The 108,653-nt window shown below is 73.1% G+C and carries 100 protein-coding genes and 2 pseudogenes (1 of these 102 only partly in view); 68 read left to right on the forward strand and 34 right to left on the reverse strand.

Annotated elements, in window-relative coordinates:
• The 5 genes in view from AB0F58_RS19140 to AB0F58_RS19160 are tightly spaced (each overlapping or abutting the next) and all read left to right on the forward strand, a layout consistent with a single transcriptional unit that may run on beyond the window.
• Positions 1 to 593, forward strand: partial view of an SIS domain-containing protein gene (locus tag AB0F58_RS19140; protein WP_357144543.1) — the 3' portion only. Its footprint begins 115 nt before the window's first position; 593 of the gene's 708 nt are visible here — the last part of the coding sequence; the start codon falls outside the window, past its left edge; its stop codon occupies positions 591 to 593.
• On the forward strand, positions 590 to 2,122 hold the full coding sequence (locus tag AB0F58_RS19145) for a PfkB family carbohydrate kinase (protein ID WP_357144251.1): 1,533 nt from the start codon (positions 590 to 592) through the stop codon (positions 2,120 to 2,122). Before AB0F58_RS19140 ends, AB0F58_RS19145 begins: the two co-directional genes overlap by 4 nt.
• Positions 2,119 to 2,820 carry an SDR family oxidoreductase gene (locus tag AB0F58_RS19150; RefSeq protein WP_357144254.1) on the forward strand — a complete coding sequence of 234 codons (702 nt, stop codon included), beginning with the start codon at positions 2,119 to 2,121 and terminating at the stop codon, positions 2,818 to 2,820. The genes AB0F58_RS19145 and AB0F58_RS19150 overlap by 4 nt, the downstream gene beginning before the upstream one ends.
• A complete protein-coding gene (locus AB0F58_RS19155) occupies positions 2,817 to 3,773 on the forward strand; it encodes a glycosyltransferase family 9 protein (RefSeq protein ID WP_357144257.1) in 957 nt (318 codons plus the stop codon). The genes AB0F58_RS19150 and AB0F58_RS19155 overlap by 4 nt, the downstream gene beginning before the upstream one ends.
• Positions 3,754 to 4,737 (forward strand): DNA topoisomerase IB, encoded by a 984-nt coding sequence (locus tag AB0F58_RS19160; protein WP_357144260.1) that lies wholly within the window; start codon positions 3,754 to 3,756, stop codon positions 4,735 to 4,737. The genes AB0F58_RS19155 and AB0F58_RS19160 overlap by 20 nt, the downstream gene beginning before the upstream one ends.
• A 202-nt stretch (positions 4,738 to 4,939) precedes the next feature.
• On the opposite strand, the gene AB0F58_RS19165 is transcribed toward AB0F58_RS19160, so the two are convergent.
• The 4 genes from AB0F58_RS19165 to AB0F58_RS19180 form a co-directional block, all read right to left on the reverse strand.
• Positions 4,940 to 5,983 carry a helix-turn-helix domain-containing protein gene (locus tag AB0F58_RS19165; protein WP_357144262.1) on the reverse strand — a complete coding sequence of 348 codons (1,044 nt, stop codon included), beginning with the start codon at positions 5,981 to 5,983 and terminating at the stop codon, positions 4,940 to 4,942.
• 166 nt (positions 5,984 to 6,149) lie between these two features.
• A complete protein-coding gene (locus tag AB0F58_RS19170; RefSeq protein WP_357144265.1) occupies positions 6,150 to 6,653 on the reverse strand; it encodes a hypothetical protein in 504 nt (167 codons plus the stop codon).
• A gap of 70 nt (positions 6,654 to 6,723) precedes the next feature.
• Positions 6,724 to 8,361: a RecQ family ATP-dependent DNA helicase gene (locus AB0F58_RS19175; RefSeq protein WP_357144267.1), complete on the reverse strand. Its 1,638-nt coding sequence runs from the start codon at positions 8,359 to 8,361 to the stop codon at positions 6,724 to 6,726.
• A 106-nt stretch (positions 8,362 to 8,467) separates the two neighbouring features.
• Positions 8,468 to 8,593 carry a hypothetical protein gene (locus AB0F58_RS19180; RefSeq protein ID WP_357144561.1) on the reverse strand — a complete coding sequence of 42 codons (126 nt, stop codon included), beginning with the start codon at positions 8,591 to 8,593 and terminating at the stop codon, positions 8,468 to 8,470.
• Between the two features lie 172 nt (positions 8,594 to 8,765).
• On the opposite strand from AB0F58_RS19180, the gene AB0F58_RS19185 reads away from it, so the two are divergent.
• A complete protein-coding gene (locus AB0F58_RS19185) occupies positions 8,766 to 10,256 on the forward strand; it encodes a glycoside hydrolase family 3 protein (RefSeq protein WP_357144270.1) in 1,491 nt (496 codons plus the stop codon).
• Positions 10,257 to 10,308: 52 nt separating this feature from the next.
• Here the strand turns inward: AB0F58_RS19185 and AB0F58_RS19190 are convergent, their stop codons facing one another.
• Together AB0F58_RS19190 and AB0F58_RS19195 are read right to left on the reverse strand one after the other, a co-directional pair.
• Positions 10,309 to 10,605 carry a GNAT family N-acetyltransferase gene (locus AB0F58_RS19190; RefSeq protein ID WP_357144272.1) on the reverse strand — a complete coding sequence of 99 codons (297 nt, stop codon included), beginning with the start codon at positions 10,603 to 10,605 and terminating at the stop codon, positions 10,309 to 10,311.
• On the reverse strand, positions 10,602 to 11,828 hold the full coding sequence (locus tag AB0F58_RS19195) for a cysteine desulfurase-like protein (protein WP_357144275.1): 1,227 nt from the start codon (positions 11,826 to 11,828) through the stop codon (positions 10,602 to 10,604). The genes AB0F58_RS19190 and AB0F58_RS19195 overlap by 4 nt, the downstream gene beginning before the upstream one ends.
• A 97-nt stretch (positions 11,829 to 11,925) precedes the next feature.
• Here AB0F58_RS19195 and AB0F58_RS19200 point away from each other — a divergent pair, with 97 nt between their 5' ends.
• The 7 genes and pseudogenes from AB0F58_RS19200 (at position 11,926) to AB0F58_RS19230 (ending at position 16,452) form a co-directional block, all read left to right on the forward strand.
• Positions 11,926 to 12,291: a hypothetical protein gene (locus tag AB0F58_RS19200; RefSeq protein ID WP_357144278.1), complete on the forward strand. Its 366-nt coding sequence runs from the start codon at positions 11,926 to 11,928 to the stop codon at positions 12,289 to 12,291.
• Positions 12,292 to 12,371: 80 nt separating this feature from the next.
• Entirely contained in the window at positions 12,372 to 13,193 is an 822-nt protein-coding gene (locus AB0F58_RS19205) for a DUF1206 domain-containing protein (RefSeq protein ID WP_357144280.1), read from the forward strand.
• A gap of 84 nt (positions 13,194 to 13,277) precedes the next feature.
• Positions 13,278 to 14,462, forward strand: a pseudogene (locus tag AB0F58_RS19210) (mechanosensitive ion channel domain-containing protein); the annotation flags it as partial.
• A 351-nt stretch (positions 14,463 to 14,813) separates the two neighbouring features.
• A complete protein-coding gene (locus tag AB0F58_RS19215; RefSeq protein ID WP_357144283.1) occupies positions 14,814 to 15,248 on the forward strand; it encodes a phage holin family protein in 435 nt (144 codons plus the stop codon).
• The gene (locus AB0F58_RS19220) at positions 15,245 to 15,706 is read left to right on the forward strand and encodes a DUF3618 domain-containing protein (protein WP_357144286.1); all 462 of its coding nucleotides are present in this window, start codon (positions 15,245 to 15,247) and stop codon (positions 15,704 to 15,706) included. Before AB0F58_RS19215 ends, AB0F58_RS19220 begins: the two co-directional genes overlap by 4 nt.
• Positions 15,703 to 15,975: a DUF4235 domain-containing protein gene (locus tag AB0F58_RS19225; RefSeq protein ID WP_357144289.1), complete on the forward strand. Its 273-nt coding sequence runs from the start codon at positions 15,703 to 15,705 to the stop codon at positions 15,973 to 15,975. The genes AB0F58_RS19220 and AB0F58_RS19225 overlap by 4 nt, the downstream gene beginning before the upstream one ends.
• A 273-nt stretch (positions 15,976 to 16,248) precedes the next feature.
• Positions 16,249 to 16,452 (forward strand): cold-shock protein, encoded by a 204-nt coding sequence (locus AB0F58_RS19230; RefSeq protein WP_088962828.1) that lies wholly within the window; start codon positions 16,249 to 16,251, stop codon positions 16,450 to 16,452.
• Between the two features lie 246 nt (positions 16,453 to 16,698).
• Here the strand turns inward: AB0F58_RS19230 and AB0F58_RS19235 are convergent, their stop codons facing one another.
• Both AB0F58_RS19235 and AB0F58_RS19240 read right to left on the reverse strand, forming a co-directional pair.
• The gene (locus AB0F58_RS19235) at positions 16,699 to 16,896 is read right to left on the reverse strand and encodes a hypothetical protein (RefSeq protein ID WP_357144292.1); all 198 of its coding nucleotides are present in this window, start codon (positions 16,894 to 16,896) and stop codon (positions 16,699 to 16,701) included.
• Positions 16,897 to 16,957: 61 nt separating this feature from the next.
• Positions 16,958 to 17,164: a hypothetical protein gene (locus tag AB0F58_RS19240; RefSeq protein ID WP_357144295.1), complete on the reverse strand. Its 207-nt coding sequence runs from the start codon at positions 17,162 to 17,164 to the stop codon at positions 16,958 to 16,960.
• Positions 17,165 to 17,251: 87 nt separating this feature from the next.
• Between AB0F58_RS19240 and AB0F58_RS19245 the strand changes: the two genes are divergently transcribed.
• Both AB0F58_RS19245 and AB0F58_RS19250 read left to right on the forward strand, forming a co-directional pair.
• Positions 17,252 to 18,046 carry a trans-aconitate 2-methyltransferase gene (locus AB0F58_RS19245; RefSeq protein WP_357144298.1) on the forward strand — a complete coding sequence of 265 codons (795 nt, stop codon included), beginning with the start codon at positions 17,252 to 17,254 and terminating at the stop codon, positions 18,044 to 18,046.
• Complete coding sequence (locus AB0F58_RS19250) at positions 18,043 to 19,068, forward strand: adenosine deaminase (protein ID WP_357144301.1); 1,026 nt, start codon at positions 18,043 to 18,045, stop codon at positions 19,066 to 19,068. The genes AB0F58_RS19245 and AB0F58_RS19250 overlap by 4 nt, the downstream gene beginning before the upstream one ends.
• 241 nt (positions 19,069 to 19,309) lie before the next feature.
• On the opposite strand, the gene AB0F58_RS19255 is transcribed toward AB0F58_RS19250, so the two are convergent.
• Together AB0F58_RS19255 and AB0F58_RS19260 are read right to left on the reverse strand one after the other, a co-directional pair.
• Positions 19,310 to 20,713 (reverse strand): HAMP domain-containing sensor histidine kinase, encoded by a 1,404-nt coding sequence (locus AB0F58_RS19255; RefSeq protein ID WP_357144546.1) that lies wholly within the window; start codon positions 20,711 to 20,713, stop codon positions 19,310 to 19,312.
• 20 nt (positions 20,714 to 20,733) lie between these two features.
• Entirely contained in the window at positions 20,734 to 21,423 is a 690-nt protein-coding gene (locus AB0F58_RS19260; protein WP_091462808.1) for a response regulator transcription factor, read from the reverse strand.
• A gap of 258 nt (positions 21,424 to 21,681) precedes the next feature.
• On the opposite strand from AB0F58_RS19260, the gene thrS reads away from it, so the two are divergent.
• Positions 21,682 to 23,685: a threonine--tRNA ligase gene (gene thrS / locus AB0F58_RS19265; RefSeq protein ID WP_357144305.1), complete on the forward strand. Its 2,004-nt coding sequence runs from the start codon at positions 21,682 to 21,684 to the stop codon at positions 23,683 to 23,685.
• Between the two features lie 58 nt (positions 23,686 to 23,743).
• Here the strand turns inward: thrS and AB0F58_RS19270 are convergent, their stop codons facing one another.
• Positions 23,744 to 24,496: a D-Ala-D-Ala carboxypeptidase family metallohydrolase gene (locus AB0F58_RS19270; RefSeq protein WP_357144307.1), complete on the reverse strand. Its 753-nt coding sequence runs from the start codon at positions 24,494 to 24,496 to the stop codon at positions 23,744 to 23,746.
• A gap of 242 nt (positions 24,497 to 24,738) precedes the next feature.
• On the opposite strand from AB0F58_RS19270, the gene AB0F58_RS19275 reads away from it, so the two are divergent.
• Both AB0F58_RS19275 and AB0F58_RS19280 read left to right on the forward strand, forming a co-directional pair.
• Positions 24,739 to 25,254 carry an HIT domain-containing protein gene (locus tag AB0F58_RS19275; protein ID WP_357144549.1) on the forward strand — a complete coding sequence of 172 codons (516 nt, stop codon included), beginning with the start codon at positions 24,739 to 24,741 and terminating at the stop codon, positions 25,252 to 25,254.
• Between the two features lie 85 nt (positions 25,255 to 25,339).
• Positions 25,340 to 26,398, forward strand: a complete 1,059-nt coding sequence (locus AB0F58_RS19280; RefSeq protein ID WP_357144310.1) for an aldo/keto reductase — start codon at positions 25,340 to 25,342, stop codon at positions 26,396 to 26,398.
• A gap of 70 nt (positions 26,399 to 26,468) precedes the next feature.
• Here the strand turns inward: AB0F58_RS19280 and AB0F58_RS19285 are convergent, their stop codons facing one another.
• A complete protein-coding gene (locus tag AB0F58_RS19285) occupies positions 26,469 to 28,625 on the reverse strand; it encodes an elongation factor G-like protein EF-G2 (RefSeq protein WP_357144313.1) in 2,157 nt (718 codons plus the stop codon).
• 246 nt (positions 28,626 to 28,871) lie between these two features.
• On the opposite strand from AB0F58_RS19285, the gene pgsA reads away from it, so the two are divergent.
• The 10 genes from pgsA (at position 28,872) to AB0F58_RS19335 (ending at position 36,547) form a co-directional block, all read left to right on the forward strand.
• Positions 28,872 to 29,501, forward strand: a complete 630-nt coding sequence (gene pgsA, locus AB0F58_RS19290; RefSeq protein WP_357144316.1) for a phosphatidylinositol phosphate synthase — start codon at positions 28,872 to 28,874, stop codon at positions 29,499 to 29,501.
• Entirely contained in the window at positions 29,498 to 29,626 is a 129-nt protein-coding gene (locus tag AB0F58_RS19295; protein WP_357144319.1) for a hypothetical protein, read from the forward strand. The genes pgsA and AB0F58_RS19295 overlap by 4 nt, the downstream gene beginning before the upstream one ends.
• Positions 29,623 to 30,576 carry a phosphatidylinositol mannoside acyltransferase gene (locus tag AB0F58_RS19300; protein WP_357144322.1) on the forward strand — a complete coding sequence of 318 codons (954 nt, stop codon included), beginning with the start codon at positions 29,623 to 29,625 and terminating at the stop codon, positions 30,574 to 30,576. Before AB0F58_RS19295 ends, AB0F58_RS19300 begins: the two co-directional genes overlap by 4 nt.
• Positions 30,577 to 30,680: 104 nt before the next feature.
• Positions 30,681 to 31,841, forward strand: coding sequence for a glycosyltransferase family 4 protein (locus AB0F58_RS19305; protein ID WP_357144324.1), 1,161 nt, complete (start codon positions 30,681 to 30,683; stop codon positions 31,839 to 31,841).
• An 82-nt stretch (positions 31,842 to 31,923) separates the two neighbouring features.
• Complete coding sequence (locus AB0F58_RS19310) at positions 31,924 to 32,427, forward strand: hypothetical protein (protein WP_357144327.1); 504 nt, start codon at positions 31,924 to 31,926, stop codon at positions 32,425 to 32,427.
• 150 nt (positions 32,428 to 32,577) lie between these two features.
• Positions 32,578 to 33,495: a pyridoxal 5'-phosphate synthase lyase subunit PdxS gene (pdxS, locus tag AB0F58_RS19315; RefSeq protein ID WP_357144330.1), complete on the forward strand. Its 918-nt coding sequence runs from the start codon at positions 32,578 to 32,580 to the stop codon at positions 33,493 to 33,495.
• A gap of 46 nt (positions 33,496 to 33,541) precedes the next feature.
• Positions 33,542 to 34,147 (forward strand): pyridoxal 5'-phosphate synthase glutaminase subunit PdxT, encoded by a 606-nt coding sequence (gene pdxT / locus AB0F58_RS19320; protein ID WP_357144333.1) that lies wholly within the window; start codon positions 33,542 to 33,544, stop codon positions 34,145 to 34,147.
• Positions 34,148 to 34,457: 310 nt separating this feature from the next.
• The gene (locus AB0F58_RS19325; protein WP_357144336.1) at positions 34,458 to 35,207 is read left to right on the forward strand and encodes a YebC/PmpR family DNA-binding transcriptional regulator; all 750 of its coding nucleotides are present in this window, start codon (positions 34,458 to 34,460) and stop codon (positions 35,205 to 35,207) included.
• Between the two features lie 417 nt (positions 35,208 to 35,624).
• Entirely contained in the window at positions 35,625 to 35,834 is a 210-nt protein-coding gene (locus tag AB0F58_RS19330) for a hypothetical protein (RefSeq protein WP_357144339.1), read from the forward strand.
• A 146-nt stretch (positions 35,835 to 35,980) separates the two neighbouring features.
• Positions 35,981 to 36,547 (forward strand): GNAT family protein, encoded by a 567-nt coding sequence (locus AB0F58_RS19335; protein ID WP_357144342.1) that lies wholly within the window; start codon positions 35,981 to 35,983, stop codon positions 36,545 to 36,547.
• 82 nt (positions 36,548 to 36,629) lie between these two features.
• On the opposite strand, the gene AB0F58_RS19340 is transcribed toward AB0F58_RS19335, so the two are convergent.
• The 4 genes from AB0F58_RS19340 to AB0F58_RS19355 all read right to left on the reverse strand — a co-directional run bounded on the left by AB0F58_RS19340 (position 36,630) and on the right by AB0F58_RS19355 (position 40,033).
• Entirely contained in the window at positions 36,630 to 37,346 is a 717-nt protein-coding gene (locus tag AB0F58_RS19340; RefSeq protein WP_357144344.1) for a class I SAM-dependent methyltransferase, read from the reverse strand.
• 236 nt (positions 37,347 to 37,582) lie between these two features.
• Positions 37,583 to 38,419, reverse strand: a complete 837-nt coding sequence (locus AB0F58_RS19345) for a nitroreductase/quinone reductase family protein (protein ID WP_357144347.1) — start codon at positions 38,417 to 38,419, stop codon at positions 37,583 to 37,585.
• 328 nt (positions 38,420 to 38,747) lie between these two features.
• Entirely contained in the window at positions 38,748 to 39,695 is a 948-nt protein-coding gene (locus tag AB0F58_RS19350) for a permease prefix domain 1-containing protein (RefSeq protein WP_357144349.1), read from the reverse strand.
• Complete coding sequence (locus tag AB0F58_RS19355; RefSeq protein WP_357144352.1) at positions 39,692 to 40,033, reverse strand: PadR family transcriptional regulator; 342 nt, start codon at positions 40,031 to 40,033, stop codon at positions 39,692 to 39,694. Before AB0F58_RS19355 ends, AB0F58_RS19350 begins: the two co-directional genes overlap by 4 nt.
• A gap of 265 nt (positions 40,034 to 40,298) precedes the next feature.
• Here AB0F58_RS19355 and AB0F58_RS19360 point away from each other — a divergent pair, with 265 nt between their 5' ends.
• Positions 40,299 to 41,840 carry a serine/threonine-protein kinase gene (locus tag AB0F58_RS19360; protein WP_357144355.1) on the forward strand — a complete coding sequence of 514 codons (1,542 nt, stop codon included), beginning with the start codon at positions 40,299 to 40,301 and terminating at the stop codon, positions 41,838 to 41,840.
• 9 nt (positions 41,841 to 41,849) lie between these two features.
• Here AB0F58_RS19360 and AB0F58_RS19365 read toward each other — a convergent pair whose 3' ends face one another.
• Together AB0F58_RS19365 and AB0F58_RS19370 are read right to left on the reverse strand one after the other, a co-directional pair.
• A complete protein-coding gene (locus tag AB0F58_RS19365) occupies positions 41,850 to 42,476 on the reverse strand; it encodes a hypothetical protein (RefSeq protein WP_357144358.1) in 627 nt (208 codons plus the stop codon).
• Positions 42,473 to 43,033, reverse strand: a complete 561-nt coding sequence (locus tag AB0F58_RS19370; protein WP_357144361.1) for an RNA polymerase sigma factor — start codon at positions 43,031 to 43,033, stop codon at positions 42,473 to 42,475. Before AB0F58_RS19370 ends, AB0F58_RS19365 begins: the two co-directional genes overlap by 4 nt.
• Positions 43,034 to 43,249: 216 nt before the next feature.
• On the opposite strand from AB0F58_RS19370, the gene dnaE reads away from it, so the two are divergent.
• From dnaE to AB0F58_RS19405, 7 genes are all read left to right on the forward strand, one after another.
• A complete protein-coding gene (gene dnaE, locus AB0F58_RS19375) occupies positions 43,250 to 46,780 on the forward strand; it encodes a DNA polymerase III subunit alpha (protein ID WP_357144364.1) in 3,531 nt (1,176 codons plus the stop codon).
• Between the two features lie 262 nt (positions 46,781 to 47,042).
• Positions 47,043 to 48,080 carry an aminotransferase class V-fold PLP-dependent enzyme gene (locus AB0F58_RS19380; RefSeq protein WP_357144367.1) on the forward strand — a complete coding sequence of 346 codons (1,038 nt, stop codon included), beginning with the start codon at positions 47,043 to 47,045 and terminating at the stop codon, positions 48,078 to 48,080.
• 222 nt (positions 48,081 to 48,302) lie between these two features.
• Positions 48,303 to 49,088 carry an ABC transporter ATP-binding protein gene (locus tag AB0F58_RS19385; RefSeq protein ID WP_357144371.1) on the forward strand — a complete coding sequence of 262 codons (786 nt, stop codon included), beginning with the start codon at positions 48,303 to 48,305 and terminating at the stop codon, positions 49,086 to 49,088.
• Positions 49,075 to 49,767, forward strand: a complete 693-nt coding sequence (locus tag AB0F58_RS19390) for an ABC transporter ATP-binding protein (protein ID WP_357144374.1) — start codon at positions 49,075 to 49,077, stop codon at positions 49,765 to 49,767. The genes AB0F58_RS19385 and AB0F58_RS19390 overlap by 14 nt, the downstream gene beginning before the upstream one ends.
• 30 nt (positions 49,768 to 49,797) lie before the next feature.
• Entirely contained in the window at positions 49,798 to 51,054 is a 1,257-nt protein-coding gene (locus tag AB0F58_RS19395; protein ID WP_357144377.1) for an ABC transporter substrate-binding protein, read from the forward strand.
• A gap of 7 nt (positions 51,055 to 51,061) precedes the next feature.
• Positions 51,062 to 51,943: a branched-chain amino acid ABC transporter permease gene (locus AB0F58_RS19400; RefSeq protein ID WP_357144380.1), complete on the forward strand. Its 882-nt coding sequence runs from the start codon at positions 51,062 to 51,064 to the stop codon at positions 51,941 to 51,943.
• The gene (locus tag AB0F58_RS19405) at positions 51,940 to 52,950 is read left to right on the forward strand and encodes a branched-chain amino acid ABC transporter permease (protein ID WP_357144383.1); all 1,011 of its coding nucleotides are present in this window, start codon (positions 51,940 to 51,942) and stop codon (positions 52,948 to 52,950) included. Before AB0F58_RS19400 ends, AB0F58_RS19405 begins: the two co-directional genes overlap by 4 nt.
• Before the next feature lie 72 nt (positions 52,951 to 53,022).
• Here the strand turns inward: AB0F58_RS19405 and AB0F58_RS19410 are convergent, their stop codons facing one another.
• Positions 53,023 to 54,942, reverse strand: coding sequence for a helix-turn-helix domain-containing protein (locus AB0F58_RS19410; protein ID WP_357144386.1), 1,920 nt, complete (start codon positions 54,940 to 54,942; stop codon positions 53,023 to 53,025).
• Positions 54,943 to 54,956: 14 nt separating this feature from the next.
• Complete coding sequence (locus AB0F58_RS19415) at positions 54,957 to 55,739, reverse strand: 3-hydroxybutyrate dehydrogenase (RefSeq protein ID WP_357144389.1); 783 nt, start codon at positions 55,737 to 55,739, stop codon at positions 54,957 to 54,959.
• 170 nt (positions 55,740 to 55,909) lie between these two features.
• On the opposite strand from AB0F58_RS19415, the gene ruvC reads away from it, so the two are divergent.
• From ruvC to AB0F58_RS19455, 8 genes are all read left to right on the forward strand, one after another.
• The gene (gene ruvC / locus AB0F58_RS19420) at positions 55,910 to 56,437 is read left to right on the forward strand and encodes a crossover junction endodeoxyribonuclease RuvC (RefSeq protein ID WP_357144392.1); all 528 of its coding nucleotides are present in this window, start codon (positions 55,910 to 55,912) and stop codon (positions 56,435 to 56,437) included.
• Entirely contained in the window at positions 56,434 to 57,036 is a 603-nt protein-coding gene (ruvA, locus tag AB0F58_RS19425; protein WP_357144395.1) for a Holliday junction branch migration protein RuvA, read from the forward strand. Before ruvC ends, ruvA begins: the two co-directional genes overlap by 4 nt.
• Positions 57,037 to 57,148: 112 nt before the next feature.
• Positions 57,149 to 58,213, forward strand: coding sequence for a Holliday junction branch migration DNA helicase RuvB (ruvB, locus tag AB0F58_RS19430; RefSeq protein ID WP_357144398.1), 1,065 nt, complete (start codon positions 57,149 to 57,151; stop codon positions 58,211 to 58,213).
• 136 nt (positions 58,214 to 58,349) lie between these two features.
• Positions 58,350 to 58,694, forward strand: coding sequence for a preprotein translocase subunit YajC (yajC, locus tag AB0F58_RS19435; RefSeq protein ID WP_357144401.1), 345 nt, complete (start codon positions 58,350 to 58,352; stop codon positions 58,692 to 58,694).
• 215 nt (positions 58,695 to 58,909) lie between these two features.
• Complete coding sequence (secD, locus tag AB0F58_RS19440) at positions 58,910 to 60,811, forward strand: protein translocase subunit SecD (RefSeq protein ID WP_357144404.1); 1,902 nt, start codon at positions 58,910 to 58,912, stop codon at positions 60,809 to 60,811.
• A gap of 1 nt (position 60,812) precedes the next feature.
• On the forward strand, positions 60,813 to 62,000 hold the full coding sequence (secF, locus tag AB0F58_RS19445; RefSeq protein WP_357144407.1) for a protein translocase subunit SecF: 1,188 nt from the start codon (positions 60,813 to 60,815) through the stop codon (positions 61,998 to 62,000).
• A gap of 108 nt (positions 62,001 to 62,108) precedes the next feature.
• Complete coding sequence (locus AB0F58_RS19450) at positions 62,109 to 62,672, forward strand: adenine phosphoribosyltransferase (RefSeq protein WP_357144410.1); 564 nt, start codon at positions 62,109 to 62,111, stop codon at positions 62,670 to 62,672.
• 287 nt (positions 62,673 to 62,959) lie between these two features.
• Entirely contained in the window at positions 62,960 to 65,443 is a 2,484-nt protein-coding gene (locus tag AB0F58_RS19455; RefSeq protein ID WP_357144552.1) for a bifunctional (p)ppGpp synthetase/guanosine-3',5'-bis(diphosphate) 3'-pyrophosphohydrolase, read from the forward strand.
• Between the two features lie 118 nt (positions 65,444 to 65,561).
• Here AB0F58_RS19455 and AB0F58_RS19460 read toward each other — a convergent pair whose 3' ends face one another.
• On the reverse strand, positions 65,562 to 66,383 hold the full coding sequence (locus AB0F58_RS19460) for a peptidylprolyl isomerase (RefSeq protein ID WP_357144413.1): 822 nt from the start codon (positions 66,381 to 66,383) through the stop codon (positions 65,562 to 65,564).
• A 53-nt stretch (positions 66,384 to 66,436) separates the two neighbouring features.
• Positions 66,437 to 67,312: a peptidylprolyl isomerase gene (locus tag AB0F58_RS19465; protein ID WP_357144416.1), complete on the reverse strand. Its 876-nt coding sequence runs from the start codon at positions 67,310 to 67,312 to the stop codon at positions 66,437 to 66,439.
• Positions 67,313 to 67,560: 248 nt separating this feature from the next.
• Between AB0F58_RS19465 and AB0F58_RS19470 the strand changes: the two genes are divergently transcribed.
• The 3 genes from AB0F58_RS19470 (at position 67,561) to AB0F58_RS19480 (ending at position 70,686) form a co-directional block, all read left to right on the forward strand.
• Positions 67,561 to 68,271 carry an MBL fold metallo-hydrolase gene (locus AB0F58_RS19470; protein WP_357144419.1) on the forward strand — a complete coding sequence of 237 codons (711 nt, stop codon included), beginning with the start codon at positions 67,561 to 67,563 and terminating at the stop codon, positions 68,269 to 68,271.
• 70 nt (positions 68,272 to 68,341) lie between these two features.
• On the forward strand, positions 68,342 to 69,673 hold the full coding sequence (hisS, locus tag AB0F58_RS19475) for a histidine--tRNA ligase (RefSeq protein WP_357144422.1): 1,332 nt from the start codon (positions 68,342 to 68,344) through the stop codon (positions 69,671 to 69,673).
• 107 nt (positions 69,674 to 69,780) lie between these two features.
• Positions 69,781 to 70,686, forward strand: a complete 906-nt coding sequence (locus tag AB0F58_RS19480; RefSeq protein ID WP_357144555.1) for an acyl-ACP desaturase — start codon at positions 69,781 to 69,783, stop codon at positions 70,684 to 70,686.
• 62 nt (positions 70,687 to 70,748) lie between these two features.
• On the opposite strand, the gene AB0F58_RS19485 is transcribed toward AB0F58_RS19480, so the two are convergent.
• Positions 70,749 to 71,579, reverse strand: a complete 831-nt coding sequence (locus AB0F58_RS19485; protein ID WP_357144425.1) for a GDSL-type esterase/lipase family protein — start codon at positions 71,577 to 71,579, stop codon at positions 70,749 to 70,751.
• Between the two features lie 235 nt (positions 71,580 to 71,814).
• On the opposite strand from AB0F58_RS19485, the gene AB0F58_RS19490 reads away from it, so the two are divergent.
• Positions 71,815 to 72,867, forward strand: a complete 1,053-nt coding sequence (locus AB0F58_RS19490) for a S1 family peptidase (RefSeq protein WP_357144428.1) — start codon at positions 71,815 to 71,817, stop codon at positions 72,865 to 72,867.
• A gap of 119 nt (positions 72,868 to 72,986) precedes the next feature.
• Positions 72,987 to 74,576: an MFS transporter gene (locus AB0F58_RS19495; protein ID WP_357144431.1), complete on the forward strand. Its 1,590-nt coding sequence runs from the start codon at positions 72,987 to 72,989 to the stop codon at positions 74,574 to 74,576.
• Here the strand turns inward: AB0F58_RS19495 and AB0F58_RS19500 are convergent.
• Both AB0F58_RS19500 and AB0F58_RS19505 read right to left on the reverse strand, forming a co-directional pair.
• Complete coding sequence (locus tag AB0F58_RS19500; RefSeq protein WP_357144434.1) at positions 74,545 to 75,135, reverse strand: DUF998 domain-containing protein; 591 nt, start codon at positions 75,133 to 75,135, stop codon at positions 74,545 to 74,547. The genes AB0F58_RS19495 and AB0F58_RS19500 overlap by 32 nt on opposite strands.
• Before the next feature lie 152 nt (positions 75,136 to 75,287).
• Positions 75,288 to 75,866 carry a hypothetical protein gene (locus tag AB0F58_RS19505; RefSeq protein WP_357144437.1) on the reverse strand — a complete coding sequence of 193 codons (579 nt, stop codon included), beginning with the start codon at positions 75,864 to 75,866 and terminating at the stop codon, positions 75,288 to 75,290.
• Positions 75,867 to 76,013: 147 nt separating this feature from the next.
• Between AB0F58_RS19505 and aspS the strand changes: the two genes are divergently transcribed.
• Positions 76,014 to 77,819 carry an aspartate--tRNA ligase gene (gene aspS / locus AB0F58_RS19510; RefSeq protein WP_357144439.1) on the forward strand — a complete coding sequence of 602 codons (1,806 nt, stop codon included), beginning with the start codon at positions 76,014 to 76,016 and terminating at the stop codon, positions 77,817 to 77,819.
• A 137-nt stretch (positions 77,820 to 77,956) separates the two neighbouring features.
• Here aspS and AB0F58_RS19515 read toward each other — a convergent pair whose 3' ends face one another.
• The 5 genes from AB0F58_RS19515 to AB0F58_RS19535 are packed head-to-tail and all read right to left on the reverse strand — an operon-like array spanning position 77,957 to position 82,430.
• Positions 77,957 to 78,910 carry an SDR family NAD(P)-dependent oxidoreductase gene (locus AB0F58_RS19515; RefSeq protein WP_357144442.1) on the reverse strand — a complete coding sequence of 318 codons (954 nt, stop codon included), beginning with the start codon at positions 78,908 to 78,910 and terminating at the stop codon, positions 77,957 to 77,959.
• Positions 78,903 to 79,907, reverse strand: a complete 1,005-nt coding sequence (locus AB0F58_RS19520; RefSeq protein WP_357144445.1) for an SDR family oxidoreductase — start codon at positions 79,905 to 79,907, stop codon at positions 78,903 to 78,905. The genes AB0F58_RS19515 and AB0F58_RS19520 overlap by 8 nt, the downstream gene beginning before the upstream one ends.
• Positions 79,904 to 81,223, reverse strand: coding sequence for an FAD-dependent oxidoreductase (locus tag AB0F58_RS19525; RefSeq protein ID WP_357144448.1), 1,320 nt, complete (start codon positions 81,221 to 81,223; stop codon positions 79,904 to 79,906). Before AB0F58_RS19525 ends, AB0F58_RS19520 begins: the two co-directional genes overlap by 4 nt.
• A 36-nt stretch (positions 81,224 to 81,259) precedes the next feature.
• On the reverse strand, positions 81,260 to 82,177 hold the full coding sequence (locus tag AB0F58_RS19530) for a cyclopropane-fatty-acyl-phospholipid synthase family protein (protein WP_357144451.1): 918 nt from the start codon (positions 82,175 to 82,177) through the stop codon (positions 81,260 to 81,262).
• 4 nt (positions 82,178 to 82,181) lie between these two features.
• On the reverse strand, positions 82,182 to 82,430 hold the full coding sequence (locus AB0F58_RS19535) for an acyl carrier protein (protein ID WP_357144454.1): 249 nt from the start codon (positions 82,428 to 82,430) through the stop codon (positions 82,182 to 82,184).
• A gap of 234 nt (positions 82,431 to 82,664) precedes the next feature.
• Between AB0F58_RS19535 and AB0F58_RS19540 the strand changes: the two genes are divergently transcribed.
• The 3 genes from AB0F58_RS19540 to AB0F58_RS19550 are packed head-to-tail and all read left to right on the forward strand — an operon-like array spanning position 82,665 to position 86,027.
• Positions 82,665 to 84,386, forward strand: a complete 1,722-nt coding sequence (locus AB0F58_RS19540; RefSeq protein WP_357144457.1) for a thiamine pyrophosphate-binding protein — start codon at positions 82,665 to 82,667, stop codon at positions 84,384 to 84,386.
• Complete coding sequence (locus tag AB0F58_RS19545; RefSeq protein ID WP_357144460.1) at positions 84,358 to 85,020, forward strand: SRPBCC family protein; 663 nt, start codon at positions 84,358 to 84,360, stop codon at positions 85,018 to 85,020. The genes AB0F58_RS19540 and AB0F58_RS19545 overlap by 29 nt, the downstream gene beginning before the upstream one ends.
• Entirely contained in the window at positions 85,017 to 86,027 is a 1,011-nt protein-coding gene (locus tag AB0F58_RS19550; RefSeq protein ID WP_357144463.1) for a 3-oxoacyl-[acyl-carrier-protein] synthase III C-terminal domain-containing protein, read from the forward strand. The genes AB0F58_RS19545 and AB0F58_RS19550 overlap by 4 nt, the downstream gene beginning before the upstream one ends.
• 73 nt (positions 86,028 to 86,100) lie before the next feature.
• On the opposite strand, the gene AB0F58_RS19555 is transcribed toward AB0F58_RS19550, so the two are convergent.
• Complete coding sequence (locus AB0F58_RS19555; RefSeq protein WP_357144465.1) at positions 86,101 to 87,726, reverse strand: AMP-binding protein; 1,626 nt, start codon at positions 87,724 to 87,726, stop codon at positions 86,101 to 86,103.
• Positions 87,727 to 87,763: 37 nt separating this feature from the next.
• Positions 87,764 to 88,786, reverse strand: a complete 1,023-nt coding sequence (locus AB0F58_RS19560) for a fatty acid desaturase (RefSeq protein WP_357144468.1) — start codon at positions 88,784 to 88,786, stop codon at positions 87,764 to 87,766.
• Between the two features lie 498 nt (positions 88,787 to 89,284).
• Between AB0F58_RS19560 and AB0F58_RS19565 the strand changes: the two genes are divergently transcribed.
• The 6 genes and pseudogenes from AB0F58_RS19565 to AB0F58_RS19590 form a co-directional block, all read left to right on the forward strand.
• Positions 89,285 to 89,926 carry a hemerythrin domain-containing protein gene (locus AB0F58_RS19565; RefSeq protein ID WP_357144471.1) on the forward strand — a complete coding sequence of 214 codons (642 nt, stop codon included), beginning with the start codon at positions 89,285 to 89,287 and terminating at the stop codon, positions 89,924 to 89,926.
• A gap of 181 nt (positions 89,927 to 90,107) precedes the next feature.
• Positions 90,108 to 91,574 (forward strand): MFS transporter, encoded by a 1,467-nt coding sequence (locus AB0F58_RS19570; protein ID WP_357144474.1) that lies wholly within the window; start codon positions 90,108 to 90,110, stop codon positions 91,572 to 91,574.
• A gap of 87 nt (positions 91,575 to 91,661) precedes the next feature.
• Positions 91,662 to 93,506 (forward strand): acyl-CoA dehydrogenase, encoded by a 1,845-nt coding sequence (locus AB0F58_RS19575; RefSeq protein ID WP_357144476.1) that lies wholly within the window; start codon positions 91,662 to 91,664, stop codon positions 93,504 to 93,506.
• Positions 93,507 to 93,529: 23 nt separating this feature from the next.
• On the forward strand, positions 93,530 to 94,222 hold the full coding sequence (locus AB0F58_RS19580; RefSeq protein ID WP_357144479.1) for a hypothetical protein: 693 nt from the start codon (positions 93,530 to 93,532) through the stop codon (positions 94,220 to 94,222).
• A 67-nt stretch (positions 94,223 to 94,289) separates the two neighbouring features.
• Entirely contained in the window at positions 94,290 to 94,898 is a 609-nt protein-coding gene (locus AB0F58_RS19585) for a winged helix-turn-helix domain-containing protein (RefSeq protein ID WP_357144482.1), read from the forward strand.
• A pseudogene (locus AB0F58_RS19590) lies at positions 94,895 to 96,118 on the forward strand (MFS transporter); the annotation flags it as partial. The gene AB0F58_RS19585 and the pseudogene AB0F58_RS19590, both read left to right, overlap by 4 nt.
• A 141-nt stretch (positions 96,119 to 96,259) precedes the next feature.
• On the opposite strand, the gene AB0F58_RS19595 reads toward AB0F58_RS19590, so the two are convergent.
• Entirely contained in the window at positions 96,260 to 97,000 is a 741-nt protein-coding gene (locus AB0F58_RS19595) for a GNAT family N-acetyltransferase (RefSeq protein WP_357144485.1), read from the reverse strand.
• Positions 97,001 to 97,107: 107 nt separating this feature from the next.
• Between AB0F58_RS19595 and AB0F58_RS19600 the strand changes: the two genes are divergently transcribed.
• From AB0F58_RS19600 to AB0F58_RS19640, 9 genes are all read left to right on the forward strand, one after another.
• On the forward strand, positions 97,108 to 97,329 hold the full coding sequence (locus AB0F58_RS19600; protein WP_357144488.1) for a hypothetical protein: 222 nt from the start codon (positions 97,108 to 97,110) through the stop codon (positions 97,327 to 97,329).
• A 75-nt stretch (positions 97,330 to 97,404) separates the two neighbouring features.
• Positions 97,405 to 98,898, forward strand: coding sequence for a replication-associated recombination protein A (locus AB0F58_RS19605; protein WP_357144491.1), 1,494 nt, complete (start codon positions 97,405 to 97,407; stop codon positions 98,896 to 98,898).
• A 1,994-nt stretch (positions 98,899 to 100,892) separates the two neighbouring features.
• Positions 100,893 to 101,525, forward strand: coding sequence for a hypothetical protein (locus tag AB0F58_RS19610; protein ID WP_357144558.1), 633 nt, complete (start codon positions 100,893 to 100,895; stop codon positions 101,523 to 101,525).
• 148 nt (positions 101,526 to 101,673) lie between these two features.
• Positions 101,674 to 102,135, forward strand: coding sequence for a DUF948 domain-containing protein (locus AB0F58_RS19615; protein ID WP_088984965.1), 462 nt, complete (start codon positions 101,674 to 101,676; stop codon positions 102,133 to 102,135).
• A 23-nt stretch (positions 102,136 to 102,158) separates the two neighbouring features.
• Positions 102,159 to 102,464, forward strand: a complete 306-nt coding sequence (locus tag AB0F58_RS19620; protein ID WP_357144494.1) for a hypothetical protein — start codon at positions 102,159 to 102,161, stop codon at positions 102,462 to 102,464.
• Complete coding sequence (gene alaS, locus AB0F58_RS19625; protein ID WP_357144497.1) at positions 102,461 to 105,139, forward strand: alanine--tRNA ligase; 2,679 nt, start codon at positions 102,461 to 102,463, stop codon at positions 105,137 to 105,139. Before AB0F58_RS19620 ends, alaS begins: the two co-directional genes overlap by 4 nt.
• Positions 105,140 to 105,268: 129 nt before the next feature.
• Positions 105,269 to 105,727, forward strand: coding sequence for a Holliday junction resolvase RuvX (ruvX, locus tag AB0F58_RS19630; protein ID WP_357144500.1), 459 nt, complete (start codon positions 105,269 to 105,271; stop codon positions 105,725 to 105,727).
• A complete protein-coding gene (gene mltG, locus AB0F58_RS19635; RefSeq protein ID WP_357144504.1) occupies positions 105,727 to 106,926 on the forward strand; it encodes an endolytic transglycosylase MltG in 1,200 nt (399 codons plus the stop codon). The genes ruvX and mltG overlap by 1 nt, the downstream gene beginning before the upstream one ends.
• Positions 106,926 to 107,744, forward strand: a complete 819-nt coding sequence (locus tag AB0F58_RS19640) for a shikimate dehydrogenase (protein ID WP_357144507.1) — start codon at positions 106,926 to 106,928, stop codon at positions 107,742 to 107,744. The genes mltG and AB0F58_RS19640 overlap by 1 nt, the downstream gene beginning before the upstream one ends.
• A gap of 58 nt (positions 107,745 to 107,802) precedes the next feature.
• Here AB0F58_RS19640 and metK read toward each other — a convergent pair.
• A partial coding sequence (gene metK / locus AB0F58_RS19645) for a methionine adenosyltransferase (RefSeq protein WP_357144510.1) occupies positions 107,803 to 108,653 on the reverse strand: 851 nt, incomplete at its 5' end.

A 108,653-nucleotide genomic window follows, 5' to 3' on the forward strand; every position in this document is an offset into this window, starting at 1 on the left:
CCCTGGGCGCCGGCGGGCGACTGCTGGTCGCCGGGAACGGGGGCAGCGCCGCCGAGGCCCAGCACCTCACCGCCGAACTCGTCGGCAAGCTGCGCCACGACCGGCGACCGCTCTCCGCCATCGCCCTGCACGCCGAGACCAGCGCGCTCACCGCGATCGGCAACGACTACGGCTACGACGAGGTCTTCGCCCGCCAGGTCCGCGCCCACGGCCGGCCCGACGACATCCTCCTGCTGCTCTCCACCAGCGGCACCAGTGGCAACCTGCTCGCCGCCGCCGGCGCCGGACGGGAGGCCGGGCTGCGCTGCTGGGCGATGACCGGACCGGCGCCCAACCCCCTCGCCGACGCCTGCCACGACGCGCTGACCGTCGACGCCCCGGACAGCCAGATCGTGCAGGAACTGCACCTGGTCTCGGTGCACGTGCTCTGCGAACACGTCGACCGGGCGCTGCTGCTGCCGGCGGGCGCGGTCGTCACCGGCACGGAGCCGCAGCCGGTCGCGGCGACCCGCGCGGCCCCGCGTGCCGGGGTGGAGGTCGTGCTCGACGACGTCCCCGGACCGGGGACCGGGTCGGGCGGGGGGACGGTGTGACGGGGCCGGTGGTGGTGCTCGGTGACGTCCTGCTCGACCGGGACGTGGAGGGAGTGGTGAACCGGCTCTGTCCGGACTCGCCCGGACCGGTGCTGGACGAGACCACGTACGTCGAACGGCCCGGCGGCGCGGGGCTCGCGGCGTTCTTCGCCGCCGCCCAGGGTGCCGAGGTCGCCCTCGTCACGGCCCTGGCCGACGACGCCGCCGGGGCCCGGCTCAGCTGTCTGCTGACCGCTGCCGGGGTGCAGGTGTACGCGCTGCCGCTGCTCGGCGCCACCCCGGAGAAGATCCGGCTGCGGGCGCGGGGCCGGGTGCTGGTGCGGCACGACCGGGGCGGCTCCCCGGGGCCGCCCGGAGAACCGGGCGAGGCGGTACTGCGCCTGATCGCCGATGCGTCCGCCGTCCTGGTCAGCGACTACGGCCGGGGCGTGGCCCGGCAACCGGCGCTCCGCGCCGCGCTGGCCGCCACCGCCGCGCCGGTGGTCTGGGATCCGCACCCGCGTGGCCCGGTGGCCGTTCCCGGGGTGCACCTGGCCACGCCGAACGAGGCGGAGGTCCGCGAGCTGGCCGAGGCCCCGCCGGGACCGTCCCGCCTGGCCACCGCCGCCCGGGGCGCGCAGGGGCTGCGGCAGCGCTGGCGGGCCGGTGCGGTCGCGGTGACCCTCGGCGCCGACGGCGCGCTGCTCTGCCACGCCGGGGCGACCCCGCTGGTGGTGCCCGGCCCCGGTGGCGCGGAGGGGGACACCTGCGGGGCGGGGGACCGCTTCGCGGCGACCGCCACGGTCGCCCTGGCCCGTGGCGCGCTGGTCTCCGAGGCGGTGCAACTGGCGGTCGCCGAGGCGTCGGCGTACGTCGCCGCCGGGGGAGTGGCCGGGATACCGCCGCCCCCGGTCGGGGAGCCCGCCCCGGCGGTGTTCGGCACCGGTGGGGAGCGGATCGGCGCGGCGGCGGCCGGTGCGGTGGTCGCCGCGACCCGGGCGACCGGCGGCACGGTGGTCGCCACCGGTGGCTGCTTCGACCTGCTGCACGCCGGGCACGTCGCCACCCTCCAGGCCGCGCGGCGCCTCGGCGACTGCCTGGTGGTCTGCCTCAACTCCGACGCCAGCGTGACCGGTCTGAAGGGACCGGACCGACCGGTGGTGTCCCAGGGCGACCGTGGTCGGCTGCTCGCCGCGCTGGGCTGCGTCGACGCGGTGATGATCTTCGACGAGCCGACCCCGCAGGCGGTGCTGTCCTGGCTGCGCCCGGACGTCTGGGTCAAGGGCGGCGACTACACCACCGGTGCCGGGGACGAGCCGGTGCTGCCGGAGGCGGAGCTGCTGCGCCGCTGGGGCGGGCACACCGTGGTCGTGCCGTACCTGCCCGGACGATCGACCACCGACCTGCTCGCCGCGGCCCGTGCGGCCGGTGCCGACCTGCTCCGGCCGGCCCCGTCGACCGGCCCCGACGACACCGGCCGGCGCGGCGCGGCCACCCCGGCACGGCGGTCCGGCACCGTCGAGCGCCAGCACCCGGAAGGAGCACGATGAGTAGCGGTGTCCTCCCCGACGGGTCGACGGTCCTGATCACCGGCGGCGCGAGCGGCCTCGGTGCCGCCGTCGTCACCGCCGTCGCCCGGGCCGGCGGCCGACCGGTGGTGCTGGACCGGAACCCGCCCGGCGACGGGGTGCCCTGGATCGAGTGCGACCTGGCCGACACCCGGGCCGCCGAGACGGCCACCCGGCAACTCGCCGAACGCTCCGGCGGCCTGGACGCGGTGGTCACCGCCGCCGGGATCGACGTGCCCGGCCGACTGGCGGACGTGCCGGGGGAGACCTGGGACCGGATCGTCGCCGTCGACCTGCTCGCCACCGCCGCAGTGGTCCGCGCCGCCCTGCCCTACCTGCTCAGCTCGCGCGGCACGGTGGTCACCGTCGCCTCGACCCTGGGCGTCAAGGCGGTCGGCGACGCCACCGCGTACTGCGCGGCGAAGTTCGGTGTGGTCGGCTTCACCCGCGCCCTCGCCGCGGAACTCGCCGGGCAGGTCGGGGTCACCCTGCTGATCCCCGGCGGCATGCGGACCCCGTTCTTCGACGACCGGGACGAGCAGTACCGGCCGGGGCCGGACGCCGCGCTCAACGAGCCCGCCGACACCGCCGCCGCGGTGCTGTTCGCGCTCTCCCAGCCGGCCGGCTGCGCGGTACGGGAACTGGTCGTCTGCGCCGCAGAGGAGTCGTCGTACCCGTGATCCTGGTCCTGCGCGCGCTCGGCGTCGGCGACCTCGCCACCGCCGTACCGGCCCTGCGCGCGCTGCGCGCCGGACACCCGGACCGGGAACTGGTGCTGGCCGCCCCGGGCTGGCTGACCCCCCTGGTCGACCTGGTCGGCGGCGTCGACCGGGTGCTGCCGGTGACCGGGCTGGACGGGCCGGAGTGGTCGGGACCGGGCCCCGAGATCGCGGTCAACCTGCACGGCCGGGGGCCGCGCTCGCACGAGCTGCTGCGCTCCGCCGCCCCCGGCCGGCTGTTCGGGTTCCGCTGCCCACCGGCCGGGCACCCGGACGGCCCGGAGTGGGACGACGCGGAGCACGAGGTACGCCGTTGGTGCCGGCTGCTCGACTGGTACGGCCTCCCGGCCGACCCGGCCGACCTGGCCCTGGCCCGACCCGCGCCGGACCGGGTTCCGGTCGGGGTGACCGTGCTGCACCCGGGGACCAAGGTCCCGGCCAAACGCTGGTCGCCCGCGCGGTTCGCCGCCGTCGCCCGGCACCTGACCGGGCTCGGGCACCGGGTGGTGGTGACCGGCTCGGCCACCGAACGGGGGGTCGCCGAGCAGGTGGCCCGGCGGGCCGGGCTGCCCCCCACGGCGGTGCTGGCCGGCCGGACCGGCCTGGCCGACCTGGCCGCGCTGGTCGCCCACGCCCGGCTGGTGGTCAGCGGCGACACCGGGATCGCCCACCTGGCGACCGGGTACGGCACCCCGTCGGTGGTGCTCTTCGGCCCGGTCCCGCCGGCCCGCTGGGGTCCGCCACCGGACCGTCCCCGGCACCGGGTGCTCTGGGCCGGCAGTGGGGACTACCGGGGATGGGACGGGGTAGGGGTGCACCCGACGATGGCGGCGCTCCCGGTCGAGCGGGTGCTGGCCGAGGTGGACGAGGCGGAACGGGCGGTACGGGACGACGATGCGGTTGCGGCGCAGTGATCCGGGCCGGCCGGGGTACGGCCGCCGGCGGGCGGGCCGGGGCTGGCGTTTCGTCGACCCGACCGGCGTGACCGTACGCGACCCCGACCAGCTGACCCGGCTGCGGGAACTCGTCATCCCGCCGGCCTGGCGGGACGTGTGGATCAGCCCCTACCCGAACGGGCACATCCAGGCCACCGGGATCGACGCGGCCGGCCGCAAGCAGTACCTCTACCACCCCGAGTGGCGGCGCCGGCGCGACGAGGCGAAGTTCGACCACGTACTGGAGGTGGCCCGCCGGCTGCCGGCGCTGCGGGACCGGGTCGAGCGCGACCTGACCGGCCGGGGGCTGCGCCGCGACCGGGTCCTGGCGACGGTGACCCGGCTGCTGGACATGGGCACCTTCCGGGTCGGCAGTGACCAGTACGCGGCCGGCGACGACCCGACCTTCGGCGTGGCCACTTTGCGTCCCGAGCACACCCGGTCCCGGGGCGACTGCGTGGTCCTCTCCTTCCCCGCCAAGGGCGGCATCGACCAGGTCCGCCGGATCGACGACCCGGAACTGTGCCAGGTGCTGCGCAACCTGCGCCGTCGTCGGCGGGCGGCGGACCGGCTCTTCGGCTACTGGGACGGCACCAGCTGGCGGGACGTGCGCAGCGACGAGGTCAACGACTACCTGCGCGAGGCCAGTGGCGGGGAGATGACCGCGAAGGACTTCCGCACCTGGCACGCCACCGTGCTGGCCGCCGTCGACCTGGCCGGGACGGGCGTACGGCGCTCGGCCACGGCCCGGCGGCGGGTCGTCGTCGCGGTCATGCGGGACGTCGCCGAGTTGCTCGGCAACACCCCCACGGTGGCCCGCGCCTCCTACGTGGACCCCCGGGTGGTGGACCTCTACCACGACGGTGTGGTCGCCCCGGTGGGTCCGGACACGCCCCGACCGGAGGCCGAGCGGGCGGTGCTGGCCCTGATCGAGGAGGCCTGACCGGGCCCCACCGGTGCGGGGGGTGGGGGCGGGGCCGGAGGCGGGTGCGGCGTCGGCCGCAGGATGACCGGGGGAACCGGTTGCCGGGGAACGCCGCCGCGGTTTGAGCCCACGTCGTGCCCCGTCGAGTGGCCGGCACGACGCTGCCGCAACCCCCGTTGCCCGCGCGGCACTCCCAGGCAGCCGGTCACCGGACCGGTGATCAGCCGGTCAGGGGCCAGTATGCCGGGGGCTCGTTGTCCCGGGGTGCCACCGGGTTGACCGTCCGTGCCAACGCCTCGGCCTCCCGGTAGGACTGGGGGCTCATCCCGTACGCCGCTCGGAACACCCGGCTGAAGTGGGCCTTGTCGGTGAAGCCCCACCGCCAGCCGATGGCCTGGACGGTCCGGCCGCGCAGGCGCGGGTCGGCCAGGTCCCGCCGGCAGCGTTCCAGCCGGCGGCGACGGATCACCTGGCCGACGGTCTCCGGCTCGGCGGCGAAGAGCCGGTGCAGGGTCCGTACGGAGACGTGGTGGGCGTCGGCGACGGCCTGCGGGGTGAGCGCGGCGTCGCCGAGGTGACGGTCGATGAAGGCGAGCACCCGGGTGAGCAGCGCCTGCTGCCGCACCTCGGCCGGCAGCGTCTCCTCGACGTCGAGGTGCCCGGCGAGCATCGCCGCGACCAGGTCGACGGTTATCCGGGCCAGCCGGGGGGCCTCGGCGGCGCTGAACTGCTCCGGGTGCCGGGTGAGCCGGTCGAGGTGCCCGGCGATGAGCGCCCCCATCCCCTCCGAACCGCTGAGCCGGGCCGCGGTGATCCGCTCCAGCCGGTCCGGGGCGATCGGCAGCATCGCCTTGGGGATCACCACGGTCAGCGCGCCCGCCTCCTGGTGGACGCCGTCCGCGATGTGCACGAGTTCGTACGGCCGACCGTAGTCGAGGAAGGTGAACGCGTCCCGTCCGACGAGGGTGTGTTGGCGACGGGCGCTGATCCCGCTGGAGCCGGCGACGGTCAGGGCGAGCTGGTAGATGCCGGGGTCGCCCTGGCGGATGAGCTTCGGGGTGCGCTTTCCGGCCAGGGACTGGTACCGGAACCGGGTCAGCGAGACGCCGCCGAGGTCGACCAGGCGGGCGCTGCCCCGGAAGTCGGCGGCGTGCTCGGTGCTCATGGCGATCGGCGCGGCGGCCCGGCCGGTGACGTCCAACCAGTACGGCCACCGGTCGGCGGGCGGCAGCCGCCTGGTGTCCACAGTCTCCGTCGGCAGCATCGTCCCCCCTTCCGGCCCACCATCGTCCCCGTTCGCGCCAGCGGGCACCGACAACCGGAGGCGGCGTGTGCCCAGGGTCACGGGCGGTCGCGTGGAGGTGGGTCGCCGGTGTCGTCCGGCGGGCGGGGGCGGCCGCCCCGGTAGGGCGGGACGGCCGGGTGGGGAGTCAGTCGTTGAGCACCTGTGCCAGCCGGTCCCGGAACCGGCGCTCGGAGTCGCTGACCACGTCCCCGCCGAGGCCGAGGAGCCCGCCCGTCGAGGCCGCCGTCACCACCTGGTCGGCGATCTCCACCAGCCAGTGCCGGTACGCCCCGGCCTGCCCCTCGTCCACCCGGGTGGCGAGCAGCGCGGCGGCCTGCCCGGCCCGGGTGAGCACGTCGTCGATCACGGCCTGGGGGTCCGACGGCGCGAGCACCGGCAGTTCCTCGCCGGCCTCCGGATCGCCCACCCGGGAGACGATCTCGCCGGCCACGGCGGCGACGAGCGGACTCGCCGACTCCCGGCCGGACGCGATGGTCTCCAGCCCGGCGGCGCTCTCCGCCCGGGTGCGCCGGGTGCCGTCGGACTCCGCCGCGCTCGCCGCGGTCAGGACCGACTGGGGCAGGCCGACCAGCAGCCCCCACTCCTCGTCGGAGAACCCGAACCCGGTGTACGCCGGCTGTTCGATCACGGCAACGCCCCTTTCGCTGTGCACTCACTCGACGGCCCCGCGCCGCGTGGGCGGCGGGGGCGGAAACAGGCTAGACCAGGGTCAGCAACGCCTGCCCGCTCACCACGGGCACGGACAGCGTCTTGTACCCGACGTCGTCGAAGAGAACCGTCATCCGGTCCTCCTCGTAGCCGAGCACCATGCCGGGCCCCCATTCCGGGTGGCGGACCTGGCTGTGCACCGGGTAGGGCGGTTCGCCGGCCTCCTCGACCGTGGCGACGCTGGTGCCGGCGTGGCAGTTGTCGCAGTGCCCGCAGACCTCGGTCATCTGCTCCCCGAAGTACGCCAGCAGCGCCTGCCCCCGGCAACCGGTGGTCTCGGCGAAGGCCCGCATCATGTCGGTCCGGGACCGGCTGACGGTCTGCTGGCGTTCCGCCTCGGCCAGCGCCGCGGCCGCGGCGTCCAGGGGTGCCGGAGCGTAGCGGGGGGCACCGATGCGCTGCCGGCCCCGGGGGGCGGCGGCGCCGACCTGCTCCAGCAGGGAGAGGTACTGGCCGAGCCTGCGGGGGCCGAGCCCGGTCAGCTCCCGCAACTGCTTACGGTTGACCGGCTTGGCGCGCAGCAGCGCGGCCAGTTCGTGCAGTTGCTGCTCGTCCGGCAGGCCACCGGTGAAGTAGCGTTGCAGGCCGACGTCCTCGGCCTGCCAGAGCAGCAGTACCCGGGCCGACTGGCCGTCCCGCCCGGCCCGGCCGATCTCCTGGAAGTAGCTGTCCGGTGAGTCGGGTAGCGCCACGTGCACCACCCAGGCGATGTTCGGCTTGTCGATGCCCATGCCGAACGCCGAGGTCGCCACCATGATCGGCACCTGGTCGGCGAGGAAGGCCCGGTGCAGGTCGTTGCGGGCCCTGGCCGGCATGCCGCCGTGGTAGTACTGCGCCGGGAAGCCAGCGTCGGTGAGCCGTCCGGCCAGGTCCTCCGCCGACCGCCGGGTCGGGGTGTAGATGATGCCCGGCCGCTCGTCCTCGCGCAGCAACGCGATCAGCCGTCGCCAGCGGTAGTCCTCGGTGGGGCAGTGCGCGACCTCCAGGAAGAGATTCGGTCGGTCCAGCCCGGACAGCACCAGTTCCGGGTCGCGCAGGTGCAGCCGGGCGACGATGTCGTCGCGGACCGGCGGCGAGGCGGTGGCGGTCAGCGCCACCACCGGCGGCCGACCGATGCCCTCGATCAGGTGTCCCAGCGCGAGGTAGTCGGGGCGGAAGTCGTGCCCCCAGGCGGAGATGCAGTGTGCCTCGTCGATCGCCACCAGCGCCGGCTCCAGCGCGCGGACCTCGGCCATCCGGGTCGGGTCACTGAGCTGCTCGGGGGTGATGAAGAGGAACTCCGCCCGCCCCGCCCGGATCTCGGCGAGCGCCTCGGCCTGCTGGGCGGGGGTCTCGACGGAGCTGACCCGAACCGCCCGCAGCTCCGGCCGGCGCCGCTCGTGCAGGGCGGCGATCTGGTCCTGCTGGAGGGCGAGCAGCGGGGAGATCACCACCGTGCAACCGGGGATGAGGCTCGCGGGGATCTGGTAGATGGCGGACTTGCCGGCGCCGGTGGGCAGGACCACCAGCGCGTCGCGCCGTTGCATCACCGCCCGCATCGCGGCGAGCTGATTGGGCCGTAGCTCGTCCCAGCCGAAGAGGTCACGGGCGGCGCGGCGCAGGGCGGTGGTGTCGCGGGATCGTGTCATCGGTGGCCGGTGGTACCCGTACCGATCGGCGGCGAAACCGTACGTTCCCGGCCGGCGGTGCGGGTGTTTCCGCCGGTGGCGGCGGGGCGTTCGGCCGGGGCCGGGGTCAGCGGAACATGGCGCGGATCGCGGCGATCAGGAGCAGGCCGCCGACGACCAGCCCGAGCAGGCGGACCCCGGGAACGTCGTACCAGTCGACCTCGTCGGCAGCGGTGATCAGCGAGGAGTGCACCACCGAACTGTCGCACGGCCACGCACGTCCGTGCCATGGCACGGGTCGACCGATCCGCCACTCTCAGTAATAGAAAGGTTTATTGACTATTAGTCGGGCCGGTGTGACCATGGCAGCACCGCAGACGGCGGGAGAGACCGCCGCCGGGACACCGAGGGGGTTCGGGGACCGCATGAGCGCACCGATGGGGAACCTGGCGAGCCTGGCCGCTGCCGTCCTGCAACCCGGCTTCGTCGGCACCACCCCGCCCCCGTGGGTCTGTCGGTGGCTCGGCGAGGGGCTCGGCTCGGTGGTCCTGTTCGCGCGCAACGTCATCGACCCGGCCCAGGTCGCCGCGCTCACCGCCGCGTTACGCGCCGAACGGCCGGACGTGATCGTCGCCATCGACGAGGAGGGCGGCGACGTGACCCGGATCGAGTCCGGGCCGGGCAGCTCCCGTCCGGGCAACCTCGCCCTCGGCGCGGTCGACGATCCGGCGCTCACCGAGGGGGTGGCCCGGGACCTCGGCATGGAACTGGCCGCCGCCGGCATCACCCTGAACTACGCCCCGGACGCCGACGTCAACTCCAACCCGGACAATCCGGTGATCGGGGTGCGCGCGTTCGGCGCCGATCCCACGCTGGTCGCCCGGCACACCGCAGCCTGGGTGCGCGGCCTCCAGGCCGGCGGGGTCGCGGCCTGCGCCAAGCACTTCCCCGGGCACGGCGACACCCGGGTCGACTCGCACCACGACCTGCCCCGGATCACCGCCGACCGGGCCCGCCTCGACACCGGCGAGCTGGTGCCGTTCCGGGCGGCGATCGCCGCCGGGGTGCAGTCGGTGATGACCGGGCACCTGCTGGTCCCCGCCCTCGACCCGGTCCTGCCGGCCACCCTGAGCCGGCGGGTCCTGACCGACCTGCTCCGCGACGAGCTGGGTTTCCACGGTGTCGTGGTGACCGACGCCATCGAGATGCGCGCGGTCGCCGACACCTACGGCTTCACCGGCGCGGCGGTCCGGGCCCTCGCCGCCGGGGCGGACGCGATCTGCGTCGGCGGTGAACACGCCGACGAGGAGACCGTGCGCCGGCTGCGCGACGGCATCGTGGCCGCGGTGGTCGACGGGGACCTGCCCGAGGAGCGGCTCGCCGAGGCGGCCAAGCGGGTCGGCCAGCTCGCCGCCTGGAGCACCGCCGCCCGCGCCGGTCACCCCCGGCCCACCGGGACGGACGGCATCGGGTTGGCCGCCGCCCGCCGGGCGGTCCGGGTCACCACCGGTGACGGTGCACCGCTGGTGCCGTTGACCGCGCCGGCGCACGTGGTGGAGTTCGCGCCGCCCCGCAACATCGCCATCGGTGCGGAGACCCCCTGGGGGATCGGCGCGCCCCTGGCCGACCTGCTCCCCGGCACCACCACCGTCCGGTACGCCGAGGCGGAGGTTCCCGCCGAGCCGGCTGCCGGCCCGCCCGACCGTCCTCTCGTCCTGGTCGTCCGGGACCTGCACCGGCACGGCTGGATGCGGGCGGCGGTGGACCGCGCGCTGGCCGCCCGTCCGGACGCGGTGGTGGTCGAACTCGGCCTGCCCGTACTGGTCACGGGGCGGGTGCACGTGGCGACCCACGGGGCCAGCCGGTCCGGGGCGCGGGCCGCCGCCGAGATCCTCACCGGTGCCGGGGTGGGCTAGGTCCCGCCGTTCCCCGTCCCGGCCCGTGCCGGCGTCGGTCCGGCGCGGTCGGTCACGGCTCGTCGGTGGAGGTGACGAGGTCGGCGTACCCGGGATGGCGGTCGACGAAGGCGGCCATGAACGGGCAGCGGGGGACCACCCGGGCACCCCGTCGGCGCACCTCGTCCAGCGTGCCCCGGATCAGCGCCTCGCCGACGCCCGCGCCCCGGAACGCCGGGTCCACCTCGGTGTGCGTGAAGACCAGCACGTCCGCGCCGCGCGGCCGGTAGGCGGTGAACCCGGCCAGCGCGTCGTCGACCAGGATCTCGAAGCGGCGGCGGGCCGGGTCGTCCTCGACGAGGTAGCTCACCCGGCCATTCTCCCCCCGCCGCCGGCCAGCCGGTCCAGTTCGGCCAGCAACCGGTCCGCCTCCTCCACCGTGTTGTAGTGGTAGACGCTGGCCCGGACCGCGCCGCCGCGCTCGCGCAGCCCGAGCGCCCGGAAGTACTCGTAGGCGTAGTAGTCACCGTGGGAGAGGCAGATTCCGGCCACACCGAGCGCGGTCGCGGTCTCCGCCGGGGTCGACCCGGCCAGCCGGAAGGAGACCGTCGGGCAGCGCCCGGCCGGGGCCGGCAGCACGGTCACCCCGGGCAGCGCGGCCAGCCCGGCCAGCAGCCGGTCGAAGACCACCTGCTCGTGCGCCCGCGCGGCGGCCAGCCCGGCCCGGACCCGCGTCCGCCGGTCACCCCGGACGGCCGGGTCCAGCCCGGCCAGGTGATCCACCGCGGCGGTCACCCCGGCCAGCAGGGGGAAGCTCGGGGTGCCGTACTCGAACCGGTCCGGCACCGCGTCGGACGAGGGCCGTAACTTCTCCGGACGCAGCGCCGCCCAGCGGTCCGGGTCGGCGACCAGCGCGGCGACGTGCGGACCGGACCACTTGTAGGCGCTGGTGACGAAGAAGTCCGCGCCGAGGGCGGGCACGTCGGTCGGCCCGTGCGGTACCGCGTGCACCCCGTCCACGCAGACCAGCGCCCCGGCCGCGTGCGCCGACCGGGCGATCGCGGCGACGTCCGGTACGGTGCCGACGGCGTTGCTGGCGGCGGTCACCGCGACCAGCCGGGTCCGCTCGCCGACCAGGTCGGCGTACTGGGCGGCGGGGAGGTCCCCGGTGACCGGATCGAACTCCGCCCACCGCACGGTCGCCCCGGCCCGCTGCGCCGCCTGCACCCAGGGCCGGACGTTCGCGTCGTGGTCCAGCCGGGACACCACCACCTCGTCGCCCGGTCGCCAGGTGTCGCCGAGCGTGCGGGCCAGCGTGTACGTCAGGGCGGTCGCGCTCGGCCCGAGCACCACCCCGTCGGGCGCGACGCCGAGCAGGTCGGCCACGGCCGCGCGGGCCGCCGCGACGATCTCCAGTGACCGGCGGCCCGGAGCGGACGCGACGCTGCGGTTGCCCACCGCGTGCCGCATCGCCCCGGCGACCGCCTCGACGACCCCGGCGGCCGGCTGGGTGCCGGCGGCCCCGTCGAGGTGCAGGTGACCCTCGGTCAACGCCGGGTAGGCGGCCCGGACCCGGGCGATGTCGAACGGCATGTCGGGCACCCTAGCGCGGTCGTCGGCACCCGCTGCCGCCCGCTCCGGCATGATCGTCGTGGTGCCGGGCTGGACGGCGTTGCGTACCCTGGCACCCGTGACGAACCGACGCGCCACCACCGCCCCCACCACCGCCCGTCGCGCCGCCGGTCTGCTCGCCGGCCTCGCGCTGGGCGTCGCCGTGCTCGCCGGGTGCAGCTCGGAGAACGCCTCCACCGACTGTGGACTGGACGCCTGTACCGTCACCTTCGACCGGGGCGTCGACGCCAGCGCCAACATCCTCGGCATCGAGGCCAAGCTGATCGGCGCCCAGGACGACCAGGTCACCGTGGAGGTCGCCGGCGAGCAGCTCACCCTGACCACCGGGCAGCAGGCCACCGAGGTCGGCGGCTTCACCGTCTCCGTGGACAGCGTCACCGACAGCAACGTGACGATCCGGGTGGCGCGCAACCCGGGCAACTGACCTGGCCCGGTCCCGAGGACGGTTTCGCGGGTGGTGGTGCCCGACGTTTGAGAAGCACGGCGATCGGTGAATCTGCCGCCATGTCTCTCACCCACAGTGCCCAGAGCACCGCCTCCCGCACGGCGAACAGCCGGTGGCTGGAAACCCTCGCCCGGATCGGCTTCATCGGTTACGGGATCGTCCACCTCCTCTTCGCCTGGTTGGCGTTGCAGATCGCCTTCGGTAAGTCCTCCGACGACGGGGACCAGTCCGGGGCCCTGCGTACCCTGGCCGCTCAGCCGATGGGCAAGTTCCTCGTCGTCGCGATCGCGGTCGGCCTGCTCGCCATGGCGATCTGGCAGGGGCTGGAAGCCGCCGTCGGGCACCGCGCCGAGCGGGGCGGCGAGCGGGTCGTCGAGCGGGCCGCCTCCGCCGGCCGTACCGTCGTCTACCTCTACTTCGCCTGGACGGCCTGGAAGGTCTTCTCCGACGCCGGCTCGAACAGCGCCGACAAGCAGGAGGCGCTCACCGGCGAGCTGATGACCTCCTCCGGCGGTCGCTGGCTGGTCGGCCTGGCCGGGCTGGGGCTCGCCGCGATCGGCGCCGGCCTGGTCGTCTACGGGCTGGTCAAGCGCTTCGAGAAGCACCTGAAGACCGGTGAGATGGACGCCCGCACCCGGAAGCTGGCCCGTCGCCTCGGCATGGCCGGCTACGTCGCCAAGGGCGCCTCGTACGCCATCGCCGGCATCCTGGTGATCGTCGCCGCGGTCAACTACGACCCGGAGAAGGCCCGCGGTCTCGACGCCGCCCTGCGGGCCCTGCGCGAGCAGTCCTACGGCACCATCCTGCTCACCCTCGTCGCGCTCGGCATCGCCGCCTTCGGCGCGTTCTGCTTCCTCCAGTCCCGCTACCGCAAGGTGTGAACCTGGTCGATCCGTCGCTTCGCGGGCAGCATGGTGCCTTCGCCAGCTGACCACCCCCGCTCGGCATGAGGGAGAGAACAAGCAGTGCACAGCTATCTCGGGACGGTCGTCGCCGCGCTCGCCGCGGCGGCGATCGCCCTTCTGGCGGTCGAGGTGACCCATCGGCTCGTCCGTCGGCTCGGTCGGACCTCGTTGCTGATGGGCGAGTTGGCCGACCACGCCCACCGGCCGTTGAAGGTCGCCACCACCGTGCTGGCCGTCCAGTTCGGTATCCGGTTCAGCACCGGTTACGCGGTCGGCGACCAGTGGCGGCAGGTGGTGCTGCACCTGCTGGTGCTCGGCGTGATCGCCAGCACCGCCTGGCTGGTGGCCGCGCTGCTGGTGGTCTGCGAGGACGTCGCGCTCGCCCGGTTCCGGATCGACGTGCCGGACAACCGGCACGCCCGCCGGGTGCGTACCCAGGTGGTGATGCTGCGCCGGCTGACCATCGCGGTGGTGGTGGTGCTCGCCGTCGGCGTGATGCTGATGACCTTTCCCAGCGTCCGGGGCATCGGCGCCGGTGTGCTGACCAGCGCCGGTGTGGTCGGCGTGGTCGCCGCCCTGGCCGCGCAGAGCCTGCTCGGCAACGTCTTCGCCGGTCTGCAACTGGCCTTCAGCGACGCGGTGCGTCTCGACGACGTGGTCGTCGTCGAGGGGGAGTGGGGCCGGATCGAGGAGTTGACCCTCAGCTACGTGGTGGTCCAGATCTGGGACGACCGGCGGCTGATCCTGCCCACGTCGTACTTCACCAGCAAGCCGTTCCAGAACTGGACCCGGACCCAGGCCGCCGTACTCGGCACCGCCGAGTTCGACCTGGACTGGGCGGTTCCGGTGCAGACCATGCGGGAGGAACTGCGCCGCCTGGTCGAGAGCACGGAACTCTGGGACGGCCGGGTCTGCGTGCTCCAGGTCACCGACGCCACCGGCGGGAACGTCCGGGTGCGTGCCCTGGTCAGCGCCGCCAACGCCGGCAATCTGTGGGACCTGCGGTGCCTGGTCCGTGAGCATCTGGTCGGCTGGGTGCGCGAGCAGCGGCCGACCGCGATGCCCCGGATGCGCACCGAGCTGGGTGACGCTACCGGCGACCTGCCCTGGCAGTGGGTACAGCCACGCCGGCCGGTCCGGCGCCGTCCGGACGGCGGCCTCCCGGACGACGCCCGCATCTTCGGCGGCAGCGACGACGGCGACGCCCGGAGCGAGGCCTTCGTCGGCCCGGACGAGCCACACGACGGGCACCACCGGGGTGGGGACGAGCCGGGCTCGGTGCGCCGCGGCGGTGCCGACCGCGACCGGGTCGACGCCGGGGGACCGGCCGACAACCACCGCTGATCCCGGCGTCCGGACGCTCGTCGGAGCCCGGTGTGCCCGGCGGACGCGCGCCGACCGCCGGCCCCGCGTCGCCCGCACGGGGCACTCCTGCACCCCACCCGTCTCTCGTCGTTCTGGTCCGCTTATGGGTTTGAGCGGGCGTTTTGTGGGGACGTGTCGCATGGCGCGGTCCGGTCCGACTGGTCGCCCCGCGCAGGATTGATCCCTGGCGAGTCAGGGCATACAGCGCGGTGATGAAGAAAGGAGGACAGCATGGCTGACATCGCGAACCCCAGTACGTCCCGGGCCCGCACCGAGCCGTCCACCGCGGAGCTGGTGCAGCGCGCCACGGAGCAGGTCTCCCGCCTCGTCCGGGACGAGCTGGCGCTGGCCCGCGCGGAACTGACCGAGAAGGGCAAGCACGCCGGCATCGGGGTCGGCCTCTTCGGAGGTGGCGGGGTGCTCGCCCTCTACGGGCTCGGCGCACTGCTCACCGCCGTCGTCCTGCTGCTGGCGCAGGCACTGCCGGCGTGGGTGGCCGCCCTGATCGTCGCCGTGGTGCTCTTCGCGATCGCGGGGATCCTCGCCCTGGTCGGCAAGAAGCAGGTCAGCCAGGCGGTCCCACCGGTCCCGGCGGCGGCGGTCCGCAGCGTCCGCGCGGACGTCGACACGGTCACCGCAGCGGTGCGAGACAGGGGGCGGTCATGACGAGCAACGGACACGGCGACCCGGAGGCCCTCCGTCAGGAGATCCGGCGGACCCGGGTGGAACTGGGCGAGACGGTGGAGGCGTTGGCCGCCAAGGTCGACGTCAAGGCGCGGCTGCGGGAGTCGGCCGAGCAGGCCCGGGAACGGATGCGGGAACAGGCCGGCCAGGCCCGGGAACGGGTGCTGGAGCAGGCCGGCCAGGCGCGGGAACGGGTGCGGGGCCAGGCGGGCCAGGCCCGGGTGCGGGTGCGGGAGCAGGCCGGGCAGGTCCGCAGCCAGGCGGCCCTGACCATGGCGAAGGTGCGTGGGCAGGCCGCCCAGACGGCCGAGACGGCGCGCGCCCAGGCGCAGGGCACGGGCACGATGGTGCGCCGCGACCCGGTGCCGTGGGCGATGGTCGCGGCCGGCGCGCTGGCGACCGTGGTGGTGTTGTTGATCGTGCGGGGGAGGCAGCGGTGAGCAGGGGTATCAACAAGGCCGCGTACAAGCCGGTGGGTGTGCTTCTCGGTCTGGCCGCCGGTGCCGTCGCCGGTGCGCTGTTCCGGCAGGTGTGGAAGATGACCGCCGGGGACGGCGACGCCCCCAGCGCCACCGACGAGGACCGGGGCTGGGGCGAGGTCCTGGCTGCCGCCGCCCTGCAGGGCGCGATCTTCTCGGCGGTCCGGGCGGCGGTCGACCGCGGTGGCGCGGTCGGCGTCCGTCGGCTGACCGGCCACTGGCCGGACTGACCAGCGTTTCCCGGCCCCCGTCCGACGTCCGGACGGGGGCCGTGACATGTCCACCCGGCCCGGTTTCCGGCGTCCTTCAGGTCACATGTAGGAGAATTTCGTCAGGTAGGCTGTGCAGAGTTTTTGCGTACGTGGTTTGCTGTTCCCCGCTGTTGCGAGACGGCGTGGGTTGAGAGAAGTCTCCTGCCAGGGGGCCGCCTCAGGCGCCGCTGCTCGAAAACGGCCAACCGGCCGCACGGCGTGCTCGGCCGCCAGTTTTAGAAGGAGATTCACATGGCGCAGGGAACCGTGAAGTGGTTCAACGCAGACAAGGGCTTCGGCTTCATCACCGTCGACGGCGGGGGTGCTGACGTGTTCGTCCACTTCTCGGCCATCCAGTCCAGCGGCTACCGCTCGCTGGAGGAGAACCAGCGGGTGGAGTTCGAGATCGCCCAGGGCCAGAAGGGCCCGCAGGCGGAGCAGGTCCGTCCCATCTGAGCAGCACCGGCCGGCCCCCGCCGGCCAGCCGGCTGATCCGCCCGCCGGGTCCGCCCCCGTGAAGCCCCGTGTCCGGTCCGGACGCGGGGCTTTCCGCATGTGCCGGCGCCCGCCAGGAGGCGTACCGCCGGGTCACCGGCCGGCGGCGCCGTGCGTCGGTGCGACCCACCGCGACGGCGTCCACCGTCCCGGTCGGACCGTCGCCCGTCCGCCGTCGCCCGTCGCCGTCCGCCGGTCGTCCGGTGGTCAGGAGCGCGGGCGTCGGGCGCGCATCCCCCTCCAGAGGGCCACGAGGCCACCCAGCACGAGCAGCGGGCCGAGCAGCGCCCAGACCCGCTGGTCGCTCAGCGCGCTGCCGCTGACGTAACCCAGCCCCTGCACCGTCCAGACCGCACCGACCACGACGGCCAACAGGCCGAGCGTGAGTGGAAGCCACCCCTTCACCGTCTCCCCTTCCTGAGATGGCACGACCGTCGTGCCATCGTGCCCGTCCCGAGGGGCGGGCTCACCGGTCGCACCCGGGGGCGGACCGCGTCGTGGCCGCCGGCCCGTCGTGCCGGCCGGAGCGCGGGCCGCTGGCGATCACGCCCGTCCCGGCGGCGACGGGTACCGTCAGGGCGTCGGACTCCGCGACCCGCCCCGGTCCGCGCTCCGCCGCCCGGAGCGACGACACCGGGCCGGTGCCCGGCCGGTCGGAGGTACGCTGCTCCATTCGGCTGAGCCTAGTGATCCGGTCACCGGGGGACGCGTGGGGTCACACCGGCCCAGCAGGACACACGTACGGTTTGGAGGTCTGCCCGTGTGGGATCCGGCCAGCTACCTGCGCTACGCCGACGAACGGTCCCGCCCCTTCCACGACCTGATGGCGCGCGTGCCGGCACGGCGGCCCCGAGCCGTGGTCGACCTGGGGTGCGGTCCCGGGCACCTCACCGCGACCCTCGCCGACCGGTGGCCGGAGAGCCGGATCCTCGGCATCGACTCGTCGCCGACGATGATCGACCGGGCCCGAGGGCGGGCCACGCCGGTCACCTTCGTCGCCGGCGACCTGCACGACTGGCGGCCCGATCCGGACGTCGACGTCCTCCTCGCCAGCGCGGTGCTCCAGTGGGTGCCCGGCCACCAGCGGCTGCTCACCCGCTGGACGCGGGAGCTGCCGCCCGGCGCCTGGCTGGCGGTGCAGGTGCCCGCCAACTACGACGCCCCCTCGCACCGCACCCTCTGGGCGGTGGCCGACCAGGGGCCGTGGCGGGCCGAGCTCCTTCCGCTGCTGCGCGAGGCGCCGGTCCGGGACGCCACCGCCTACGCCGAGCTGATGGCCGACGCCGGGTGCGCGGTGGACGCCTGGGAGACCACCTACGTGCACCTCCTGCCGGCCGCCCCGGGCGCCGACCATCCCGTCTTCACCTGGCTGGAGGGCACAGCCCTGCGCCCGGTCCGGGCGGCCCTCGACGACACCACCTGGGACCGGTTCCGGGTGGTGCTGGGCGGCCGGCTCGCCGAGCAGTACCCGGTCCGGCACGGTCAGGTGTCCTTCCCGTTCCGCCGCGTCTTCTTCGTGGCCCGTACCCCCATCCGCGCAGAGGAGAACCCGTGACCGACCTGCCCTCGTTCATCGCCGGACTGCCCAAGGTGGAACTGCACGTGCACCACGTGGGCTCCGCCTCGCCCCGGATCGTCGCCGAACTGGCCGCCCGGCACGAGGGGCGCAGCCCGGTGCCGGCCGACCCGGAGGCGCTCGCCGCCTACTTCGAGTTCCGCGACTTCGCCCACTTCATCGAGGTCTACCTCAGCGTCGTCGACCTGGTCCGGGACGACACCGACGTCTGGATCCTCACTCACGAGGTGGCCCGCGAACTGGCCCGGCAGCAGGTCCGTTACGCGGAGCTGACCATCACGCCGTACTCGCACGTCCGGCGGGGCATCGCGGCACCCGCCTTCTGCGAGGCGATCGAGGACGCCCGCAAGCGGGCCGAGGTGGACTTCGGCATCGAGCTGCGCTGGTGCTTCGACATTCCCGGGGAGGCCGGGCTGCCGGCTGCCGAGGAGACCCTGCGGATCGCTCTCGACCAGCGGCCGGACGGGCTGATCTCGTTCGGCCTGGGCGGCCCTGAGGTCGGCGTGCCCCGGCCGCAGTTCAAGCCGTACTTCGACCGGGCCCGGGCGGCGGGTCTGCGGTCCGCGCCGCACGCCGGGGAGACCACCGGCCCGCAGACCGTCTGGGACGCCCTGCGGGACCTGGGCGCGGAGCGGATCGGCCACGGCATCTCCGCCGCGCAGGACCCGGAACTCCTCGCCCACCTCGCGCAGCACCGCATCGCGCTGGAGGTCTGCCCCACCTCCAACCTGCGGACCCGCGCCGTGCCGAGTCTCGACGCGCACCCCCTCCGGCGCCTCGTCGAGGCCGGGGTGCTGGTCACCATCAACTCCGACGACCCGCCGATGTTCGGCACCACCCTCAACGACGAGTACGCCGTCGCGGCCCGGCTGCTCGGGCTGGACGCGGCAGGGGTGGCCGGGCTGGCCCGCGACGCGGTCACCGCGGCATTCCTGCCGGAGGGGGAGAAGCGGCGGCTCACCGCCGAGATCGACGCCTACCTCGCCACCGCGGTCGGCTGAGCCGTCGGTCGGGAGGGAACGCGCGGCGAGGGCCTGGTGTGGGGGACCGCACCCCCGCCGCGCGTTGGCTCCACCGGTCGATGGGAATGCTTCCCGGGGCGTGGACCGGTGGAACTGATGGGTTCGCGTCCCCGAGCCTGCCAGCCGGTGCACCGGTGTGGCGCTCCGTTAAGCCGGATCTAAGGAAGACCTGAGCCGGCCGAAAGCGAATCTTCCCCGCGCCGCCGGACCGTCGACGATCTCAGCCGTCCGACGGTCGGGAACGGGGCCACCGGCGACCCCCGCCGGGCTCCCGTTCCCGGGCCAGCCGGCCGACCAGCCCGAACCGGTTGACCGGTCGGGGCGTCGCCTCCGGGTCGGCCAGCAGCATCACCACGCTGGCCCCGCCCAGCCGGGCCCGGTCGATGCTCACCGAGCCGTTGGCCTGCAACGCGACCCGCCGGGCGATGTCCAGCCCGAGACCGGTCGAGCCCTGGTCGCTGGTGCCCCGGCGCAGGGCCCGGTCGGGGTCGGCGATGCCCGGTCCGGCGTCGTCGATGCGCAGCGCCACGTAGCCGTCCCGGCGGGAGAGCGCCACCTCGAACGCGGTGCCCTGCGGGGTGTAGCGGAAGACGTTGCCGATCACCGCGTCGAGCGCGGCGGCCAGTTCCGCCCGGGGCACCGGTGCCGGGATGCGCACCTGTGCCCCGGCCACCCGGTGCGGGCGGTTCTGGTCCCCGGCCAGCGCCGACCAGAACACCATCCGGTCCCGGACCACCTCGCTGACGTCGCACATCGCCGGGGCGGGCTCCTGGGCGACCGCCTTGCGGGTGGTCTTGATCAACACGTCCACCTCACCCTCGAGGGTGACGATGGCCTGCCGGATCCGTCGGATGCTCCGCCGCCGGTCCAGTTCGTCCTCGCTGAACGTGCCGACGCTGGTGTCGTCGGAGTCCAGCGCCTCGGCGTCCAGCCGGAGGACGGTCAGCGGGGTCCGTAGCCGGTGCGACAGGTCGGCCACCAGTTCCCGCTCGTCGGTGCGGGCGGCGACCAGCCGGTCGGCCATCCGGTTGAAGGCGTAGCCCGCCTCGGCCAGCTCGCGCGGACCGCTGGGCTCGACCCGGAACGCCAGGTCGCCCTCGCCGATCGCACCGGCGGCCCGGACCAGGCCCCGGGCCGCGTCGGCGGTGCGGACGGCGATCCGGTCACCCACGACGACGGCGGCGCCTACCAGGGCCAGGGCCACCCCGCCGAGCAGCAGCCAGGTACGGGTGCCGCCGCCGGAGGTCGCCGACGACGGCACGAAGACCTCGACCACCGCGACCTGGTCGCCGAGGACCACCGGGTCCAGCCGGACCAGCCCGCCGGGCACGTCGACGACGACCGAGTGCCGTTCCAGGCCGGCCCGCGCCACGTCCGCCTGGTCGGCCCTCCCGCCGGGATCCCCGCCGAGTCCGTGGACGACGGGCCGGGTGGCCGGGTCGCCCCCGGTCGCCTCCACCGCGCGGGCGACGTCCTCGGCCCTGGTGCTGACCGCGAGGGTCCCGGTGACCAGGGCGGCGCGTCGGGCGCCGTCGGCCAGCGCCTCCTCCCGGGCCCGGTCCTGCATCGTCGTGCCGAGCGGGATCAGGAACGCCAGCGCCACCAGGGTGCCCATCCCGGCCACCAGGGACGCCAGCGCCACCCTCAGTCCGGTGCCACCAGCCGGAAGCCCACCCCCCGCACGGTGCGCAGGTAGCGCGGCTTCGCCGCGGACTCGCCCATCTTTCGGCGCAGCCAATACAGGTGAACGTCGATGGTCTGGTCCTCGCCGACCGACGGCTGACGCCATACTTCCTCCAGGAGTTCCCGGCGGGACACTACCCGTCCGGGACGTGCCGCCAGATAGGCCAGCAGGTCGAACTCCTTACGGGTGAGCGCCAGCGGCTCCCCGTCGAGGTGGGCGCTGCGCTCGCCCACGTCCACCCGGAGCCCGCCGACGGTGTGCACCACCGGCTGGATGCTGCGGCTGGCCCGCCCGGCGCGGCGGAGCACCGTGGTGATCCGGGCGTCCAGGTGCGCGCCGGTGAAGGGCTTGACCATGTAGTCGTCCGCGCCCGCGCGCAGCAGCCGGACCACCGACTGCTCGTCGTCGCGGGCGGTGGCGATGATGATCGGGATGTCGGTGATCCCGCGCAGCATCCGCAGCGCGTCCGAGCCGTCGAGATCGGGCAGACCCAGGTCGAGCACGACCAGATCCGGTGTCTCGGCGGCGACCCGGCGCAGCGCCTCCAGCGCCGTGCCGACCGCGTGCACGGCGTGCCCCCGGTCGGACAGGGAGCGCAGCATCGCGCCGCGGACGACGTGGTCATCTTCGACCAGGAGCACGGTGGCCACGCACAGACGGTACTGCCCTTGGCAAGCGGGTCGCGTTGCGGCATACCCGCAGGCCGGGCAAGCTGGTCCAGCGATGTCCTTCACGATCTTCATCGACACCCGGCTCGCGCTCGCCCGGGACGGCCTCGCGGGGCTCTCCGTCAGCGGTCGGTGACGGGCTCCCCTCCTTTCCCGGCGGCGGTGGGGGGCGGGGCGACCGATAACATCGGCGCAGGGTCGTACCTCGGCCCTTTTCCGTGACCTTCTGGAGGAGCCATCGTGTCCGCACCCCGTACCCCCGCAGTGGCCGACCCCGTCGTCGTCGCCGCCGGGACGACGGCGGCCGACGCGGTGGCGGCGGCCGGGCTGCCCGCGGCCGGCCCCAAGGCGATCGTGGTGGTCCGCGACCCGCAGGGCCAACTGCGCGACCTGGACTGGTCGCCGGAGGCCGACACCGAGGTCGAGCCGGTGAGCCTGGACTCCCCGGACGGGCTGAACGTGCTGCGGCACTCGACCGCGCACGTGCTCGCCCAGGCCGTGCAGGACGTCTTCCCCGAGGCGAAGCTCGGCATCGGGCCGCCGATCGAGAACGGCTTCTACTACGACTTCGACGTCGACAAGCCGTTCCAGCCGGACGACCTGGCGAAGCTCGAGAAGCGGATGCAGGAGATCGTCAAGTCCGGGCAGCGCTTCCGGCGGCGGCGCTTCGGCAGCCTCGACGAGGCGAAGGCGGAGCTGGCCGACGAGCCGTACAAGCGCGAACTGATCGACGTCAAGGGCGAGGGGCTGGACTCCTCCGAGGTGATGGAGGTCGGCGGCGGCGAGCTGACCATCTACGACAACCTCGCCGCCAAGGAGGAGAAGGTCTGCTGGTCGGACCTGTGCCGGGGCCCGCACCTGCCGAACACCCGCCTGATCGGGGCGTTCAAGCTGATGCGCTCGGCCGCCGCGTACTGGCGGGGTTCGGAGAAGAACCCGCAGCTCCAGCGGGTGTACGGCACCGCCTGGCCGACCCGGGACGAGTTGAAGGCGTACCTCAAGCTGCTGGAGGAGGCCGCCCGGCGCGACCACCGCAAGCTCGGCGCGGACCTCGACCTGTTCAGCTTCCCCGACGAGATCGGCTCCGGCCTGGCGGTCTTCCATCCCAAGGGCGGCATCATCCGCCGGGAGCTGGAGAACTACTCCCGGATCAAGCACGAGCAGGCCGGGTACGAGTTCGTCAACACCCCGCACATCACCAAGGCGCAGCTCTTCCAGACCTCCGGCCACCTGCCCTACTACGCGGACACCATGTTCCCGCCCATGCAGCTGGAGGGCGCGGAGTACTACCTCAAGGCGATGAACTGCCCGATGCACAACCTGATCTTCAGGGCGCGCGGGCGGTCGTACCGGGAACTGCCGCTGCGGTTCTTCGAGTTCGGCACCGTCTACCGGTACGAGAAGTCCGGCGTGGTGCACGGCCTGACCCGGGTCCGGGGGCTCACCCAGGACGACTCGCACATCTACTGCACCCGGGAGCAGATGCCCGGCGAGCTGACCACCCTGCTGGCCTTCGTGCTCGACCTGCTGCGCGACTACGGTCTGGACGACTTCTACCTGGAGCTGTCGACCCGGGACGACTCGCCGAAGTTCATCGGCGAGGACGCCGACTGGGCGGAGGCGACCGAGGCGCTGCGCACCGCCGCCACCGCCTCCGGGCTGGAACTCGTCCCCGATCCGGGCGGCGCGGCCTTCTACGGCCCGAAGATCAGCGTGCAGGCCCGGGACGCGATCGGCCGGACCTGGCAGATGTCCACCATCCAGGTGGACTTCAACCAGCCGGCCCGGTTCGGGCTGGAGTACCAGGCCGCCGACGGCACCCGCAAGCAGCCGGTCATGATCCACCGGGCGCTCTTCGGGTCGATCGAGCGGTTCTTCGGGGTGCTCACCGAGCACTACGCGGGCGCCTTCCCGGCCTGGCTGGCCCCGGTGCAGGTGGTCGGCATCCCGATCCGCGAGGAGCACACCGACTACCTGCGGCGGTTCGTCGACACGCTGCGTGGCGAGGGGATCCGCGCCCAGGTGGACGCGGGCGACGACCGGATGCAGAAGAAGATCCGGACCGCCCAGCAGCAGAAGATCCCGTTCATGGTGATCGTCGGGGACGACGACGTGGCCGCCGGCACCGTCTCGTTCCGCTATCGGGACGGTTCGCAGCGCAACGGGGTACCGGTCGACGAGGCGGTGGCGCACGTGGCCGAGGTGGTCCGCTCGCGCACCAACGCCGGCCCGTCGGCCGCCTGACCCGGAACACACGGAGGCCCCCGCCGCCGGCGGGGGCCTCCGTCACGGGTGGCGGGCGTCAGATTCCGCAGGTCGGGGCGGACCAGGACTGGCCCGGCGTGTTGCCCACGTGGGTGTGGTCGTTGTGGCCCGGGTAGCCGGGGCCGAGGATGTTGGAGAAGCCGTGGTTACGGGCCTGCTGGGCGAGCCGGCAGAACGACGGCGAGCCGGTCAGGTCCACGCCGTCGCCGTAGAGGTGCCGGCTGTTGGACGCCCCGCCGACCGCGCTGTTGCAGGAGTAGCTACGGAACCCGCTGCTGATGTAGATCGGCACGCTGCCGAGGGCGCGCCGCATGGCCTGGAGCTTCCACATCGAGACCAGCGCGTTGAACTTTGCGGTGCTCGCGGAGACCGCGCCGCCCGACCAGTCGCCGTTGCAGCGGTTCCACTCGGCGTAGGTGAAGTTGACCGGGGTGCAGTCGTTGTCCTGGAGTTCGTAGAGCTTGGCCTGGGTCGCCGGGCCGGCGATGCCGTCGGCGGCCAGTCCGTACGCCTGCTGGAAGCGGATGACCGCGGACCGGGTCGCCGGGCCGAACGCGCCGTCGATGGCGATCCGCGCGCCGTAGCCGGGGTAGCCGGAGACGCGGATCTGGAGCTGGCGGACGTCCTCACCGCTCATGCCGGAGGAGAGGGCGCGGCCCCAGGTGTAGCAGCCGTCGGCCTGGGCCGGGCTGCTCGCCACGGTCACGCCGACCAGGCTGGCGACGGCGGCGAGGGCGCAGGCCGTCAGGGCGCGCCCCAGGCGGCGGAGAACGGTGGTACGTCGGTTCACGACACACACTCCCATCGACGATCATCACAATAGACCGGGATGGAAGTTTCATTGACCGTGGCGCGGGCGTCAATATCCTTCACACATTCTTAATCTGGGGCGAGGTGGAGTTGGGGGCATAGATAGCCATATGTCGTTGTGGCGCCCCGCTCCGGGGACGCCCGACCGGGGTGCCCGGACCCGCCGGGACGGGAACGTAGGATCGAGGCGTGACAGGGGCGGAACGGCACACGGACAGCGGTATGGCCGACGGCCTGGAGCGGCTCTGGACCCCGCACCGGATGACCTACGTCGCCGGCGAGGACCGGCCCGAGGGCGGGTACGAGAAACCCGCCGGCTGCCCGTTCTGCCGGGCCCCGGGGCTGGCCCTGCGGGAGAGCCTGGTGGTGGCCCGGGGCGCACACGTCTTCGCGGTGCTCAATCTCTACCCGTACAACCCGGGGCACCTGCTGGTCTGCCCGTACCGGCACGTCGCCGACTACACCGACCTCGACCTGGCCGAGACCACCGAGCTGGCCGCCTTCACCCAGACCGCGATGCGGGTGATACGTCAGGTCAGCAACGCCCACGGTTTCAACCTCGGCATGAACCAGGGCGGGGTGGCCGGGGCCGGCATCGCCGCGCACCTGCACCAGCACGTGGTGCCCCGCTGGGGTGGGGACGCCAACTTCATGCCGGTGATCGGGCAGACGAAGGTCCTGCCCCAGTTGCTCACCGACACTCGGGACCTGCTCGTCAAGGCCTGGCCACCCGCCTGAGCGGCGTCCGCTCTGTCGTATGTGTCCTGTCTTCGGGGTGCGCCGACCCGCCCCGCGCCACCCGCCCGGGTGACAGGATCGACCGGTGGCAGTGACGACGCGGCGACTGGGCCGCAGCGGTATCGAGGTCTCCGCCCTCGGCATGGGGTGCTGGGCGATCGGCGGGCCCTGGGCCGAGGGGAACCGGCCCCTGGGCTGGGGACCGGTCGACGACGCCGAATCCGTCCGGGCGGTCCGTCGCGCCCTCGACCTCGGGATCACCCTCTTCGACACCGCCGACACGTACGGCGCCGGGCACGGCGAGCGGATCCTCGGCCGGGCGCTGGCCGGACGGCGCGACGAGGCGCTCGTCGCCACCAAGTGGGGCTGGACCTTCGACGGGACCACCCGGCAGGCCACCGGCCGGGACGCCTCCCCGGCGTACCTGCGCCGGGCGGTGGTGGACTCGCTGCGCCGGCTCGGCACCGACCGGATCGACCTCTACCAGCTGCACCTCGCCGACCTGCCGGTCCCGCGCGCCGAGGCGCTGGTCGGCACGCTGGAGGACCTGGTCGCCGAGGGGCTGGTCCGGGCGTACGGGTGGAGCACCGACTGTGCCGACCGGGCCGCCGCGTACGCCCGGACCGGCACCCACCACACCGCCGTGCAGCACAACCTCTCGGTGCTGCGCGACGCCCCGGTCATGCTCGCCGTCTGCGACAAGTACGACCTGGCCGCGATCTGCCGGGGCCCGCTCGGCATGGGCCTGCTGACCGGCAAGTACACCGCCGGCTCCACCCTGCCGCCCGACGACGTCCGGGGCGTCACCTCCGGCTGGCTGGACTGGTTCCGGGGCGGGCGTCCGGCGCCGGAATGGCTGCGCCGGGTCGCCGCGGTCCGGGCCGCCCTCACCGCCGACGGCCGTACCCCGGCCCAGGGGGCGCTGGGCTGGATCTGGGCCCGCAGCGGACGGACCGTGCCCATCCCCGGCTGCCGGACGGTGGCCCAGGTGGAGGAGAACGCCGGCGCGCTGCACCGGGGGCCACTGCCGCCGGACCAGTTCGCCGAGGTGGAACGGCAGCTCGCCGCCCTGCGCAGCGCCGCCCTGCGGGACGCCGACCGACCGTACTGGCCGGCGCCCACCCTGCCCGGGTTCCGGCCCTGACCCCGGGGGCGCCAGGGCGGGCGCCCGGCCCCCGACGCCCCGCCGGGGCCGTGCCCGCCGCCCGGCGCGGTCAGGGTGCCTGCGCGGCGCGCACCTCGTCGGCCAGGTGGGCGGGGAGCTGCTCGTAGCGGGCGAAGGAGCGCCGGAACGTACCGGTGCCGGAGGTCGTCGCGCGCAGCTCCACCGCGTACCGCAGCAACTCGGTGGCGGGCACCTCGGCGCGGACCAGCGTGCGGTCCACGCCGGAGTCGTCCGGTGCGGTGCCGAGCACCCGGCCCCGCCGGCCGGAGAGGTCGCCCAGCACCGCGCCGACGTGCCGGTCCGGGATCCGGACCACCACCTCGTCCACCGGCTCCAGCAGCACCACCTCACCCCGTCCGGCGGCGTCGCGCAGGGCGAGCGCCCCGGCGGTCTGGAACGCCGCGTCGGAGGAGTCGACGCTGTGCGCCTTGCCGTCCACCAGCGTCACCCGCAGGTCGACCACCGGCTTCCCGGCGACCAGGCCCCGCTCCAGCTGGGCCCGGACGCCCTTCTCCACCGAGGGGACGTAGGTGTGCGGCACCGCGCCGCCGACGACCCGGTCGACGAACTCGAACCCCGCCCCCCGGGGCAGCGGCTCGACCTCGATGTCGCAGACGGCGTACTGGCCGTGCCCGCCGGACTGCTTGACGTGCCGGCCGTGTCCGGTGGCGGCGGCGGCGAACGTCTCCCGCAGCGGTACCCGCACCGGCTCGGTCGCCAGGTCCACACCACCGGCGCGCAGCCGGTCCAGCACCACGTCGGCGTGCGCCTCGCCCATGCACCAGAGCACCAGCTGGTGAGTCTCCGGGTTGCGCTCCAGCCGCAGGGTGGGATCCCCGGCCACCAGCCGGGTCAGGTTCCGCGCCAGCGCGTCCTCGTCGGCCCGGCTGTGCGCCACCACCGCCACCGGCAACAGCGGCTCGGGCATCTCCCACGGGGCGACCAGCAGCGGGTCGCCCTTGGCGGAGATGGTGTCGCCGGTCTCCGCGCTGCCCGACTTGGTGATCGCGCAGAGATCACCGGCCACGCAGTACGGCACCTCGCGCAGCGCCGCGCCGAGCGGACTGTAGACGTGCCCGACCCGCTCGTCGGCGTCGTGGTCCGGGTGCCCCCGGTCGGCCAGGCCGTGCCCGGAGACGTGCACGGTCTGCTCCGGCCGCAGGGTGCCGGAGAAGACCCGGACCAGGCTGATCCGGCCGACGTGCCGGTCGACGGTGGTCCGGACCACCTCGGCGACCAGTGGTCCGTCCGGGTCGCAGGTCAGCGGGGGGCGGGGTGAGCCGTCCACCCCGGTCACCGCCGGCAGGGTGTGCTCCGGGGGCGACGGGAAGGCCGCCGTCAGCACCTCCAGCAGGACGTCGAGACCCACCCCGGTCTGCGCGCAGACCGGTACCACCGGGTGGAAGTGCCCCCGGGCGACGGCCTTCTCCAGATCCTTGACGAGGAGGTCGGTGTCGATCTCCTCGCCGTCGAGGTAGCGGTCCATCAGGGTCTCGTCCTCGCTCTCGGCGATGACCCCCTCGATCAGCTCGTCGCGGGCCTCGACGATGGCCGGCAGGTGCTCCGGGTCGGGCTGGCGGATGGCGGCCGGCAGCCCGGCGGTGTAGTCGAAGACCCGACGGGTGATCAGCCCCATCAGGCCGACCACCGAGGTCCCGTCGTCGCCCAGCATCGGCAGGTAGAGCGGGAGCACGTTGTCGCCGAAGACCCGCTGGGACAGGGCCACCGCCTCGTCGAAGTCGGCGCGCGGGTGGTCCAGCCGGGAGACGGCCACCGCCCGGGGCATGTCGACGGCGGCGCACTCCTCCCAGAGTTCGGCGGTGGCCGCGTCCATGCCGTCGACGGCGGAGACCACGAACAGCGCGGCGTCGGCGGCGCGCAACCCGGCGCGCAGTTCTCCCACGAAGTCGGCGTAGCCGGGGGTGTCCAGAAGGTTGACCTTGACGTCGTTGTGCCACAGCGGCGCGCAGGCCAGACTCACCGAGCGCTGCTGGCGTACCGCGGCGGGGTCGTGGTCGCAGACCGTGGTGCCGTCACCGACCGTGCCCGGCCGGGTGACCGCGCCGCTGGCCGCGAGCAGCCCCTCGACCAGGGTCGTCTTGCCGGCCCCGGAGTGGCCCACCAGCACCACGTTGCGGATCCGACGCGGCTCCTCGGCCACCGGCACGCCGCCGGTGGTACCCCTGTCGTGACTCCTCTGCGCCATGGGCGCACCTCCCTCAGCCGGTGGTGTGGTGGCGACCGCCGCGTGACGGGGGAAGCGGCCCGGGCGTGCGCGGCGATATCCTCCGGTGAACTGCTGGCTACCGGGAACGTGACGGGCGGGTGGGTGAGCTGGCTCACGTCCCTGCCCCGATCTCACACCCGTTTGCCGATCCGACACAACCCCGCCGGCGGGTCGGTACGACCGGCCGTACCGCCCGTGACGGCGGACCGTTATCGTGGGACCGCCATGGCGAAGATCTTCCAAGTGTCGGCCCGAGCGGGGATGACCCGTGTCGTGGAGCCGATCGCACGTGCCCTGCTCCGCGCGGGCGTCACCCCCAACACGGTCACCGTCGCGGGCACCGTCGGGGTGCTCGTCGGCGCGCTCGGCTTCGGCGCGCGCGGGCACCTGGTCGCCGGTGCCCTGATCGTCACCGTCTTCGCGCTGACCGACCTGCTCGACGGCACGATGGCCCGGATGAGCGGCGGCTCCACCCGGTTCGGCGCGTTCCTCGACTCCAGCATGGACCGGGTCGCCGACAGCGCGGTCTTCGGCGCGGTGGCCTACTACCTGGCCGACCAGGGCGACCGGGGCGGGGTGGCCGCCGCGCTGGTCTGCCTGGCCGCCGGGGGTCTGGTCTCCTACGTCAAGGCGCGGGCCGAGGGGCTCGGCATGACCTGCAACGTGGGCATCGCCGAGCGCACCGAGCGGCTGCTCATCGTCGGCGTCGGCGGGCTGCTCACCGGAATGGGGATCGAGCCGGCCCTGGTCGTGGCGCTCTGGCTGCTGGCCGCCGTGTCGGTCTTCACCGTCGGCCAGCGGATGACCCACGTGTACCGGCAGGCCCAGCGGGCCCGGGCGGACGTGCCGGGGTGACCGGCCCGACCGGCGTGCTCCGCCGTCGTGGCCGGGTCGCGTCCGCCGTCGTGGCGGAGGCGACGGGCCGGGTGGTGGTCGCCGGTGCCCGGTTCCCGGCCGACGACGGGGGAGAACCGGGGTGAACCTCGCCGAGCTGGGCTACGTCGCGGGCTGGCGGCTGGTCCGTGCCCTCCCCGGGCCGGTCGCCGCAGCGATCTTCCGTGCCGGCGCGGACCGGGCCCACCGCGCCGGCGGCGCGGGCACCGCCCGACTCGCGGCGAACCTGCGCCGGGTGGTCGGCCCGGACCTGCCCGAGGCGGAACTGGCCGAGCTGGTCCGCCGGGGGCTGCGCTCCTACGCCCGGTACTGGCTGGAGGCGTTCCGGCTGCCCTCCCGCAGCCGTGCGCAGATCATCGCCGGGTTCCGGCTGACCCACGGCCACGACCTGCTCGCCGCCGACGTGGCCGCCGGGCGGGGCGCGGTGGTGGCACTGCCGCACGCCGGCAACTGGGACGCCGCCGGAGCCTGGGTCGCCGCCCAGGGCTGGCCGATCACCACGGTCGCCGAGCGGCTCCGGCCCGAGGCGGTCTACGAGCGCTTTCTCGCCTTCCGCCGGGGCCTCGGCATGGAGATCCTGCCCACCCACGGAGGCGAGCGTCCCCCCTTCGAGATCCTGGTCGACCGGCTGGCCGCCGGGCACGTGGTGCCGCTGCTGGCCGACCGGGACCTCTCCGCCCGGGGGGTGGAGGTCACCTTCTTCGGTGGGCGGACCCGGATGCCGGCCGGCCCGGCCCTGCTCGCCCTGCGGACCGGCGCGCCCCTCTACGTCGCCACGATGTGGTACGAGCCGGATGCGCCGTGCGCGTCCATCGTCGGGCCGTTGGAGCTGCCCGACCCGGACAGCGGCCCGCTCGACCAGCGGGCCCGGCTGCTGACCCAGCGGATTGCCGACGGTCTGGCGGCGGGCATCGCCCGTCATCCGGAAGACTGGCACATGTTGCAGCGGATGTGGCTGGACCAGGACGGCCCGGGGAACCCGTCGCCACGGCCCCGGCGGGAGAGCCGGCCACCGGCGACCTCCGGGCCGGTCTGACGGCACGCCGCGAGAGCGTGAGGAGCGAGGCGGCAGGTGAGCGAGCCGGAGTGCGAGGAGCAGCGGAGCGCCCGCCCCGCGGCAGTGAACGAGAGGCCCCAGCTGTGCGTATCGGCATCGTCTGCCCGTACTCCTTCGACGTGCCCGGGGGCGTACAGAACCACGTCGTCGACCTGGCGGAGGCGCTGATCGGGCTCGGGCACGAGGTGAGCGTGCTCGCGCCCGCCGACGAGGACTCGCCGCTGCCGCCGTACGTCGTGCCGGCCGGCCGGGCGGTTCCGCTGCCGTACAACGGCTCGGTGGCGCGGATCGCCTTCGGGCCGGTCTCCACCGCCCGGGTCCGCCGCTGGATCACCCGGGGCGACTTCGACGTCCTGCACGTGCACGAGCCGCTGACGTTGAGCCTGTCGCTGCTGGCCGTGCTCTCCGCCCGGGGACCGGTGGTGGCGACCTTCCACACCGCGATGACCCGTTCGCGGGCGCTCGCCGCCGCGCAGGGCGTGCTCCAGATCGTGCTGGAGCGGATCACCGCCCGGATCGCGGTCAGCGCGCTCGCCCGCAAGGTGCAGGTCGAGCACATGGGCGGCGGCGCGGTGGAGATCCCCAACGGGGTGACCGTCGCCCGGTTCACCGGCGTGGAGCCGCTGCCCGGCTGGCCGGGGGAGTGCGGTCCGGGAACCGGCGGCACGGTCGGCTTCCTCGGCCGGTTCACCGAGCAGCGCAAGGGCTTCCCGGTGCTGCGGGACGCCTTCGTCGAGCTGGCCCCGCACCGTCCCGGCCTGCGGCTGCTGGTCGCCGGTCCGGGCGAGGCCGACGACCTGTACGACCGGTTCCCGGCCGACCTGCGCGACCGGGTCACCTTCCTCGGCCTGGTCTCCGAGGCGGACAAGGCGCGCATGCTGCGCAGCCTGCACCTCTACGTCGCGCCGAACACCGGCGGCGAGTCGTTCGGCATGATCCTCACCGAGGCGCTGGCCGCCGGGACCACGGTGGTCGCCAGCGACCTCGACGCGTTCCGCCGGGTGCTCGACGGCGGACGGGCCGGGCAGCTCTTCCCCACCGGGGACGCGGGCGCGTTGCGGGCCGCGATGGCCGGCCTGCTCGACGACCCGGCGCGACGGGCGGAGCTGACCGCCTGCGGCGACCAGGTGGTGACCAGCTTCGACTGGCCGGTGGTGGCCCGCCGGGTCCTGGAGGTGTACGCGGCGGCGATCGAGGCCACCGACGGGCGGGTGATCGACCAGGAGTGGGTGGGGCTGGGCTGAGGTGTGGTGACGGTGGTGCGGAGGTGGCCGGTGGTGCCGGCGACGTCCGCGCCGGGCGGACAGGAACGGGAGCAGCACTACGATGCCGGGCATGTGGTGGGTGGTGGGCGCGGTCGCGTCCGTCGTGCTGGTGTCGACGTACCTGGTCTGGACGGCCTCCCGGGTGGAGCGGCTGCACCTGCGCGCGGAATCGGCCGCCCGGGCTCTCGACGCCCACCTGCTGCGCCGCGCGGCGGCTGCGGCGGTCCTGGCGGAGCAGCGCTACGGCGTGGAGCTCTATGCCGCCGCGCGGATCGCCCTGGACGCCGCCCCCGAGGAGCGGGAAACCGCGGAGAACGACCTCACCCGGCAGTTGCGCGCGGTGCGGCTCGACCCGGCGGACCCGGCCTGTGAGGCGGTGATCGCGGCGAGCCGACGTCTGGCGCTGGCCCGGCAGGTCCACACCGACCTGGTCCGGGACGCGCTCACGGCCCGTCGCCGGGTGCTGGTGCGCGTGCTGCGGATGGCGCGGCGGCACGACCGTCCGCGCTACTTCGACGTGGACGACCCCACCCTGGCCCTGGCGGCCGACGTCCCGGCCGGCTGAGCGTGACCTGCTCCCCGACGACGGGATTCCCGGTGATGGTCGTCACAGAGCAGGCCACTCGGGGCGTGATTGGCTGTCGGCCGGATGTTGACCCGGACGTAGCATTTCCGTGACCTGAGCACCCCCCGACACGCCGAGGAGCTATCACCCGTGTCCGAATCCACCCCCCAGCCCGCCACCGCCACGCCCGTCGTCGGCACCGCCCGCGTCAAGCGCGGCATGGCCGAGATGCTCAAGGGCGGCGTGATCATGGACGTGGTCAACGCCGAGCAGGCCAAGATCGCCGAGGACGCCGGGGCGGTCGCGGTGATGGCCCTGGAGCGGGTTCCGGCCGACATCCGCGCCCAGGGCGGCGTCTCCCGGATGAGCGACCCCGACATGATCGACGGCATCATCAACGCCGTCTCCATCCCGGTCATGGCCAAGGCCCGGATCGGCCACTTCGTCGAGGCGCAGATCCTCCAGTCCCTCGGCGTCGACTACGTCGACGAGTCCGAGGTGCTCACCCCGGCCGACTACGCCAACCACATCGACAAGTGGGCGTTCACCGTCCCCTTCGTCTGCGGCGCGACCAACCTCGGCGAGGCGCTGCGCCGGATCACCGAGGGCGCGGCCATGATCCGTTCCAAGGGCGAGGCCGGCACCGGTGACGTCTCCAACGCCACCACCCACATGCGCAAGATCCGTCAGGAGATCCGCCGGCTCCAGGGGCTGCCCACCGACGAGCTGTTCGTCGCGGCCAAGGAGCTCCAGGCCCCGTACGAGCTGGTCAAGGAGATCGCCGAGACCGGCAAGCTGCCCGTGGTGCTCTTCACCGCCGGTGGCATCGCCACCCCGGCCGACGCCGCGATGATGATGCAGCTCGGCGCCGAGGGCGTCTTCGTCGGCTCCGGCATCTTCAAGTCGGGCAACCCGGCCCAGCGCGCCGCCGCGATCGTCAAGGCCACCACCTTCCACGACGACCCGGACGTGCTGGCCAAGGTGTCCCGGGGACTGGGCGAGGCGATGGTCGGCATCAACGTCGACGAGATCCCGCAGCCGCACCGTCTGGCCGAGCGGGGCTGGTGAGCGCGACGAGCCCGACGGTGCGAGATCCGGGAAGGTTGGTGAGCAGGTGACGGCACCCACGATCGGGGTGCTCGCGCTCCAGGGCGACGTCCGCGAGCACGTGCACGCCCTCGCCGGCTGCGGCGCGGACGCCCGCCCGGTCCGCCGCCCCGAGGAACTGGACGCGGTCGACGGGCTGGTCATCCCCGGCGGGGAGTCCACCACGATCAGCAAGCTCGCCGACATCTTCGAGATGCGGGAGCCGATCGACAAGCGGATCGCCGCCGGCATGCCGGTCTACGGCTCCTGCGCCGGCATGATCATGCTGGCCCGGGAGGTGCTCGACGGCCGCCCCGACCAGCGTGGCTTCGAGGCGGTCGAGATGACCGTCCGGCGCAACGCGTTCGGCCGGCAGGTCGACTCGTTCGAGGCGCCGGTGACCCTGACCGGCATCCCGGGGGAGCCGTTCCACGCGGTCTTCATCCGGGCCCCCTGGGTCGAGCGGGTCGGCGACGAGGTCGAGGTGCTCGGCACCGTCACCGAGGGGCCGGCCGCCGGACGGATCGTCGCCGTCCGGCAGGGCAACCTGCTGGCCACCTCGTTCCACCCGGAGCTGACCGGCGACCTGCGGCTGCACGCGTACTTCGTCGACCTGGTCCGCGCCGCCCGCTGACCGGCCGTCCGCCGGCCGCGTCGCGCGTCGGCCGCTCCGCCGGCCCCTTTGCGGTCTTTCGGCGATGTCGCGGTGTTCCCCTCGCGGGACACCGCGACATCGCCGATTTGGGGCCGCTCGCCGCAGCCCGTGGTGGTGGTGTGACAGCGACCTGGGGAACCTCGGTAGGATTGCCGCGGTTCGGCAGGGCCATCGCCCGCCGTAGCCCTCCACGCGGAGTCGACCGGCCGCCCCCGCCGCCGGCGTCGAGGTGCCGTGGCGTGGGCGCGGGCAGTCGACGCAGGCGTGGGTCAACAGACGGAGGTACGAGATGTCCGGCCACTCAAAGTGGGCGACCACCAAGCACAAGAAGGCCGTCATCGACGCCAAGCGCGGCAAGATGTTCGCCAAGCTGATCAAGAACGTCGAGGTGGCGGCACGGACCGGTGGCGGCGACCCGGCCGGTAACCCGACCCTCTTCGACGCCATCCAGAAGGCCAAGAAGAACTCCGTACCGAACGACAACATCGACCGCGCGGTCAAGCGCGGCTCCGGCCTGGAGGCCGGCGGCGCCGACTACCAGACCATCATGTACGAGGGGTACGGCCCGAACGGCGTCGCGCTGCTGATCGAGTGCCTGACCGACAACCGCAACCGCGCGGCGACCGAGGTGCGGACGGCGCTGACCCGCAACGGCGGCTCCTTCGCCGACGCCGGCTCGGTGTCGTACATGTTCTCCCGCAAGGGTGTGGTGATCGTGCCGAAGGCCGACACCAGCGAGGATGACGTGATGCTGGCCGTCCTCGACGCCGGGGCCGAGGAGGTCAACGACCTGGGCGAAGCCTTCGAGGTGGTTTCCGAGCCGGGTGACCTGATCGCCGTGCGCACCGCCCTCCAGGACGCCGGCATCGAGTACGAGTCCGCCGAGTCCGCCCTGATCCCCAGCGTGAACGTCCCGCTGGACGAGGAGGGCGCGCGCAAGGTCTTCAAGCTCATCGACGTCCTCGAGGACTGCGACGACGTGCAGAACGTCTACGCCAACTTCGACATCTCCGACGAGGTCATGGCGGCCGTGGGCTGATTCCCGCAGCTTCCTTTTCCTGCTCGACGGCGGCGGCACCGAACTTCGGTGCCGCCGCCGTTTTTCTGTTTCCGGAAGGTCTTTTCCGCTTTTGCGAATGCGGTGGAATTCTTGTAGTGTAAATCAGCGTAACTTTGGTGGCCGGGCAGCTCCGCTGGAACCTCGAGATGCCATTATGGGTGCAATAAGAAGGGCCACCGGGATGAAGGCGGCTGGCTAGATGGAAGATTCTTTTGCTAGCGTGGGAGGGCTCCCTCTGCCCGCTGCTCTACTGCGTGCCATTCGCGAAGGGCGGTGGAACCCGCCGAGATCGGTCGATCTTATTCGGGGAGTTTTCGGTGACGAGCCGGACTGGCCGCAATTTTATGACCTTGCAACGATGGCTAGGCAGAATAGCTATTTCAAGCGAAGTTGCCGATGGAAATCGAGGAAGAGCTTTTTGGTGGTGGCGGGGTTGGTGTTGATCCTGCGCTTGCGGTTCTGGTGGGCTCGCTTGGGATCGACATATCAGTGGCCCTTGACTACCGTTCCTGTAGTGAAAATCCCCGGATCATATACTTGGCGCCAGATGGCTGGCGTGAAGTGGCACCTAATTTTGGTGCTTTCTGCCAGCGGCTTGGCTTGTAGGGGTCGTGTTTGTGCGGTGCCTGATGCGGGTGCTTTCCTGTAGATCGAGCTTGGGGGTGCGCCGGGCGGTGGCCTGTGGCGTGGATCGCCGCAAGGTCCTTGGTAGCGGTGCCTCGTTGTGGCGGCGTGAGGCGTACCCTGCCGGGGTGCTGAATCCCGACTACCCGATCCGTACCGAGCGGCTCGACCTGCGTCCGTTCACGGAGGGCGACTTCGCGGCGCTGCACGCATACCAGTCCCGCGCGGACGTCGCCCGCTATCTCTACTGGGAGCCGCACGACGAGGAGGCGACCCGGGAGGCGCTGGCCCGCAAGCAACGGCGGACCGCCCTGCGGGCCTCCGGTGACGTGCTCGACCTGGCCGTGGTGGTCCGGGAGACCGGCCAGCTCGTCGGGGACGTCCTGCTGTTCTGGGTCAGCGTCGAGCACCGGCAGGGGGAGGTCGGCTACGTCTTCCACCCCGACCACGGCGGCCGGGGCTACGCGACCGAGGCGGCCCGGATGATGATGGAGGTCGGCTTCGACCTGCTCGGGCTGCACCGGGTCGTCGGCCGGCTGGACGCCCGTAACACCGCCTCGGCGCGGGTGCTGGAGCGGCTGGGCATGCGCCGCGAGGCGCACCTGCGGGAGAGCGAGTTCGTCAAGGGCGAGTGGACCGACGAGGTGGTCTACGCGATGCTCGACCGCGAGTGGGAGACGCGACGTCCGGTGTGACGGTCCCACCGGCCGCCCCACCGGTCCGTCCGGCACCCGCCGGCAGCGGGTGAGCCACCACCGCGCCCGGTCGAGGGGCGGATCAGGCCGACTCGCCCACCGAGTAGACGCTCCACGGCCAGTGGTCGCCCTTGCCCTGCGCGACGAGGCTGAAGCCCGCCTCGCGGACCACGTCGTCGTAGTCGGGGGAGTAGTACACGATGGTGATCTTCTGCTTCCGCTTCTTCGTCGCGGCGACCAGGTTGCGCATCACGGTGTCGAAGACGGGCGGCCCGAACGGGGAGAACAGGTAGACGATCAGGTTCTCCGGGGGAACCACGAAGTCGACCGCGTCGACGGCGAGCAGTTCGATCTCCCGGCACGCCACCGGCCCGGTGTAGCGCTCGACGTTCTCCTTGGCCTGCCCGATGAAGGAGGGGGAGAAGTCCACCCCGACCACCTTCTTGTACGGCTGCTCCGCCGCGAGCAGCACGACCCGCCCCTTGCCGCAGCCCAGATCGACGAAGACGTGCTCGCCGTGGTCGATCTGGCCGACCGTGGCCATCATCCGGTCGAACTCCTGCTTGCGGGTGGGCAGGTAGTGGGAGGCCTCCTCCTGGTGCGTCCCGATGCTGTCGATGTCGGCCAGGCCGACGATGCCGTTGGTCTCGGTGCCGAACCGCTCGTCGAAGCGTTCCCGCCGCTCGTGGCGGCGGATCCGGATGTACTCGGCGCTGTCGACCAGGGCCTCCTTGAGGGTGGAGTCCCGCATCGTCTGTCGGAAGATCTTCCAGTCGGTGCGCAGATCGGCGATGGTCAAGACGGTTCACCTGTTCAGGAGGGTGGCGGAGTCGGTGGAGCTCCGCACGCCACCAGACCGGTTCGCTTCATGATCTGGGCGGCGTCCGGCAACTGTCCAGAGTGTTCGGCCAGTCCACCCGGCCAGGAATTGTGCACCGGTCGGGCGGTGGCGTGACGGCAGGAGATACCCATGGTCGAGGGTTCGGCTACGCCCCGGAGTCCGACCGGGGCCGGACTCCGGGGCACGGCGTCGGCTCAGCCCGCTGCGGGGTCGTCCATCAGCGGGATGAGATGGTCCTCCTCGTACGTCAGGTGTGCCTCCAGCTCGCCGGTGAGCCGGTCGACCTCGGCGCGCAACCGTGCCGTGTCGACGGCGGTGTCGGCGAGCAGCCGTTGGAGCTGGGCGAGGAGGTCGGCGATCCGTTCGTGTTCGACCCGGAGCCGGTCCAGGACGTCGGCGCTGCCGGGCTGACCGGCCAGGGCCGGGAAGATCCCGTCGTCCTCGATCCGGTGGTGGTACTCGAGCCCCTGGCAGAGGGCCAGGCAGTTGATCCGGAGTTGGGCGCCGAGGCCCGGTCCCGACTCGGCGACCTCACGGCGGATCGTGGCGAGTTCCCGCCGGAACGCGTCGTGGACGAGCCGGAGTCCCTCGCCGAACGAGGAGGCGTTCGGTCGTCCGGGAACCACCTCGGTCAGGGCGACCACCGGGATGACCCGGGTCGTCCGCGACTGGTAGTCGGCGTAGCCCGGGGCGACCTCGACGATCCGGGCGAAGATGCGGTCCCGCTCGGCGCCGGTGAGGACGCTCGCCTCGGCCCGGTAGGTGGCCACACCGTTCTCGACGGTGACTCGGGGGTCGGCCCGGATGTTGTGGTACCAGGCCGGGTGCCGGGGTGAGCCGCCCGCCGAGGCGACGACCAGCAGCCGGTCCCCGCTGTCCGGGAGGTAGCCCAGTGGGGTGGTGTGCGGTCGCCCGGTCCGTGCCCCGGTGGTGGTGAGCAGCAGGAGCCGGCTGTCGGCGAACATGCCGCCGACCCGCCCGTTGGTGGCCCGGAACTCGTCGATGATGGCGTCGTTGAAGTGGTTCGGCAATTCCCGTTCCTTCTTTTCCGCGTCAGGGGTCGCCGGCCGCCGGTGCGCGTCGCGCACCGGCGCGGCGGGAGGATGCGGCTGCGCGCCGGGCCCGTGGTCGGGCAGGGCGGAGCCGTGGGTGGTGGAGCTGACGGAGGAAACGGGGGAGAGGTGGCCCTCTCGCCGACCCGGCGGTCACGCCAGGGCCGGGAACCTCACGCGTTCGTGGCCCATGGCCGACCCGGCAGTCACCCGGTGACCCTAGACCACCACGCTACGGCGCGACCTCCCCGGGTACGCGAACCGGTCCGGCACGCCCCGTGACGTGCCGGACCGGTTCGGGTACGGATCAGGTACGGCTGCGGTACGCCTTGACGACGCTCTCGACGATGTCCCAGAGAATGACCAGCACCGTGCCGACGGCCACGACGGTGGCGACGGTGGTCAGGTTGTCGCCCTCACCGAGCCAGCGCAGACGCTCCACGAGGTCGGGGTTGATCAGCCGGTCGGTCAGCAGCAGCCAGACCAGCGGCACCGCGAACGCCAGGTCCAGCAGCACCTTCCCGGCGACTAGCGGCCACGTCCAGCGCCCGACCCGGTACTTGACGATCTCGAAACCGATGCAGGCGACCAGGACGGCGATCAGGTACGGCAGCCAGAAGCTCCACAGGGCCGGGTCGAGGATCGGCACGTCACCGCCCTCGCCGTCGGAGACGAAGGAGCGGTAGTGCTGCCAGGGCAGGTAGGCGATGACGAGCACGAGCCAGCCGATCGACGCGCCGGTGTCGGTCAGCGGGATCTGCCGGTCCTCCCGATCCTCCGGCAGCCGGTCCACGGTCCACTCCGGGAGGTTCGGGGTGACGTTGGTGCGCTCCAGCACCGCGAAGACCAGGGTGACCCAGAAGGTGACCTGCACCGCGGTCCAGAGGGCGCTGGTGACGCCCTCACCGATCGCCCCACCGGCGTTGCCGTCGATGGCCTCGATCAGCCCGACGATCGTGCCGACGGTCGCCGGCAGGAAGCTGAGCCAGCGCTTCAGCACCCGTTCCCAGGCCAGGAAGTGGGTCGGGCCGATGAGGTACAGCCGGCGGTCGGCGTAGCGGGCGGCGAGCTGTGCCGGGTCGCCCAGTTCGGTGAGCACCTCCCGTTCGGCGGTGGCGGTGTCCCGCCCGTCCGCCGTCCGGGCCTCGATCATGTCGTCGATCGAGGCACGCAGTTCGGTGGCGATCTCCTCGCGCCGCGCGACCGGCACCGAGCGCAGGGTGGCGGCGAGGTACCGCTCGGTCAGGGACGTCATCGGTCGACTCCTTCGATCAGTCCGGTCAGCGAGGTCTGCACGGTGGCGAAATCGTCCAGGAGCCGGCCCAGCACGGAATCGCCCTCCTCACTGGTCCGGTAGAACTTGCGGGGGCGGCTCTCCTCGGTGTTCCACTCGCTGGTCAGCAGCCCCTGCTCCTCCAACCGCCGCAGCAGCGGGTAGAGCGTGTTGGCGTCGACCGGGAAGCCGTGGGCGGAGAGGCGTTGCAGCAGCGCGTAGCCGTAGTCGGGGCGGCGCAGGGCGACCAGGCTCGCCACCACCACGGTGCCCCGACGCAACTCCTGGAGGTGCGTTCGCAGGATCTCATCGCTGACCATGCGTCACACGATAGTGTGTGGCACACAGCATTGTCCAGCGGTACATCGTCGTGCCGGCCTGTATCAGTGTGTTCGACGCGGGAGGGTGGGCGCGGGCCCGGACGTCACGGGTGTCACGGGCGTCGGCCGCGGCCGACGGGGGACGCGGCCGGCGGCCGTGCGGCGACGGCCGCGCGGAGCCGGCGGGGTGCTGCCGACGGCTCGCCGGTCCGTCTACTGTCGAGCGCGGCGGCGACGCAGGGGTACCGGCGGCGGGGGTGGTGCGGTGACCAGTCCGGAACGGATCGGGTCCTACCGGATCGAGCGGCTGCTCGGCGTCGGCTCGTTCGCGACGGTCTGGCTGGGCCACGACCCGGTGCTCGACTCCTCGGTCGCGATCAAGGTGCTGGCCGAGAACTGGCACCACGACCTGCGGGTCCGGGAGCGGTTCCTCGACGAGGCCCGCCTGCTGCGCCGGCTCGACGACGAGCGGCTGGTCCGGATCCACGCGATCGGGGAACTGGCCGACGGGCGGCCGTACTCGGTGATGGCCCTGGCCGACGGCGGCAGCCTGCGCGACCGGCTGGCGGCCGGCCCGCTGCCCGTGTCGGCCGCCCTGGACCTGCTGTCCGAGATCGCCGCCGGCGTCGCCGTGCTGCACCGCAACGGTGTGGTGCACCGCGACCTGACGCCCGGCAACATCCTGTTCCGCTCCCACCCCGACGGCGAGCGGGTGCTGATCGCCGATCTCGGCCTGGCCAAGGCGCTCGCCGCCGCCTCCGGTCTCACCGCCCGGGCCGGCACCCCCGGCTACATGGCACCGGAACAGGACGATCCGTTCGCGGTCGTCGACACCCGCGCCGACGTGTACGGGCTGGGCCGCCTCGGCGTCCGGCTCCTCCGGCCGGACACCCACCGGGACACCCCGGTTCCGTCGGTTCAGGGTGAGGCGGTCCGGCTGCGCGAGGGCGTCCCGCAGCAGGTGGCGGACGTGCTGCGCCGCGCCACCGCGCCCCGGCCGGCCGACCGCCACGACGACGCCGCCGCCTTCCGCGCCGCCCTGCGACACGCCGCCGCCGCGCCCGCGTGCCGGTCCGGGCCGGGGGACGGTCGGTCCGCTCCCGGGCCGGGGTCCGGCTGCGCTGCTCCCGGGCCGGGGGCCGGTCGGTCCGCCCCCGGGCCGGAGTCCGGCTGGTCCGGATCCCGCTCCGGGGATCGGCCGGTCGCGTCCCCCTCGACGTCGGGAGCCGGCGGTACCGGGCTGTCCGGAGCGCGGCCGGCCGGACGACGGCGGTTCGGGGCCATCGCGGTGGGCGTGGCGGTGCTCGTGGCGGTCGGCACCCTGACCGGGGACACCGCGACCGTCCGCCGCGACGCGGACACCTGGACGAGCGGGCCGATCACGGTCGTGTCGCCCCCCGGATGGCGGGCCGTCGGCACCGGCTGGGCCGGCCAGTACGGTGACGACGGGGACCTGGAACCTGCCCTGCTGGTGTCGCCCGACCCGTACCGGTGGGCGACGGACCCGACGGTGCCGGGTGCCTTCGTCGGCCTCTCCGCCAGCATCGCCGCGCGGACCACCCCCGCCGGCTTCGTCGCCGAACGTCCGCACGCGGCCTGCGCCGCCGCGCCCGTACGGCGCACCCGCCAGGCGGGCGTGGACTGGGTGGTGGCCCTGTTCACGTGCGACCTGGGCAGGCCCGTCATCGTTGAGGCGGCCGGGCTCGGCCCCGACCGTGCCGGCCTGATCTACGTGCAGGTCGTACCCCCGCCGGGCAGCGGCGCGGAATTCGTCGACCGGCTGCTCGCCGGGGTGCGGGTGCGGTAGGCCCGCCGCTCACCGCACCACCACCGTGATCGGGTAGGTCATGCCCTCCTGCGGAATCAGCACCGTCACCGTGCCCGGACGGACGAACCGGATGTCCACCACCCCGCCCGCGTAGCTGCGGGAAACCAGGTCCTCCCGGTCCACGGTCACCTCGCCGGGACCGATCCCGATGATCCGCAGCACCGCGCCGGTGGCGAAGCAGAGCGACGTCACCAGCGCCAACTCGGTCTCGGCCAGCACCAGGTCGTAGCGGACCGCGCCGTGGCAGGAGTCGGGCAGGCCGGTCGGCGACACGGTCGCGGTCGGCGTACGCGTGGACGGAGCCGGGGCGGGGCGTCGCGACGTGGGGACGACGACCGGTCTGCCCGCCGTCGGCGGCGGTGCGGCGGACGTCGCGGACGGCACCGGTGGCCCCGGGGTGCGGGTCGGCGCCACGGACGGCGGCTGGACGGGCAGTGGCGAGACGGGTACGTCGCCGCCCGCACCGCACGCCGCGACCACCCCGGTCAGCGCCACGGCGACCACCGTGGCCGGGACGAGCCGTACCCGCGCTCCGCCCCGCCGCCGGATCGCCCGGTCACGGGCCGGCCGCCCACCGGTGGGGCCGCCGCCCTCCCGCGCGGTTTCCACGGTCACCGCCCCTCTCCGGCCGTCGGCTGTCCGGACAGCCGCAGCCGGAGCTGCCGGCGCGCCTCGTGGATCCGCGACTTGACGGTGCCCTCGGGCAGGTCGAGCAGGGCGGCGATCTCCCGGTAGCTCAGCCCGAGGACATCACGCAGGGTAACCGCCTCGGCGAGTTCGGGACGTACCGCGTCGAGCGCGTCGAGCAGGTCGAGCCGGGTGCCGGCGACCACGCTCGTCCGGCGTGGGTCGGGCGGTTCCGGCAGTGGCACGCCGCCCGCCTCCATCCGCCACCGGCGCCGCAGCACCCGGTAGGTCGAGCGGGCCCGGTTGGCGGTCAGCCGGTACACCCAGGTGTGGAAGGACGACCGGCCCTCGAACCGGGTGATGCCCCGGGCCAGCGCGAGCAGGGCGTCCTGACACGCCTCCTCGGCGTCCTCCCGGTGGGGCAGCAGCCGGGCGCAGAGGCGGAGCACCTCGGGGCGTACCGCGGCCAGCAGCGCGTCCAGTGCCGCCGGGTCGCCCCGCGACGCCGCTCCGGCCAGGTCCTCGATACCGTCCGGGAGGGGCATCAGGTCGTCCCATGCTCGTGTGTGCCGTCCGGCCCAGGCTACGACGGACACCGTCGGCGGGGCCGGTCCGGGTCCGGCACCCGACTGTCGGCGACCGCCCGTCGCCGGTGACCGGCACCACCGGCGTCGGCGCTCCGCGCGGCGTGCTGGAGACGCCTCTCGGGGCGGGGCTAGGCTAGGCCGACTGCCGAAGATCAGACCCGGGGGGCGCTCTGCATGGCCGATTCGTTCGCGCATCTGCACGTGCACACGGAGTACTCGATGCTCGACGGTGCGGCCCGGCTCAAGGACCTCTTCGCCGAGGCGAGCCGACTGGGTATGCCGGCGGTGGCGATGACCGACCACGGCAACATGCACGGCGCGCACGACTTCTACAAACAGGCCATGGCCGCCGGGATCACCCCGGTGCTCGGCATCGAGGCGTACGTGGCGCCGGAGTCGCGCTTCCACAAGAAGCGGGTCAAGTGGGGCCGGCCGGAGCAGAAGAGCGACGACGTCTCCGGTAGCGGTGGCTACACCCACAAGACCATCTGGGCGCGCAACAAGACCGGCCTGCACAACCTCTTCACGCTCACCTCCAAGGCGTACACCGAGGGGTTCTTCGTCAAGTGGCCCCGGATGGACACCGAACTGATCGCCGCACACGCCGAGGGCCTGATGGCCACCACCGGCTGCCCGTCGGGTGAGGTGCAGACCCGGCTGCGGCTCGGCCACGACGCTCAGGCCCTGGAGGCGGCGGCGAAGTACCAGGAGATCTTCGGCCGGGAGAACTACTTCCTGGAGCTGATGGACCACGGCCTCGACATCGAGAAGCGGGTCCGCGACGGCCTGCTGGAGATCGGCCGGAAGCTGGCCATCCCGCCGGTGGTCACCAACGACTCGCACTACACCCACGAGGCGCAGGCCGAGTCGCACGACGTGCTGCTCTGCGTCCAGACCGGCAGCAACATCGCCGACCCGAACCGGTTCAAGTTCGGCGGCAGCGGCTACTTCATCAAGTCCGCCGAGGAGATGCGCGCGGTCGACGGCTCGGACGTGTGGCTGGAGGGCTGCCGCAACACCCTGCTGGTCGCCGAGCGGGTCGACCCGGCCGGCATGTTCGAGTTCCACAACCTGATGCCGCGCTTCCCGGTGCCGGAGGGGGAGAGCGAGGAGTCCTGGTTCCGCAAGGAGACCTTCAAGGGGCTGGCCCGCCGCTTCCCCGGTGGGATCCCGGAGGGGCACGTCGTCCAGGCCGAGTACGAACTGGGCGTCATCATCCAGATGGGCTTCCCGTCGTACTTCCTCGTGGTCGCCGACTTCATCCAGTGGGCGAAGAACCAGGGCATCGCGGTCGGTCCGGGCCGGGGCTCGGCGGCCGGTTCGCTGGTCGCGTACGCGCTGGGCATCACCGACCTGGACCCGATCCCGCACGGCCTGATCTTCGAGCGGTTCCTCAACCCCGAGCGGGTCTCCATGCCGGACGTCGACATCGACTTCGACGAGCGCCGGCGCGGTGAGGTGATCAAGTACGTCACCGACAAGTGGGGCGAGGACAAGGTCGCGCAGATCGCCACCTTCGGCACGATCAAGGCGAAGGCCGCGATCAAGGACTCGGCCCGGGTACTCGGCTACCCGTACGCGGTGGGCGACCGGATCACCAAGGCGATGCCCCCGGCGGTGATGGGCAAGGACATCCCGCTCGGTGGCATCTTCGACCCGAAGCACCCCCGGTACGCCGAGGCCGGCGAGATCCGGGGCCTGTACGAGTCCGACCCGGACGTCCGCAAGGTGATCGACACCGCCAAGGGCATCGAGGGGCTGATCCGGCAGACCGGTGTGCACGCCGCCGGCGTCATCATGTCGGCCGAGCCGATCATCGAGCACATCCCGCTGATGCGCCGGGACTCCGACGGCGTGATCATCACCCAGTTCGACTACCCGACGTGCGAGTCGCTCGGGCTGTTGAAGATGGACTTCCTCGGCCTGCGCAACCTGACGATCATCGACGACGCGGTCAAGAACATCGAGCTCAACCACGGCGAGAAGCTCGACCTGCTGGCCCTGTCGCTGGACGACAAGCTCGCCTACGAGTTGCTGGCCCGGGGCGACACGCTCGGCGTGTTCCAGCTCGACGGCGGGCCGCTGCGGTCGCTGCTGCGGATGATGAAGCCGGACAACTTCGAGGACATCTCCGCGGTCATCGCGCTGTACCGGCCCGGCCCGATGGGCGCCGACTCGCACACCAACTACGCGCTGCGCAAGAACGGCCTCCAGGAGGTCACCCCGATCCACCCGGAGCTGGAGGAGCCGCTGCGGGAGGTCCTCGCCCCCACCCACGGCCTGATCGTCTACCAGGAGCAGGTGCAGCGCGCCGCACAGATCCTCGCCGGCTACAGCCTCGGCCAGGCCGACCTGCTCCGCCGGGCGATGGGCAAGAAGAAGAAGGAGATCCTCGACAAGGAGTTCGTCCCGTTCCGGGACGGCTGCCGCGAGCGCGGCTACTCCGACGAGGCGATCCAGGCGGTGTGGGACGTGCTGGTCCCGTTCGCCGGGTACGCCTTCAACAAGGCGCACTCCGCCGCGTACGGGCTGGTCTCCTACTGGACGGCGTACCTCAAGGCGCACTACCCGGCCGAGTACATGGCCGCGCTGCTCACCTCGGTCGGTGACGACAAGGACAAGATGGCGCTCTACCTCTCCGAGTGCCGACGGATGCGGATCCAGGTCCTGCCGCCGGACGTGAACACCTCCGCCGGGCCGTTCACCCCGGTCGGGAAGGACATCCGGTTCGGGCTCGCGGCGGTCCGCAACGTCGGCGCGAACGTGGTGGCCTCGGTCATGCGCTGCCGGGAGGAGAAGGGCGAGTACGCCGACTTCTACGACTTCCTGTCGAAGGTCGACGCGGTGGTCTGCAACAAGAAGACCATCGAATCCCTGATCAAGGCCGGGGCGTTCGACGCGCTCGGCCACTCCCGCAAGGGCCTGCTCGCCGTGCACGCCGAGGCGATCGACGCGTACGCCGACGTCAAGCGCAAGGAGGCGGTCGGCCAGTACGACCTCTTCGGCGCCGGGTTCGGGGACACCGACACCACCAGCACGACCGTGATGCCGGTGATCGGCGAGGGGGAGTGGGACAAGCGGGACAAGCTCGCCTTCGAGCGGGAGATGCTCGGCCTCTACGTCTCCGACCACCCGCTGTTCGGGCTGGAACACGTCCTCGGCGCGGCGGCGGACTGCACCATCGTCGCGCTCTCGGAGGAGGGCTCGGTGCCGGACGGGGCGGTGGTCACCCTCGCCGGCATCCTTTCCGGGGTGCAGCGCCGGGTCACCAAGCAGGGCCGGGCCTGGGCGTCGGCCACCCTGGAGGACCTGGCCGGCGGGGTGGAGACACTGTTCTTCCCCAACACCTACGAGGTGATCGGCCAGTACATCGCCGAGGACGCGATCGTGGTGGTCAAGGGACGGGTGGACCGCCGCGACGACACCCCCCGGATCATGGCCATGGACATGCAGCTGCCCGACGTCACCAGCAACCCGGCCAGCAAGCCGGTCACCCTGACCATTCCGGTGCACCGGTGCACCCCGCCCCTGGTGGAGCGGCTCAAGGAGACCCTGGTGCTGCATCCCGGCGACACCGAGGTGCACGTGAAGCTCCTCAACGGCGGCAAGGTCACCACGCTGCGGCTCGGTCCGTTCCGGGTGGCCGCCACCACCGCGCTGATGGGGGACCTGAAGAGCGTGCTCGGCCCGGCGAACGTGAGCTGAACCCGCGCGACCCCGGGCCGTCCGCTGTCCGCTGTCCGCCAGGCCGGGCTGGCGCCGTCCGCTGCCCCGTCTGTGCGGGCAGCTCCACAGTCTCCGGACCCCCACCGTCCCGCTGGGCGGGGGCGTGGGCGTGACCGGTGGGTGGGCCGCCGGTCGGCGTCCTGGGCCACACCGGCGGCACCCGCGACGACCGTGCGCACCGGAGCCAGGGACGGGTAATTGGCTGTGACCGTGCCCTGCCTGCGCGGCTAGCGTCGGACGCATGGATCTGGACGAGGCGCGGAAGCTGTGGCAGCCGGAGCCCGGGTGGCTGAACACCGCCACCTACGGGCTGCCGGCCGAACCGACCTGGACGGCCGTCCAGGAGTCGCTGGCCCGGTGGCGGGTCGGACACAACGTCGTGGATGTGTGGAACGCGGCGGCCGAACGGTCGCGGGCGGCGTTCGCCCGGCTGGTGGACGTACCGGCCGGGGACGTGGCGATCGGGAGCACGGTGTCCCAACTGCTGGCCCCGGTCGCCGCGGCGTTGCCCCCGGGCGCGCGGGTGGTGGTGCCGGAGGTCGAGTTCATCAGCAACCTCTTCCCGTGGCTGGTGCAGGAGGACCGGGGCGTCGAGGTGCGGACGGTGCCGCTGGAGAAGCTGGTCGAGGCCATCGACGACCGCACCGACCTGGTGGCGTTCAGCCTGGTGCAGTCCGCCGACGGCCGGATCGCCCCGTACGACGAGATCGTGGCCGCCGCCCGCGCGCACGGTGCGCTGGTGTCGGTGGACGCCACCCAGGGCTGCGGCTGGCTGCCCTTCGACGCCGGTCAGGCCGACGCGGTGGTGGTCGGGGCGTACAAGTGGCTGACCGCCCCGCGCGGCGCGGCCTTCGGCTACCTGGCACCGGGGTTGCGGGACCGGATGCGACCCGACGCCGCCGGCTGGTTCGCCGGCGGCGACCCGGACGGCTCCTACTACGGGCCACCGCTGCGCCTGGCCGAGGACGCCCGGCGGTTCGACATCTCCCCGGCCTGGTTCTGCTACGTCGGGGCGGCCCCGGCGTTGGAACTCCTCGCCGAGATCGGCGTGCCCGCGATCCGGGATCACGACGTGGCCCTGGCCAACCGGTTCCTCGGCGGCCTGGGGCAGCCACCGGGGGAGAGCGCGATCGTCACCGTCGACGTGCCCGGGGCGCGGGAGAAGCTGGAGCGGGCCGGCGTGCGGGCCGCCGTCCGGGCCGGGCGGGTCCGGGCGTCCTTCCACGTCTACACCACCGAGGAGGACGTGGACCTCGCGCTGAACGCCCTCACCAGCTGACCGCACCCGTGGCCCCACCACATGCCGACGTGGTGGGCCGTCGGTACGGCGACCGCCCGGCCCCGCTCCCCCATGGTGGGCGGGCCCGGGTGGTCGTACCGGAATGTGGGTGAGAACGACATAGTTCGATGTCGCTGCCGCGCCGTAGGTTTCCTGCACGCGACGATCCTGTGACCGTGGTCACCGACCGGTCGTCGCCGTCGACCGGCGGAGGGTGTGGCGATGGTCGGGCAGGGACTGCTGTCAGCGCAGGGGCTGACCCGGGACTTCCGGGGCTTCCGGGCCGTGGACCGGGTCGACCTCGACGTCGTCGAGGGCACCGTGCACGCCCTGGTCGGGCCGAACGGCGCCGGCAAGACCACCCTGTTCAACCTGCTCACCGGCTTCCTGCGCCCCAGTGGCGGGCGGATCCTGCTCGACGGGCGGGACATCGCCGGCCAGCCACCGGAGCGGGTCGCCCGACTCGGCGTCGCCCGCTCCTTCCAGATCACCAGCCTCTTCCCCCAGCTCTCCGCCCGCGAACACGTGACGCTGGCGTTGCAGAGCCCCAGCGGCCTGGGCTGGCGGTTCTGGCGCTCGGCGCGCCTGATGCGCCGCTACACCACCCGGGCCGACGAACTGCTCGCCGAGGTCGGTCTCGCCGACCTGGCCGAGACTCCGGCCGACGCCCTCGCGTACGGGCGCAAGCGGGCCCTGGAACTGGCCATCGCCCTCGCCCTCGAACCCCGCGTGCTGCTGCTCGACGAGCCGACTGCCGGGATGGGGCTGGAGGACGTCGACCGCACCGTCGAACTGATCGCCCGGGTCCGCGTCGGTCGGACCGTGGTGCTGGTCGAACACAACATGAGCGTGGTCGGCCGGCTGGCGGACACCGTCACTGTGCTCCAGGCCGGCAGGGTCCTCGTCGAGGGCCCGTACGAGCAGGTCCGGGCCGACGAACGCGTGATCACCGCCTACCTGGGAGCCGCCGATGGAGCCACCGACGGAGCGACCGATGCTGCGCGTTGAGGACCTGTCCGCATGGTACGGCGAGGCGCGGGTGCTGCGCGGGGTGAGCCTCGCCGTCTCCGCCGGGGAGGTGGTCACCCTGGTGGGGCGCAACGGGGCCGGCAAGTCGACCCTGCTGCGTTGCGTGATGGGGCTGCACCCCGGCCGCAGCGGCACGATCACCCTGGACGGCCGGGACGTCGACCGGCTTCCGGCCCACCGTCGGGCCCGGCTCGGCCTCGGCTGGGTCCCCGACGACCGGGGGGCGTACGCCACGCTGAGCGTCACCGAGAACCTGACGCTGCCGCCGACGGTCGGTCCCGACCCGTGGCCGCTGGAGCGGGTCTACGAGGCGTTCCCCGCCCTGTACGCCCGCCGTGACTCGGCCGCGACCCAGCTCTCCGGCGGCGAGCAGCAGATGCTGGCCCTGGCCCGGGTGCTGCGGATGGGCGCGCGGCTGCTGCTCTGCGACGAACCGACCGAGGGACTCTCGCCACTGCTGGTGGGGCAGGTCGGCGACATCCTGCGGCAGGCCAAGGAGCACGGAGTGACCGTGCTGCTGGTCGAGCAGAACCTGCACTTCGCCACCGGCGTCGCCGACCGGCACTACCTGCTGGCCGAGGGACGCGTCGTGGAGGCGATGGACAACTCCGAGGTGCGTTCGCGGGAGCGCGAACTGCTGTCGTACCTCGGCATCTGACAACGACCCGCGCGCCGCGCGGATGGAGGGATGACCATGCGCAGGACCAAGTTGGTGGCCGCCGGGTCGGCGGCCGCGCTCCTGGTGGCCGGCTGTGGCGGGGGAGGGCCGCGGTCCTCGGGCGACGGGAAGCTCAGCGGCGACCGGATCGTGCTGGGTGTGCTCAACGACCAGTCCGGCGTCTACCTCGAACTGTCCGGCAAGAACTCGGTGAAGGCCGTGGAGATGGCGATCGCCGACTTCAGGAAGAAGTACGGCGACGACGCGGTGACGGAGAACATCACCGTGGAGACCGCCGACCACCAGAACAAGCCGGACATCGCCAACACCAAGGCCGCGGAGATGTACGACCGCAAGAACGTCGACCTGATCCTCGACGTGCCCACCTCGTCGGCGGCGGAGAAGGTGGCCGACGTGGCGAAGGAGAAGAAGAAGCTCTACTTCAACATCGGCGCGGCCACCACCACGCTCACCGGCGCGAAGTGCAACAGGTACACCTTCCACTACGCGTACGACACGTACATGTTGGCCAACGGCACCGGGCGGAACACCACCGAGCAGGGCGCGAAGAACTGGTACGTGCTCTACCCGAACTACCAGTTCGGGCAGGACATGGAGCGCAGCTTCTCGAACGCGATCACCGCAGCCGGCGGAAGGGTGGTGGCGAAGGACGCCGCGCCGTTCCCGAACACCAGCGGTGACTACTCGACGTACCTGCTGAAGGCACCGACGCTGAACCCGAAGCCGGACGTGCTCGGCACCATGCAGGCCGGGGCCGAACTGGTCAACGTGGTCAAGCAGTACAACGAGTTCAAGCTCCGGGAGAAGGGCGTCGGGCTGGCGGTGGGGCTGATGTTCCTCACCGACATCCACTCGCTCACCCCCGACGCGCTCGCCGGCACCACCTACACCGATGCCTGGTACTGGAACTTCGACCAGCGCAACCGGGAGTTCGCCGACCGGTTCAAGGCGGAGACCGGCACCCGCCCCACCTTCGCCCACGCCGCCAACTACTCGGCCGCCACCCAGTACCTCGAGGCGGTGCAGGCCGCCGGAACCGACGACGCGGACACCATCGTCAAGGCCCTGGAGGGCAAGACCGTCGACGACATCTTCCTCCGCAACGGCAAGATCCGCGCCGAGGATCACCGGGTGGTGCACGACGCCTACCTCGCCCAGGTCAAGCCGGCCGCCGAGGTGACCGAGGAGTGGGACTACGTGAAGATCCTCAAGACCATCCCGGCGGCGGAGGCGTTCCGCGCCCCGTCCCCGGACTGCCGGATGTGACGCCGCCGTGACCGGCTTCCTCCAGAACACCTTCAACGGGCTGGTGAGCGGGGCGTTCTACGCCCTGCTCGCCCTCGGGCTCGCGGTCATCTTCGGCATGCTGCGGGTGGTCAACTTCGCCCACGGCGCGTTCTACATGCTCGGCGCGTTCGGGGCGTACGTGCTGCTCACCGAGGCCGGGGTGCCGTTCTGGGCGGCCCTGGTGATCATGCCGGTCGGGCTGGGCCTGCTCGGCATGGCCCTCGAGCGGGCCTTCATCCACCGGCTCACCCGGCTCGACCCGCTCTACAACTTCCTGCTCACCTTCGGGCTGACGCTGATCCTCCAGGACCTGGTCAAGCTCCGGTACGGGGTGCAGTCCAGCCCGTACGCCACCCCGACCGAGCTCAGTGGATCGGTCGACTTCGGACTGTTCGACTTCCCCGCCTACCGGGTCTTCATCCTCGGCTTCGCGGTGGCCGTCTGCGTCGGGGCCTGGTGGTTGCTCGGCCACACCCGGGTCGGCATGGTCGTCCGGGCCGCCACCGAACGACCCGAGCTGACCCGGGCGTTCGGCATCGACGTCGGACGGTGGATCACGCCCGTCTTCGGCTTCGGGATCGCCCTGGCCGGGCTGGCCGGGGTGCTGGCCGCGCCGATGCGGGCGGTCAACCCGCTGATGGGAGCCGACCTGATCATCGTGGTCTTCGCGGTGGTGGTGATCGGCGGGCTCGGCTCCATCTTCGGCTCGGTCGCCGCCGGCTTCGGCATCGGACTGATCCAGGCGTGGGGCGAGGCGTACCTGTCGGACTGGCCGATCCTGGCCCAGACCGCCGTGTTCATCGTGATGGCCGTGGTGCTGCTCTGGCGCCCGGCCGGGCTGTTCGGCCGTGAGGAGGCACCGGCATGACCACGGTGGTCGACACCGAGCCCGGCGCGAAGCGCCCGCCCTCCGGGCTGGCCGCCGTCGCCCGCTCGCCGCGCTGGCTGCGGTACGCGCTGCTCGCCGCCGGCCTGGCCGTGGCGCTCTGGCTGCCCAACGGTCTCTATCCGGCGGTCGCGGTGGACATCCTCTGCTGGGCGCTCTTCGCCGTCTCGGTCGACCTGCTGCTCGGGTTCACCGGGCTGATGTCCTTCGGGCACGCCGCCTTCTGGGGTACCTCGGCATACGTCACCGGGCTGGTCGCGATCCACGTCGGCCTGCCCTTCCCGGCGGCCGTGCTGCTCGGCGCGCTCGCGGCAGCGGTGCTCGCCGTGCCCGTCGGCTACCTGGCGGTCAGCCGCACCGGCATCTACTTCGCCATGGTGACCCTGGCGTTCGCGCAGATGGTCTACTACGTCGCCAACGAGTGGCGCTCGGTCACCCGGGGCGAGAACGGCCTCCAGGGGGTGCCCCGGGACCTGTTCGGGCTGGACCTCACCGACGACTACTACTTCTACTACGCGGCACTGCCCATCACGCTGCTCGGCCTCGCCGCCGCGTGGCGGATCGTGCACTCGCCGTTCGGCCGGGTGCTGGTCGGCATCCGCGACAACCCGGCCCGCGCCCGCGCGCTCGGCTACCCGGTCCGGCGGTACAAGCTGACCGCGTTCGTCCTCTCCGGCTTCATCGCCGGGCTGGGCGGTGGGCTGTTCGCCGTCGGGCACCGCTTCGTCTCCCTGGACACCCTGCACTGGACCACCTCCGGCAAGGCGGTGATCGTGGTGGTACTGGGCGGGATCGGCACCCTCTGGGGCGGGGTGCTCGGCGCGGCCGTCCTGGTCCGGCTGGAGGACTGGCTGTCCTTCTCCGGCTTCGAGGCGATCGGCCTGGTCACGGGCGGCATCTTCGTCCTCGTCGTCCTGCTGTTCCGGCGGGGCATCTGGGGCACCGTGGCCGCGCTGGTCGCCCGTCGGGGTCCCGGACGCCGCGGATGAGGGGTGCCCCGAGCCGCCGGGGCACCCCTCGCGACGTGGGCCGTCGACTGCGTGCCGGGTCCCGGACCGGTTTCAGCGGTCCGGGTCGCGTAGCCGGTGCAGGCGGAGCGCGAGTTGCACCTCCAGCGCCCGGTCCGGCTTCTGCCATTCGGCGCCGAGCAGCTGCCCGACCCGTTCCAGCCGCTGGGTGACCGTGTTGACGTGTACGTGCAGCTGTTCCGCCGCGCGGGCCAGACTGCCACCGACCCCGAAGTAGGCCTCCAGCGTCTTCACCAGCGCGGTGCCCCGCCGGGCGTCGTAGTCGACCACCGGGCCGACGGTGTCGGTGAGGAACCGGGCCACGTCCCGGTCACCCTGGTCGCCGACCGCGCCGAGGAGCAGCCCGACGAACCCCAGCTCGGCGGTGCTCGCCCCCTGACCGGTCCGGCCCAGCGCGCCGAGGGCGGTCAGGCAGCGGTCCGCCTCGCGGAACGTCGCCGCCAGCGACGCCGGCCCGCGCGCCGGCCCGCTGGCCCCGGCGGTCACCGGCCGGCCGGTCACCCGGGACAGGTCCCGGGCCACCGCGCGGGCGGCGGCGCCGGCGTCCTGGCCGGGCAGCATCAGCACCACCCGGCCGTCGCGTGCGGCGGCCAGGCCGCCCCGGGTCGAGGCGTACGTGGTGGCCCAGGAGACCACCCGTTGCCGCGCCGACCCGGTGGACGCGATCACGTCGTCGCCGACCGCCACCAGCACGTGCGCGGCGTCCAGGTCGACGCCGAGCCGGCGGCCCCGGCTGCGCAGCGCCTCGGCGTCGGCCAGCGGCCGGGCGATCAGGTCGTCGAGCAGCTCGCCCCGGACCCGGCCCTCCGCCTCGGCGACCGTCCGACTGAACAGCAGCAGCAGCGCGGTGACCAGGGCGGCCCGTTCGAGGATGCGCTGGTCGGCGTCGACCAGTTCGTCCTCCGGGTGCAGGACCAGCGCGCCGAGGTTCTCCGCCCCGGCGACCACCGCGGCGTACCAGAGCCGACCCCGCCGGACGCTGCGGCCCTCGGTCCGCGACGCGGCCACCGCCTCCACGATGTCCGCGCGGTCCGGTTCGTCGATCTCACCGACCCGGGCCAGCAACCGTCCCTCGGCGTCCATCGCCAGCAGCGCCCCGTCGAGCACGTCGGTGACCGCCGCCGCGACGTCCTCCACCCCGCCGCCGCGCAACACCAGGGCGGTCATCCGGTCGTGCGCCGCCGCCGCCCGCTCCACCGAGGCGCTGTGCGCCCGGATGGTGGTGTTCGCCGCCGACAGCTCGGCCAGCGCCGCCCGGGTCTCGGCGAGCAGCCGGGCGGTGTCGATGGCCACCGCGGCGTGCGCGGCGAGCGAGACCAGCAGCGCCACCTCCTCCCGGGCGAACGGCCGGGCGGAACGGTTCGCCGCGTAGAGCACCCCGATCGAGGTCGAACCGAGGCGCAACGGTACGCCGAGGATCGCCACCAGACCCTCCTCGAGGACCCCGGCGTCGATCTCGCCGGTGTGGTGGAAACGCTCGTCGGCGGAGTAGTCGGCGGTGACGTACGGGGTGCCGGACTGGGCCACCAGCCCACCGAGCCCGGCACCGATCGGCAGCCGCAGCCGCTGGAACCGGGCGGAGACCGACCCGTCGGTGACCCGCATGTACGTGTCGCCCCGGTCGTCGTCGTTGAGGGTCATGTAGGCGACGTCCGCGCCGAGCAGGTTCCGGGCCCGGTGCACGATGGCCCGCAGCACGTCGTCGGAGTCCCGCAGCCCGGCCAGGTCACTGGCGGTGTCGTAGAGCCCGGAGAGTTCGGTCTCGCGGCGGCGGCGGCGCTCGAGCAGCGCGCGGACCCGCAGCGCCACCACCTTCGCCTGCTCCAACTCGGCGATCTTGTCGGCGGGCAGGCCGGCGGAGCGCGCGGCGACCAGCGGGCCCTCGAACTCGACGGCCGCAGCCTCCCGCGCCAGCAGTTCCAGGAACTCGATCGGCGACGACATGAGCGACATTGTGCTGGTCACCCCTAGTTCGCGGTCCAGCCCCCGTCGAGGGCGATCGAGGATCCGGTGATGAACGACGCCGGTGGGGAGCAGAGGTAGGCGACCAGTTCGGCGACCTCCTCCGGCTCGATCAGCCGCTTGATCGCCGCTCGGGCCAGCATGATCTTGTCGATCACCTCGTCCTCGCCGATGCCGTGCCGGGCCGCCTGCTCGGCGATCTGGTTCTCCACCAAGGGGGTGCGTACGTAGGCCGGGTTGACGCAGTTGGCGGTGACCCCGTGCGGCGCCCCCTCCAGCGCGACGACCTTGGACAGCCCCTCCAGGGCGTGCTTGGCCGAGACGTACGCCGCCTTGTACGGCGAGGCGCGCAGCCCGTGCACCGAGGAGATGTTGACGATCCGTCCCCAGCCGCGGGCGTACATGTGCGGTAGGGCACGCCGCACCAGCACGAACGGCGCCTCCACCATCACCCTGTGCAGGTGGGAGAAGCGTTCGACCGGGAACTCCACCACCGGCGCCACGTACTGGAGGCCCGCGTTGTTGACCACGATGTCGACCGCGGCGTCCAGCCGGGCCACCGCCTCCGGGTCGGCCAGGTCGACGCCCTCGGCCCGGCCCCCCGTCTCCGCGGCGACCGCCTCGGCCGCCGCCAGGTCGCGGTCCACCACCTGCACCGTCGCCCCGGCTGCGGCCAGCCGCACGGCACACGCCCGACCGATGCCACTGCCACCACCGGTAACCAGCGCGGTGCGACCGGTGAGGTCGACCTGGACTACGTGGGGGAAGACCACGGGTTCAGCCGTCATGGCGCAGAAGTTACGAGCTGTGTGGCCGACGGCACATGGGCGGCCCACACATACTCCGTGGCGGCGCTATGTGGCCCCGACGGTGGCCGGCGTGTCCCCGCCGCCGGCTGTCGGAGCAGACCAGTAGGGTGTCGAACACACGTACTGCCGGTGGTCGGGGAGGAGGCGGCGTGCGGGTGCTGGGCGTCGACCCGGGGCTGACCCGGTGCGGGGTCGGCGTGGTCGAGGGAGTGCCGGGGCGGCCCTGCACGCTGGTGGCGTACACCGTCGTCCGCACCGACCCGGACGACGAGCTGCCGCACCGGCTGCTGCTGCTCGACCGGGCGTTGACCGACCTGGTCGCCGAGCACCGGCCGGAGAGCGTCGCCGTGGAACGGGTGTTCAGCCAGCACAACGTCCGCACCGTGATGGGCACCGCCCAGGCCAGCGGGATCGCGCTGCTGGCCGGCGCCCGTGCCGGCCTGCCCGTGCAGACCTACACGCCGAGCGAGGTGAAGGCGGCGATCACCGGCTCCGGCCAGGCCGACAAGGCGCAGATGACGACGATGGTGACCCGGCTGCTGCGGCTGGCCGAGCCGCCGAAGCCGGCCGACGCCGCCGACGCGCTCGCCCTGGCGATCTGCCACATCTGGCGCGGCGGCACCCGCTCGAAGCTGGCCGCCGCCGCCGACCGGGTACGACGAGGAGGAGCGCCATGATCGCCAGCGTGCGCGGCACGGTGACCGCGACCGCCCCGGATCACGCCGTGGTGGAGGTCGGCGGGGTGGGTCTGGCCGTGCAGTGCGCCCCCGGCACCCTCGCCGAGCTGCGGGTCGGCCAGGAGACCCGGCTCGCCACCAGCCTGGTGGTCCGGGAGGACTCGCTGACCCTCTACGGCTTCGCCGACGACGACGCCAAGGCGCTGTTCGAGCTGCTCCAGACCGCCAGCGGGGTCGGTCCCCGGCTGGCCCAGGCGGTGCTCGCCGTGCACACCCCCGACGCGGTGCGCAAGGCCATCGCCAACGGCGACACCGCCGCGCTGACCCGGGTGCCGGGCATCGGCAAGAAGGGCGCCGAGCGCCTGGTGCTGGAGTTGCGGGACCGGATCGGCCCGGTCGTCGTCGGGCCCGACGGCGCAGCGGGGGTGACCAGCGGCGCCTGGCCCGAGCAGGTCCGTCAGGCGCTGGTCGGGCTGGGCTGGTCGACGGGACAGGCGGACCAGGCGGTGGCCGCCGTGGCGGAGACCGTGGACGGCCCGACCCCGCCGGTGCCGGTCCTGCTCAAGCAGGCGATCCGACTGCTCGGGCGGACCCGGTGACCGGGGCGCGCGGAGTCGGCCGCCCGGTGCCCGGTGACGCTGCGGCGCGCGGTGACGCTGCGGCGGGCGGTGACGCTGCGGCGCGCCGGCCGCAGGACTTGGCGGGCCCGGCATGACCGACGGTGGCCTCGTCTCGGCGTACGTCCAGGACGCGGAGCGGGACCTGGAGGTCAGCGTCCGGCCCCGGCGGCTCGACGAGTTCATCGCCCAGAACCGCGTCCGTGACCAGCTCGACCTGCTGCTCAAGGGGGCGATGCGACGCGGTTCCCCACCCGACCACATCCTGCTCTCCGGGCCACCCGGACTGGGCAAGACCAGCCTGGCCAACATCGTCGCCGCGGAGCTGGGCTCGGGGATCCGGGTGACCAGCGGCCCGGCGATCGAGCGTTCCGGGGACCTGGCGGCCATCCTGACCAGCCTCGCCGAGGGTGACGTCCTCTTCATCGACGAGATCCACCGGATCGCCCGGCCCGCCGAGGAACTGCTCTACAGCGCCATGGAGGACTTCCGGGTCGACGTGGTGGTCGGCAAGGGGCCCGGCGCGACCGCCATCCCGCTCGACGTGGAGCCGTTCACCCTGGTCGGCGCGACCACCCGGTCCGGCCTGCTGACCGGGCCGATGCGGGACCGGTTCGGCTTCGTCGCCCACCTCGACTTCTACTCCCCGGCCGACCTGGAGACGCTGCTGCACCGCTCGGCGCGGATCCTCGGGGTGCCGATCACCGACGACGGGGCCGCGGAGATCGCCGGCCGGTCCCGGGGCACCCCCCGGATCGCCAACCGGTTGCTGCGCCGGGTCCGTGACTTCGCCGAGGTCCGGGCCGACGGCGTGGTCACCGTCGAGACCGCCCGGGCCGCCCTCACCGTGTACGACGTGGACGCGCTGGGCCTGGACCGGCTGGACCGGGCGGTGCTGACCGCCCTGGTCGACTCCTTCCGGGGTGGCCCGGTCGGGCTCTCCACCCTGGCCGTGGCGGTCGGCGAGCAGCCGGACACGGTCGAGGAGGTCTGCGAGCCGTTCCTGGTCCGCGCCGGTCTGCTGGCCCGGACGCCCCGGGGTCGGGTGGCGACCGAGGCGGCCTGGCATCATCTGGGGCGAATTCCGCCGAATGGTACATTTGGCGTCAGTGCTCCTCCGGTGCCCGATCTCTTCTCCGGCGAGCCCGATCAGCCGTGATGGGAACGTGATCCGTGCGGCGTTCGGCGTTCTCAGGTGCAGGGATTAGACTCGCCGCGGTCTGTACAGGACGTGAGAACACGCCTCCGCTCCGGCGCCCCCCGCCGGACAGGTGGCCAATGGGAAGGTCTTTACCGTGCTTTACGCAGCAGAGGGCGGTGGGGGAGCCGGCGGTCTGACGCCGATCCTGATGATCGCTCTGCTCTTCGGCGTCATGTACTTCATGATGATCCGCCCCCAGCAGAAGCGCCGCAAAGAGGCCGAGGCGATGCAGTCCGCGCTCGGCCCCGGTGACGAGGTGGTCACCATCGGCGGGCTGTACGGCACGGTCACCCACGTCGCCGACGACACGGTCCTGCTCGAGGTCGCCCCGGGCGTGCAGACCCGGTACGCCCGTCCGGCCATCGCCCGGGTGGTCAGCCAGGCGGACCGGGGCGAGTCGACCGAGCAGGTCGTCGAGGACGTCGACGTCAAGGAGTGACCCGCGGGCCCCACGGGGCAGCGCGCGGATCGAAATAAGTGGATAGTAGGTCGACGTCGGTGTCGACCCGGACATACGCGACAGCGGCCCCCGGCCGGCCTCGTGCCCGTCCGGGCCGGCACCGACGTCCACCCTCGACACGTGTGGCCGGATCACCGGCCTGACCCCCGCCGCCGACCACCAGCGGCGCGACCGCACAGGGAGACAGGACAGCCGTGGCACCACCTCAGGGACAGATGCGGCCGGGACGGCAGCTCGCCGTGCTCGGCGTCATCTTCGTGGTCCTCTATCTTTTGGTGTTCTTCGCGGGCGGTGCCAGCGGTGGCTGGAAGGACCGGCTCGAGCCCAAGCTCGGGCTGGACCTGGTCGGCGGCACCCGGCTCACGCTGGAGGCGACCAACACCGTCGACGGCCGTCCGCCGAGCGCGGAGAGCCTCGAGGAGGCCCGGACCATCATCGACAACCGGGTCAACGCGCTCGGTGTCGCGGAGGCCGAGGTGGTCACCGAGGGCGACCGGAACATCGTCATCTCGCTGCCCGGTGAGAACCGGGACCTGAGCGAGGTGGGCACCGCCGCCGAGCTGCGGTTCCGCAAGGTGCTCAAGGTCGCCGACGGCAGCGGCGCCGCCCCGCCGCCGGCCGCCCCGGCGCCCTCGGGCAGTGCCGCTCCGGCCCCGTCCGGCAGTGCCGCTCCGGCCCCCTCGGGCAGCGCCGCACCGCAGGTCAGCGCCTCCCCGAGCACCGGTGGGCAGGGCGGTGGCGCACCCGCCCCGTCCGGCAGCGCCAGCCCGGCTCCGAGCGCCTCGGCCAGCGCCCCCGCCGCGCCGAGCGCCAGCGCCGCGCCGGTGCCGCAGGGCGTCGAGGAGCAGCGCAAGGCCGTCGAGCAGAAGGTCGGCGCCGCCGCGTGGCAGGCCGCCAACGGCCTCCAGGCCCCGGCCAACACCAGCGCCGACCCGGCGCTCGCCGAGCGGCTCAAGCCCTTCGGCACGCTGACCCCGCGCGAGATCGCGGTGCTCCCGGCGACCGTGCAGTTCAACGTGCCGACGATCACCTGCGAGCAGCTCGACAGCCGGCCGGCCGGCTCGATCAGCATTGCGGAGCAGCAGGCGGTGGCCTGCGAGTCCGGTGCCAAGTACCTGCTCGACGTGGCCAAGGTGCAGGGCACCGACGTCGAGGACGCCGACCCCGCCCTCGACCAGACCGGCCAGTGGGTGGTCAGCCTGAACTTCTCCGGCGACGGCCAGAGCAAGTGGACCGCGCTGACCCGGGAGGCCTTCAACAACGAGGGTCAGGCCTGCGACGCCACCGCGCTGGGCCAGGACGGCAAGTGCCGGGTGGCCGTGGTGCTCGACAACACGGTGATCTCCTCCCCGGAGATCCAGGGCGTGCTCACCGGCGACTCGCAGATCACCGGCAGCTTCAACAACAGCACCGCCAGCGATCTGGCAGGAAAGCTGCGCTACGGCGCCCTGCCGGTGACCTTCGAGCCGCAGGAGGCGCAGAACGTCTCCGCCACCCTGGGTGAGAGCCACCTGCGGGCCGGTCTGCTCGCCGCCGGCATCGGCATGCTGCTGGTCATCATCTACGCGTTCTTCTACTACCGGCTGCTCGGCTCGGTCATCTTCCTCAGCCTGGTGCTGTCGGCGCTGCTGGTCTTCGGCGCGCTGGTCTTCCTGGGCCGGCAGATCGGCTTCACCCTGACCCTCGCCGGCATCGCCGGCATGATCGTCTCGCTCGGTGTGGCGGCGGACTCCTTCGTCATCTACTTCGAGCGGCTCAAGGACGAGATCCGCGAGGGCCGCAGCCCCCGTAGCGCGGTCCCCCGCGCCTGGATCCGGGCCCGCCGGACGATCATCTCGGCGAACGCGATCACCATCCTGTCCGCCGTGGTGCTCTACATCGTCTCGGTCGGCGCGGTGAAGGGTTTCGCCTTCGCCCTGGGTCTGGCCACCGTCCTCGACCTGGTGGTGGTCTTCCTCTTCCGGCACCCGATCATGACGATGTTCGCCCGGACCCGGGCGTTCCTGTCGCCCCGGGTCAGTGGCCTGGGCCGGGTGCTCCCCGCCAAGGGTGACGAGCAGCCGACCACCCGCAACCCGCGTGTCAAGGAGGCCTGAGATGGCTCGTAGTGGTCTGGCGACCCGGCTCTACCGGGGCGAGGCCGGTCTCGATGTCGTGGGCCGCCGCAAGCTCTGGTTCGGCGTGGCCGGAGCGCTCGTCCTGCTCGCCGTGCTCAGCTTCCTGGTGAGCGGCTTCAAGCTCGGCATCGAGTTCAGCGGTGGTAACTCCTACCAGGTGCCGGCGAGCGTCGGCACCCTGGAACGGGCCGAGGCGGTCACCGAGGAGGCGCTCGCCAGCGCCGGTGGCGGCGCCGAGCTGGTCACCGCGCAGCAGGTCGGTGGCCCGAGCGGCAACTTCTACGAGATGCGCACCTCGGAGCTGGACGCCGAGGAGGCCGAGGCGGTCAAGGTCGCGCTGGCCGAGGAGTTCGGCGTCGACGCCGACCAGATCAGCGCCAACCGGGTCAGCTCGGCCTGGGGCAGCCAGGTCACCTCGCGGGCCCTGCTCGGTCTGGTCATCTTCGTCGCGCTGGTGACGGTCTACCTGATCCTGCGCTTCGAGTGGCGGATGGCCGCCGCCGCGGTCGGCTCGCTCTTCCTGAACCTGGCGCTGACCGCCGGCATCTACTCGGCGATCGGCTTCGAGGTGACCCCCTCGACGGTGATCGGCTTCCTCACCATCCTCGGTTTCGCCCTGTACGACGTCGTGGTCGTCTTCGACAAGGTGCAGGAGAACGTCCGGGGCATCACCGCCAACAACAACCAGACGTACGGCGAGGCGGCCAACCTGGCGGTCAACCAGAGCCTGATGCGGTCGTTGAACACCTCGGTGGTCGCGCTGCTGCCCGTCGGCGGTCTGCTCTTCATCGGTGCCGGCCTGCTCGGCGCGGGCACCCTGAAGGACCTCGGCCTGGTGCTCTTCGTCGGTATGGCGGTGGCCTTCCTGACCTCGATCCTGGTGGCCACCCCGCTGCTGGTCGTGCTGAAGAACCAGGAGCCCCGCATCCAGGCGCACAACAAGCGGATCCTGGCCCGCCGGGGCGCGATCGCCCGGGGCGAGGTCACCCCGAAGGGGGCCCCGAGGTCCGCCGAGGCCGGCGACGAGCCGATCGACCCGGACGCCGCCGCGCTGGCCGGCAGCGCTCCGAAGGTCGGCGCCCGTCCGGCCGGCAAGCGGCCCACCGGCGCGCGGGGCGGCCGTCCCGCCGGCGGCGGGGGCAACCGACCCGGCGGCAAGCGCCGCTGACCCGACGGGTGGGGGCGTAGCGCCCCACCCGCCGACCGGCGACATCGCGGCGTCCTTCATGCTGTGCGAGCAGCATTGAAGGACGCCGTGTCGTTGAAGGGGGCAAACGTGACGCAGACCCACACCGGGGTACGCGGGGACAGCGGTCCCGCCGTCGCCGAACTGGTGGCCGGCCGGGTGCTCGACGTCCCGGACTTCCCGAAGCCCGGGATCGTGTTCAAGGACCTGATGCCGCTCTTCGCCGACGGCGCGGTCTTCCGCGAGGTCGTCGACGGGATCGTGGCCCACCACGGGCGGGACTCGTTCGACGTGGTGGCCGGCATCGAGGCACGCGGTTTCGTGGTCGCCGCCGCCATCGCGTACGCCACCGGCGTCGGGGTGGTGCCGGTGCGCAAGGCCGGGAAGCTGCCGCGGGCCACCCACTCGGCCTCGTACGCGCTGGAGTACGGCGAGGCGACCCTGGAGGTGCACCAGGACGCGTTTACCGCCGGACACCGCGTCCTGGTGGTCGACGACGTGCTCGCCACCGGGGGCACCGCCGGGGCCACCCTCGACCTGGTGGAGCGGGCCGGTGGCACGGTGTCCGGCTTCACCGTCCTGCTGGAACTGGCCTTCCTCGGCGGCCGGGAGCGGCTGGCACCGCGTCCGGTCCATGCCCTGCTGACCGTTTGATCCGACAGCCGCCCGGACGGGCCCGGCGCGGGGCGTCCGGCGGAGCGGCACAGCAGGTCGTCGACGGGTAGCATTGCCCTCTGCTGACCCGGGCGGGGTGACCCGTCGGTGGACAGCAGCAGGGCTCCCGTCCGGGGACGTGCGGGTGGCCGGAGCGCGGCCGACGACGGCGGCGCGAGCAGTACCGAACCGCCGGCCCCGGCCGGCGGGTACCCGGCCGACCGGCCATGGTCGGCTTGTTCCGGCGAAGGGTGAGGAGGCCGGTGTCCTACGATGTCGTTCCTCCGGTGGAGGGCACGGTGCATCCGACAGGCGAAGCGGACAGCTCGGCGACCGACCGGACCGGGGTCGGTCCGGCGCGGCTTCCCGACGGCAGTGCTCCGGCCGGCGCCGGCGGGGCCGCGCCAGCGGCGACCCCGGTACTGCCCAACGGCGACGGGACTGCTCCCCTGACGGACCTGTCGGCGGCCGACGACCCGGCCGACCCCACGTCGGGAGGCGGGTTCGCCCTGGCGAACGCGCCCACCGGCCGGCGGGTCCGGGCCCGGCTGGCCCGGTTCAACGCGCCCTGGCAGACCTCCCAGGTCAGCGAGGTGCTGGAGCCGCTGATCTCCACCCACCGGGAGAACCATCCCAAGGCCGACGCCCGGCTGCTCCAGCGCGCCTTCGACAAGGCCGCCCGCTGGCACTCCGGGCAGTACCGCAAGTCCGGCGACCCGTACATCACCCACCCGCTCGCCGTCGCCACCATCCTGGCCAACCTCGGCATGGACACCACCACCCTGGTGGCGGCGCTGCTGCACGACACCATCGAGGACACCGAGTACACCCTCGACCAGATGAAGGTCGACTTCGGCGGCGAGGTCGCGCTCCTGGTCGACGGGGTCACCAAGCTCGACAAGGTCAAGCTGGGCGACGCGGCGAAGGCGGAGACCATCCGCAAGATGGTGGTCGCCATGGCGAAGGACCCCCGGGTGCTGGTCATCAAGCTCGCCGACCGGCTGCACAACATGCGTACCCTCACCTTCCTGCCCCGCCCGAAGCAGGAGCAGAAGGCCAAGGAGACGCTGGAGATCCTGGCCCCGCTGGCTCACCGGCTGGGTATGAACACCATCAAGTGGGAGCTGGAGGACCTGGCCTTCGGCACGCTCTTCCCGAAGCGGTTCGAGGAGATCAACCGCCTGATCGGGGAGCACCAGCCGCAGCGCGAGGCGCTGCTGCGCCAGGTCACCCAGAAGGTGCAGACCGACCTCAAGGTCGCGAAGATCAAGGCCGAGGTCACCGGGCGTCCCAAGCACCTGTACTCGATCTACCAGAAGATGATCGTGCGGGGGCGGGACTTCAACGACATCTACGACCTGGTCGGGGTGCGGATCCTGGTCGACACGGTGCGGGACTGCTACGCCGCGCTGGGCGTGATCCACGCGAACTGGCAGCCGGTGCCGGGCCGGTTCAAGGACTACATCGCGATGCCCAAGTTCAACATGTACCAGTCGTTGCACACGACGGTGATCGGGCCGACCGGCAAGCCGGTCGAGATGCAGATCCGCACGTACGCCATGCACCGCACCGCGGAGTTCGGCATCGCCGCGCACTGGAAGTACAAGGAGCACAAGGGCACCCAGATCGTCGGCCCGCCCGCGCACATCGACGAGATGACCTGGCTGCGGCAGCTGCTGGACTGGCAGCGGGAGGCGGCCGACCCGAGCGAGTTCCTCGACGCGCTGCGCTTCGACCTGTCCAGCCAGGAGGTGTACGTCTTCACCCCCAAGGGGGACGTCATCCCGCTGCCGACCGGTTCGACGCCGGTGGACTTCGCGTACGCGGTGCACACCGTGGTGGGGCACAAGTGCATCGGGGCGCGGGTAAACGGCAAGCTGGTGCCGCTGGAGTCGACGCTCTCCAACGGCGACGTGATCGAGATCTTCACCTCGAAGTCCGACACCGCCGGCCCGACGCAGGACTGGCTGGGCTTCGTCAAGAGCCCCCGGGCGCGGACGAAGATCCGGCAGTACTTCAACAAGGAGCGGCGCGAGGAGGCGATCGAGGCCGGCAAGGACGCGATCGTCAAGGCGATGCGCAAGCAGGGCATGCCGTTGCAGCGGATGCTCACCTCCGACGCGCTGATGACGATCGCCCGGGACCTGCACCTGGCCGACGTGGCCTCGCTCTACGCCGCGGTGGGGGACAGCCAGGTCTCCGCGCAGTCGGTGGTGCAGCGGCTGATGGCCGCGTACGGCGGCGAGGAGGGCGCGGTCGAGGACATCGCCGAGACGGCGGTGGCGACGCGTCCGCCGCGCAGCCGGGTGTCCAGCAACGACCCGGGCGTGGTGGTCCGGGGCGTCAGCGACGTCTGGATCAAGCTGGCCCGCTGCTGTACCCCGGTCCCGCCGGACGCGGTCTTCGGGTTCGTCACCCGCTCCGGCGGCGTGAGCGTGCACCGGGACGACTGCGCCAACGCCGAGGACCTCAAGGAGCAGGAGGAACGCGTGGTGGAGGTGAGCTGGAAGCTCACCTCGGCCTCCACGTTCCTGGTCGCCATCCAGGTGGAGGCCCTCGACCGGCACAAGCTCCTCGCCGACGTGACCCGGGTGCTCTCCGAGGAGCGGGTGAACATCCTCTCCGCCACGGTCACCACCACCCGGGACCGGGTGGCGGTCAGCCGGTTCAGCTTCGAGATGGCCGACCCGAAGCACCTCGGTCACCTGCTGGCCGCCGTGCGCAAGGTCGACGGTGTCTTCGACGCCTACCGGGTGACCTCCGGCGCCTGACCCACGTCCGTTCCTCCCGCCCGGGGCGACCCGGTCCCGGGCCGGGAGGCGGGACCGTACGCGAAACGCCCGCCGGGCGGGCCGGCGGGCGTTCACGCGGGGTACGTCAGCTCTGGAGCTAGCTCATGGTCAGCTTCTTGATGACGACCTCCTTCTTCGGGTGGCCACCACCGGCCTGCTGACCGAAGGCGTTGTCGTGCCCGGCCGCGCCGACCTGCTTGACGATGTCCATCCCCGAGGTGATCGTGCCGAGCACGGTGTAGTCCGGGTTGAGCTGCGAGTCGCCGTACACGATGAAGAACTGGCTGCCGGTGCTGCCCGGCTCGGAGGACTTGGCCATCGCGATGACGCCCTCCGGGTACGCCGGCCGCTTGTCGGTCGGCAGGTTCTCCTCGGCGAAGCGGTACTGCGGGCCGCCGGTGCCGTCGGTCTCCCGCCAGCCCTTGCCGGTGGCGCTCGGGTCGCCGCACTGCAGCACCTTCAGCCCCTCCGTCACCAGCCGGTGGCACTTGCTGTTGTCGAAGAAGTTCTTGCTGGACAGGTGGGCGAAGCTGGCCGCGGTGCAGGGGGTGTCGGCAAGGTTGACCTTGGCGGTGATCGGCCCCAGGTTGGTGTCGATCGTCATGGTCCGGGTGCCGACGTTCGGCTGCTGCGTGCCCGGCAGGCCGACATCCTTGGTCTGCGGCGTCCGCTGCTCGGCGGGCGCCTCGTTCCAGACGCAGAGCGCCGTGCCGGAGGGCGTGGCCGTCGTGTCGGTGTCGTCGTCGCCGAGGCTCGACACGAGCCACACCGTGCCGGCGGCCACGAGCAGCAGGGCCGCCCCCGCCGCGACGATCGCCTGCACCTGCCGGCGCTTACGGGCCTTGGCCCCGCGTTCGGCCATCTCCCGTTCGAGCCGGGCCCGCGCCGCCGCGCGCTGCCGCTCTCTGGTGGACGTCACGGTCACTCCTCGTCGTGTCTCGGCGGTCAACCGCCTGTGGTGTGGGCCGGCGGTCAGCCGGCGCTCGGAGTCGCCGACGGCGCAGCGGCCGGGCTGCTCGGAGCGGGGGCCGGCGCCGTTGCCGACGCACCGACGGTCAGGCTCTGGATCACCACGTCGGTCTTCGGCTTGACCTTCGCCCCCGACCCATTGTCCACGGTCTCCAGGGTGCCGACCTTCTCCACCACGTCGAGTCCGCCGGTGACCTTGCCGATGACCGAGTACGCCGGCTCCGGCGGGTTGAAGTCCTTGAAGAAGATCAGGAACTGGCTGCTGTTGGCGCCCGGCGGGCTGGCCATCATCGCCACGGTGCCTTTCGGGTACGCCGGGGGCTGGTCCGCGGCCGGGCTCGGCGACGGCGCGGCGGGGACGTTCTCGTCGTAGAACGAGTAGGTCGGTCCGCCCAGGCCGCTGCCGCTGGGGTCGCCGCAGCGCAGCGCCCCCTCGGTGGTGATCTCGTGGCACTTCGTGTTGTCGTAGAACGAGCGGCCCGCCAGGTGGGCGATGCTCGCGGCGGCGCACGGCGCACCGGCCTGGTCCAGCTCGACCGTGATCGGGGCACCCTGGTTGGTGGTGACCGTCATCGGGCGGGTGCCGGAGGTGGGCAGACCCGTGGTGGGCGGGGTGCCGACGTCCTTGAGGTCGCCGTTGCCCTCGGCGTTCTGCGGCGTCCAGGCGCAGACGTCCGGCTCGGCCTGGTTCTCCTCCGGATCCCGGTCGAAGCCGCCGAGCGCCCAGACCGAACCGACCACGACGAGGGCGAGCACCACCGCGGCGCCGACACCCGCCTGGATCTGGCGGCGGCGCCGGACGCGGGCGGCCCGCCGGGCCATCTGCCGGTCGAGCTTCTCCCGTGCGAGCTTGCGCTGCCGGTCCCTGCTGGAAGCCACCCGCGCTCCCCTTCCTCTACCCTGGTCGTCATGGCGGACGGGCGCCGGGCACCGCCGGGCGCAAGTGCGCCACGCCACACGCCCGCCAGAGTGTACGGGTACCGACCGGGAAAGTGGTGTACCAGGTCGGCCAAGGGTTCTATCGTCATCTTTCACTGGCCGTACGGCCGTGCCCACCGGGGGTGGCCGAGACGACCCGTACGGCTAGGCTGCGGTGAGGGTAGGCACCGACGAGAAAGGGGAGCGGAGTGCTCGTGGCCGGCTTTCCCGCGGACGCCTTCGGGACCAACTGCTACGTGGTCGCCACCGCGCCGGGGGAGCAGTGCGTGGTGGTCGACCCGGGCATCGGTGTGCTCGACCGTCTCGACGCGCTCCTCGCCGAGCACCGCCTGCACCCGGCCGCCGTGCTGCTGACCCACGGCCACCTCGACCACACCTTCTCGGTCGCCCCGGTGTGCGGGGCGCGCGGCATCACCGCGTACGTCCACCCCGGCGACCGGGAACTGCTCGCCGACCCGGCCAAGGGCCTCTCGATGGACCTGAACCAGCTCTTCGGCGGTCGCCTGCCGTACACCGAGCCGGAGGACGTCGCCGAGCTGACCGACGGGGCGACCCTCGCCCTCGCCGGCTTGGAGATCGCCGTCGACCACGCCCCGGGCCATACCGGCGGGTCGGTGCTGTTCCGGATGCCCGGCACCGGCTCGCCCTGGGAGGCCGAGCAGATCTGCCTCTCCGGTGACGTGCTGTTCGCCGGCTCGATCGGCCGCACCGACCTGCCGGGCGGCAGCATGCCCGCGATGGTGACCAGCCTCCGGGAGAAGGTCCTCCCGCTGGCCGACGACACCGTCGTGCTGCCCGGCCACGGCCCCGCGACCACCATCGGTCGCGAACGCGTGAGCAACCCGTACCTCATCGAGGCCGGCGGCGCGAGCCCGGCCGCCCCCAGCCGAGGCTGGTAGTCCCGTACCCGCGCGGCGCGCGGGCGATCGACGTCATCCCGCGTGCCGCGCGGGAGTTCAAGGAGCACCCATGAGCAAGCCCACGCCCATCTCCGGCTTCCCGGAGTGGACGCCGTCCCAGCGCATGATCGAGCAGTACGTCCTCGACCGGCTCCGCGACACCTTCGAGCTGTACGGCTTCGCCCCGCTGGAGACCCGCGCGGTCGAGCCGCTGGACCAGTTGCTGCGCAAGGGGGAGACCTCCAAGGAGGTCTACGTGGTCCGGCGGCTGCACGAGGAGGAGGGCGCCGCCCCCGCCGCCGACGACACCCTCGGCCTGCACTTCGACCTGACCGTGCCGTTCGCCCGGTACGTGCTGGAGAACGCCGGCCGGCTCCAGTTCCCGTTCCGCCGGTACCAGATCCAGAAGGTGTGGCGGGGCGAGCGTCCGCAGGAGGGGCGCTACCGCGAGTTCCTCCAGGCCGACATCGACATCGTCGACCGGGACACCCTCGGCGCGCACCACGAGGCGGAGATGCCGCTGGTGATCGGGGACGCGCTGCGCGGCCTGCCGATCCCGCCGGTGCGGATCCAGGTGAACAACCGCAAGGTGTGCGAGGGCTTCTACCTGGGCCTCGGGCTGACCGACCCGGAGGCGGCGCTGCGCGCGGTGGACAAGCTCGACAAGATCGGGCCGGACAGGGTCGCCGAGCTGCTGGTGGCCGCCGCCGGGGCGGACGAGGCGCAGGCCAAGGCGTGCCTGGCCCTGGCGCAGATCTCCGCCCCGGACGCCGCGTTCGCCGCCGAGGTACGCGCCCTCGGGGTGTCCCACCCGCTGCTCGACGAGGGCGTCGAGGAGCTGACCCGGGTGGTGGAGACCGCCGCGGCGCACTCTCCCGGGCTCTGCGTGGCCGACCTGCGGATCGCCCGGGGACTGGACTACTACACCGGCACCGTCTACGAGACCCAGTTGGAGGGCTTCGAGCGGTTCGGCTCGATCTGCTCCGGCGGCCGGTACGACAACCTGGCCAGCTCGGGGGCGAACCGGTTCCCCGGGGTGGGCATCTCGATCGGGGTGAGCCGGCTGCTCGGTCTGCTCTTCGGGGCGGACCGGCTCTCCGTCTCGCGGAGCGTGCCGACGTGTGTGCTGGTGGCGGTGCCGGCCGAGGAGCGGCGGACCGAAACCGACCGGATCGCGCAGGCGCTGCGCGGGCGGGGTATCCCGTGCGAGGTGTCGCCGACCGCCGCCAAGTTCGGCAAGCAGATCCGGTACGCCGAGCGGCGCGGCATCCCGTACGTCTGGTTCCCGGGGACCGATGGGGCTCCGGACGAGGTGAAGGACATCCGCTCGGGTGAGCAGGCCACCGCCGACGCGGGGGAGTGGACCCCGCCCCCGGCCGACCTCAAGCCGCTGGTCAGCTAGGACGTTACTCGCGCGTACGCGATAGAGTCCCTACGGTGGCGTAGGTTACGCCACCGTAGGGAGGACATGTGACCACCAGCGCCGCTCTCAGCCAGACCGCTCTGCTCATGGAACTCGAGCCCGTCGTCGAGAAGAACCTCAACCGCCACCTGACCGTGGCGAAGGAGTGGTTCCCGCACGAGTACGTGCCGTGGGGCGAGGGTCGCACCTTCGACGGGCCGTTGGGCGGCGACGCCTGGTCGGAGGCGGATGCGAAGCTGCCCGAGATCGCGCGGACGGCGCTGGTCGTCAACCTGCTCACCGAGGACAACCTCCCCTCGTACCACCACCAGATCGCCACCCTGTTCGGTCCGGACGGGGCCTGGGGAACCTGGGTGGGCCGCTGGACCGCGGAGGAGGGCCGGCACGGCATCGCGATCCGGGACTACCTGACGGTGACCCGGGCGGTCGACCCGGTGGCGCTGGAGCGGGCCCGGATGACGCACATGACGGAGGGCTACTCCAACGCGCACGACCACGAGGTTCTGCACACCCTGGCGTACGTGTCGTTCCAGGAGCTGGCGACCCGGATCTCGCACCGCAACACCGGCAGGGTGACCGGCGACCCGACCTGCGAGGCGTTGCTGGCCAAGGTCGCCGCCGACGAGAACCTGCACATGGTCTTCTACCGCAACCTGCTCGCCGCGGCCTTCGAGCTGGCCCCGGGACAGGCGATGCGGGCGGTGGCCGACGTGCTGGCCGACTTCCAGATGCCCGGCGCGGGCATCGACGGCTTCGCCCGCAAGTCGGTGGCGATCGCCCTGGCCGGCATCTACGACCTGCGTCAGCACCGCGACGACGTCGTGGTCCCGGTGCTGCGGCAGTGGGACGTGTTCAACGTCCCCGGCCTCGACGCCGACGGCGAGGTCGCCCGCGACCAGATCGCCGCCCAGCTCGACACGCTGGAGCGTCAGGCGTCCCGGTTCGAGGAGCGTCGCGCGGCCCGTGCCGCCCGCCTCGCCGCCGCCTCCTGACCCCGCCGGACGGAGCGGGGACCGGACGGGCGGCCGTCGCCGCCCGCCCGGGTGAGGCCGTGCTACCAGCGGAAGCCGGCGGCGTACGAGACGTTCGCCAACACCTGCTGTCCGCTGGTGTTCGGGTGGAAGTAGTCCCAGCCGGAGAGCTGGTTGAGCGTGAACGGGTAGCTGAACACCGCGTTGTCGTCGAAGTCGCAGTTGCTGCCGTACGCGGCGCACGCCTCGGCGAGCTGCCGGTTGTAGTCGACCACCCGCTGCCGGACCCGGGCCCGGCGGTCCACGTCGGCCTGGGCGGTGGAGGTCGGGTTCGCCAGCATGGACTGGCAGATGCCGAAGAGCGACCAGGCGGTACGGGCGGTGCCGCTGTCCTTGCCGACCGCCCAGAGGCGCTGGATGTCCGGGATGCTGATCAGCGCGACCCGGGCACCGGGTAGGCCGGACCTGATCCGGCTGAGCGCCGCGTCGATGTTCGCCCGGTAGGTGGCGACCGGGGTCATGCTCGACTCCGAGCCGGTGCAGGCGTCGTTCGCGCCCATCAGGATGGTCACGTAGCCCACGCCCTGACTGACCGCCGTGCTCGCCTGGCCGGGCAGGTCCGCGGACTTCGCCCCGGTGCGGGCGGCGTTGTGGTTGCGCCCGCCGATCGCCGGGTTGACCGCCCGGATCCGTAGGTAGTGGCTGTTGACGCCGGCGTCGTCACCGGTGCTGAACGAGCGTGACGTGCAGTCGACGTACCAGCCGCAGGCGTTGAAGCCCCGGGTGATGGAGTCGCCGAGACTGGCCATTGAGGAGGGCGGCGGACCGGCGTCCGCGGCGGCCGGGGCAGCCAGGAGAGGGACGCTGGCGATCAGTGCGGTGAGGGTGGTGAGGGCGCGACGGATGGGGGTCATCGGGGGCCTCCGGATCACGGTAGCCGACGGGGACGCCTGCGGTGAGCAGAGCCTATAGACGGCCGTCTCTGTCGACAATGGCGTCGTGTTATGACCCAGGTGATCGGTGGGGGTGCTTGCAGACGAACTGAGATATGTGAATACTTCAGTTCATCCGATCGGCTCCCCCCTCGTCGGTCTGGTGTTTCCGGGCTGCGTCGAACGGCGTGCCCCCGCCTCTCTTTGGAGGATGTTCATGCGCCCCACCAAATCAACGCTCCGCCGTGCCGCCACCGTCGCGGTGGCCGGCACCATGGTCGCCGGCTCGCTCCTCGGCGCACCCGCCCAGGCCGCTCCCGCCTCGCTCGCCTCCGCCGACGCCGTGGCCAGCCTGGCCGAGCGCCTCGGTGACCGCTCTGCCGGGTTCTACGCCGACGCCACCGGCAAGATGGTCGTCACCGTCACCGACGCCACGGCGGCCCGCCAGGTCACCGCCGCCGGTGCCACCCCGAAGATCGTCAAGCGCGGCGCCGCCGAGCTCCGCCGGGCCACCGCCGAGCTGGACCGCTCGGTCAGCATCCCGGGCACCGCCTGGTGGGCCGACCCGGTGACCAACCAGGTCGTCGTCTCCGTCGACAGCACCGTCACCGGCGCCAAGCTGGCGAAGGTCGAGGCCGTCACCGCCAAGCTCGGCGGCACGGTCCGGATCGAGGCCGAGGCCGGCGTGCTGAGCACCCGGATCTCCGGCGGGCAGGCCATCTACGCCGGTGGCGGCGGCCGCTGCTCGCTGGGCTTCAACGTCCGCAGCGGCACCACGTCCTACTTCCTGACCGCCGGCCACTGCACCAACATCTCGGCGAGCTGGTACAGCAACTCGGGGCAGACCGCCCTGCTCGGCTCCCGGACCGGCACCAGCTTCCCGGGCAACGACTACGGCATCGTCCGGCACAGCAACGCCGCCAACGCGACCGGCAACGTCTCCCTCTACAACGGCACCTTCCGCGACATCACCGGCGCCGCCAACGCGACCGTCGGCCAGTCGGCGCAGCGCTCCGGCAGCACCACCGGCCTGCGCAGCGGCTCGGTGACCGCGCTCAACGCCACGGTCAACTACGCCGAGGGCCGGGTCACCGGCCTGATCCGTACCAACATCTGCGCCGAGCCGGGCGACAGCGGTGGCTCGCTGTTCAGCGGCGGCACCGCCCTGGGCCTGACCTCCGGCGGCAGCGGCAACTGCCGCACCGGCGGCACCACGTACTTCCAGCCGGTCACCGAGGCGCTGAGCGTCTACGGGGTCAGCATCATCTGATCACCACCCGGATGATCCGGTAGTACGGAACGCGAGCGGGCCGTCGGGAGACCGACGGCCCGCTCCCGTGTGCCGGGACACCGGGATGGCCCGGTCCCGGAACGGGTACCGTCCGGCCGGTGACCGTCTCCGCACCGCGCACGTCGGCCTGGGCTCCGCTGCGCCTGGCCGCCTTCCGCAGTCTCTGGCTCGCCGTGCTGGCCAGCAACGTCGGTACCTGGATGCAGACCGTCGGGGCGCAGTGGCTCCTGGTCGACCAGCCCGGGGCGGCCACCCTCGTGGCCCTGGTGCAGACCGCGAGCATGCTGCCGGTGCTCCTGCTCGCCCTGCCGGCCGGCGCGCTCGCCGACATCTTCGACCGCCGCCGGCTGCTCATCGCCGTCCAGGGTTTCCTGGCCGCGACGGGCGTCCTGCTCACCGGGTTGACCGCCGCCGACCGAATGCCCCCGGCGCTGCTGCTCACCCTCACCTTCGCCATCGGTGTCGGACAGGCGCTGACCCTGCCCGCCTGGCAGGCGGTCATCCCCGAGCTGGTGCCCCGGGAACAGCTCGTCTCCGCCTCCGCGCTCGGCTCGATCAGCGTCAACCTGGCCCGCGCCGTCGGGCCTGCGGTCGCCGGTGTGCTGATCGCGCAGGCCGGCGTCGCGGTGGTCTTCGGCCTCAACGCCCTCTCGTTCGCGATCTTCGCGGTGGCCCTGCTGCGGTGGCGACCGGAACACCGGGAGAGCGAACCGACACCGGAGCGGTTCACCGCCGCGATGCGCGCCGGCGGGCGGTACGTCCGGCACTCCCCGGTGGTCCGCCGGATCCTGCTGCGGGTGGCCTTCTTCGTGGTGCCGGGCAGCGCGCTCTGGGCGCTGCTGCCACTGGTCGCCAGCAGCCGGCTCGGCCTGGGCTCCGGCGGGTACGGCGTCCTGCTCGCCGCGCTCGGGCTGGGCGCGGTGGCCGGGGCGGTCGTCCTGCCCCGACTGCGGCTGCTGCTCTCCGACAGTCAGTTGCTGCTCCTGGCCGGTCTGCTCTTCGGCGGCACGCTGCTGGTGCTCGCCCTGGTGCCCCGCGCGCTGCCGGTCACCGTGGCGCTGGTCCCCGCCGGGCTGGCCTGGATGACCGTGCTCTCCAGCGTCAACGCGGCGATGCAGCTCTTTCTCCCCGGCTGGGTGCGGGCCCGGGGACTCTCCGTGTACCAGATGGTCTTCGCCGGTGGGCAGGCGCTCGGCGCGCTCGCCTGGGGCGCCCTCGGCGCGCTGGCCGGGCTGGAGGCGGCCCTCGTGGCGGCCGGCGTGACGATGGCGGTGTGCGCCTCGACCGTGCTGGTCTGGCCGCTGCGCGACACCCGGGGCGTCAACCGCGACCCGGTCGTCTACTGGCCGGAGCCGCATCTGGCGTTGACCGCGCACCCGCGTACCGGCCCGGTGGTGGTGACCGTCGGGTACACCGTGCCACCCGAGCGGCAGGAGGCGTTCGTCGAGGCGATGCGGGCGGTGGGACGGTCGCGGCGGCGTACCGGGGCGATCCGCTGGGGACTGTTCCGGGCCGGTGAGCGGGAGCACGGCTTCGTCGAGGTCTACCAGGTCCCGTCCTGGGAGGAGCACCTGCGCCAGCACGGTGGACGGCTCACCGGCGCCGACCGGGTGGCCGAGGAACGCGCGCGGGCCCTCGTCGACGGCGACCCCGAGGTCACCCACCTGCTCCCGGCCGACCCGGACTGACCGGGGCGGTGCGGTGCCGCAGCATCAGTGCGGCCAGCAGCGGGACGAGCGCCTCCGCGCCCGCGACCACCCGTTCGGCCAGCCCGACCCGGGGGCCACCGGTGACCAGCTCCACCACGAACCACCCGAGGAGCGCCAGCAGCACTCCCGCCGTGCCCACTCCCCACCGGCGTGGAGCGGCCAGGGCCGGCCAGAGGGCCAGCGCACCGAAGGCGACCGCGGCGGCGAGCCCGTGTGCGGCGGAGGAGCCGTGCGCGGCCGGCAGCGGGAAGACCGCGACGGCGGCCGTGGCGACCCCGCCGAGCGCGAGCAGCAGGCGACCGGCGGCGCGCAGCGGTCGCAGTCCGGCCGCCGTGACGCAGTGGCAGGCCCCGAGCCCCAGGAGCGCCGTGGTCATGATCCAGCGGTCGGTGGCGTCGAGCGCCGCGAGCGCGCTGATCGTCCCGGCCACCTGGTCGAACCCGCCGGGTTGGCGGGCCGCGCCGAGGGCCCAGCCGCCGACCAGGAGGACCGGGGCGGCGGTGGCGGAGAGCAGGACCCACCGGGGTACGACGCGCACCTGCCGGACCGTACCGGGCTCGACCGGCCGGTGGTACCACCGGGGGACCGTCGCCGGGTGTCCCGGCCGGACCACGTCGAGCTGAGGCCTGCCGGCGGCGCAACCCGCAGGAGGGGGCGTTCCGCGCGGGAACGGCCCCTGCGGCGCAGTGGTCAACCGCGCTGGTGGACCGTCACTCCGCGAGCCTCCAGGCGGGTCGCGACGTCGGGATCGTCGAGGTGCGCCAGGCTGACGTCCAGGTTGCGCAGCGCCGGCAGCGACTCCAGCACCCCCGCCCCGGTGCAGTCGCCGGTCAGGACCAGCTCCGACAGCGTCGGGTGGCCGGTCAGCGGGGTCAGGTCCAACGGGGCCGGGTGATAGCCGTGGCCGTCCAGGTCCAACGACTGCAGGCCCGACAGCGCGCCGATGCCCTCCAGCGACGTCACGCCGTAGTCGTCGGACTCGCCGCCCGTGTCGATGTCCAGGGTCTGCTCGACGAGCATGTAGATGTCGTTGCCGCCGTCGAAGTCCAGGTGTTCGATCGCCGCAGCCGCGTCGGAGGGCACCCCGACGGCGTGCAGGAGGTCCAGCGAGGCCGCCAGGCGCGGACCCGGACCCGGATAGCCGTCGTCCGGGCCGTCCGGGCTGGTCGACTCGATGATCGCTCTGAGGTCGGCGGCGCTCACCCCGTCGTCGAGGAGGGCGTTCAGGACGCCGAGGTGCAGGCCGCGGTCGGCGAAGACGATGGTCATGACCGCGACCGTATCGCGTCGCCAGGGTGGCTGCCGACGGGGAGCGGGCGGCGGGCGGGCCGGGAGCCGCCCGGTGCCGGTCCGTACCGGGTGCCCCTGACACAATGCGAGGGGTAAAGCTGGACCGCAGATGAGGAGACGCAAGTCGTGATCCGTACCCATGACGCCGGCGGCCTGCGCGCGGCGGACGCCGGCACCACGGTGACGCTCGCCGGGTGGGTCGCCCGCCGGCGCGACCACGGCGGCGTCATCTTCGTCGACCTGCGCGACGGCTCCGGCGTGGTCCAGGTGGTTCTCCGCGAGGAGGACGCGCACGCGCTGCGCAACGAGTTCTGTGTCAAGGTCACCGGCGAGGTGACCCGCCGTCCCGAGGGCAACGAGAACCCGGAGCTGCCCACCGGCGACGTCGAGGTGACCGCCACCGGGCTGGAGGTGCTCTCCGAGGCCGCGCCGCTGCCGCTGCCGGTGGACGACCAGGTCGAGGCGGGCGACGACGTCCGGCTCCGCTACCGCTACCTGGACCTGCGCCGGGGTGGTCCGGCGAACGCCATGCGGCTGCGCTCCCGGGCCAACCAGCTCGCCCGGAAGGTGCTGCACGAGCGGGACTTCCTGGAGATCGAGACGCCGACGCTGACCCGGTCGACGCCCGAGGGCGCCCGGGACTTCCTGGTGCCGGTCCGGCTCCAGCCGGGCAGCTGGTACGCCCTGCCGCAGTCCCCGCAGCTGTTCAAGCAGCTGCTGATGGTCGGTGGCATGGAGCGGTACTACCAGATCGCCCGCTGCTACCGGGACGAGGACTTCCGCGCCGACCGGCAGCCGGAGTTCACCCAGCTCGACATCGAGATGTCCTTCGTCACCGAGGACGACGTGATCGACCTCGGCGAGGCGATCGTCGCGGAGCTGTGGCGGGACCTCGCCGGCCACGAGATCTCCCGGCCGATCCCCCGGATCACCTGGCACGACGCGATGGCCCGGTACGGCTCCGACAAGCCGGACCTGCGCTACGGCGTCGAGCTGACCGAGCTGACCGACTACCTGCGCGGCACCGCGTTCCGGGTCTTCGCCGGCGCGATCGACGCGGGCGGCTACGTCGGCGCGGTGGTCATGCCGGGCGGGGCCGCGCAGAGCCGCAAGGAGCTGGACGGCTGGCAGGACTGGGCCAAGGCGCGCGGCGCGAAGGGCCTGGCCTACGTGGTGCTCGACGCCGAGACCGGCGAGCCGCGCGGCCCGGTGGCGAAGAACCTCTCCGCCGAGCACCTGGCCGGGCTGGCCGACGCGGTCGGCGCCAAGCCCGGCGACGCGATCTTCTTCGCCGCCAGCCCGAACACCCGGGAGGCGCAGGAACTGCTCGGCGCGGCCCGGGTCGAGATCGCCAAGCGGGCGAAGCTGGTCGACGAGAGCACCTGGGCGTTCTGCTGGGTGGTCGACGCGCCGATGTTCGAGCGTACGGACGAGGGCGGCTGGACGGCGGTGCACCACCCGTTCACCTCGCCGAACGCCGAGTGGGTGGACCGGTTCGAGGAGGCCCCCGACCGGGCCCTGGCGTACGCCTACGACATCGTCTGCAACGGCAACGAGATCGGTGGCGGCTCGATCCGTATCCACCGGGGCGACGTGCAGCGGCGGGTCTTCGGCCTGCTCGGCATCACCCCCGAGGAGGCGCAGGACAAGTTCGGCTTCCTGCTGGAGGCGTTCAAGTACGGCCCGCCGCCGCACGGCGGCATCGCGTTCGGCTGGGACCGGGTCTGCATGCTGCTCGCCGGGGCGGACTCGATCCGCGAGGTGATCGCCTTCCCGAAGACGCGGGGCGGCTTCGACCCGCTGACCGGGGCGCCGACCCCGATCACCGCCCAGCAGCGCACCGAGGCGGGCATCGACGCCAAGCCGAAGGCGCCGGCCGCCGCGCACACCGGCACCGCCGGCCCGGCCGCCCCGGTGGCCGACCCGGCCTGATGCCCGGCCGGCTCCGGTCGCCGCCCCGACCGGAGCCGCCGGAACGACGAGAGCCGGGGTGGACGGTCACCGTCCACCCCGGCTCTCCCGGGTCCGCCGCCCAAGCTCTCGGCGGCGGTTCCCTCGGGTCCGCCGCCTCAGCCCTCGGCGGTGCGCTTCTGGGCCGCGATGACCTTGTTCAGCCGTTCCATCCGGGTGGCCAGGCTCATCATGCCCTCCAGCCGGAACGCCGGCGGGCGGCGGCCGTCGACGTCGGAGAAGCCGTACCGTCCGGCCAGGTCGCCGCAGGCGAGGACCTGCCCGGACTCCTCCCGGACCGCCGGGTCGGCGAGCAGGTGGGCGATCGCCCGGCCCACGTACTCGGCGGAGTGGACCACCGCCGCCGGGCCGCTGCCCAGCGCCGACCAGGCCGCCTCGACCCGCTCGGTGCGGACGAACCCGGGGTGCAGCCCGACCGAAGTGATCTTCGTCTTGCGCAGGTCACCGGCCATCGCCCGGCTGAGCCGGTCGGAGGCCGCCTTGAACATGTCGTACGCCGCCTGACCGAGGTAGGTGTCCCCGTCGGTGTAGCTGATCGTGACCAGCAGGCCGGCGTCCCGGGGGAGCATCAGCTCCACCGCGTGTCGGCTGGCGGTGAACTGGGCCCGCACCGAGGCGGCGTACGCGTCGTACCGCCACATCGGCTGCTGCCAGAACGGGGCGTCGAAGCGGGCCTCGTCGGAGCGCTCGTAGCCGCTCCAGGCGTTGTTGACCAGCAGGTCGAGCCGGCCGTCCTGCTCCTGCGCGATCCGCTCGAAGAGCGCGGCGACCTGCGCGTCGTCGTGGTGGTCGCAGCGCACCGCGATGCCCCGCCCGCCGCGCCGGGTCACCTCGTCGGCGGTGTCGTCCACGGTGCCGGGGAGCCCCTCGGTGCTCCCGTCGGACCGGGTGCTGCGCCCGGTGACGTAGACCGTCGCCCCGGCGTCGCCGAGGGCCAGGGCGACCCCGCGCCCGACCCCCCGACTGCCGCCGGTCACCACCGCGACGCTGCCGGCCAGGGCCGGCGGTTCCCACCGGCCGTCGCCGGTGGTCTGCTCGGTTTCGTCAGGCACCCTGCTCGCTCCAGTACTCGAGGCTTCGACGGTAGGCGTCCCGGTCGGAGACGTGCGGCAGGCCGTAGCGGCTGCGCAGCTCCTCCAGGGAGGACGGAAGGGCTCCGCCCGCGCACGCGGTCACCTCGCTGACGTCGGCGAGGACCTCCACGTACCGGCGGGACATCGGTGCCAGGGCGTCCAGCTCCGCCGGGGTCAGCTCGTCGGGGTGGACCACCCGGGGCGGGGTGACGGTCCGGCCCCGGCGGGCGGCGTGCTCGACGCAGATCGCCAGCGCCTCGTCGACGGTCATCGCCTCCTTGCCGTAGGTCACCCAGTACTCCCGGCCGTGGTCGCCCGCGTCCATCGCGGCGATGGTGGCTCGGGCCAGGGTGTCCTGCGGCACGATGTCCACCAGGTTGCCCGGATGCGCCGGGAAGAGCTTCGCCCGGCCCCGGCAGATCCAGTCCGACATGAGCTGCACGATCTGCCCGCGTGAGGTGAGCCCGGTCGCCGCGTCACCGATCAGGTTCGTCGGCCGGAAGATCACGTACGGCACGCCGGAGGCCCGCAGCAGCTCCTCGGCGGCGAGCTTCGAGCGGACGTACGCGGTGACCACGTTGGTCGGGCGCAGCGGCAACGGCGCGGAGTCGGCCAGCGCGTGCACGAAGGAGGTGCTCTGGTGGTAGATCGGCGCGTCGGCCCGGCGGGCCAGCTCGATCACCTCGCGGGTGCCGTCCACGTTGGTCCGTCGGTACCGGTCGGGCTCCTGGCCCCAGTCGGTCAACCCTCCGGAGTGGATGACCGCGCCGGTGCGGGCGACCAGGTCGGCGTAGCCGTCGTCGTCGAGGCCGAGCCGGGGGCGGGACAGGTCGACCCGCAGCATCTCCACCCCGGGACCGGCCACCGTGCCGGAGTTGACCAGGCAGAGCACCGGTCGCCCGGCCAGCTCGCGAATGATCGACTGACCGACCACTCCGGAGGCCCCGGTCAGGACGATCGTCTTCTGCCGGCTCATCCGCGCCGGTCCTTCCACTCGTACATCCGGGACAGCACCTGGTAGCCGGCGAAACTGATCGGCTCCGGCGGGAAGGTCGGCCGGGGCGCGTCGACCAGGGCCAGGGTCGAGTAGTCGGTCTCCTCGCCGAGGACCAGGTCGCGCAGGATCCGACCGCCGGTGTGGGTGGCGGCGATGCCGTTGCCGCAGTAGCCGTAGCCGTAGTGCAGGCCGGGCCGGAGCGTGCCGAAGTGCGGCATCATGTCGCGGGTGATGTCGATGACCCCGCCGTACGCGAACTCGAACCGCACGTCCCGCCAGGCCGGGAAGAACCGGACGAACGACTCGGTCAGCTCCCGGTAGATCGCCGGGTTGTCCAGGTGCGTCCGGTCGAACGGGCTGCGCGGGTAGTAGTACGCCCGCCCGCCGGCCCACATCAGCCGGTTGTCGGCGGTGAACCGGCCGCAGTGCAGGAAGGTCTTGGCCTCGACGAGGCCCTCCCGTCCGGGCCAGTGCACCCGGCCGAGCTGGTCCTCGGTGAGCGGTTCGCTGATCAGCACGTAGCTCCACATCGGCAGGACCCGTCGCCGGAAGCCGGCGAAGGTGTACTGCGACGCGCTGGTGGCCAGCACCACCTGCGGCGCCCGGACCCGCCCGGTGGCGGTCACCACCGTGTGCGGCGCACCGGCGGTCGCCGCCGGCTCGATCCGCTGCACGGGGGTGTGCTCGTGGATGGCCACCCCCGCCGCGCGCAGCGTCCGGGCCAGGCCCCGGGCCAGCTTGTACGGGTTGACCAGCGCCCCGCCGACCCGGACCGCCCCCCGGATCTCCGGGGAGTCGACGTAGGCACGGGCCTCCGCCGCGTCCATGATCTTGGTGTCGCTGCCCAGCTTGAGAGCGAGCTTCCGGTCGTGCTCCAGGCGGGCGAGCTGCCCGTCGTTGAGCGCCACCATCAGGTAGTCGTTCGCCTCGTACTCGGCGTCGACCTTCTCCCGGCGGCAGAACCGGCCGATCTCCAGGATGGAGCGGCCGACGATCGCCGACGCCCGGCCGGCCGCCTCCGCCCCGTAGATCCGGATCAGCTGGTCCAGGTCCTTGCCGAGGGTGGGGGTGACGAAGCCGTCGGCGGTGCCGGAGGCCGCGCCCCCGGCGAGCCCCGCGTCGAGCAGGTGGACGGAAAGCTCCGGGCGGGCCTTCTTCAGCGAGTACGCGGTCCACATGCCGGTGAACCCGGCCCCGACGATGGCGACGTCGCAGTCCACGTCACCGGTGAGGGCGTCCTGCGCCTCGGCGGTGTCGGTGGTCTGCCAGTAGACCTCATGTCGATAGTTCGGCACAGCACTCCAATCGCTGACCCGTCGCGCCGACGACGGTCAGACGGCCTCGAGGACCAGTCGGGCCAGCCCGAGGTGACGGCGTTCGAAGTGTCCGACGGTGGCGGAGAGGTACCGCTCGTACTCGGCGACCTGCTCCTCGCCCACCAGGTCCAGCGCCCGCTCCCGGTGGTGCCGGAGGCCGGCCAGCCACTGCGCGCAGGTCCGCGCGTAGTGGTCGGGGTCGTTGCGGACCGACACCACGTCGAAGATCCGCTCGCTCGCCTGGACCACCTCGGACAGCGCCGGGATCTCGGACTCGGTGAAGATCCGCTCGATGATGAAGAGCAGGTCGGCGACGGTCTGCCGGTCCATCCGGACGTTGTTGCCCTTGATGTTGGTCTGGATGGCGATCCGCCCGCCGGGACGCAGCCAGCCCCGGCACCGGGTGAAGAACTCGCGGTACGCGGCGACCCGCGCCGTCCGGGTCAGCCCCTCCCGGGCGAAGTGCTCGAACGCGCCGATCGAGATCACCGCGTCGTACGGCTCGGTCGGGGTGTGGTCCAACCAGTTCTGGACGTGTACCTCGATCCCGTCCGACGCGCGGGAGCGGACCCATTCGGCCTGGGAGTCGCTCAACGTCAAGCCGACGGCCTGCTCGACCCGGTGCGCGCCCACCAGGCGCTCCATCAGTCCGCCCCAGCCGCACCCGACGTCGAGCACCCGGCGCGCGCCGGTCGCCCGCGCCCCCTCGATGAGGTAGTCGAACTTGCGGAGCTGGGCGGTGTCGAGATCGTCCTCGGGGCCCGACCACATCGCGCAGCTGTAGGCCATCGACGGGCCGAGCCAGAGCGCGTAGAAGTCGTTCGAGAGGTCGTAGTGCTGCTGGATGGCGTCCATGGACGCGCCGTCGTAGCGGCCGGTGCCGGGATCGGCTCCGGCCGCCGGGGCGTCGGTCAGCGGTGCGTGGACGGTCACGACGCTACGCCTGGAGCTGGGCCGTGGAGTTGGCCAGGTCGACCAGGTCACCGATGGTCTTCACGTCCGCCGCGCGGGACGGGTCGAACTCGATGCCGAGCTGGTCCTCGATGCCGTAGACGATGTCCGCCACCTGGAGGCTGGACAGGCCCAGGTCGTCGAAGGCGGTCTGGGCGCCGAGCGTGGTCTCGTCGGCGTTCTTTCCACGCAGTTTCTTCTGCACCATTTCGCAGACCTGTTCAACAGTAATCACTGCGTCACTCCTCGTGCACGTGGGGTGATTGCGCTTTCGGCAGCGAGAGGTGTCACTGACCGATGCGTCGAGAATGCGTATCGCCGGCCCGCAGGGGCCGGTTCGCTGGATCATGCCACAGTGGAGTAGTCGGGGGCGACCCTGCAATGCGACCTTGTGTGTGGACGAATGCCCGTGCATGATGGGCAGCCTTGGGGGGACTTAGGCTTCGAGGTGCCACGGGGGCCATCCATTATGGACAGACCGTGCCGGGTAGTCGATTATCTGATCGGATCGTTGCACCTGATCGGGGTGCGACACATATTCGGCGTGGGCGGCGCCAACATTGAGGATCTGTACGACGCGGTGCACCTTTGCGGCGGGGCGGTCCGTGCCGTGGTGGCGAAGCACGAGTTCTCCGCCGCCGCCATGGCCGACGGGTACGCCCGGACCACCGGCCGCCTCGCGGTGGCCGTCTCCACCTCCGGAGCGGGGGCGATGAACCTGGTCCCCGGCGTGGCCGAGGCGTACGCCTCCCGGGTGCCGCTGCTGGCCGTGGTGGGACAGCCGCCCCGTTCGCTGGAGGGCCGGGGGGCCTTCCAGGACACCAGCGGCCTGGCCGGTTCCTTCGACGCGTACCGGCTGTTCTCCTCGATCAGCCGGTACTGCGCGCGGGTGGACGACCCGGCGGACCTCGCCCCGGCACTGGCCGACGCGCTCACCGCCACCCGTGCGCTGCCCGGTGGGCCGGCGGTACTGCTGCTGCCGAAGGACGTCCAGCAGGCCGTCCTCACCGACCCGCCCCCGATCGACGAACTGCTGGCCGCCCGGCGGGTACCGGTCGCCGCCTCGGCGGCGCGGGAGCGCGCCGCCGATCGGCTGGTGGAGCTGGCCGGCGAGCCGGTGCTGGTCATCGCCGGGGACGAGGTGGCCCGCCGGGGCGCCCGCGCCGAGCTGGCCGAGTTCGTCGCCGCGCTGGACGCCCGGGTCGCCGTGGTGCCCGACGGCAAGGACGTCTTCGGCAACCACGACCCCCGGTTCGTCGGGGTCGCCGGGGTGATCGGGCACCCGAGCGTCACCGACGCGCTGCGCCGGGCCCGGCTCTGCGTGCTGGTCGGCACCCGGCTGCCGGTGATGGCCCGGGGTGGCCTGGACGCCCTGCTCGCCGGCACCGAGCTGGTCTCCTTCGGGGCCGAGCCGCCCTTCTGCGACCCGGACGCGCTGCACGTGGACGGCGACCTGCGTGCCGAGCTGCGGGCGGTCACCGCACGACTGCGCGCCGCCCGGCCGGCCCCGTCGCCCCCGGCCCGCCCCGACCTGCGCTTCCTCACCGTGCCGCCGTTCGAGGGGGCGGGCATGCGGCTGCGCGACGCGGCCGAGGCGATCGGCGCGGCCGTGCCGGACCGCGCGACCGTCGTCGCCGACGCGGGCAACGCCGCCGCCGCCGTCATCCACTGGGTCGCCACGCCGCGCGACGGGCGGTTCGTCGTCGCGCTGGGCATGGGCGGCATGGGGCACAGCCTCGGCGCGGGTATCGGAGCCGCCTTCGCCACCGGTGAGCGCAGCTACGTGGTGATCGGCGACGGCGGCTTCCTCATGCACGGCATGGAGATCCACACCGCGGTCGAACACGACCTGCCGGTGACGTTCGTGGTCGTCAACAACAACGCGCACGGCATGTGCGTCACCCGCGAACAGCTCTACTACGACGACGCGTACACCTACAACGAGTTCCGACCGACCGACCTGGCCGCCGGGATCCGGGGCATGTTCCCGACCCTGCCGGTCACCCACGCCCGCACGCCCGACGAACTGCGGCAGGCCCTGGTCGACCACGGGTCGACCCGGTCACCGGCCGTGGTCTGCGTCGACGTGAGTCCGCGGGAGATCCCACCCTTCGTACCGTTCCTCAACCACCTCGACACCGTCAGTCCCCAAGGAGCACCCCATGACCAGCCCGTCGTCGCCGTTGGCTGACATCCCGAACCTGCTGCGCTGCGAGACCACCCCGCGGGAGGCAGCGCTGGCCAAGGCCGCGGAGATGACCCACGCGGTCTACCCGCACGACGCGGTGTACGGGCAGTTCTGCACCGTGCAGGACTACATCGACTGCCCGCCGGAGGACGTCTTCGACTACCTCGTCGACCTGCGCAACCTCGACGAGTGGACGTACAGCACCCGGCACTTCGAGCCGGTCGAGGGCGCCACCGACGGCCTGCACGCCGGCTGGGACACGCTGGCCGACGACACCCGCATCTACGCCCGGGTGGTCGCCAACCGGGAGGCGCTGACCGTGGACTACCACTGCGCCTGGGACCAGGGCGACAAGCTGTGGATGATCTACATCAACCGGATCATCCCGGCCGAGCTGGTGCTCAACAAGCCCGGGTCGGTGCTGGTCTGGACCAACTGCCGCCACCCGTACTACGACGACAACCCGAACAAGCACCTGGTCGCCGACCCGAACCGGGTCTGGGTGGGCGACATGTGGCCGCTGTTCTACGCCGGGCACCGGGCCGAGCTGGACAACCTCAAGACCATCCTGGAGTACCGGCACAGCCGGGGCATCCCGGTGACCGGCCACGTGGTACGCGAGGGAGCGTCGGCATGACCACCCCGGTCAGCCTGGTCGACCTCAACAGCGCCCTGCCGGAGAGCCGGATCGGCACCGAGTTCTACCGGGGCGCGGACGCCGCGCTGGACGACAGCGTCATGTTCAAGTCGCCGAAGTACCGTCGGCACATCGGACCGGAGGAGACCGCCGCCGACCTGATCGTCCGGGCGGCCCGGCCGGTGCTGGAACGGGCGCGTGAGCGCGGCGACGGTCCGGTGGACCTGCTCATCACCAACGTGCTCCTGCCCGACCTGCCGTTCACCGGCGCCGGGGCCGAGGTCGCCCACCGGCTCGGCGAGCGCCCGGAGTGGGTGCTCGACGTGCACAACGGCGGCTGCGTCTCCTTCGTCTACATGCTGAAGATCGCCAAGCAGATCATGCAGTCGGGCGGGGCGCGCACCGCGCTGCTGTGCAACGTGCAGAACAGCGCCGGCCAGGTCTTCACCCAGCCGACGATCCGCACCAAGTCGCACGCGCCGGTCCCGGGTGACGGCTGCGGGGTCGGCTACCTGCGGGTCGGCGACGAGTCCCCGATCCTCGACGTGGAGATCCGCCAGTACGTCGAGTACGCCACCGACGTCGGCCTGGCCTTCGACGACGACCGGAAGTACTGGCAGCCGGGACAGAGCGAGATGGACGTCAGCTTCACCGAGTCGAAGGTCGCGAAGATCATCGGACGGGGCAACAAGCTCGTGCCCGAGGTGGTCACCGCGCTCTGCGACCGGATCGGCACCCGCACGCCGGACATCGACGTCCTGATCACCAACCAGCCGAACCGGATGTTCCTGCGCAACTGGCGGGAGGCGTTGCAGCTCAAGCCGGAGCGGCACCTGGACACCTTCGACGAGTACGGCAACCTGTTCGGCGCCGCCGTGCCGATCACCCTGACCGAGGCCGTCCGCGACGACCGGGTGCGCCCGGGTGACCTGCTGGTCCTGGCCGGTTTCGCGCACGCCGGGGACATGGCCGGTGCCGCCGCCGTGCGCTGGCGGGCCGGCGGGTAGCCGTCCGGGTCCGACGACGGAGCCGGGGTGGGGGAGCGTTCCCCACCCCGGCTCCGTCGTACCGGCCCGCGGGTCAGTCCACGGTCACCCGGGCCAACGGACGCCACGCGCCGGACGCCAGCAGCGTCCGGCACCGGAACCGCTGGATCTTGCCACTCGGCGTCTTCGGCAGCGTGCCCTTCTCGAGGAACACGCACTCGGCCAGCGGCACGCCGGCCTTGGTCATCGCGATCGCCGCCGCCTCGTCGGCGAAGGCCCGGTAGTCGTTGCTGCGGCTGCGCAGCTCCACGAGCAGCACCAGCTCGCTCCGACCGCCCTCGGTGACGTCGACGATCACCGCGCAGCCCTTGCGGACCGCCTCGAGCCCGTCGATGGTGCTCTCGATCTCCCGCGCGTAGACGTTGCGCCCGCCGACCTGGAGCAGGTCGTCCGAGCGGCCCACCACGTACAGCTCGCCGTCGTGCAGGAAGCCCAGGTCACCGGTGCGCAGCCGGCCGTCGACGAACCGGGCGGCGGTGCGCTCCGGGTCGGCGAAGTAGCCGCTGGCCAGGCTGGGCGAGGCGATCCGGATCTCGGAGAGCCGGCCCGGCTCGGCGACGTCCACCTCCACCCCGGCGCAGGGCCGGCCGGTGGAGACCACCCGGGTGGCCGCCGGGTCGTCCGGCGCGCAGGCCACCACCTCGCCGTCGGCCAGCCGGTTGCCGTCGACGTCGAGGAAACGGGGCGCCTCGTCGTGCGGGCAGGCGGTCACCGCCAGGGTCGCCTCGGCCAGCCCGTACGCCGGCATCAGCGCCTCCTCCCGGAGCCCGTGCGGCCCGAAGGCGGCCACCGTACGCCGCAGCGCCGCCCACTCCACCCGCTCGGCCCCGACCACGCAGACCCGCAGTCGCAGCGGAGCGGCCAGCGCGCCGCTGCCCTGCCCCCGCGCGGCCAGGTGCAGGGCGGTGCTGGTGCCGGCGGTCATGGTGGCGCCGTACTCGGCCATGTCCCGGAACCAGGTCCGGGGCGACATCATGAAGCGCTCCGGAGTGGAGAGCACCAGCCCGAAGTCGTGCGCCCAGGCGTAGAGCAGGCAGCCGAACATGCCCATGTCGTGCGAGAGCGGCAGCCAGGAGGCGACCGTCTCCTCGCCGGGCACCCCGCCGGCCATGGCCAGGATCATCTCCAGCTGCCGGCCGATCGCCCGGGTGGTCAACGCGCACCCCTTGGGCACGCTGGTGCTGCCCGAGGAGTACTGCACGAACGCCAGCCCGTCGGCCTCCGGCGGGGTCTCGTCGATCCGGCCGTCACCGGCCAGCGACTGCCAGGACCGCACCGCCAGTCGACGGTGCAGCGCCTCCGGCAGCAGCGGGGCCAGCTTCTCGTCGGCCAGCAGCACCGGCGCGTCGAGCTGGGCGACCAGGGCCTCCAGATGGCCGGCGTACTCCTGCCGGTCCATGCCCCGGGTGGGCACCGGCAGCGACGCGACGGCCCCGCCGGCCAGCCAGACCCCGAGCAGGCCGCGCACCGCCTCCGGGGAGTTGTCCAGGACGGCGGCCACCTGCCGGCCGGGGCGTACCCCGGCCCGGCGGAGGGTGGCCGCCGCGCCCCGGGCGTCGGCGACCACCTCCGACCACGGTGTCGCGGTGAACCCGCTGCCGGCCCAGGTGTGCAGCCGACCCCGGCCCCCGGCTCCGGTCAGTCGCTCCCACAGCTGCATGGCGTCCCCCTCCGGGCCGGTACGGCGGTCGGTGTCCTCATTCGACGTCGGTGACCGAGACCAGCTCGGACGCGGACCGGCGCTCGGACAGCGGCGGCGCGGCCGGCGCGGTCAGCAGCTCCTCCGCGGTGCTGGCCGGGGTGCGGTCCGGCTTGACGTTGCCGACCAGGCTCACCCCGCCCTCCCGCATGGCCAGCCGCTCCGGGTCGATCCGGATCACGTGGGTGGCGAGACCGACCTTCTCCAGCGACCAGATGAAGCTGGCGCTGATGTCCACCTCCCACCACTTCATGCCGTGCCGGGCCGAGCGGGGGAAGGCGTGGTGGTTGTTGTGCCAGGCCTCGCCGAAGGAGGGGATGGCCAGCCAGGCCACGTTCCGGGAGTGGTCGAGGGTGCCGAAGCGGCGGCGGCCGAAGACGTGCCCCACCGAGTTCACCGCGTAGGTCATGTGGTTGACCAGGAAGAGCCGGACCAGACCACCCCAGAGGGCACCGGTCGCCGCGCCGACCAGGGTGCCGGTGAGGGCGAGCCCGATCAGGCCGGGCAGCACGATGCCGGCGAGCACGACCAGCACGAACTTCTCGCTGATCCAGCGCAGCGCCCGGTCGCGCACCAGGTCCGGGCAGTACCGCATCGGCTCCGACTTCAGGCCGACGTCGAACAGCCAGCCGAGGTGGGCGTGCCACAGGCCCTTGAGCACGCCCTTGGCGCCGGGCTCGAAGCCCAGGTGCGGGCTGTGCGGGTCGCCCTCGCGGTCGGCGACCCGGTGGTGCCGGCGGTGGTGCGCGGCCCAGATGATCGGCGGGCCCTGTCCGGCCATCGCGCCGGCCGTGGCCAGGGCGAGGTAGATCGGACGGGCCGTCCGGAACGACCGGTGGGTCAGCAGCCGGTGGTAGCCGGTGGAGATGCCGAAGGCGCAGATCGTGTACATGACCACCAGGGCCACCAGATCCGACCAGCCGAACAGCCTGTTCCAGAGCAGGACCATCGCCACCACGACGCCGAGCAGCGGCGCCACGGACGCGGTCAGGATGAACCAGCGGTGTTCTCTGCCGTCCATGTACCTACCTCTTGGTCTACGGGTTCTCAGCGGTGCGGTCGCGGCGCGTCCGGCGTTCCGCCGGCTGGGCGCGGGCGCGTGCCGGCCCTGCGGGACGGCTCGGTGGAACGCCTGGAATGGGGACGGGAATGTGTCATCGGCGCGGCGGGACGCTGTCCCGGGCAGTCCGTGATGCCGTCTGGGTGACGGAGTGGTGTACGCGCTGTCATCCGACGGCCCCCGTCCGTGGCTCGCGCAGCAAACAGGTACCGCACTTTATCGAAAGTGGATCGTATTGGCCATGGTTCGGCACGCCCCCGATCCACTCTGGACCTGCCAATCTTCGTCTGATCCGTCCGATTGAATATGTGCTGTCAGAAAGGTAACCCTCCGACGGGATCGGGCGGCCCCGGTCCACTCCCGACACTCGACTCGGACAAAGGGGATTGCGATGCCGGCATGGGTCAATAGCTGATACGGTCGGCATGCGTTCAGCGTCGTCGCAGCAAGGAGACGAAGATGCCCAGTCAGCCAGCCGTCGGTCTTCCCTCCGGTCACCTCACGATGCGGCTCGCGCACCGGGCGATGCTGCGCGACCTGGGGCGAATCTCGGCAACGGCCACGGGTCTGTCCCGCGCACCCGACGCGGCGCGGGCGGCGGCCCTGACCGACTACGCCGACCGGATCCTCCAGATCATCGAGCACCACCACGAGGGCGAGGACGAGTTCTTCTGGCCGATGCTGCGCGAGCGCGGTGCCGGCGAGGACGTGCTGACCCTGATGACCGAGGAGCACGCCGAGTTGCTGGGTCACCTCAAGGACGTGCGGGGGCGGCTGGTCGCCCTCGACCGCGCCCCGGCCCCGGCGTGGGCCGAGTTCGGCGCGGCGGTGCAGCGGCTGCGCGACTCGCTCGCCGCGCACTGCGCCGACGAGGAGCGCGAGTTGACCGACCGGCTGGCCCCGGCCCTGGACGCCTCCACGTGGAGCCGCTTCGAGCGCAACATGCTCAGGACCGCGCCGAAGTGGACGCTCGGGTTCATGCCGCCCTGGCTGGACTCGGTCGCCGAGCCGGACGAGCGCGCGGGCGTGCCGGCCCGCCCGGTGGCGAAACTGATGGCCGGCTCGCTGCGTCGCCGTCAGCAGCGCGCCTTCGGCGACTGACCCCCCGCCCGAGAAGCCCCCGCGACGCCGACCGGGCCCCGCTCCGCCGCCGGTCCGCCGCCGGCCCGGACCGGGTCCGACCACCGCGCCCCCACCGCCCCGGCCCCGGCCGGTGCCGTCCCTTCCGCCCGGTCACCGGGCGGAACCCCCGCCACCCACTGCGCACTGCTGAGGAGTCGTGATGGTGCAAGCCGCCGTGCCCAAAGGGGACCAGATGTTGAGCCGGGGGCGGGTCGCGCTCCTGCTCGCCATCACCTGCGGCGCCCAACTGCTCGTCATCTTCGACGAGACGGTGGTCAACCTCGCCCTGCCGTCGATCCGTACCGACCTGGAGTTCTCCACCTCCTCGCTGGCCTGGGTGGTCGACGCGTACATGCTGCTCTTCGGCGGCTTCCTGCTGCTCGGCGGCCGGGGCGCGGACCTGTTCGGCCGGCAGCGGATGTTCCTCGTCGGTCTGCTCGTCTTCGTCGGCGCGTCGCTGGCCGGCGGGCTCGCCCAGTCCGACACCGCGCTGATCGTCGCCCGGGGTGTGCAGGGCTTCGGCGCGGCGCTGCTCAGCCCGGCCGCACTGAGCATCCTGGTCAGCGCCTTCACCAATGCCGAGCAGCGGGGCAAGGCCCTCGGCGTCTGGGGTGGCCTCTCCGGCATCGCCGGCACCACCGGCGTGCTGCTCGGCGGTCTGATCACCGACACCATCGGCTGGCGCTGGGTCTTCTTCATCAACGTCCCGGTCGGCGCGCTGCTGCTCGCGCTCACCCTGGCCGGCCTGCGCGGCGGCGTCGACCTGGACACCGCGACCGGACCGCGCCGGCTGGACGGCTTCGGCGCGGCCACCATCACCGGCGGTCTGCTGCTGCTCGTCTACACCATGCTCAACACCGCGCACCGGGAGTGGAGCGACCCGCTCACCATCGGCGGGCTGGCCGGCGCGGTCGTGCTGATCGCGCTCTTCGTGTGGTGGGAGAAGCGCGCCCCGGAACCGCTGCTGCGTCTCGGTATCCTGGCCAACCGGCAGATCGCGGTGGCCAACATCCTCACCGTGCTGGCCGCCTCCGCGCTCTACGGCACGTTCTTCTTCCTCAGCCTCTACATGCAGGTGATCAACGGCTGGTCGCCGATCCGGGCCGGCCTGTCCTGGGCCCCGCTCGGCCTCACCATGGCGGTCTTCGCCGGGGCGGCCATGCAGCTCACCCCGAGGCTGGGCACCCGCACCCTGATCATGGCCGGTCTGACGCTGGTCGGGATCGGCCAGGTGCTGCTGCTGCGCAGCAGCGTCGACGGGTCGTACGTCGGCGAGCTCCTGCCCACCCTGATCCTCTCCGGCGCCGGCTTCGGCCTGGCCCTGGTGCCCCTGGTGGTCGCGGCGGTCAGCGGCGTCGCCAGGGAGGAGAGCGGCATCGCCTCCGGCCTGATGAACACCGCCCAGCAGGTGGGTGGCGCGGTCGGCCTCGCGGTCCTGGTCACCGTCGCCAACGAGCGGCTCTCCGGCCGGATCGGCGAGGGCGTCCAGGAGGCATCCGTGCTGCTCGACGGCCTGCACGCGGCCTTCCTGGTGGCGGCGGTGCTTACCGCCGCCGCGGTGCTGGTCAGCTTCGCGCTGCCCAGCACCCGCGCCAAGGTCGACCTGGCGGCCATCCACGGCGGCTGATCCCACACGGGCACGACGCGGCGGGCCGGACCGGGGAACCACCCGGCCGGCCCGCCGCCTTCTCTCTCACGACAGGAGTACGCACAGATGGGCCATTACCGCAGCGACCTGCGGGATCTGGAGTTCGACCTCTTCGAGGTCTTCGGGGTCGAGGAGTTCCTCGGCCCCGACGGCTACCCCGACCTGGACGTCGACACCGTCCGGCAGATCCTCGCCGAGGTGGACCGTTCCGCCCGCGAGGAGCTGGCGGACGCGTTCACCGAGGGCGACCGGCACCCGCCGGTGTTCGACCCGGACACGCACCGCGCACCGCTGCCCCCGGCGTTCGCCAAGGCGTACCGGGCGTTCCTGGACGCCGGGTTCTGGCGGCTCGGCGACCTCGTCCCGGAGCTGGGCGGCACGCCCGCGCCCCGGATGCTCTGGCGGGCCATCGGCGAACTGGTGATGGGCGCCAACCCGGCGGTCTGGATCTACGCCTCCGGTCCGCCCCTGGCCAACGTGCTCTGGCACGAGGGGACGGCGGAGCAGAAGGGGTGGGCCCGGATCTTCGTGGACCGCCAGTGGGGCTCCACCATGGCGCTGACCGAGGCGGACGCCGGTTCGGACGTCGGCGCGGGGCGTACCCGGGCCGTGCCCCAGCCGGACGGTTCGTGGCACCTGGAGGGGGTCAAACGGTTCATCACCTCCGGCGAGCACGACCTCACCGAGAACATCGTGCACTACGTGCTGGCCCGCCCGGTGGGCGTCGAGGGCGTCGGCGGACCGGGCACCAAGGGCCTCTCCCTCTTCGTGGTGCCGAAGTACCACTTCGACCCGGCCACCGGCGAGCCGGGCGCGCGCAACGGTGTCTTCGCCACCGCCGTCGAGGAGAAGATGGGGCTGAAGGTCTCCAACACCTGCGAGCTGACCTTCGGGCAGCACGGGGTGCCGGCGGTCGGCTGGCTGGTGGGGGAGCGGCACGACGGCATCCGGCAGATGTTCCGGATCATCGAGTACGCCCGGATGATGGTCGGCACGAAGGCCATCGCCACCCTCTCCACCGGTTACCGCAACGCCCTGGCGTACGCGCGGGAACGGGTGCAGGGGGCCGACCTGACCCGGATGGCGGACAAGACCGCCCCCCGGGTTCGGATCATCGACCATCCCGACGTGCGCCGGTCGCTGATGCTGCAGAAGGCGTACGCCGAGGGGCTGCGCGCCCTGCTCGTCTACACCGGCCGCTGGCAGGACCGGATGGTCTGCGGACCGGACGCCGACCTGGCCGCCCGGGTCAACGACCTGCTCCTGCCCCTGGTCAAGGGGGTCGGCTCGGAGCGGGCGTACGAGCTGCTCGGGCACGAGTCCCTGCAGACCCTGGGTGGCTCCGGCTACCTGACCGACTACCCGCTGGAGCAGTACCTCCGGGACGCCAAGATCGACACCCTGTACGAGGGGACCACCGCGATCCAGAGCCTCGACCTGGTGTTCCGGAAGATCGCCAAGGATCAGGGCCTGGCCCTGATGACGCTGGCCGGCGAGATCGGCGGGTTCGTCGGCGCGGAGAGCGACGACGATCCGTTCGCCGCCGAGCGGACCGCGCTGGGCCGGGCGGTCACCGACGTGCAGGGCTGCCTCGGCGCGATGCTGGAGTGGCTGGGCGCGGCGCAGGGCGGCGAGCCCCGCCAGCTCTACCTGGTCGGGCTGCACAGCCGGCGGTTGCTGCTGGCCCTCGGTGACCTGCTCGTCGGCTGGTTGCTGCTCGTCCGGGCCGAGGTGGCCGCAGGGGCCCTGGGCCGGGCCGACGTCTCCACCGCGGACCGGGCGTTCTACACCGGCAAGGTGGCGGTGGCCCGGTTCTTCGCCCGGGAGGTGCTGCCCCGGCTCACCGCGGACCGGAAGATCATCCAGGCTGCTCGCCTCGACCTGATGGACGTCCCCGAGGAGGCGTTCTGATCCACCGGCGGACCCGTCGGCCGGTGGTGGTGGCCACCGTCTGGTGGGCCGACCTGGGCATGTTGCGCCGGTGGCACCTCGGGCTGCTGGACGCCACCGAGCGTCGCCGGCTCGCCGCCATCGGCCACCCCCGCCACCGGCGGCAGTCCACCCTGGGCGCGGTGCTGCTGCGGCTGGCCGTCGCCCACCACCGCGGCGTGCCGGCGGACCGGCTCCGGGTGGTCCGTGCGTGTCCGAGCTGCGCCGGCCCGCACGGCCGGCCCCGGCTGCCGGAGCACCCGCTGGCCGTCTCCGTCTCGCACTCCGGGCGGCGGGTGGTGGTGGCCGTCGCCGACCGGGGGGAGATCGGTGTCGACGTGGAGCGGCACGAGGGGGCGGACCGTCCCGCCGACGACCTCACACAGTGGTGCCGGCGGGAGTCGGTGGTGAAGGCGACCGGCGACGGGCTGCGGGTGCGGATCCGGGACGTCCGGATCAGCCCGCCCTCCGATCCGCCCCGACTGCTCGCGTACCCCGGGCGACCCGGTCTGCGGGCCCGGCTCTGGGACCTGCACCCGGGGCCGGGATACCTGGCGGCGGCGGCACTGGTCACCCCGGCGACCCTGCCGGGCCGGGCCCGGATCGTCGAGCGGTCGGCGTCCCGCCTGCTCACCGGCGTGGTGGGCGGGTCCGGGGACAGCCCGTCGACCGGGCTGCCAGAGGTGCCGCACGGGTAGCGACGGGAGCCGGACCGGTGATGCACAATAGTTGTGCACAGAATGTGTGCACGGTTATTGTGCAGCCATGACGAAGGAGCAGAGCGGTAGGACCCGCTCGGTCCGGCTGGACCACCGGCAGATCCGGGTGCTCGCGCACCCACTGCGCCTGCGGCTGCTGGGCGCGCTGCGCACCGACGGTCCGGCGACGGCCACCTCGCTCGCCGGGGCGCTGCGCACCAACACCGGAGCCACCAGTTACCACCTGCGGCAGCTCGCCGAGGTGGGACTGGTGGCCGAGGAACCCGACCGGGGCACCGGCCGGCAGCGCTGGTGGCGTGCGGTGCACGAGACGAGCAACTGGGACCCGAGCGACTACGACGACGACCCGGACGCCCGGACGGCCGTGGAGTGGATGCAGGTCGAGCACGTGCGGTGGATGACCGAGCAGGCGGAACGGTGGCTCGCCGAGCGGGCGACGTACCCGCCGCTCTGGCGGGACGCGGCCGGCATGAGTGACGCCTTCCTGGTCATCGGCCCGGAACGGCTGCACGCGCTCAACCAGGAGATCGGGGAGCTGATCCTCCGTTACCGTACGCAGCCGCCTCCCGACGAGACCGACGTGAAGCCGATCCACCTGATCTACGCCGCCTTCCCCGGCACGGAGGACCTGTCCGGCCCGGAGGCCGGGCGGTGAGCGCGCTCACCATCCGCCAGGTCCGGCACCGGTTCCTGCTCCTGCACGGGCTCCGGTGGCTCCCGGTCGGCCTGCTCATCCCGGTCTTCGTCCTGCTGATGCAGGAGCGCGGCCTCACCCTCGCCCAGATCGGGCTGGCCGTCGCCGCCCAGGGGCTCGTCGTCCTCCTGCTGGAACTGCCCACCGGCGGTCTCGCCGACGCCCTCGGCCGGCGACCGGTGCTCCTCACCGCCGCCGCGGTCAACCTCGCCTCGCTGGCGCTCTTCGTCGTCGCCGACACGTTCGCCGTCCTGGTCGCGGTCTGGCTGCTCCAGGGGGTGTACCGGGCGCTGGACAGCGGCCCGCTGGAGTCCTGGTACGTCGACGCCAGCCTCGCCGCCGACCCCGACGCGGCGTACGAGAAGGGGCTCGGTCAGAGTGGGACGGTCCTCGGCCTCTGCATCAGCGCCGGCGCGCTGCTCGGCGGCGGTCTGGTCGCGCTCGGCCCGGTCGGCCCGGTGAGCGCGCTGACCATGCCGGTGCTGCTGGCCGTCGTCCTCCAGGTGGTCGTCCTGGTGGCGCTCGCGACACTCCTGGTCGAGCCGCGACCGGCCCGGGGCCAGGGCGCGCTGCGGTCGTCGATCGCCGCCGCGCCGGGCCTGGTCGGGCAGGCGTTCGGGCTGCTGCGCCGCTCCCGGGTCCTGCTCGCCCTGGTCGCCGTGGAACTCTTCTGGGGCTTCGGCATGACCACCTTCGAGACCCTGCTCCCGGTACGCCTCGCCGAGGTGACCGGCGACTCGGACCGCGCGGCGGCCCTGCTGGGCCCGGCCGGCTCGGTCGCCTGGCTCGCCTCGGCGGCCGGCGCTGCCCTCACCCCGCTGCTGACCCGCTGGTGGGGAGCCGCGCCCAGCGCCGCGCTGCTGCGGATCGTCCAGGGGCTGACCGTGGCCGGGATGGGCCTGCTCGCCGGACCGGTCGGTGTGCTCGTCGCGTACCTGGCCTGCTACACCGTGCACGGCGCGTCCAACCCGCTGCACATGGGGCTGCTGCACCGCCAGGTCGACGGCCCCTACCGGACCAGCGTGATCTCGCTGAACTCGATGGTCGCCATGCCCGCCGGTGCGCTCGGCGGCATCGTCCTCACCGCCCTGGCCGACGCCACCAGTGTGCGTACCGCGATGCTGGTCGGCGCGGTGGTGCTGGCCGTCGCCGCGCCGCTCTACCTGCCCGCCTGGCGGGCCACCCGCCGGACCAAGGTCCCCTCCGCCTCCGCCGCCGGGCGGTAGCAGGGCGCCCTGTCCGGCGGAGCGGTGTCCGGGTAGCCCTGGTCGCCACCCCAACCGGCTCAGCCGAGTTGCAGGCTGGTCGCCACCCCAGCCGGCTCAGCCGAGTTGCAGGGAGGTGCGCGCGAGGGTTCCGGTGAAGCCGAGACGGCGGTACAGCCGGATCGCACCGACGTTGCGGGTGTAGACGCCGAGCGCCACCCGGTCGTACCGGGCGAAGAGGGCGCGGGCCATGCCGGCGGTCAGCGCCGCGCCGAGGCCCTGTCCCCGCTCGGATGGAGCGACGGCCAGCCCGGCGAGGAAACCGATGTCGCCCCGGCTCCGGTCCGCCCCACCGGCGACCAGCCGGTCACCGGCGCGGATGCCGTACCAGTCGACCACCCGGGGGTCGCCGGGGCGTGAGGTGGTGCTCGGGAAGGCCTCGTCGACCAGTGCGGTGAGCGCCGGCAGGTCGGCCTCGGTGAGCCGTTCCACCCGCTCCTCGCCGGGCTGCCACGGCGGTGCGGTGGTGCTCCAGAGGAAGTCCCAGTCGTCGTACCGGGCGATCGGCAGCGGCCCGGCCAGCTCGGCCGTGCCGAGGCGGGGCAGGTGCAGCCACTGCCCGGGGCGGGCCGTGCCCTGCGCCCGGAGCGTCGCGAAGAGGCCGACCGCCAGCTCGGGAGCGCCGAACGCCCCACCGGCCGGGCCCCGCTCCGCCGGGAGCAGCCACGCGGTGGTGCCGTCGAGCAGCCACGCCTGCGGCTCGTCGTCCCGACCGAGGACGTGCCGGGCGTACGGGTGGTGACCGGTGGCCGCCAGGACGGCTGCCCGCCCGTGCACCGTCCGCGCTGTCCCGATCATGACGCCAGCCTAGTCAGGGCAGCAATGTGGTCCACGCTGGAGATTGGCGATCGGACCGATCGGGTACATCACGGCCGACGTACCCCGACCCCTATCGGAGGACCGACATGCTCGCCATCGCCGCGGCCGTCGTTTTCGGTTTCGCCCTGCTCATCGACCTGCTCAACACCGACTTCGGCGCACCCGACCTGTTCAACTGGAACACCCTGGTCCTGATCGGCCTGCTCCTGCTCTCGCTCTACCTGGCCGGCGTCGGCCGGGGCCCGCGCGGCGGTGGCGGCGGTGGCGGCGGTCGGTGGTACCGGGGCCGCCGTCCCGGTCGCGGGTGACCGCTTCCGATCATCCCCGGCCCGGCCCGCGCCGCGATTCCGGCGTCGCGGGACCGGGCCGGTACTGTCTTCGTGATGGAGTCCGACGCCCTGTTCACTCTCGGTGACCCCGCCGCAGCGCCGAGCGCGCTCGCGGCGTCCGGCGGTGCGCCGACCGGGACCGGCGGCTTCGACACCGTCGGGTCCGACGCGCCGCTGCCGGTGCGGATGCGTCCGGCGAACCTCGACGAACTGGTCGGTCAGGAGCACCTGCTCGCCCCCGGTGCGCCGCTGCGGCAGCTGGTCGGCGGCGCGGCCCCGATGTCGGTGATCCTCTGGGGACCGCCCGGCTGCGGCAAGACCACCATCGCCCACCTGGTGGCCCGAGCCACCGACCGCCGGTTCGTCGCCATGTCGGCCCTCACCGCCGGGGTCAAGGACGTGCGCGCGGTCATCGAGACCGCCCGCCGGCAACGCCGCTCCGGCGGCCCGCCGACCGTGCTCTTCATCGACGAGGTGCACCGGTTCAGCAAGACCCAACAGGACTCGCTGCTCGCGGCGGTCGAGGACCGGACGGTCACCCTGCTCGCCGCGACCACCGAGAACCCGTACTTCTCGATCATCTCGCCGCTGCTGTCCCGGTGCGTGCTGCTGACCCTGCAACCGCTCACCGAGGACGCGGTCCGGAACCTGCTGCGCCGCGCGGTCACCGACGAGCGCGGCCTCGGCGGCGCCCCCACCCTCGCCCCGGAGGCCGAGGAGCACCTGGTCCGTCTCGCCGGGGGCGACGTCCGCAAGGCGCTGACCGCCCTGGAGGCCGCCGCCTCCTCCGCCACCGCGCTCGGCGCCGACCGGATCGACCTGGCCACCGCCGAGCAGGCGGTCGACGTGGCGGCGGTCCGCTACGACCGGGCCGGGGACGCCCACTACGACGTCACCAGCGCCCTCATCAAGAGCATGCGCGGCTCCGACGTCGACGCGGCACTGCACTGGCTGGCTCGGATGCTGGTCGCCGGGGAGGACGCCCGGTTCATCGCGCGTCGACTGGTCATCTTCGCCAGCGAGGACGTCGGCATGGCCGATCCGGTGGCGCTGACCGTGGCGACCGCCACCGCGCACGCCGTGGAGTACGTCGGGCTCCCCGAGGCACAGCTCAACCTCGCCCAGGCGGTCATCCACCTGGCCACCGCGCCGAAGTCGAACTCGGCGACCAGCGCGATCGGGGCGGCGATCCGGGACGTCCGGGCCGGCCGGGGCGGGCCGGTGCCCCGCACCCTGCGGGACGCCCACTACCCCGGTGCCCGGGGGCTGGGGCACGGCACCGGCTACCGCTACCCGCATGACGACCACCGGGGTGTGGTCACCCAGCAGTACGTCCCGGACGACCTCGTCGGCACCGACTACTACCGGCCCACCGAACACGGCGCGGAGCGCTCGGTGGCCGCCCGGCTGCCCCTGCTGCGCCGCATCGTCCGGGGCCGGAGCGCCCCGGTCGCCGGGGCGGCGGGGGCGGGGCGGGGCACGACGGACGCGACCGGCGTCCCGGCGGAAGAGGGCGGCGCGGACGCCGCCAGGAAGGGTCACCAGTGACACCTCGTGGTGCGGATCGGCCGGAGGACGGCCCCGACGAGCGGCGGGATCCCAAGGCCAGGGGACGCCGCTGGGGACGCGGCCGGTCCGACGCGGAGCCGGAGGAACCGGTCAGCGGCGAGGAGTTCGGCTGGATCGACGACCTGCGTACCGCCAAGCGGCAGCGGGCCGACCTCAGCCCGGAGGCCGGTGCCCGGGAGGCTGCCGACCCGGCTTCCGCCGGTTCCCGGCCGCCCGCGACGCCGCCCCCGCCCCCGCCCGCGGGCCCCGTGCCCGGAGCGGGCGGGCCGCCGTATCCCGGTGACAGGACGCCGGCCCCACCGTCGGCCGTCCCGCCCGGTGCCGCCACCCGTCGGTCCGGGCGTCCGGACGGCCCGTGGCCCGGTTCCGCCGGCCCCGCGCCGCGCTCCGGTCCCGCCCCGCACCCCGGCCCCGAGGTGGCACCACCGGTCCGTTCCGGCCCGGGGGCCCAACCGCCGGTCCGTCCCGGTCACGATGTCCCCCCGCCGGCCGACCGGCCGCACCACCCGGCGGGTGCGCCGGAACCGTCGCCCCGGGGGCTGCCCGGCCGCCCACCGCCTCCCGCCGGGCGGGTCCCCGTCGAGAGGGCGGCCGGTGTGGCCCGTCCCCCCGCCCCGGACGAGCGCCCGGTGGCCCGGCGCCGGGCCCCGGAGCAGGACGGCCCACGGGTTCCGGCTTCGGGCAACGCTCCGCCCGTTCCGTTGTCGGGCAATGCTCCGCCGGTTCCGGCTTCGGGCAACGCCCCGCCCGTTCCGTTGTCGGGTAACGCTCCGCCGGTTCCGGCCTCGGGCAACGCCCCGTCGGTCCCGTTCTCGGCGGCGTCCGGTCCGGTGATCGCCGGGCCGGGCCAGCGGCACGACCCGCCGAGCGCCCCCGGGCGGCGGCGCGGTGCCGCCGACCCCGACGACGAGCGGGCCTCCGGACGTCGTCACCCCGCCGGACCGGACGACGACCGCCCGGTGGGGCGACGTCGGGCCGCCGATCCGGCCGAGGCCGGGCGTCCGGCGTCCGGCTCGGCCCGCCCGCCGGTGCCCGGTCCGGCCGGGCCGGCCCCGGATCCACGTACCGCTCCGCCGGCCCGGGGCGCCGCCCGCCCCGGTGCGGTGGTCCCGCCGGTTCGCCCCGGAACCGAACCGGCCGCTCCGGCGCGCGGCGCGGCCCGTCCGGTTCCCCCGGTGCCGGGGCCGGAGCGCCCTGCCGGACCGCCCCCGGGGCCGGGTGTCCTGTCGCCGGGCCAGGGTGCCGTACCGCATGGGGCCGGTGCCGTGCCGCCGGGCCAGGGTGCCGTACCGCACGGGGCCGGTGCCGTGCCGCCGGGCCAGAGTGTCGTGCCGCCGTCCGGTCCGGGTGTCGTGCCGCCACCTCGGCCGGCCGCGGCCCGGCCGGCACCGGCCACCCCGGTACCCGGACCACGGGTGACGCCCGCCGGGCCGCCCGCAGGTCCGGCGCGGGGCGCGGCCCGCCCTCCGGCGCCGGTCGAACCGGGCGCACGGGGCACCCGGCCCGGTTCCGGTCCGGGGGAGCCCGTCGTTCCGGGACCGTCCGTCGTTCCGGGACCGTCCGTCGTTCCGGGACCGTCCGTCGATCCGGCCTCCGGTCCGGGCCGGCCGCCGGCGGGCCCGGTCCGGGCCACCGCCGCGCCGACGTCCGGCCCGCCGGCCGTGGCCCGGGCCGCCGCGTCGGTGGCCCGACCCGTGCCGGGCCGGGCCACCCCGCCGGGCGGCGACCCCGAACGCCCCGGCGGCGCCGTGCCGCCCGTCCGCGATCCGGAGCGGGCCGGCGCCGTCCCGCCGGTCCGCGAACGGGCCGGGGAACCGGCCGGGCACCCGGTGGCCCGCGCCGCCGTGGCGCCGCCGGTGGCACCGGTGGACCCACCGTCGCTGCGCAGCGCCGCTGGCGACGAACCGTCCGACGACGACGGTGCCCGGACCGGGGGAGCGCTCCGCGTCGCCCGTTCCGAACTGCGGCGGCAGATGCGGGAGCGCCGCCGGCTCCGCCTCGGTGTGCTGGTGGCGGTGAGCGTGCTCCTGCTCGGCGCGGTGCCGGCCTTCTTCGCCGTCCGGACGCTGAGCCGGGACCCGGTCTTCGGCTCCCTCGACGACCTGCCGGTGCCGGCCTGGGCCGCGGCGGACACCGTGGACAACGTCAGCGGCAGCCGCTGGTGCCTCCAGGACTGCCGGCTGCGGGAACGCACCGCCTCCTCGGACCGCTCCCCGGAGGAGACCGCAGCCGAGTACGAGCGGGCGTTGTCGGCCGTCGGCTGGCAGCCGTGGCGGGTGACCCGCTGCCCGGAGCAGCCCGCCCCCGGGCGGTACACCTGCTGGCGGCGGGACGAGTTGACCCTCGACCTCTGGGTCCGTCCGCCGACGTGTGTGCCGCCGCCGATCGACGGCCAACCGGCGGTCCCGCCGTCGCCGTTGGCGTCGCCCACCGCTGCCGGCGACTGCACCGGGTCGTTGGTGTCGTTGAAGGTCCGCAACGCCGTCGACGACGACCGGACCCGGCCACAGCCGAGCACGGACCCGTCGCTCACCGGTGAGGATCCCTTCCCCACCTTCACCGACGACCCGCTCGACGACCTGACACCGGCACCGTCACCGTCCTGAGCCGCCGTCCATCACTGACGGTAGGGTCTGGGGCTGGCGGACCGGACGCCGTCACCGACCGGATCGGTGACGGCGGACCGGATCGGGTACGACGGTCGCGCGTCCCGCCGACGACGGGTCGGCGGGACACTGCTTGAGGAGGACACGCGTGGAGCTTGGAGAGGTCGCGGCGCTGGTGGCGGCGATCGCGTTCGCGATGCTGGTACTGATCCTGACGCTGCCCATCCTGCGCCTGCGGCACACCGTGGACGCCACTACCCGCATGATCAACGACCTCAACGAGCAGACCAGGCCGTTGCTCGGCAACGTCAACACGACGGTGGAGAACGTCAACACCGCCCTGACCCAGGTGCAGACCTCGCTCGACGGGGTGAACCTTCAGCTCGCCAAGGTCGACACCATGACCAGCCACGCGCAGAACGTCACCGCCAACGTGGCGAACCTGGCCACCGTGGTCTCCGCCGCCGCCGCCAACCCGCTGGTCAAGGTCGCCGCCTTCGGGTACGGCGTGCGCAAGGCCGCCTCCGCGCGCCGGCACGCCGAGACCGAGCGCGAGGTCCGCGACACCATCAAGCAGCAGCGTCGGGCCGCCAAGCGCGGCGACCGCTGACCCGGTAGCGGGAGGAAAAGGGCATGAGGCGTCTGTTCTGGCTCGGCATCGGCCTCGCCGTCGGTGTGGTGGTGGTCCGCAAGGCCACCCGTACCGCGCACGCGTACACGCCGCAGGGTATCGCCGGCTCGCTGGCGGAATCGGCTGGCGGGCTGATGGAGTCGCTGCGTAGCTTCGTGGAGGACGTCCGGATCGGGATGACCGAACGCGAGCAGGAGATCCACGAGGCGTTCGCCCGGGGCGAGGCGTTCGACGACCAGTTCGCCGAGCTGCGGGAGGACCCGCGCATCGGCGACCGAGCGATTTTCCCGGAGGAACCCCAGCGATGAAGACGGCGGAGATCAAGCGGCGGTATCTCGCCCACTTCGAGGCGAACGGCCATGCCGTGGTGCCGTCCGCTCCGCTGCCCGCCATCAGCGACCCGAACCTGCTGTTCGTCAACGCCGGCATGGTGCAGTTCGTCCCGTACTTCCTGGGACAGCAGACCCCGCCGTACCCGCGTGCGGTCAGCGTCCAGAAGTGCATCCGGACGCCGGACATCGACGAGGTCGGCAAGACCAGCCGGCACGGCACGTTCTTCCAGATGAACGGCAACTTCTCCTTCGGTGACTACTTCAAGGCCGGGGCGATCCCGCTCGCCTGGGAGCTGTCCACCAAGTCGGTCGCCGAGGGCGGCTTCGGCCTCGACGCGGAGCGGATCTGGCCCACCGTCTACCTCGACGACGACGAGGCGTACGACATCTGGCGCTCGGTCGGCGTGCCGGCCGAGCGGATCGTCCGGCGGGGCAAGAAGGACAACTACTGGTCGATGGGCATTCCCGGCCCGGCCGGCCCCTGCTCCGAGCTCTTCTACGACCGGGGCCCCGCCTACGGGCGGGAGGGCGGTCCGGAGGTCGACGAGGACCGCTACCTGGAGTACTGGAACCTCGTCTTCATGCAGTACGAGATCGCCGACGTGACCAGCAAGGAGCACTTCCGGATCGTCGGCGAGCTGCCCAGGAAGAACATCGACACCGGCATGGGGCTGGAGCGGATCGCCTCCATCCTCCAGGGCGTCGACAACCTCTACGAGATCGACGAGGTCCGCCCGATCCTGGACCGCGCCAGCGAGCTGTCCGGCAAGCGGTACGGCGCCCGGTCCGGTCAGGTGGCCGCCGAGTCGCACCCGGACGACGTCCGGCTGCGGGTGGTCGCCGACCACGTCCGTACCGCGCTGATGCTCATCGGTGACGGGGTGACCCCGAGCAACGAGGGGCGTGGCTACGTGCTGCGCCGGATCATGCGTCGGGCGATCCGGGCGATGCGGCTGCTCGGCTACCAGGACCGGGCGCTGCCGGAGCTGCTGCCGGTGGCCCGGGACTGCATGTCCCCGTCGTACCCCGAGCTGGCCACCGAGTTCGACCGGATCTCGCAGTACGCGTACGCGGAGGAGGACGCCTTCCTCTCCACCCTGCGGGCCGGCACCACGATCCTCGACACGGCGATCAGCGAGACGAAGCAGGCGGGGAAGCCGGCGCTCTCCGGGGACAAGGCGTTCCAGCTGCACGACACGTACGGCTTCCCGATCGACCTGACCCTGGAGATCGCGGCCGAGCAGGGGTTGACCGTCGACGCGGAGGGCTTCCGCCGGCTGATGGCCGACCAGCGCTCGCGCGCGAAGGCCGACGCGAAGGCGCGCAAGACCGGGCACACCGACCTGTCGGCGTACCGGTCGGTGCTGGACAGCGGCGGCCCGGTGAGCTTCACCGGGTACAGCGAGACCTCCCGCGAGTCGACCGTCCGGGCGCTGCTCTCCGGGGGCGCGCCGGTCGCCGCGGCCGTCGAGGGGGACACGATCGAGCTGGTGCTCGACGCGACCCCGTTCTACGCCGAGGGCGGTGGGCAGCAGCCCGACCAGGGACTGATCACCGTCGGCGGTGGCGAGGTCGAGATCTTCGACGTCCAGCAGCCGGTGCCCGGCCTGGTGGTGCACCGGGCGCGGGTGCGTCGGGGCGAGGTACGGGCCGGCGAGACCGGCTTCGCCGAGATCGACGTGACCCGCCGGCGGGCGATCTCCCGGTCGCACACCGCCACCCACCTGGTGCACCAGACCATGCGCAACTTCCTCGGCGAGTCGGCCACCCAGGCCGGTTCGCTGAACGCGCCGGGTCGGCTGCGGTTCGACTTCAACACCCCGACCGGGGTCGCGCCGAGCGTGCTGCACGACGTGGAGCAGCAGGTCAACGAGGTGCTCCTGGCCGACTTGGAGGTGCACGCCTTCGTCACCTCGCTGGAGGAGGCCCGCCGGATCGGCGCGATGGCGCTCTTCGGCGAGAAGTACGGCGACGAGGTACGGGTCGTCGAGGTCGGCGACTACGCCCGTGAGCTGTGCGGCGGCACCCACGTCGACCGGTCCGGGCAGCTCGGCCTGGTGAAGATCCTCTCCGAGGCGTCGATCGGTTCCGGGGTCCGTCGGGTCGAGGCGCTGGTCGGCATGGACGCGTTCCGCTTCCTGGCGAAGGAGCACCTGCTCGTCGCCCGGCTGGCGGAGCTGTACCGGGTGCCCGGCGACCAGGTGGCCGAGCGGGTGGAGCAGACCGTCAGCCAGCTCCGCGACGCCGAGCGGGAGCTGGAGAAGCTCCGCGCCCAGCTGGTGCTCGGCGGTGCGGCGGCGCTCGCCGCACAGGCGAAGGACGTGCGCGGCGTCGCGTACGTCGGCACCGAGGCGCCGGAGGGCGCGGCCGGCAACGACGTGCGGACCCTCGCCCAGGAGATCAGGGGCCGGATCGACGCGGCGCGGCCGGCGGTGGTCGCGGTGGCGGCCCGCGCGAACGGCAAGGCGTCCCTGGTGGTCGCGGTCAACGGCGCGGCCCGCAGCCGGGGTCTGGCCGCGAACGACCTGGTCAAGGCGGCCTTCTCCGGCCGGGGCGGCGGCAGCCCCGACCTGGCGCAGGGCGGCGGTCTGCCGGCGGCCGAGGCGCCGAACCTGCTGCTGACCGTGGAGAAGACGATCAGCGAGGCGTAATGCCCCGACGGGGGTGCACCAGGGCGGGCCACTTGGTCCGCCCTGGTGTGTTCTGTGGCGCGGGGCGCGAGGTACGTTTCCGGCGGTGTGCATCCCGCCGGTGCGGGCAGTCGCAGGGAGTGAACCCGATTGAGTGAATTCGCACGGGGCGTCCGCCTCGGGGTGGATGTCGGACAGGTCCGGGTCGGCGTGTCGATCTGTGACCCGGACGGCATCCTGGCCACCCCGCTGGTCACCCTCGCCCGCGACCTGACCAGCGGGGACGACGCCGTCCCCACCGACGTGGCCGAGCTGCGCCGGCTGGTCGCCGAGCACGGGGCCGTCGAGGTGGTCCTCGGGCTCCCGGTGAACCTGGCCGGGAAGCACGGCCCGGCCGCCGTACACGTCAGGTCGTACGCGAACCGTTTGGCTGATGTAATAGCGCCTGTTCCGGTGACGCTGACTGACGAGAGGATGTCGACCGTGGTGGCTTCTCGTAGGCTGGCCGAGCGGGGCGTCCGGGGTAAACGGCAACGAGCGGTGGTCGACCAGGCCGCCGCGGTGGAGATCCTGCAGAGCTGGCTAGAGGCGCAGCGGAGGCGGACGTAATGATCGACGACCTGGATCTCGGTTTCGACGAACGTGACCGGGGCGACAAGGGCAAGCACCGGCGCAGCGCCATGCGCAAGCGCCAGGGCAAGTCCGGTGGCGGGGGCCGTACGGTCCTCGCCCTCCTGCTGGCCTTCGTGCTGCTCGGCGCGATCGGCGGTGGCGCCTTCTACGGCTTCGACCGGGTGCAGAGCTACTTCGTCACCCCCGACTACGACGGCACCGGCAGCGGTGAGCTGACCGTCGAGGTCAAGCAGGGCGCGCTGATCGCCGACATCGCCAACGCGCTGTACGACGCGGGCGTGGTCAAGAGCGCCCAGGCGTTCATCGACGCCGCCGAGGAGAACGCGCGCAGCAAGAACATCCAGCCCGGCACCTACAAGGTGCGCAAGCAGATGAGCGGCGAGAGCGCCCTCGGCATGCTCCTCGACCTGAAGAACAAGATCGTCAACGGGATCACCATCCCCGAGGGGCTGACCGCCAAGCAGACCTACAAGCGCCTCTCCGAGCAGACCAAGATCCCGGTGGAGGACTTCGAGGCGGCGGCGAAGGACCCGGAGGCGCTCGGCGTCCCGGACTGGTGGTTCACGCGCACCGACGGCAAGAAGGTCGTCAAGTCGATCGAGGGCTTCCTCTACCCGGACACCTACGAGATGCCGCCGAAGGCCACCGCCGAGGTCATCCTCAAGGAGATGGTGGCGAACTTCCTGACCGTCAGCGGCAAGATGCAGTTCGCCGAGCGGGTGGAGAAGGAGCGCGGCGGGATCAGCCCGTACGAGGCCCTGATCGTCGCCTCGCTCGCCCAGGCCGAGGCGGGCACCAAGGCGGACCTCGGCAAGGTCGCCCGGGTCGCCTACAACCGCGCCTACAGCGGCACCTTCCCCTGCGGATGCCTGGAGATGGACGTCACGGTCAACTACTACCTGGAGTCGACCGGTCAGCGGACCAAGTCCTCCAAGGAGATGACCGCCGCCGACATGGACAACCCGAAGAACCCGTACAACCGCAAGCTGCCGGGCATGATCCCGACTCCGATCAACAACCCGGGCAAGGACGCGATGGAAGGGGCGATGGACCCGCCGGAGGGGAAGTGGCTCTTCTTCGTGGCGGTCGACAAGGCGGGCAACTCCGAGTTCGCCGAGACCTACGAACAGCACCGGCGCAACGAGGCCAAGGCGCGAGAGGCCGGCATCATCTGATGACCCACGCCCGCCGGGCAGCGGTGGTCGGTACGCCGATCGCGCACTCCCTCTCCCCGGCGATCCACAACGCCGGGTACGCGGCGGCCGGGCTGACCGGGTGGTCGTACACCCGGATCGAGTGCGACGCGGCCGGGCTGCCCGGTCTGGTCGGCGGGCTCGGCCCGGAGTGGGCCGGCCTGTCGGTGACCATGCCGGGCAAGGAGGCGGCGCTCACGGTGGCCGCCGAGGTGTCGCCGGTCGCTGCCGCCGTCGGGGCCGCCAACACGCTGGTCCACCGGCCGGACGGCAGCTGGTACGCGGACAACACCGATGTCGTCGGCATGGTCGACGTGCTGACCGCCGCCGGGGTGGCCCCGGGAGCCACGGTCACCGTGCTCGGCGCCGGGGGCACCGCCCGGGCGGCGGTCGCGGCGGCGGCGCGACTGGCCGCGAAGTCGGTGACCGTAGCGGCCCGCCGCCCGGAGGCGGTGGCGGAACTGCGTCCGGTGGCCGGGGCGCTCGGCGTACCGATGGTCGCCGCCCCGTGGGCCGAGGCCGCCGCGTACCTCGACGCCGACGTGGTGGTGTCCACCCTGCCGAAGGGGGCCGCCGACCCGTTCGCTGAGCTGGCCGCCTGGCGGCCCGGGACGGTCTGCTTCGACGCGCTCTACGATCCGTGGCCCACCCCGCTCGCCGCGTCCGCGCAGGCGGCCGGCTGCCCGGTGGTCTCCGGCCTGGACCTGCTGCTGGCCCAGGCCGTCGGCCAGTTCGAGCACTTCACCGGCGTCACCGCCCCGGTCGAGGCGATGCGCGCGGCTCTCGCCGCCGCCCGCTGACCCCGCCCCGGGCTCGACGCGAGCACGGGACGGGGACGGTGCCGGTTCGGTCCGGCGGTCAGGCGCCTGCGGCCGACTTGAGGTCGGCGGCGCGGTCGGTGTTCTCCCAGGTCAGTTCGGGCAGTTCCCGGCCGAAGTGGCCGTACGCGGCGGTCTGCCGGTAGATCGGGCGCAGCAGGTCCAGGTCCCGGATGATCGCTGCGGGGCGCAGGTCGAACACCTCCGCCACGGCCTTCTCGATCCGCTCGACCGGCACGTTCTCCGTACCGAACGTCTCGATGAACAGACTCACCGGGTGGGCCTTGCCGATCGCGTAGGCGACCTGCGTCTCACAGCGCTCCGCCAGGCCGGCGGCGACGACGTTCTTCGCCACCCACCGCATCGCGTACGCCGCCGACCGGTCGACCTTCGACGGGTCCTTCCCCGAGAACGCGCCACCACCGTGGCGGGCGTACCCGCCGTAGGTGTCCACGATGATCTTCCGGCCGGTCAGACCCGCGTCACCCATCGGCCCACCGATCTCGAACCGGCCCGTCGGGTTCACCAACAACCGGTACCCGTCGGAATCGAGGCCCAACGACTCCAGCTCCGGGTTCACCACGTGTTCCCGTACGTCGGGTGCGAGGAGTTTGTCGAGCGAGACGTCCGCCGCGTGCTGCGACGAGACGACCACCGTGTTCAGGCGGACCGGACGCAGGCCCTCGTACTCGATGGTCACCTGCGTCTTACCATCCGGCCGCAGGTACGGGATCGTCCCGTCCTTCCGCACCGCCGACAACCGACGCGCCAACCGGTGCGCCAGAGCGATCGGCAGCGGCATCAGCTCCGGGGTCTCCGCACACGCGAACCCGAACATCATCCCCTGGTCACCGGCACCCTGCGCATCCAACGCAGACTCCGACGACCCCG

The organism is Micromonospora sp. NPDC023956 (genome assembly GCF_040639195.1).
Classification (GTDB): Bacteria; Actinomycetota; Actinomycetes; order Mycobacteriales; family Micromonosporaceae; genus Micromonospora.

Excerpts from the sequence above, each read along its gene's own strand:
- AB0F58_RS19415 (WP_357144389.1), bottom strand. The coding sequence starts at position 55,739 with ATGACGGCTGAACCCGTGGTCTTCCCCCACGTAGTCCAGGTCGACCTC.
- AB0F58_RS19185 (WP_357144270.1), top strand. The coding sequence starts at position 8,766 with ATGAGCGCACCGATGGGGAACCTGGCGAGCCTGGCCGCTGCCGTCCTG.
- AB0F58_RS19220 (WP_357144286.1), top strand. The coding sequence starts at position 15,245 with ATGACGAGCAACGGACACGGCGACCCGGAGGCCCTCCGTCAGGAGATC.
- AB0F58_RS19205 (WP_357144280.1), top strand. The coding sequence starts at position 12,372 with ATGTCTCTCACCCACAGTGCCCAGAGCACCGCCTCCCGCACGGCGAAC.
- AB0F58_RS19485 (WP_357144425.1), bottom strand. The coding sequence starts at position 71,579 with ATGACCCCCATCCGTCGCGCCCTCACCACCCTCACCGCACTGATCGCC.
- AB0F58_RS19325 (WP_357144336.1), top strand. The coding sequence starts at position 34,458 with ATGTCCGGCCACTCAAAGTGGGCGACCACCAAGCACAAGAAGGCCGTC.
- AB0F58_RS19410 (WP_357144386.1), bottom strand. The coding sequence starts at position 54,942 with ATGTCGCTCATGTCGTCGCCGATCGAGTTCCTGGAACTGCTGGCGCGG.
- AB0F58_RS19565 (WP_357144471.1), top strand. The coding sequence starts at position 89,285 with ATGCCCAGTCAGCCAGCCGTCGGTCTTCCCTCCGGTCACCTCACGATG.
- AB0F58_RS19355 (WP_357144352.1), bottom strand. The coding sequence starts at position 40,033 with ATGGTCAGCGATGAGATCCTGCGAACGCACCTCCAGGAGTTGCGTCGG.
- AB0F58_RS19385 (WP_357144371.1), top strand. The coding sequence starts at position 48,303 with ATGGTCGGGCAGGGACTGCTGTCAGCGCAGGGGCTGACCCGGGACTTC.
- AB0F58_RS19640 (WP_357144507.1), top strand. The coding sequence starts at position 106,926 with ATGACCCACGCCCGCCGGGCAGCGGTGGTCGGTACGCCGATCGCGCAC.
- pgsA (WP_357144316.1), top strand. The coding sequence starts at position 28,872 with ATGGCGAAGATCTTCCAAGTGTCGGCCCGAGCGGGGATGACCCGTGTC.
- AB0F58_RS19230 (WP_088962828.1), top strand. The coding sequence starts at position 16,249 with ATGGCGCAGGGAACCGTGAAGTGGTTCAACGCAGACAAGGGCTTCGGC.
- AB0F58_RS19540 (WP_357144457.1), top strand. The coding sequence starts at position 82,665 with ATGGACAGACCGTGCCGGGTAGTCGATTATCTGATCGGATCGTTGCAC.
- AB0F58_RS19215 (WP_357144283.1), top strand. The coding sequence starts at position 14,814 with ATGGCTGACATCGCGAACCCCAGTACGTCCCGGGCCCGCACCGAGCCG.
- secF (WP_357144407.1), top strand. The coding sequence starts at position 60,813 with ATGGCTCGTAGTGGTCTGGCGACCCGGCTCTACCGGGGCGAGGCCGGT.
- AB0F58_RS19585 (WP_357144482.1), top strand. The coding sequence starts at position 94,290 with ATGACGAAGGAGCAGAGCGGTAGGACCCGCTCGGTCCGGCTGGACCAC.
- AB0F58_RS19560 (WP_357144468.1), bottom strand. The coding sequence starts at position 88,786 with ATGGACGGCAGAGAACACCGCTGGTTCATCCTGACCGCGTCCGTGGCG.
- ruvA (WP_357144395.1), top strand. The coding sequence starts at position 56,434 with ATGATCGCCAGCGTGCGCGGCACGGTGACCGCGACCGCCCCGGATCAC.
- AB0F58_RS19605 (WP_357144491.1), top strand. The coding sequence starts at position 97,405 with ATGGAGTCCGACGCCCTGTTCACTCTCGGTGACCCCGCCGCAGCGCCG.
- AB0F58_RS19175 (WP_357144267.1), bottom strand. The coding sequence starts at position 8,361 with ATGACACGATCCCGCGACACCACCGCCCTGCGCCGCGCCGCCCGTGAC.
- AB0F58_RS19595 (WP_357144485.1), bottom strand. The coding sequence starts at position 97,000 with ATGATCGGGACAGCGCGGACGGTGCACGGGCGGGCAGCCGTCCTGGCG.
- AB0F58_RS19285 (WP_357144313.1), bottom strand. The coding sequence starts at position 28,625 with ATGGCGCAGAGGAGTCACGACAGGGGTACCACCGGCGGCGTGCCGGTG.
- AB0F58_RS19390 (WP_357144374.1), top strand. The coding sequence starts at position 49,075 with ATGCTGCGCGTTGAGGACCTGTCCGCATGGTACGGCGAGGCGCGGGTG.
- AB0F58_RS19395 (WP_357144377.1), top strand. The coding sequence starts at position 49,798 with ATGACCATGCGCAGGACCAAGTTGGTGGCCGCCGGGTCGGCGGCCGCG.
- AB0F58_RS19405 (WP_357144383.1), top strand. The coding sequence starts at position 51,940 with ATGACCACGGTGGTCGACACCGAGCCCGGCGCGAAGCGCCCGCCCTCC.
- AB0F58_RS19550 (WP_357144463.1), top strand. The coding sequence starts at position 85,017 with ATGACCACCCCGGTCAGCCTGGTCGACCTCAACAGCGCCCTGCCGGAG.
- AB0F58_RS19490 (WP_357144428.1), top strand. The coding sequence starts at position 71,815 with ATGCGCCCCACCAAATCAACGCTCCGCCGTGCCGCCACCGTCGCGGTG.
- AB0F58_RS19240 (WP_357144295.1), bottom strand. The coding sequence starts at position 17,164 with ATGGAGCAGCGTACCTCCGACCGGCCGGGCACCGGCCCGGTGTCGTCG.
- alaS (WP_357144497.1), top strand. The coding sequence starts at position 102,461 with ATGAAGACGGCGGAGATCAAGCGGCGGTATCTCGCCCACTTCGAGGCG.
- AB0F58_RS19160 (WP_357144260.1), top strand. The coding sequence starts at position 3,754 with ATGCGGTTGCGGCGCAGTGATCCGGGCCGGCCGGGGTACGGCCGCCGG.
- dnaE (WP_357144364.1), top strand. The coding sequence starts at position 43,250 with ATGGCCGATTCGTTCGCGCATCTGCACGTGCACACGGAGTACTCGATG.
- hisS (WP_357144422.1), top strand. The coding sequence starts at position 68,342 with ATGAGCAAGCCCACGCCCATCTCCGGCTTCCCGGAGTGGACGCCGTCC.
- AB0F58_RS19350 (WP_357144349.1), bottom strand. The coding sequence starts at position 39,695 with ATGACGTCCCTGACCGAGCGGTACCTCGCCGCCACCCTGCGCTCGGTG.
- AB0F58_RS19150 (WP_357144254.1), top strand. The coding sequence starts at position 2,119 with ATGAGTAGCGGTGTCCTCCCCGACGGGTCGACGGTCCTGATCACCGGC.
- AB0F58_RS19370 (WP_357144361.1), bottom strand. The coding sequence starts at position 43,033 with ATGCCCCTCCCGGACGGTATCGAGGACCTGGCCGGAGCGGCGTCGCGG.
- AB0F58_RS19310 (WP_357144327.1), top strand. The coding sequence starts at position 31,924 with ATGCCGGGCATGTGGTGGGTGGTGGGCGCGGTCGCGTCCGTCGTGCTG.
- AB0F58_RS19165 (WP_357144262.1), bottom strand. The coding sequence starts at position 5,983 with ATGCTGCCGACGGAGACTGTGGACACCAGGCGGCTGCCGCCCGCCGAC.
- AB0F58_RS19600 (WP_357144488.1), top strand. The coding sequence starts at position 97,108 with ATGCTCGCCATCGCCGCGGCCGTCGTTTTCGGTTTCGCCCTGCTCATC.
- AB0F58_RS19575 (WP_357144476.1), top strand. The coding sequence starts at position 91,662 with ATGGGCCATTACCGCAGCGACCTGCGGGATCTGGAGTTCGACCTCTTC.
- AB0F58_RS19620 (WP_357144494.1), top strand. The coding sequence starts at position 102,159 with ATGAGGCGTCTGTTCTGGCTCGGCATCGGCCTCGCCGTCGGTGTGGTG.
- AB0F58_RS19555 (WP_357144465.1), bottom strand. The coding sequence starts at position 87,726 with ATGCAGCTGTGGGAGCGACTGACCGGAGCCGGGGGCCGGGGTCGGCTG.
- AB0F58_RS19195 (WP_357144275.1), bottom strand. The coding sequence starts at position 11,828 with ATGCCGTTCGACATCGCCCGGGTCCGGGCCGCCTACCCGGCGTTGACC.
- AB0F58_RS19520 (WP_357144445.1), bottom strand. The coding sequence starts at position 79,907 with ATGAGCCGGCAGAAGACGATCGTCCTGACCGGGGCCTCCGGAGTGGTC.
- AB0F58_RS19330 (WP_357144339.1), top strand. The coding sequence starts at position 35,625 with ATGGAAATCGAGGAAGAGCTTTTTGGTGGTGGCGGGGTTGGTGTTGAT.
- AB0F58_RS19380 (WP_357144367.1), top strand. The coding sequence starts at position 47,043 with ATGGATCTGGACGAGGCGCGGAAGCTGTGGCAGCCGGAGCCCGGGTGG.
- ruvB (WP_357144398.1), top strand. The coding sequence starts at position 57,149 with ATGACCGACGGTGGCCTCGTCTCGGCGTACGTCCAGGACGCGGAGCGG.
- AB0F58_RS19505 (WP_357144437.1), bottom strand. The coding sequence starts at position 75,866 with ATGACCATCGTCTTCGCCGACCGCGGCCTGCACCTCGGCGTCCTGAAC.
- AB0F58_RS19610 (WP_357144558.1), top strand. The coding sequence starts at position 100,893 with ATGCGGGAGCGCCGCCGGCTCCGCCTCGGTGTGCTGGTGGCGGTGAGC.
- AB0F58_RS19480 (WP_357144555.1), top strand. The coding sequence starts at position 69,781 with ATGGAACTCGAGCCCGTCGTCGAGAAGAACCTCAACCGCCACCTGACC.
- AB0F58_RS19545 (WP_357144460.1), top strand. The coding sequence starts at position 84,358 with ATGACCAGCCCGTCGTCGCCGTTGGCTGACATCCCGAACCTGCTGCGC.
- mltG (WP_357144504.1), top strand. The coding sequence starts at position 105,727 with ATGATCGACGACCTGGATCTCGGTTTCGACGAACGTGACCGGGGCGAC.
- AB0F58_RS19275 (WP_357144549.1), top strand. The coding sequence starts at position 24,739 with ATGGCCGACGGCCTGGAGCGGCTCTGGACCCCGCACCGGATGACCTAC.
- AB0F58_RS19570 (WP_357144474.1), top strand. The coding sequence starts at position 90,108 with ATGGTGCAAGCCGCCGTGCCCAAAGGGGACCAGATGTTGAGCCGGGGG.